General features: G+C 70.5%; 101 protein-coding genes and 10 pseudogenes. 47 read left to right on the forward strand and 64 right to left on the reverse strand.

Annotated elements, in window-relative coordinates:
• The first annotated feature begins 882 nt into the window (after positions 1-882).
• The 3 genes and pseudogenes from OO52_RS21650 to OO52_RS21655 all read left to right on the forward strand — a co-directional run.
• Positions 883-1,590, forward strand: a complete 708-nt coding sequence (locus tag OO52_RS21650; protein WP_234339870.1) for a B3/B4 domain-containing protein — start codon at positions 883-885, stop codon at positions 1,588-1,590.
• Between the two features lie 16 nt (positions 1,591-1,606).
• Positions 1,607-1,933, forward strand: a pseudogene (locus OO52_RS47590) (GntR family transcriptional regulator); the annotation flags it as partial.
• Between the two features lie 528 nt (positions 1,934-2,461).
• Positions 2,462-3,592 (forward strand): annotated as a pseudogene (locus OO52_RS21655) (PLP-dependent aminotransferase family protein); the annotation flags it as partial.
• A 49-nt stretch (positions 3,593-3,641) separates the two neighbouring features.
• Here the strand turns inward: OO52_RS21655 and OO52_RS21660 are convergent.
• The 5 genes from OO52_RS21660 to OO52_RS21680 form a co-directional block, all read right to left on the reverse strand.
• On the reverse strand, positions 3,642-4,094 hold the full coding sequence (locus tag OO52_RS21660; protein WP_030645285.1) for a DUF7144 family membrane protein: 453 nt from the start codon (positions 4,092-4,094) through the stop codon (positions 3,642-3,644).
• A gap of 162 nt (positions 4,095-4,256) precedes the next feature.
• Positions 4,257-4,766, reverse strand: a complete 510-nt coding sequence (locus OO52_RS21665) for an O-acetyl-ADP-ribose deacetylase (protein ID WP_030645287.1) — start codon at positions 4,764-4,766, stop codon at positions 4,257-4,259.
• Between the two features lie 46 nt (positions 4,767-4,812).
• Positions 4,813-6,231, reverse strand: a complete 1,419-nt coding sequence (locus tag OO52_RS21670) for a phytoene desaturase family protein (RefSeq protein ID WP_199820012.1) — start codon at positions 6,229-6,231, stop codon at positions 4,813-4,815.
• A gap of 88 nt (positions 6,232-6,319) precedes the next feature.
• Positions 6,320-7,165 carry an inositol monophosphatase family protein gene (locus OO52_RS21675; RefSeq protein WP_030645291.1) on the reverse strand — a complete coding sequence of 282 codons (846 nt, stop codon included), beginning with the start codon at positions 7,163-7,165 and terminating at the stop codon, positions 6,320-6,322.
• A 112-nt stretch (positions 7,166-7,277) separates the two neighbouring features.
• On the reverse strand, positions 7,278-9,098 hold the full coding sequence (locus OO52_RS21680) for a gamma-glutamyltransferase family protein (RefSeq protein WP_030645293.1): 1,821 nt from the start codon (positions 9,096-9,098) through the stop codon (positions 7,278-7,280).
• Between the two features lie 216 nt (positions 9,099-9,314).
• Between OO52_RS21680 and OO52_RS21685 the strand changes: the two genes are divergently transcribed.
• From OO52_RS21685 to OO52_RS21695, 3 genes are all read left to right on the forward strand, one after another.
• The gene (locus OO52_RS21685; protein ID WP_030645295.1) at positions 9,315-10,109 is read left to right on the forward strand and encodes an oxidoreductase; all 795 of its coding nucleotides are present in this window, start codon (positions 9,315-9,317) and stop codon (positions 10,107-10,109) included.
• Between the two features lie 79 nt (positions 10,110-10,188).
• Complete coding sequence (locus OO52_RS21690; RefSeq protein ID WP_030645297.1) at positions 10,189-10,425, forward strand: hypothetical protein; 237 nt, start codon at positions 10,189-10,191, stop codon at positions 10,423-10,425.
• Between the two features lie 74 nt (positions 10,426-10,499).
• Complete coding sequence (locus OO52_RS21695; RefSeq protein ID WP_030645299.1) at positions 10,500-11,075, forward strand: TetR/AcrR family transcriptional regulator; 576 nt, start codon at positions 10,500-10,502, stop codon at positions 11,073-11,075.
• A 130-nt stretch (positions 11,076-11,205) separates the two neighbouring features.
• Here OO52_RS21695 and OO52_RS21700 read toward each other — a convergent pair whose 3' ends face one another.
• Positions 11,206-12,171: an ABC transporter permease gene (locus OO52_RS21700; RefSeq protein ID WP_051816355.1), complete on the reverse strand. Its 966-nt coding sequence runs from the start codon at positions 12,169-12,171 to the stop codon at positions 11,206-11,208.
• A 195-nt stretch (positions 12,172-12,366) separates the two neighbouring features.
• Between OO52_RS21700 and OO52_RS21705 the strand changes: the two genes are divergently transcribed.
• Both OO52_RS21705 and OO52_RS21710 read left to right on the forward strand, forming a co-directional pair.
• Positions 12,367-12,843 (forward strand): MarR family winged helix-turn-helix transcriptional regulator, encoded by a 477-nt coding sequence (locus OO52_RS21705; RefSeq protein ID WP_048910674.1) that lies wholly within the window; start codon positions 12,367-12,369, stop codon positions 12,841-12,843.
• 113 nt (positions 12,844-12,956) lie between these two features.
• Complete coding sequence (locus OO52_RS21710; RefSeq protein WP_051818440.1) at positions 12,957-13,607, forward strand: flavin reductase family protein; 651 nt, start codon at positions 12,957-12,959, stop codon at positions 13,605-13,607.
• Positions 13,608-13,654: 47 nt separating this feature from the next.
• Here OO52_RS21710 and OO52_RS21715 read toward each other — a convergent pair whose 3' ends face one another.
• Positions 13,655-15,106, reverse strand: coding sequence for an MFS transporter (locus tag OO52_RS21715; RefSeq protein WP_030645307.1), 1,452 nt, complete (start codon positions 15,104-15,106; stop codon positions 13,655-13,657).
• Positions 15,107-15,280: 174 nt separating this feature from the next.
• Here OO52_RS21715 and OO52_RS21720 point away from each other — a divergent pair, with 174 nt between their 5' ends.
• The 3 genes from OO52_RS21720 to OO52_RS21730 all read left to right on the forward strand — a co-directional run bounded on the left by OO52_RS21720 (position 15,281) and on the right by OO52_RS21730 (position 17,755).
• On the forward strand, positions 15,281-15,775 hold the full coding sequence (locus tag OO52_RS21720) for a MerR family transcriptional regulator (RefSeq protein ID WP_030645309.1): 495 nt from the start codon (positions 15,281-15,283) through the stop codon (positions 15,773-15,775).
• 30 nt (positions 15,776-15,805) lie between these two features.
• Positions 15,806-16,870 carry a lipoate--protein ligase family protein gene (locus OO52_RS21725; protein ID WP_030645311.1) on the forward strand — a complete coding sequence of 355 codons (1,065 nt, stop codon included), beginning with the start codon at positions 15,806-15,808 and terminating at the stop codon, positions 16,868-16,870.
• A 216-nt stretch (positions 16,871-17,086) separates the two neighbouring features.
• Entirely contained in the window at positions 17,087-17,755 is a 669-nt protein-coding gene (locus OO52_RS21730) for a hypothetical protein (protein WP_030645313.1), read from the forward strand.
• Between the two features lie 842 nt (positions 17,756-18,597).
• Here OO52_RS21730 and OO52_RS21735 read toward each other — a convergent pair.
• The 9 genes from OO52_RS21735 to OO52_RS21775 form a co-directional block, all read right to left on the reverse strand.
• A complete protein-coding gene (locus OO52_RS21735; RefSeq protein WP_030645315.1) occupies positions 18,598-20,121 on the reverse strand; it encodes an NCS1 family nucleobase:cation symporter-1 in 1,524 nt (507 codons plus the stop codon).
• A 120-nt stretch (positions 20,122-20,241) separates the two neighbouring features.
• Positions 20,242-21,261 carry a TIGR03842 family LLM class F420-dependent oxidoreductase gene (locus OO52_RS21740; RefSeq protein WP_030645317.1) on the reverse strand — a complete coding sequence of 340 codons (1,020 nt, stop codon included), beginning with the start codon at positions 21,259-21,261 and terminating at the stop codon, positions 20,242-20,244.
• A gap of 11 nt (positions 21,262-21,272) precedes the next feature.
• Complete coding sequence (gene hydA / locus OO52_RS21745) at positions 21,273-22,667, reverse strand: dihydropyrimidinase (RefSeq protein ID WP_030645319.1); 1,395 nt, start codon at positions 22,665-22,667, stop codon at positions 21,273-21,275.
• A 103-nt stretch (positions 22,668-22,770) separates the two neighbouring features.
• Positions 22,771-23,613 carry a nitrilase-related carbon-nitrogen hydrolase gene (locus OO52_RS21750; protein ID WP_030645321.1) on the reverse strand — a complete coding sequence of 281 codons (843 nt, stop codon included), beginning with the start codon at positions 23,611-23,613 and terminating at the stop codon, positions 22,771-22,773.
• Positions 23,614-23,768: 155 nt separating this feature from the next.
• On the reverse strand, positions 23,769-25,334 hold the full coding sequence (locus OO52_RS21755) for a PucR family transcriptional regulator (RefSeq protein ID WP_030645323.1): 1,566 nt from the start codon (positions 25,332-25,334) through the stop codon (positions 23,769-23,771).
• A 17-nt stretch (positions 25,335-25,351) separates the two neighbouring features.
• Complete coding sequence (locus OO52_RS21760) at positions 25,352-26,635, reverse strand: aspartate aminotransferase family protein (RefSeq protein WP_030645325.1); 1,284 nt, start codon at positions 26,633-26,635, stop codon at positions 25,352-25,354.
• On the reverse strand, positions 26,632-27,474 hold the full coding sequence (locus tag OO52_RS21765) for a nitrilase-related carbon-nitrogen hydrolase (RefSeq protein ID WP_030645330.1): 843 nt from the start codon (positions 27,472-27,474) through the stop codon (positions 26,632-26,634). The genes OO52_RS21760 and OO52_RS21765 overlap by 4 nt, the downstream gene beginning before the upstream one ends.
• Positions 27,475-27,680: 206 nt before the next feature.
• Positions 27,681-29,579: a hypothetical protein gene (locus OO52_RS21770; protein ID WP_030645332.1), complete on the reverse strand. Its 1,899-nt coding sequence runs from the start codon at positions 29,577-29,579 to the stop codon at positions 27,681-27,683.
• Positions 29,580-29,730: 151 nt separating this feature from the next.
• Entirely contained in the window at positions 29,731-29,982 is a 252-nt protein-coding gene (locus OO52_RS21775; protein ID WP_030645334.1) for a helix-turn-helix domain-containing protein, read from the reverse strand.
• Positions 29,983-30,044: 62 nt separating this feature from the next.
• Here OO52_RS21775 and map point away from each other — a divergent pair, with 62 nt between their 5' ends.
• Positions 30,045-30,716, forward strand: coding sequence for a type I methionyl aminopeptidase (gene map / locus OO52_RS21780; RefSeq protein WP_078877291.1), 672 nt, complete (start codon positions 30,045-30,047; stop codon positions 30,714-30,716).
• 191 nt (positions 30,717-30,907) lie between these two features.
• A complete protein-coding gene (locus OO52_RS21785; RefSeq protein WP_030645338.1) occupies positions 30,908-33,451 on the forward strand; it encodes an ATP-dependent Clp protease ATP-binding subunit in 2,544 nt (847 codons plus the stop codon).
• A 21-nt stretch (positions 33,452-33,472) separates the two neighbouring features.
• Here the strand turns inward: OO52_RS21785 and ggt are convergent, their stop codons facing one another.
• Positions 33,473-35,275, reverse strand: coding sequence for a gamma-glutamyltransferase (gene ggt / locus OO52_RS21790; protein WP_030645341.1), 1,803 nt, complete (start codon positions 35,273-35,275; stop codon positions 33,473-33,475).
• 108 nt (positions 35,276-35,383) lie between these two features.
• On the opposite strand from ggt, the gene OO52_RS21795 reads away from it, so the two are divergent.
• Both OO52_RS21795 and OO52_RS21800 read left to right on the forward strand, forming a co-directional pair.
• On the forward strand, positions 35,384-36,130 hold the full coding sequence (locus tag OO52_RS21795; RefSeq protein ID WP_030645342.1) for a hypothetical protein: 747 nt from the start codon (positions 35,384-35,386) through the stop codon (positions 36,128-36,130).
• Positions 36,131-36,238: 108 nt separating this feature from the next.
• Positions 36,239-37,804: an alpha/beta fold hydrolase gene (locus OO52_RS21800; RefSeq protein ID WP_030645344.1), complete on the forward strand. Its 1,566-nt coding sequence runs from the start codon at positions 36,239-36,241 to the stop codon at positions 37,802-37,804.
• Between the two features lie 48 nt (positions 37,805-37,852).
• On the opposite strand, the gene OO52_RS21805 is transcribed toward OO52_RS21800, so the two are convergent.
• The 13 genes and pseudogenes from OO52_RS21805 to OO52_RS21865 form a co-directional block, all read right to left on the reverse strand.
• Positions 37,853-38,731 (reverse strand): amino acid ABC transporter permease, encoded by an 879-nt coding sequence (locus tag OO52_RS21805; RefSeq protein WP_030645346.1) that lies wholly within the window; start codon positions 38,729-38,731, stop codon positions 37,853-37,855.
• Positions 38,728-39,372 carry an amino acid ABC transporter permease gene (locus tag OO52_RS21810; protein WP_030645348.1) on the reverse strand — a complete coding sequence of 215 codons (645 nt, stop codon included), beginning with the start codon at positions 39,370-39,372 and terminating at the stop codon, positions 38,728-38,730. Before OO52_RS21810 ends, OO52_RS21805 begins: the two co-directional genes overlap by 4 nt.
• An 11-nt stretch (positions 39,373-39,383) precedes the next feature.
• The gene (locus tag OO52_RS21815) at positions 39,384-40,295 is read right to left on the reverse strand and encodes a glutamate ABC transporter substrate-binding protein (RefSeq protein ID WP_030645350.1); all 912 of its coding nucleotides are present in this window, start codon (positions 40,293-40,295) and stop codon (positions 39,384-39,386) included.
• 17 nt (positions 40,296-40,312) lie between these two features.
• Complete coding sequence (locus tag OO52_RS21820; RefSeq protein WP_030645352.1) at positions 40,313-41,056, reverse strand: amino acid ABC transporter ATP-binding protein; 744 nt, start codon at positions 41,054-41,056, stop codon at positions 40,313-40,315.
• Positions 41,057-41,189: 133 nt separating this feature from the next.
• Positions 41,190-41,609 carry a DUF6278 family protein gene (locus OO52_RS21825; RefSeq protein ID WP_030645354.1) on the reverse strand — a complete coding sequence of 140 codons (420 nt, stop codon included), beginning with the start codon at positions 41,607-41,609 and terminating at the stop codon, positions 41,190-41,192.
• 15 nt (positions 41,610-41,624) lie between these two features.
• Positions 41,625-42,404 (reverse strand): exodeoxyribonuclease III, encoded by a 780-nt coding sequence (locus OO52_RS21830; RefSeq protein WP_030645356.1) that lies wholly within the window; start codon positions 42,402-42,404, stop codon positions 41,625-41,627.
• A gap of 43 nt (positions 42,405-42,447) precedes the next feature.
• Positions 42,448-43,083 (reverse strand): MBL fold metallo-hydrolase, encoded by a 636-nt coding sequence (locus tag OO52_RS21835; RefSeq protein WP_030645358.1) that lies wholly within the window; start codon positions 43,081-43,083, stop codon positions 42,448-42,450.
• 36 nt (positions 43,084-43,119) lie between these two features.
• A complete protein-coding gene (gene pcaC, locus OO52_RS21840; RefSeq protein ID WP_030645359.1) occupies positions 43,120-44,409 on the reverse strand; it encodes a 4-carboxymuconolactone decarboxylase in 1,290 nt (429 codons plus the stop codon).
• Positions 44,410-44,441: 32 nt separating this feature from the next.
• Positions 44,442-45,400 (reverse strand): annotated as a pseudogene (locus OO52_RS47595) (IS110 family transposase).
• 728 nt (positions 45,401-46,128) lie between these two features.
• On the reverse strand, positions 46,129-47,334 hold the full coding sequence (locus OO52_RS21850) for a PP2C family protein-serine/threonine phosphatase (protein WP_030645361.1): 1,206 nt from the start codon (positions 47,332-47,334) through the stop codon (positions 46,129-46,131).
• A gap of 402 nt (positions 47,335-47,736) precedes the next feature.
• Entirely contained in the window at positions 47,737-48,105 is a 369-nt protein-coding gene (locus OO52_RS21855) for a hypothetical protein (RefSeq protein ID WP_037629154.1), read from the reverse strand.
• Positions 48,102-48,773 (reverse strand): hypothetical protein, encoded by a 672-nt coding sequence (locus OO52_RS21860; RefSeq protein WP_030645365.1) that lies wholly within the window; start codon positions 48,771-48,773, stop codon positions 48,102-48,104. Before OO52_RS21860 ends, OO52_RS21855 begins: the two co-directional genes overlap by 4 nt.
• Positions 48,764-49,339 carry an RNA polymerase sigma factor gene (locus tag OO52_RS21865; RefSeq protein ID WP_199820013.1) on the reverse strand — a complete coding sequence of 192 codons (576 nt, stop codon included), beginning with the start codon at positions 49,337-49,339 and terminating at the stop codon, positions 48,764-48,766. Before OO52_RS21865 ends, OO52_RS21860 begins: the two co-directional genes overlap by 10 nt.
• Positions 49,340-49,494: 155 nt before the next feature.
• Here OO52_RS21865 and OO52_RS21870 point away from each other — a divergent pair, with 155 nt between their 5' ends.
• The 7 genes and pseudogenes from OO52_RS21870 to OO52_RS21895 all read left to right on the forward strand — a co-directional run bounded on the left by OO52_RS21870 (position 49,495) and on the right by OO52_RS21895 (position 53,855).
• Positions 49,495-49,986 carry an Asp23/Gls24 family envelope stress response protein gene (locus tag OO52_RS21870; RefSeq protein ID WP_030645369.1) on the forward strand — a complete coding sequence of 164 codons (492 nt, stop codon included), beginning with the start codon at positions 49,495-49,497 and terminating at the stop codon, positions 49,984-49,986.
• Positions 49,987-50,070: 84 nt separating this feature from the next.
• Positions 50,071-50,238 carry a hypothetical protein gene (locus OO52_RS51600; protein ID WP_030645371.1) on the forward strand — a complete coding sequence of 56 codons (168 nt, stop codon included), beginning with the start codon at positions 50,071-50,073 and terminating at the stop codon, positions 50,236-50,238.
• Entirely contained in the window at positions 50,235-50,642 is a 408-nt protein-coding gene (locus OO52_RS21880) for an Asp23/Gls24 family envelope stress response protein (RefSeq protein ID WP_030645373.1), read from the forward strand. The genes OO52_RS51600 and OO52_RS21880 overlap by 4 nt, the downstream gene beginning before the upstream one ends.
• Positions 50,643-50,754: 112 nt before the next feature.
• On the forward strand, positions 50,755-51,381 hold the full coding sequence (locus tag OO52_RS21885) for a DUF6286 domain-containing protein (protein ID WP_234339871.1): 627 nt from the start codon (positions 50,755-50,757) through the stop codon (positions 51,379-51,381).
• Positions 51,382-51,409: 28 nt separating this feature from the next.
• Positions 51,410-52,018 carry a hypothetical protein gene (locus tag OO52_RS21890; protein WP_030645377.1) on the forward strand — a complete coding sequence of 203 codons (609 nt, stop codon included), beginning with the start codon at positions 51,410-51,412 and terminating at the stop codon, positions 52,016-52,018.
• A gap of 85 nt (positions 52,019-52,103) precedes the next feature.
• Positions 52,104-52,259, forward strand: coding sequence for a DUF6131 family protein (locus tag OO52_RS51605; RefSeq protein ID WP_099054839.1), 156 nt, complete (start codon positions 52,104-52,106; stop codon positions 52,257-52,259).
• Between the two features lie 354 nt (positions 52,260-52,613).
• Positions 52,614-53,855 (forward strand): annotated as a pseudogene (locus OO52_RS21895) (PP2C family protein-serine/threonine phosphatase).
• A gap of 113 nt (positions 53,856-53,968) precedes the next feature.
• On the opposite strand, the gene OO52_RS50910 reads toward OO52_RS21895, so the two are convergent.
• Together OO52_RS50910 and OO52_RS21900 are read right to left on the reverse strand one after the other, a co-directional pair.
• Entirely contained in the window at positions 53,969-54,130 is a 162-nt protein-coding gene (locus OO52_RS50910) for a hypothetical protein (RefSeq protein WP_158712535.1), read from the reverse strand.
• 13 nt (positions 54,131-54,143) lie between these two features.
• On the reverse strand, positions 54,144-54,743 hold the full coding sequence (locus OO52_RS21900; protein WP_051818442.1) for a DUF5994 family protein: 600 nt from the start codon (positions 54,741-54,743) through the stop codon (positions 54,144-54,146).
• Between the two features lie 354 nt (positions 54,744-55,097).
• Between OO52_RS21900 and OO52_RS21905 the strand changes: the two genes are divergently transcribed.
• From OO52_RS21905 to OO52_RS21915, 3 genes are all read left to right on the forward strand, one after another.
• Positions 55,098-55,790 (forward strand): DUF5994 family protein, encoded by a 693-nt coding sequence (locus OO52_RS21905; protein ID WP_030645381.1) that lies wholly within the window; start codon positions 55,098-55,100, stop codon positions 55,788-55,790.
• Between the two features lie 123 nt (positions 55,791-55,913).
• Positions 55,914-56,777, forward strand: a complete 864-nt coding sequence (locus OO52_RS21910) for a slipin family protein (RefSeq protein ID WP_030645383.1) — start codon at positions 55,914-55,916, stop codon at positions 56,775-56,777.
• Positions 56,778-56,896: 119 nt separating this feature from the next.
• Positions 56,897-58,165, forward strand: a complete 1,269-nt coding sequence (locus OO52_RS21915) for an ATP-binding protein (protein WP_030645385.1) — start codon at positions 56,897-56,899, stop codon at positions 58,163-58,165.
• Between the two features lie 39 nt (positions 58,166-58,204).
• On the opposite strand, the gene OO52_RS21920 is transcribed toward OO52_RS21915, so the two are convergent.
• The 4 genes from OO52_RS21920 to OO52_RS21935 form a co-directional block, all read right to left on the reverse strand.
• Positions 58,205-58,690: a DUF5994 family protein gene (locus OO52_RS21920; RefSeq protein ID WP_030645387.1), complete on the reverse strand. Its 486-nt coding sequence runs from the start codon at positions 58,688-58,690 to the stop codon at positions 58,205-58,207.
• A 283-nt stretch (positions 58,691-58,973) separates the two neighbouring features.
• On the reverse strand, positions 58,974-59,498 hold the full coding sequence (locus OO52_RS54625) for a hypothetical protein (protein ID WP_373304000.1): 525 nt from the start codon (positions 59,496-59,498) through the stop codon (positions 58,974-58,976).
• A 6-nt stretch (positions 59,499-59,504) separates the two neighbouring features.
• Complete coding sequence (locus OO52_RS21930) at positions 59,505-60,041, reverse strand: DUF5994 family protein (RefSeq protein ID WP_030645391.1); 537 nt, start codon at positions 60,039-60,041, stop codon at positions 59,505-59,507.
• A 190-nt stretch (positions 60,042-60,231) separates the two neighbouring features.
• Complete coding sequence (locus tag OO52_RS21935; RefSeq protein ID WP_030645393.1) at positions 60,232-61,209, reverse strand: magnesium transporter CorA family protein; 978 nt, start codon at positions 61,207-61,209, stop codon at positions 60,232-60,234.
• 248 nt (positions 61,210-61,457) lie between these two features.
• Between OO52_RS21935 and OO52_RS21940 the strand changes: the two genes are divergently transcribed.
• A complete protein-coding gene (locus OO52_RS21940) occupies positions 61,458-62,510 on the forward strand; it encodes a fatty acid desaturase family protein (RefSeq protein ID WP_030645395.1) in 1,053 nt (350 codons plus the stop codon).
• 631 nt (positions 62,511-63,141) lie between these two features.
• Here OO52_RS21940 and OO52_RS21945 read toward each other — a convergent pair.
• The 3 genes from OO52_RS21945 to OO52_RS21955 form a co-directional block, all read right to left on the reverse strand.
• Complete coding sequence (locus OO52_RS21945) at positions 63,142-64,032, reverse strand: alpha/beta fold hydrolase (RefSeq protein WP_037629157.1); 891 nt, start codon at positions 64,030-64,032, stop codon at positions 63,142-63,144.
• 92 nt (positions 64,033-64,124) lie between these two features.
• Positions 64,125-65,129, reverse strand: coding sequence for an NADP-dependent oxidoreductase (locus tag OO52_RS21950; protein WP_030645400.1), 1,005 nt, complete (start codon positions 65,127-65,129; stop codon positions 64,125-64,127).
• Between the two features lie 127 nt (positions 65,130-65,256).
• On the reverse strand, positions 65,257-65,943 hold the full coding sequence (locus OO52_RS21955) for an SDR family oxidoreductase (protein ID WP_030645402.1): 687 nt from the start codon (positions 65,941-65,943) through the stop codon (positions 65,257-65,259).
• Between the two features lie 110 nt (positions 65,944-66,053).
• Here OO52_RS21955 and OO52_RS21960 point away from each other — a divergent pair, with 110 nt between their 5' ends.
• The 4 genes and pseudogenes from OO52_RS21960 (at position 66,054) to OO52_RS21970 (ending at position 69,784) form a co-directional block, all read left to right on the forward strand.
• Positions 66,054-66,614 (forward strand): TetR/AcrR family transcriptional regulator, encoded by a 561-nt coding sequence (locus OO52_RS21960; RefSeq protein ID WP_030645405.1) that lies wholly within the window; start codon positions 66,054-66,056, stop codon positions 66,612-66,614.
• A gap of 154 nt (positions 66,615-66,768) precedes the next feature.
• Positions 66,769-67,119: pseudogene (locus tag OO52_RS52810) on the forward strand (helix-turn-helix domain-containing protein); the annotation flags it as partial.
• A 232-nt stretch (positions 67,120-67,351) separates the two neighbouring features.
• Entirely contained in the window at positions 67,352-67,777 is a 426-nt protein-coding gene (locus OO52_RS52815; protein ID WP_234339872.1) for a transposase, read from the forward strand.
• 300 nt (positions 67,778-68,077) lie between these two features.
• A complete protein-coding gene (locus tag OO52_RS21970; protein WP_037629207.1) occupies positions 68,078-69,784 on the forward strand; it encodes a SpoIIE family protein phosphatase in 1,707 nt (568 codons plus the stop codon).
• Positions 69,785-70,301: 517 nt separating this feature from the next.
• On the opposite strand, the gene OO52_RS21975 is transcribed toward OO52_RS21970, so the two are convergent.
• The 4 genes and pseudogenes from OO52_RS21975 to OO52_RS21985 all read right to left on the reverse strand — a co-directional run bounded on the left by OO52_RS21975 (position 70,302) and on the right by OO52_RS21985 (position 72,644).
• Complete coding sequence (locus OO52_RS21975; protein ID WP_063738806.1) at positions 70,302-71,150, reverse strand: IS110 family transposase; 849 nt, start codon at positions 71,148-71,150, stop codon at positions 70,302-70,304.
• Positions 71,151-71,737: 587 nt separating this feature from the next.
• Positions 71,738-71,983: an acyl-CoA dehydrogenase family protein gene (locus OO52_RS52820; protein WP_234339875.1), complete on the reverse strand. Its 246-nt coding sequence runs from the start codon at positions 71,981-71,983 to the stop codon at positions 71,738-71,740.
• A 115-nt stretch (positions 71,984-72,098) separates the two neighbouring features.
• A pseudogene (locus tag OO52_RS52825) lies at positions 72,099-72,371 on the reverse strand (acyl-CoA dehydrogenase family protein); the annotation flags it as partial.
• A gap of 81 nt (positions 72,372-72,452) precedes the next feature.
• Positions 72,453-72,644, reverse strand: a complete 192-nt coding sequence (locus tag OO52_RS21985) for an AMP-binding enzyme (protein ID WP_234339876.1) — start codon at positions 72,642-72,644, stop codon at positions 72,453-72,455.
• Positions 72,645-72,656: 12 nt separating this feature from the next.
• On the opposite strand from OO52_RS21985, the pseudogene OO52_RS21990 reads away from it, so the two are divergent.
• Together OO52_RS21990 and OO52_RS52830 are read left to right on the forward strand one after the other, a co-directional pair.
• A pseudogene (locus OO52_RS21990) lies at positions 72,657-72,884 on the forward strand (integrase); the annotation flags it as partial.
• A gap of 184 nt (positions 72,885-73,068) precedes the next feature.
• Complete coding sequence (locus OO52_RS52830) at positions 73,069-73,290, forward strand: hypothetical protein (RefSeq protein ID WP_234339877.1); 222 nt, start codon at positions 73,069-73,071, stop codon at positions 73,288-73,290.
• Positions 73,291-73,902: 612 nt separating this feature from the next.
• Here the strand turns inward: OO52_RS52830 and OO52_RS22000 are convergent.
• Positions 73,903-74,475 carry an RICIN domain-containing protein gene (locus OO52_RS22000; protein WP_030645419.1) on the reverse strand — a complete coding sequence of 191 codons (573 nt, stop codon included), beginning with the start codon at positions 74,473-74,475 and terminating at the stop codon, positions 73,903-73,905.
• 471 nt (positions 74,476-74,946) lie between these two features.
• Between OO52_RS22000 and OO52_RS22005 the strand changes: the two genes are divergently transcribed.
• On the forward strand, positions 74,947-76,113 hold the full coding sequence (locus OO52_RS22005; RefSeq protein ID WP_234339878.1) for an oxygenase MpaB family protein: 1,167 nt from the start codon (positions 74,947-74,949) through the stop codon (positions 76,111-76,113).
• 4 nt (positions 76,114-76,117) lie between these two features.
• Here the strand turns inward: OO52_RS22005 and OO52_RS54000 are convergent, their stop codons facing one another.
• The 3 genes from OO52_RS54000 to OO52_RS22015 all read right to left on the reverse strand — a co-directional run bounded on the left by OO52_RS54000 (position 76,118) and on the right by OO52_RS22015 (position 77,948).
• Positions 76,118-76,249 (reverse strand): hypothetical protein, encoded by a 132-nt coding sequence (locus OO52_RS54000; protein WP_267885030.1) that lies wholly within the window; start codon positions 76,247-76,249, stop codon positions 76,118-76,120.
• A 275-nt stretch (positions 76,250-76,524) separates the two neighbouring features.
• Positions 76,525-77,319, reverse strand: a complete 795-nt coding sequence (locus tag OO52_RS22010) for a hypothetical protein (protein WP_234339879.1) — start codon at positions 77,317-77,319, stop codon at positions 76,525-76,527.
• Complete coding sequence (locus OO52_RS22015; protein WP_234339880.1) at positions 77,313-77,948, reverse strand: ABC transporter ATP-binding protein; 636 nt, start codon at positions 77,946-77,948, stop codon at positions 77,313-77,315. Before OO52_RS22015 ends, OO52_RS22010 begins: the two co-directional genes overlap by 7 nt.
• 304 nt (positions 77,949-78,252) lie before the next feature.
• Here OO52_RS22015 and OO52_RS22020 point away from each other — a divergent pair, with 304 nt between their 5' ends.
• On the forward strand, positions 78,253-79,482 hold the full coding sequence (locus OO52_RS22020) for a flavin-containing monooxygenase (protein WP_051818445.1): 1,230 nt from the start codon (positions 78,253-78,255) through the stop codon (positions 79,480-79,482).
• Between the two features lie 154 nt (positions 79,483-79,636).
• On the opposite strand, the gene OO52_RS22025 is transcribed toward OO52_RS22020, so the two are convergent.
• Both OO52_RS22025 and OO52_RS47600 read right to left on the reverse strand, forming a co-directional pair.
• Complete coding sequence (locus OO52_RS22025) at positions 79,637-80,461, reverse strand: class I SAM-dependent methyltransferase (RefSeq protein ID WP_030645430.1); 825 nt, start codon at positions 80,459-80,461, stop codon at positions 79,637-79,639.
• Entirely contained in the window at positions 80,458-82,677 is a 2,220-nt protein-coding gene (locus OO52_RS47600; RefSeq protein WP_030645432.1) for a cytochrome P450, read from the reverse strand. Before OO52_RS47600 ends, OO52_RS22025 begins: the two co-directional genes overlap by 4 nt.
• 304 nt (positions 82,678-82,981) lie before the next feature.
• Between OO52_RS47600 and OO52_RS22035 the strand changes: the two genes are divergently transcribed.
• On the forward strand, positions 82,982-83,533 hold the full coding sequence (locus tag OO52_RS22035; protein WP_030645433.1) for an EF-hand domain-containing protein: 552 nt from the start codon (positions 82,982-82,984) through the stop codon (positions 83,531-83,533).
• Positions 83,534-83,829: 296 nt separating this feature from the next.
• Here OO52_RS22035 and OO52_RS22040 read toward each other — a convergent pair whose 3' ends face one another.
• A complete protein-coding gene (locus tag OO52_RS22040) occupies positions 83,830-84,747 on the reverse strand; it encodes a hypothetical protein (protein ID WP_030645435.1) in 918 nt (305 codons plus the stop codon).
• Between the two features lie 246 nt (positions 84,748-84,993).
• Here OO52_RS22040 and OO52_RS22045 point away from each other — a divergent pair, with 246 nt between their 5' ends.
• Entirely contained in the window at positions 84,994-85,530 is a 537-nt protein-coding gene (locus tag OO52_RS22045; RefSeq protein WP_030645438.1) for a hypothetical protein, read from the forward strand.
• Here OO52_RS22045 and OO52_RS22050 read toward each other — a convergent pair.
• The 3 genes and pseudogenes from OO52_RS22050 to OO52_RS52835 all read right to left on the reverse strand — a co-directional run.
• Positions 85,487-86,404, reverse strand: a complete 918-nt coding sequence (locus tag OO52_RS22050) for an IS5 family transposase (RefSeq protein ID WP_030645440.1) — start codon at positions 86,402-86,404, stop codon at positions 85,487-85,489. The two genes, OO52_RS22045 and OO52_RS22050, sit on opposite strands and share 44 nt — an antisense overlap.
• Positions 86,405-86,446: 42 nt before the next feature.
• A complete protein-coding gene (locus OO52_RS22055; RefSeq protein ID WP_030645442.1) occupies positions 86,447-87,637 on the reverse strand; it encodes a YncE family protein in 1,191 nt (396 codons plus the stop codon).
• A gap of 516 nt (positions 87,638-88,153) precedes the next feature.
• Positions 88,154-88,261 (reverse strand): annotated as a pseudogene (locus OO52_RS52835) (CsbD family protein); the annotation flags it as partial.
• A 76-nt stretch (positions 88,262-88,337) separates the two neighbouring features.
• On the opposite strand from OO52_RS52835, the pseudogene OO52_RS47610 reads away from it, so the two are divergent.
• Positions 88,338-88,487 (forward strand): annotated as a pseudogene (locus OO52_RS47610) (hydrophobic protein).
• 209 nt (positions 88,488-88,696) lie between these two features.
• Complete coding sequence (locus tag OO52_RS50915; RefSeq protein WP_158712536.1) at positions 88,697-88,849, forward strand: hypothetical protein; 153 nt, start codon at positions 88,697-88,699, stop codon at positions 88,847-88,849.
• Between the two features lie 518 nt (positions 88,850-89,367).
• On the opposite strand, the gene OO52_RS22065 is transcribed toward OO52_RS50915, so the two are convergent.
• The 3 genes from OO52_RS22065 to OO52_RS22075 form a co-directional block, all read right to left on the reverse strand.
• Positions 89,368-90,360: an IS110 family transposase gene (locus tag OO52_RS22065; protein ID WP_030645446.1), complete on the reverse strand. Its 993-nt coding sequence runs from the start codon at positions 90,358-90,360 to the stop codon at positions 89,368-89,370.
• Between the two features lie 443 nt (positions 90,361-90,803).
• Entirely contained in the window at positions 90,804-93,242 is a 2,439-nt protein-coding gene (locus OO52_RS22070; protein WP_051818446.1) for an ATP-binding SpoIIE family protein phosphatase, read from the reverse strand.
• 67 nt (positions 93,243-93,309) lie between these two features.
• Positions 93,310-95,772, reverse strand: coding sequence for a SpoIIE family protein phosphatase (locus tag OO52_RS22075; RefSeq protein WP_051818448.1), 2,463 nt, complete (start codon positions 95,770-95,772; stop codon positions 93,310-93,312).
• A 665-nt stretch (positions 95,773-96,437) separates the two neighbouring features.
• Between OO52_RS22075 and OO52_RS22080 the strand changes: the two genes are divergently transcribed.
• From OO52_RS22080 to OO52_RS52845, 5 genes and pseudogenes are all read left to right on the forward strand, one after another.
• Positions 96,438-96,854 (forward strand): hypothetical protein, encoded by a 417-nt coding sequence (locus tag OO52_RS22080; RefSeq protein ID WP_030645452.1) that lies wholly within the window; start codon positions 96,438-96,440, stop codon positions 96,852-96,854.
• 253 nt (positions 96,855-97,107) lie between these two features.
• Positions 97,108-97,530 carry an SsgA family sporulation/cell division regulator gene (locus OO52_RS22085; protein WP_030645454.1) on the forward strand — a complete coding sequence of 141 codons (423 nt, stop codon included), beginning with the start codon at positions 97,108-97,110 and terminating at the stop codon, positions 97,528-97,530.
• A 40-nt stretch (positions 97,531-97,570) separates the two neighbouring features.
• Entirely contained in the window at positions 97,571-97,900 is a 330-nt protein-coding gene (locus tag OO52_RS22090; RefSeq protein ID WP_030645456.1) for an NIPSNAP family protein, read from the forward strand.
• Between the two features lie 561 nt (positions 97,901-98,461).
• Complete coding sequence (locus OO52_RS22100) at positions 98,462-98,887, forward strand: SsgA family sporulation/cell division regulator (RefSeq protein WP_051818450.1); 426 nt, start codon at positions 98,462-98,464, stop codon at positions 98,885-98,887.
• 233 nt (positions 98,888-99,120) lie between these two features.
• Positions 99,121-99,255, forward strand: a pseudogene (locus tag OO52_RS52845) (transposase); the annotation flags it as partial.
• Positions 99,256-99,587: 332 nt separating this feature from the next.
• Here OO52_RS52845 and OO52_RS22110 read toward each other — a convergent pair.
• The 4 genes from OO52_RS22110 to OO52_RS22125 form a co-directional block, all read right to left on the reverse strand.
• On the reverse strand, positions 99,588-99,854 hold the full coding sequence (locus OO52_RS22110) for a hypothetical protein (protein ID WP_199820014.1): 267 nt from the start codon (positions 99,852-99,854) through the stop codon (positions 99,588-99,590).
• 69 nt (positions 99,855-99,923) lie between these two features.
• Positions 99,924-100,238: a hypothetical protein gene (locus OO52_RS22115; protein ID WP_199820015.1), complete on the reverse strand. Its 315-nt coding sequence runs from the start codon at positions 100,236-100,238 to the stop codon at positions 99,924-99,926.
• Positions 100,239-100,294: 56 nt separating this feature from the next.
• The gene (locus OO52_RS22120) at positions 100,295-101,074 is read right to left on the reverse strand and encodes a D-Ala-D-Ala carboxypeptidase family metallohydrolase (RefSeq protein WP_030645466.1); all 780 of its coding nucleotides are present in this window, start codon (positions 101,072-101,074) and stop codon (positions 100,295-100,297) included.
• 314 nt (positions 101,075-101,388) lie between these two features.
• Positions 101,389-102,456 (reverse strand): S1 family peptidase, encoded by a 1,068-nt coding sequence (locus OO52_RS22125; RefSeq protein ID WP_030645467.1) that lies wholly within the window; start codon positions 102,454-102,456, stop codon positions 101,389-101,391.
• 322 nt (positions 102,457-102,778) lie between these two features.
• Here OO52_RS22125 and OO52_RS47615 point away from each other — a divergent pair, with 322 nt between their 5' ends.
• On the forward strand, positions 102,779-103,642 hold the full coding sequence (locus OO52_RS47615; RefSeq protein ID WP_324608318.1) for an ATP-binding SpoIIE family protein phosphatase: 864 nt from the start codon (positions 102,779-102,781) through the stop codon (positions 103,640-103,642).
• 212 nt (positions 103,643-103,854) lie between these two features.
• Here the strand turns inward: OO52_RS47615 and OO52_RS22135 are convergent, their stop codons facing one another.
• The 4 genes from OO52_RS22135 to OO52_RS22145 all read right to left on the reverse strand — a co-directional run bounded on the left by OO52_RS22135 (position 103,855) and on the right by OO52_RS22145 (position 107,360).
• A complete protein-coding gene (locus OO52_RS22135) occupies positions 103,855-104,718 on the reverse strand; it encodes an amidohydrolase family protein (RefSeq protein ID WP_078877301.1) in 864 nt (287 codons plus the stop codon).
• A gap of 75 nt (positions 104,719-104,793) precedes the next feature.
• Entirely contained in the window at positions 104,794-106,302 is a 1,509-nt protein-coding gene (locus tag OO52_RS22140) for an MFS transporter (protein ID WP_030645470.1), read from the reverse strand.
• A gap of 75 nt (positions 106,303-106,377) precedes the next feature.
• Positions 106,378-106,554, reverse strand: coding sequence for a hypothetical protein (locus OO52_RS50920; RefSeq protein WP_158712537.1), 177 nt, complete (start codon positions 106,552-106,554; stop codon positions 106,378-106,380).
• A 152-nt stretch (positions 106,555-106,706) separates the two neighbouring features.
• Positions 106,707-107,360, reverse strand: a complete 654-nt coding sequence (locus OO52_RS22145) for a TetR/AcrR family transcriptional regulator (protein WP_030645471.1) — start codon at positions 107,358-107,360, stop codon at positions 106,707-106,709.
• A gap of 245 nt (positions 107,361-107,605) precedes the next feature.
• Between OO52_RS22145 and OO52_RS22150 the strand changes: the two genes are divergently transcribed.
• The 3 genes from OO52_RS22150 (at position 107,606) to OO52_RS22160 (ending at position 112,780) form a co-directional block, all read left to right on the forward strand.
• A complete protein-coding gene (locus OO52_RS22150) occupies positions 107,606-110,827 on the forward strand; it encodes a bifunctional cytochrome P450/NADPH--P450 reductase (protein WP_030645473.1) in 3,222 nt (1,073 codons plus the stop codon).
• Positions 110,828-110,990: 163 nt separating this feature from the next.
• A complete protein-coding gene (locus tag OO52_RS22155; protein WP_030645475.1) occupies positions 110,991-112,037 on the forward strand; it encodes a zinc-binding dehydrogenase in 1,047 nt (348 codons plus the stop codon).
• Between the two features lie 113 nt (positions 112,038-112,150).
• Positions 112,151-112,780 carry a TetR/AcrR family transcriptional regulator gene (locus OO52_RS22160; protein ID WP_030645477.1) on the forward strand — a complete coding sequence of 210 codons (630 nt, stop codon included), beginning with the start codon at positions 112,151-112,153 and terminating at the stop codon, positions 112,778-112,780.
• Positions 112,781-113,017 lie beyond the last annotated feature (237 nt).

The raw sequence follows: 113,017 nt of genomic DNA on the forward strand, positions 1-113,017 counted from the left end.
GCTGGTGATCGGTGGGAGGGGTGGGCGGCCGGCGGTCGGTGGGCGGGCGCGGCTGGCGGTCGGTGGGCGGGGGCGAATCGCGGTCGATGGGCAGGCAGGGCCCAGGCTGCGGCCAGTGGGCAGGGACCGGGCGGGGCTGGTGGGCGGGGCTCGGGGCGCTGAGCCGGGTCGCGGAACCGTATGCCGGCGTTGGATCGCGGGTCCATGAGCAGGGGCCGGATCGCGGGCCAGGGGCAGTGACCGGGCGCGCTGGTAGGCACTCGGGGGCGCCGGGCCGGGTCGCGCGACCGTATGCCGGAGCCGGACCGCGCATCCGCAGGCAGGGGCCGGGTCGCGGAACCGTCTGCCGAAGCCGGATCGCGCGTCCGCAGGCAGGGGCCGGATCGCGGACCAGGGGCAGTGACCGGGCGCGGCTGGGCACTCGGGGGCGCCGGGCCGAGCCGCGGAACCGTCTGCCGGAGCCGGACCGCGCATCCGCAGGCAGGGGCAGGATCGCGGACCAGGGGTAGTGACCGGGCGCGGCTGGGCGCTCGCGGGCGCCGGGCCGGGTCGCGGAACCTGCCGGAGCCGGGGCCGGATCGCGGGCCCGCAGGGATGGCCGGCCGGGCACGGACGTGGCGGAGCTCGCGGGCGCCGGGTCGGGTCGCGCGACCGTATGCCGGAGCCGGATCGCGGGCTCCGTGGGCAGGTGCCCGGGTTTGCGGGCCGGGCAAGGGGGCCGGGCTCAGGGCGCCGGGCGCCGGGCGCCGAGTTATGGACCGGTGATCCGGGCCTTGTTTGGTCCTGGTCACCGGGCCAAGGGCCGGGCAGGGTGGTGGTCCCGATCACCGAGGAGGTCCCGTTGAGCGTTTCGTCGAACCCGGCTGCCCGAGCGGTGGTGGCGTGACCGTGCGATTCCGGCATGCCGACCCGGTCCGGGCCGCCTTCCCCGAGCTGTCCGCCGGCGCGCTGTACGCCGCCGGCGTCGGCTCACCCATGGAGACCGGGCCACGTGCCGCCGCGTACACCGCCCGGGCCGCGGCACGCCTGGCGGGGGCCACCGAGGGAGAGTTCCCCGAGGTGCTGGCCTGGCGGCGGGCCTTCGCCCGGATGGGGCTGAAGCCGACGCAGTACCGGTCCGCCTCCGAGTCGCTGCTGCGCCGATTGCGGAAGGAGGGGGCGCTCCCGCGCATCCATCCACTGGTGGACCTGTGCAACGCGATCTCGGTGGCGTACGCGGTTCCGGTGGCCGTCCTCAACGTCGACCGGATCGCCGGGCCCCTGCTGGAGGTGCGCCCGGCCCTGGGAGACGAGACGTACACGGCGTTCGGCGGCGCCGTCGAGCATCCGGCGCCCGGCGAGGTGACCTTCGTCGACTCCGCGGGCCGGGCCCACGCCCGCCGCTGGACCCACCGGCAGAGCGGCCACTCGGCGGTCGGCGCGCACACCGGGCGGGTGCTGGTGGTGACGGAGGCGATGCACGAGGGCGGCGCGGAGACCGTGGCCGAAGTGCTGAAGACGGTCGAGGAGGAGGTGGCGGCGCACTGGGGGGCCACCACGGCGACGACCGTGCTCACTCCGGCCGCCCCGGAGTTCGTCTTCGGCGGCTGACCGGCCGAGGGGCAGTATGGGCGGGGTGGTGGACGAGGCGCGGGACACGGTGGAGGTGCCGGGGCGTGGCTCGGACTTCCTGCAACTGGCGGTCACCGACGTGCCCGCCGGCGGGAAGGCGGAGTGGCTGGCCGGACGGCTCAGGCAGGCCATAGCCGACGGCCGGCTGGCGGTGGGCAGCAGACTGCCGCCGACCCGGGTGCTCGCGGCGGAACTGCGCGTGTCGCGGGGCGTGGTGACCGAGGCGTACCGACGCCTCGCCGAGGACGGCCAGGTGGCGGGCCGCCGACGCGGAGGCACGGTGGTGGTGGCGGTGCCGTTCACCACCACGCCGCCGGCTCCGGGCGACGGCCCCGGAGAAGGGGGAGGGGGCGTGCCTGCCGCGGGCGGCGCGGGTCGGCACGAGTCGCCGGGTGGGGGTGAGGCACGCGCAGACGACCCGACCATGCCTCCGCGGTCGCCTCGGCAACCGGGCCCACCAGCACCGCCGATGCGGCGCGTCGGCGGGCCAGGAGGGCCGTACGCCGATCGAGGAACCCGCGGGCCCGACCGCCCGTACACCGGTCGACACGACGACGGGTCCGCTGTCCCGGGCGCCGGTCAAGGCACCTCCGGATCCCGTTGGTCGTACCCCGTTCAAGCCACCGATGAGGCCGGTCCTCCGTACGCCGATCGGCGAGTCAGCGGGTCCACCAGTCCCCACCCCGGGCAAGACACCGCCCGATCCCCCGGGCCGTATCCCGCTCAAGCCACCGATGAGCGGGGTCGGCCGCACGGCGGTCCACACGTCAGCGGGTCCACCGGTCCCCACGCCGGGCAAGACACCCCCCGATCCCCCGGGCCATTCCCCCGCCAAGGCGCCGGTGGGCTGTTCGGCGGGGAACCCGGCGCGGACGTCTTCGACGCGTTGCGGGCCGCGCCGGCCGCTGTCGACTTCACGCCCGGCCGGCCCGACCTCACCACCTTTCCCCGGGCCGCCTGGCTGCGGGCGGAGCGGGCGGTGCTCGCCGAGTTGTCCGCCGAGGAGCTCGGCTACGGCGACCCGCGCGGCGCGCCCCGGCTGCGGCGGGCCGTCGCCGACTGGCTCGCGCGGGTGCGGGGTGTGCGCGTGGAGCCGGACGCGGTGCTGATCGTCGCGGGCACCGCGCAGGCGCTCACCCTGCTGCACCCGGTGCTGCGGGCGGACGGCGTCGACGCGGTCGCGGTGGAGGATCCCGGCTCGCTCGGGGCCCGCCAGCACCTGCGGAACGGGGGTCTGGCCACCCCGCCGGTGCCGGTCGACGAGGAGGGCGTACGGGTCGACGCGCTGCGCGCGACCGGCGCCCGGGCCGTCCTGCTCACGCCCGCCCATCAGTTCCCCACCGGCGTGGTGACCAGCGGCGAACGCCGGCGGGAGCTGCTGGAGTGGGCGCGGGACGGCGGACTGATCCTGGAGGACGACTACGACGCGGAGCACCGTTACGACCGGCCCCCGGTCCCGGCGCTGCGCGCGCTGCTGGCCGACCGGGTCTGCTACCTGGGCAGCGTGTCGAAACTGCTCGCGCCGGCGCTGCGGATCGGCTGGCTGGTGGCACCGGCGCCGTACCGCGCGTCGCTGGTCGACGCCAAACGCTTCAACGACCTGGGCAACGCGGTGCTGCCGCAGCTCGTGCTCGCCCGGCTGATGGAGTCCGGTGAACTGGAGCGGCACCTGCGGCTGCTGCGCGGGCGTCACCGCAGGCGCCGGGACGCGATGATCGCCGCCCTGGCCGAGCATCTGCCGGGGGTGCGGGTGCACGGGGCCGCGGCGGGCCTGCATCTGACGGTGACGTACGCCTCGCACGTGCCGGACACCGAGTTCGCCGCGGCGGCGCTCGCGCGCGGTGTGAAGTGCCAGCCGCTGTCCTGGCACCGGCAGTCGCCCGGCCCGCCCGGTCTGGTCCTCGGTTACGCGGCCACCCCGCCGGGTGTCGTGGCGGAGGGCGTGGCGTTGCTCGGCAGGACCCTGCGTGAGCTGGCCTGATACTGCCTGAGCCGGCCTGACAGAGGCTGGGCCGGGCGCCGGCGGGGTCTCAGGTCGCCGGTTCGCGATGCGACGCCAGTGCCCAGAGCACGAAGACGTCGATCGCCAGCAGGATCAGCGACCAGACGGGCGCGTAGGGCAGGAACAGGAACTGCGAGATGAGGCTGAGCGCGACGAGGACCAGACCGACGATGCGGGCCCAGGCCATGCCCATGAGCAGTCCGATGCCGGTGGCCAGGACCAGGGCGCCGATGACGATGTGGATGACGCCCCAGCCGGTGAGGTTCATCTTGTAGATGTAGGTGCCTATGCGGAAGTAGACGGCGTCCCCGGCGACCGCGGCGATCCCCTGGAAGAGGGCGAGGAGGCCGCCGCACATCATGAGGACTCCGGCGAACGTGACGCCGCCGGTCGCCCAGCTGCCGCCTCGGGCGCCGGGCTGCCGCGGCGGCCACGCGCCGCCCGAGCTGGTCGGTCCGGTGGGCTGCGCTGCCTGGCTCATGAACGTGTCCTTTCTGCCTCCCCGTTCGACCGGAACCCGCGCGCTCGCATGGAGCACGTGGGCACTCCGAGCGTTGGCCAGGCAGCCGCCGGGCGCACCAAGGGGTACGCCGTTCGGGTGACCCGCGTCGATCCGCGCCGGGTCGGCCGGCGGTGGCGTCCGTCAGCCGACCTGCCGGGCGAACGCCTCGTACGCCCGTTCGTCGAAGAGCACGAAGCGTGCCTCCTCCACCGCCGTCGGCGTGTTCCGGACCGTCTCCACGGCGATGCGGGCCGCGTCCTCCATCGGCCACCGGTAGACGCCGGTGGAGACGGCGGGGAAGGCGACGGTCCGGGCGCCGAGTTCGTCGGCGACGCGCAGGGACTCGCGGTAGCAGGAGGCCAGCAGATGCGAGCGGTCCTCCTCGGCCGAGTACACCGGACCGACGGTGTGGATCACCCAGCGGGCGTCCAGTCCGCCCGCCGTGGTGGCGACCGCCTGGCCCGTGGGGAGGCCCTTTCCGTACCGGGAGGCACGCAGGGCGCGGCACTCCTCAAGGATGGCGGGGCCGCCCCGGCGGTGGATCGCGCCGTCCACGCCTCCGCCGCCGAGCAGGGAGGAGTTCGCCGCGTTGACGATGGCGTCGGCGTGCTGCCGGGTGATGTCGCCCTGGACGAGGGTGATGGTGGTCATGTCTGCCTCAGCCGGTAGCGGTCATGTCCGCCCCGGTCGGCGGCGCTCATGCCTGCCTCAGTCTCCGCCAGACGGCCTTGGCCGCGTTGTGTCCGGACATGCCGTGGACGCCGGGCCCGGGCGGGGTGGCCGAGGAGCAGATGAAGACGGCCGGGTGGGGGGTGTGGTACGGGAACAGGGTCGGCTTGGGGCGCAGCAGCAGTTGGAGTCCGGAGGCCGCGCCGCAGGCGATGTCGCCGCCGACGTAGTTGGCGTTGCGGGCGGCCATCTCGGCGGGTCCGGCGGTGGCGCGGGCGAGCACGCGGTCGCGGAATCCGGGGGCGAACCGCTCGAGCTGGCGTTCTATGGCGTCGGTGAGGTCGCCGGACCAGCCGTTCGGCACATGGCCGTAGGCCCAGAAGACGTGCTTGCCCTCGGGGGCGCGGGTGGGGTCGACCAGACTGGGCTGCACGGTGATCATGAACGGTCTGTCGGGGGCGCGGCCCTCGCGGGAGGCAGCGCGCAGGGCGGTGCCGATCTCGGCGTGGCTCGCGCCGATCTGGACGGTGCCGGCGGTGCGGGCCTCGGGCGCGGTCCAGGGCACGGGACCGTCCAGCGCGTAGTCGATCTTGAAGACGCTGGGGCCGTAGCGGTAACGCGCGTAGTGGTCGCCGAAGCCCGCGATCCGGGCGAGCGCGGCGGGCGAGGTGTCGAAGACGTACGCGCGCGCGGGCGGCAGGTCGTCGAGGCGCTTGACCTCGTAGTCGGTGTGCACGGCGCCGCCGAGGTCGGTCAGGTAGGCGGCGAGGGCGTCGGAGATGGCCTGGGAGCCGCCGCGGGGCACCGGCCAGCCGCGGGCGTGGGCGGAGAGGGCGAAGACGAGTCCGATGGCGCTGGTGGCCAGGCCGTTCAGCGGTGCCATCACATGGCCGACCAGGCCGGCGAACAGGGTCTTGAACCGCTCGTCCTTGAAGCGGCGCATCAGCCAGGTGGACGGCGGGAGCCCGGCCAGGCCGAAGCGGGCCAGGGTGACCGGGTCGCGGGGCAGCGCGGTCAGCGGCAGGGACATGAAGTCCCGGACGAGGGTGTCCCAGTGGGCGAGGAGCGGCTCGACCAGTCTGCGGTACGCGCCCGCGTCGCGCGGTCCGAAGGAGGCGGCGGTCTCGGCGACCGAGCGGGACAGCACGGCCGCGGTGCCGTCCGGGAACGGGTGGGCCATGGGCAGCGGGGCGTGCAGCCACTCGAGGCCGTACCGGTCGAGCGGCAGGGCGCGGAACGCCGGGGAGTTGATGCCGAGGGGGTGCGCGGCCGAGCACGGGTCGTGCCGGAAGCCGGGGAGGGTCAGCTCCTCGGTGCGGGCGCCGCCGCCGACGGTGGGCTTCGCCTCGAACAGGGCCACGGAGAAGCCGCGGCGGGCCAGCTCCACGGCTGCGGTCAGTCCGTTCGGTCCCGCACCCACCACGACCGCATCGAGCATCGACGGCACCTTCGGACCCCTTCGTCAGCCGATGGCCATTCGGGATCAGGATATGCCGGGGGTCTGACACTCCCCCGGGCCGGGTGGCCCCGGGGGGTCAGGACGCGGTGCGCAGCAGGTCCGCCACGCGGCGGGCGGTGGCGGCGTCCCGGGCGGCGGTGAACGGCAGGGCGTTGCCGCCGGTCACGCGGAACGGCTCGCCGGTCAGGGTGAGGTGCGTGCCGCCCGCCTCCTCGACCAGGAGCAGACCGGCCGCGTGGTCCCAGGCGGCCTCCCAGGAGAACGCGACGGCGTCCAACTCGCCCCGGGCCACGGCGAGATACTCCAGGCCCGCGGAGCCGCACGCGCGCGGGGCGAAGCCGTCGGTCCACAGGGGGCGCAGGGCGCGCTTCTGCTCGTCGGTGGTGTAGTCCGGGTGGGAGGTGGCGACCACGAGGTCCCGGCCGGGGGCGGGCGGGCCGGCGAACAGCCGCTCGCCGTCGAGGAAGGCGCCCCGGCCGCGGACGGCGGTGGCGAACTGGTCGCGCGCCGCCGCGTAGGTCCAGGAGGCGATCACGGTGCCCCGCTGGACGAGCGCCACCAGCGTGCAGAAGCCGTCGTCGCCGTGCACGAACTGACGGGTGCCGTCGACCGGGTCGACGATCCACACCGGTACGTCGTCCTGGAGCGCCCGGTACACCGCCGGGTCGGCGTGCACCGCCTCCTCGCCGACGACCACCGAGCCGGGCAGCAGGGTGCCGAGGTCCTCGGTGAGCCGCAGTTCGGCGAGGCGGTCGGCGTCCGTCACCAGGTCGTGGGGGCCGCTCTTCTGGTCGACCTCGTCCGCGGCGAGGTGGCGGAAGCGGGGCAGGATCTCGGCCGCGGCGGCCTTGCGGACCGCTTCCTCCACGTCGGCCGAGCAGCGGGCGAGAAACTCGTCGATGGTTTCCGTCTCTTCGATCATGCCCCCCATGAGAGCACGCCCCACTGACAATCCCCGCCCACGTTCGGTGTACCCGGGGTGGAATCGGGGTGAAGAGCGGGGATCGGCGGCTCCGGCCGGGCCGGGCCGGCCGTCAGCGGCCGACGGCGTACCCCTGCATGCCGCGCGGATTGGCCGCCGCCGACAGGACGCCGGTCTCCGGGTCCCGGGCCACCGCGCACAGCCGCCCCTCGGACCAGGCGGGGCCGACGGTGACGTCGTGGCCGCGCCGCAGCAGCTCCTCGATCACCCCGGGGTCCATGCGGGACTCCACGGTCACGCCGCCGGGGTGCCGGCCGCGCGGGTGGAAGGATCCGGGGTGGTTGTCGTTGTGCCAGTTGGGGGCGTCGACGGCGCCCTGGAGGTCGAGGCCGCCCCGGACGGGGGCGCGCAGCGCGGCGGCCAGGAAGAAGTGCAGTTGCCACTGGTCCTGCTGGTCGCCGCCGGGCGTGCCGAACGCCATGACCGGCACGCCGTCGCGCAGCGCGAGGGACGGGGTGAGGGTGGTGCGGGGGCGGCGGCCGGGGGTGAGAGAGCCGGGGAGGCCCTCTTCCAGCCAGGTCATCTGCAGTCGGGTGCCGAGCGGGAAGCCCAGCTCGGGGACGACGGGGTTGGACTGGAGCCAGCCGCCGCTGGGCGTGGCCGCGATCATGTTGCCCCAGCGGTCGACGACGTCCAGGTGGCAGGTGTCGCCGCGGGTCGTGCCGTCGGCGGCGACCTCGGGCTCCCCGGGCAGCGTCGCGACGGTCGGTTCGCCGGCGCCCATCGGGTCGAAGCCGTGCTCCGCGCCGGACGGCACGCGCGCGTGTGCCCGTGCGGGCAGCCGCGGGGTACGGCCGCCGGGGCTGCCGGGGCGCAGCTCGTGGTCCGCGTCGTCGCCGACGAGGGCCCGCCGGGCCGCGTTGTACTCGTCCGACAGCAGGTCCGTGAGGGGCACCTCGGCGGCGTCCCCGTACCAGGCCTCGCGGTCGGCCATGGCGAGCTTGCAGCCCTCGATCAGCAGGTGGACGTAGTCGGCGGAGCCGTAGGCGGGCAGCTCGGGCGGGAGCAGGGCGAGCTGCTGGAGCAGCACCGGGCCCTGGCTCCAGGGGCCGGCCTTGCACACCGTCCAGCCGTTCCAGTCGTACGTCACCGGTGTCTCGTAGGTCGCCGACCAGCCGGCGAGGTCGGCCTCGGTGAGGGTGCCGGTGTGCCGCTCGCCGCTGGTGTCCAGGGTGGGCCGCTCGGACTGCCGTACCAGGGCCTCGGCGATGAAGCCGGAGCGCCACACCTCGCGCGCGGCGTCGATCCGGGCCTCCCGCCCGCCCGCGCCGGCGGTCTCGGCCAGCAGCCGCTTCCAGGTGGCGGCCAGGGCGGGGTTGCGCAGGAGCGTGCCGGGGCGGGGCGGCCGGCCGGACGGCAGGTACAGCTCCGCCGACGAGGTCCACTCGGTCTCGAACAGCCGCCGTACGCTCTCGACGGTGAGGCCGACGTTCTCCACGGGCGCGTGCCCGTGTTCGGCGTAGCCGATGGCGTACTTCAGGACGTCGTCCAGGGACTTGGTGCCGTGGTCGCGCAGGAGCAGCAGCCAGGCGTCGAAGGCACCGGGCACGGCGGCGGCGAGCGGTCCGGTGCCCGGTACGAGGTCCAGCCCGAGTCCCCGGTAGTGGGCCACCGTCGCGCCCGCCGGGGCCACGCCCTGCCCGCACAGCACGCGCACCGCGCCGCCCGCAGGGGCGAGCAGGATCGGCACCTCGCCGGCCGGCCCGTTGAGGTGCGGCTCCACGACGTGCAGCACGAACGCCCCGGCCACGGCCGCGTCGAACGCGTTGCCCCCGTCCTCCAGCACCGCCATCGCCGACTGGGAGGCGAGCCAGTGGGTGGAGGACACCATGCCGAAGGTGCCCTGGAGTGTGGGGCGGGTCGTGAACTGCATCTCTCACCTCGGTGTCCGGCGCGTCGGTGGCCATATCCAACATCAAAACCGTCCGTGAGGAGTCCGGGAAGAGCGAGCACACCCCTAGATAGTTCTTGATTAAACATTCCACTATCGCTACGGTGGTGTCACCGCTACGACGGGGCCCCTGACCACACCTGGGAGCCCACGCGCGGCTGAATTGTGTATCAATCAATCCGGAAAGGCATCGTCCCCATGGACCTGCACCTCGAGAACAAGGTCGTCATCGTCACCGGCGCCAGCAAGGGCATCGGTCTCGCCATCGCCCGCTCCTTCGCCCAGGAGGGCGCCCGCGTGGTGGCGGGTGCCCGCACCCCGGGCGAGCATCTCGCCGAGCTCGGCGAGCGGCACGGCGTCCTCTCCGTCGCGGTCGACCTGAACACGGCCGACGGCGCCGGGACGCTCGTCGACGCGGCGGTCGCACGCTTCGGCACCGTGGACGTGCTCGTCAACAACGTCGGCTCCGTCTCTCCGCGCCTCGGCGGTTTCCTCTCGGTCAGCGACGACGACTGGCTGCACACGATCAACGCCAACCTCTTCAGCGCCGTCCGGGCGAGCCGGGCAGCCCTCCCCCACCTCCTGGACAGCCGCGGCGCGATCGTCAACATCGGCTCCGTGAACGCGATCCTGCCCGATCCGAGCATCGTCGACTACGCCGCCTCCAAGGCCGCACTGGCCAGTTTCGCCAAGTCGCTCTCCAAGGAGGTCGGCCCCCAGGGCGTGCGGGTCAACACCATCAGCCCGGGTCCGGTGGAAACCGACATCTGGCTGGCCGAAGGAGGCATGGCCGACACCGTGGCACAGGCCATGGGCGTCGACCGCGAGGCGGCGCGCGAGGCCATCGTCACCGGCCTTGGAGGTCTCGCCACGGGCCGCTTCACCCGCCCCGCCGAGGTGGCCGACCTGGCCCTCCTGCTCGCCAGCGACCGCACCGCCAACGTCACGGGCGCCGATTTCACCATCGACGGCGGATTGATCAAGACGTTGTGAGCCGCCGGCGGTTCACCGCCGGACGGCGCCCGACCGCGATCTCCGTTCACCGTTCACCACCGACGTACCAGGGACGACCATGGCCGAGCCCACCCCGTCCGCCCCGAGCCCCCGTCAGGTCGCCGAGTCGTTGTACGCGGCCCTGCTCCGCTCCGACCGCGAAGCCCTCGCGGCCATCGCTTCGCCGGACATCCGGATCCATGTGACCGAGGATCTCGCCTACGGCGGCGACTACTCCGGACTCCCCGGATTCGCCGCGTTCGTCGAGGACAGGCCGATCACCGCCGCGATCCAGGGAACCGCCGGTCAGGACTGAGGGCGGCCGCTGCCACCCCGGCGGGCCGAGATCGATCTTTATCGGTCAATCCATAAATTGTTACGCTGGGCACCATGGCACGTCTGCGCGAGTTCGACACGGACCTGGCGCTGGAGCGCGCCATGAACCTGTTCTGGCGCCAGGGGTACAACGGCACACCCCTCCAGCAGCTCACAGCCGAGCTGGGCATCGGCAGCGGAAGCCTGTACGCCGCCTTCGGTTCCAAGGAGGGCCTCTACGCCCGCGCCCTGGAGCGGTACTGCAGCGGCCAGGCGTCGGCCCTGGTGGAACAGCTGGAGTCCTCCTCCGATATTCGTGCGACCTTGCGGGAGGCGCTGCTCGCCATGGCGGAAGCCGACCTGGCGGATCCCGAACGCGGCTGCCTGCTGGTCAACGCGGCAACCGAACGCTCGGCGCACGAAGCGACGGTCGAGCGGGTGAAGTCGACGATGGCCGCCGTCGAGTCCGCCTTGACCGGGGTGCTCGAGCGCGCTCAGGCGCGCGGAGAGCTGGACCCGGGGCAGAGCCCCGCCGAGCTCGCGCGCTTCCTCACCACCTTCGTCCAGGGACTGCGGGTGATGGGGAAGGCCCGCGCCGACCGGGCCTTCCTCGAGAGCGCCGTGTCCGGTGCGCTGAAGGTCCTGGACTGAGGTCCTTGATCCCGGGAGCCCTGCGCGTCCTGGACTCCACGCCGGCGCCGGTCCGCACCCGCGACTCCCCGAGACGCGCGTTCCGGTATCGCCCCGCACGCCGCCCGGGTGCCGTTCCGGACGGCGTGCCTCACGGTCTCGCGGCGTGCAGGATCGCGGCCGACGCGGCGATCCGGTCGAGGAAGTACAGCGCCGTGACGCACAGCGCGATCCAGGCAGACAGCACCAGGATGCCGCTGGTCAGTCCGTCGTGGTGGAAGTAGGCGATCCCGTCCAGCGCGCGGACGCCGACGCCCGCGGGCATCACCGAGGCGAGGGGCCTCAGCCAGCCCGGCAGGAACTCTGGCGGCAGCACCCCGCCGCTCGTGGCGTTCCCCATGACCAGCATGAAGATCGACGCCAGCGGAACCCCGGCGGGGCCGAAGACACGGATCAGGAGCACGGTGGCCGCCGCTACGGCCCCCGCCATCAGGACCACCAGTCCGGCGATGCCCAGGAAGGGGCCGGGTATGGCACCGAAGGCCGTACTCGCGATCAACGTGGCCGCCAGCCCCCCGACGACCGCGAACAGCGTCAGACTGCACAGGCGTTGCCCGAAGGACAGGCGCGGTGCCACTTGGTAGGTCATCTGGCCGAAGAGGAAACCCGCCAGCACGAGCCCGAAGGACGCGTAGAAAACCGAGAGACCCCGGCTGTCCCCCCGCGACAGGGGGAGGATGTCGGTCACGGGCAGCTTCTGCTCCGCGGTGTGGCAGGCGGGGGCGCACAGACTGCCGAGGGGTGCCACCAGCGCGGACACGGCGGGGCCGTTGGCGCCCGCGTACACGATGCCGGGCTTGCCGCCGTCGGCCAGCAGCGCGGCGTACGCGTGGCGGTGCTCGACCGCCCGGCGGGCCGAGGCGTCGTCCGGGTACCGGTCGACCTGGAAAGCGTCCGGCGAGACGCGCTGCAGCCGGACGTCGAAGAGTGCCGCGGTCTTGTCGGACGCGGCGACGGCGACCGGCAGTCGGTGCGCCTGGGGGGTATGGAAGGCGGCGAGGAAGACGCTGACGAAGACCAGACCGATGGTCAGCACGGTGATCACGGGCTTGAGCACCGCCTTCCGACCGGTCAGACCCGGGCGCTCGGGTGGCGCGTCCGTCTGCGGACCTGGGTGGTGACGGTGCCGACCCGGCCCCGGGGGTATGTCGGCGGGATGACTTCGACTGGTGGACGCGGTAGTGGACATGGTCCCTCGACACTCGCTGTATAAGGTAGCTTATATAAGCTAACAGATACGTCGGAGGCGTCGATGACGATGAAGGACCCCGGCGAGCGCGTCGGCTATCTGATCTGGCAGCTCTCGCAGGCATACGTCCAGCGCCTGGACCAGGCACTGCGCCCGCTCAAGCTGACCCAGGCACAGTTCAGCGCCCTCGTCCGGTTGAGCCGGGACGGGGCCCTGTCCAGCGCCGAGCTCGCCCGCCGCTGCGGCATCACCGCGCAGTCCATGGGCACGGCACTGCGGGGCCTGGTGGAACGCGGCCTGGTCGAACGGCGGGCCCATCCCACCCACGGAAAGATCGTCGAGATGTCCGTCACGGCCGCCGGCGTGGAACTCGCACTGCGGGCCGAAGCCGCTGTCGAACCGTGCGAACAGGAGGCTCTGGAGCCGTTCCCGCCCCACGAACAGGAACAGGTCCGCGCGTACCTCCGGCGCATGCTCGGCGCCCTCAACCCCCAGGCGCTCGGACCGGCCGGCGAGCAGACGCACGACGGACACGAGTAGCCCGAAGGGCGAAGGCAGGAGTGGGAGATGCCGTACACCGCACACCGGTTGCCGAACCGACGCCGCGGCGTTTCGGCGAGGCCGGATCACGCCTGCCACGGATACTCACGGTCATGCGCGTCGAATTCGATCCGGAGGTCATGGGCAGCGATGCCTTCTACCGGTTAATGACCTCCGTCGTCGTCCCACGCCCCATCGCCTGGGTATCCACGATCACACCCGACGGAACCACCGAGAACCTGGCCCCGCACTCCTTCTTCAGCATCGCCAGCACCGACCCGCCGATCGTCCAGTTCACCTCCATCGGCCGCAAGGACTCGCTGCGCAACGTGGAAGACACGGGCGAGTTCGTCGTCAACTTCTCCTCGGAGCCGTTGCTGCGGATGATCAACGCAACCGCCACCGACTTCCCCCGGACCGTCAGCGAATTCGACGTCGCGGGCATCGAACGCGAGCCCAGTCTGCGGGTCCGCCCGGCCAGGGTGGCCGCCTCACCCGTCGTGCTGGAATGCCGTTCGCACACGACCTTGCGCATGGGCAACTCCACCCTCGTCTTCGGCCGGGTGCTGCATGCCGCCGCGAAGGAGGAGTACATCGTCGACGGCCGGCCCGGCTCCGAGCGGCTGCGCCCCCTCACCAAGCTCGGGGGCGACGAGTGGGGCACGTTGGGGAGCATCATCCACCTCAACCGCATTCCCTACGAGGAACCCGAAGGGAACGGCTCTCCCCCTCACCCCCCACAGGAACCACCACCCTCGCCCTGAGCAGGGGCTCCGCCGCACGCCCGGCCCCCGTCGTCTCGGCGACCGCCTCAGCGGCGGCCCGCCGGCTGGGGCGCCGCGCCCCGCTCCACCTCCTCGAAGAGGGCCGCCGCCCGTGCGGCGGTCTCCTTGGCCCACCTACCGGTGCTGAGCACCGCCAGGGCGACGATGGCGAGGCCGAGGCCGACCAGCAGCCACCAGACGCCGTGTGCGGCGTCGGTGTACGTGGTGCCGCCGTGAGCCACGGAGGTGCCCACGATCGTGCCCGCGACGGCGACGCCCAGGGTGGTGCCGGTCTGCCGGCCGGCGGAGGCGAGGGACGTGGCCACGCCCGCCATGGACCGGGGCATGCCGGAGACGGCGGTGTTGGTGATCGGCGGGTTGACGGTGCCCTGGAAGACACCGATCAGCGTGTAGATCGCGAGCAGGGCCGCCGGCGGGGTGGACGGCCCGATGAGCAGCGACACGGCGCCGCCCGCCGCCAGCGCGGTCCCGGACACCAGCAGGGGCAGCCGGGGGCCGTGCGCGCCGACGTACCTGCCGGTGCGCGGGGAGAGCAGCACGATCAGCAGGCCGACCGGCAGCACGCACAGCCCCGCCTCGAGCGCCGACATGCCGCGGACCTCCTGAAGGTAAAGGGTGGTGACGAAGAGGAACGCGCCGAAGGCGCACAGGGCCGCGAAGGCCATCAGGATCGCGGAGCCGAACGGCACGCTGCGCAAGAGCCGCAGCTCCAGCAGCGGGTCGGTGCGGCGCAGTTCGTAGCCGACCGTGGCGAGCGCCGCCACCACGGTGACGGCGAGCAGGGCGAGGATGGTGGGTGAACCCCAGCCCAGCTTGTTCGACTCGATGATCGCGTGGACCAGGCTGCCCAGCACGAGGATCACCAGCGCCTGCCCGACGGGGTCGGCGCGGCGGGCCCGCGGGGCGCGGGACTCGGGGACGTACAGGGCGGCCATCACGATCGCGACCGCCACGATCGGCACGTTGATCCAGAAGATGGAGCGCCAGTCGAAGGCGTCGACCAGGGCGCCGCCGAGGATCGGGCCGAGCGCGAGCGACAGGCCGGACATCGAGCCGAACACGCCGATGGCCCTGGCCCGTTCCCTCGGGTCCGGGAAGGTGGTGGCGATGATCGCCATCGCCACCGGGTTGAGCATGGTGCCGCCGGCGGCCTGCACGACGCGGGCGCCGATGAGCCAACCGATGCCCGGCGCCAGGCCGCACAGCAGCGAGCCGAGCCCGAACGCGGCGAGACCGAGCAGGAAGACGCGCTTGCGGCCGATCCGGTCGGCGGTGGAACCGGCCAGCAGCAGGAAGCTCGCCAGCACCAGGGTGTACGCGTCGACCGTCCACTGGAGGCTGGACACCGAGGCGTGCAGGTCGTCACGGATGTCCGGCAGCGCGATGTTGACGATGGAGATGTCCATGACGACGACGATCATGCCGGCGCAGCAGATGGCCAGCACCAACGACCGCCGCCGGGGACTGAGTACGGTCACGTGGGTCCAATCCACTCGAAGGCCACCGCCGACGAGCGCAGGTGACCTGGGTCAAAGGCCGTGCCGGTGCGCACGTCGGACGGAGTGAGGGCGCACCCGATCCGGCGGACGGGCCCGCGGAGCGGGAACCGCCCGCGGGCCACCGGACATGTCCCCGACGCTACGATTTCGAGCGTGCTCGAAATCAAGGCGCCCACGCGATCACAGTCCGTCCGCCCGCAGGCCGAGCCCGACCCAGGCCTGACCATCGCCGAGGCCGCGCGCCGGACCGGGGTCAGTGTCCACACGCTGCGTTACTACGAGCGCGTCGGTCTGGTCATCACCGGTGTCGACCGAACGCCCGGCGGGCGACGCCGTTATCACCGGCGGGACCTGGCCTGGATCACTCTGTGCACCAAGCTCCGGGCGACCGGGATGCCCATCAAGACGATCCGGCGGTACGCCGAACTCGTCGCGGCCGGGTACGGCAACGAGGAGGAGCGCCTGGCCCTCATGGAGGCCCATCGCGCCGAAGTCGCCGCGAAGATAGCGGAGTTGCAGGAGAACCTGGCGCTGCTCGACCACAAGATCGACGTCTACCGGGGCCGGCTCGCCGCGGGTGACGCCGACAAGCTGTGGGTGCCGCTCCCGGAGACCGGCGGGGAACACCACGACCGGCCCCCGCGTTGATCCCGTACGGGAGGAACGGAGGCCCAGGCAGTGCACGGTGAGTACAAGGTGCCCGGCGGCAAGCTCGTCGTCGTGGACGTGGACGTCGAGGACGGCGTGCTGCGGCACGTGCGCGTGGCGGGTGACTTCTTCCTGGAGCCCGACGACGCGCTGGAGGCGGTGAACGGAGCGCTGGAGGGTGCCCCGGCGGACACGGACGCCACGGGGCTGGCCGCGCGGATCGAGGCGGCGCTGCCGGCGGGGACGGTGATGTACGGGCTGACGTCGGAGGGCGTCGGCGTCGCGGTGCGCCGCGCGCTGGCGCACGCCACGGACTGGACGGACTACGACTGGCAGCTCATCCACGAGGCCCCGCAGCCACCCGCCCTGCACATGGCGCTGGACGAGGTGCTGACCGCCGAGGTGGCCGCGGGCCGGCGGCCACCGACGCTGCGGGTGTGGGAATGGGGCGCCCCGGCGGTGATCATCGGCAGCTTCCAGTCGCTGCGCAACGAGGTGGACCCGCAGGGCGCCGCGCGGCACGGCATCGAGGTCGTGCGGCGGATCTCCGGCGGCGGCGCGATGTTCGTGGAGCCCGGCAACACGATCACCTACTCGCTGTCGGTGCCCGAGTCCCTCGTGCAGGGCCTGTCCTTCCAGGACAGCTACGCCTATCTGGACGACTGGGTGCTGGGCGCCCTCGGTGACATGGGGATCCGGGCCTGGTACCAGCCGCTGAACGACATCGCGACCGACCAGGGCAAGATCGCGGGCGCGGCGCAGAAGCGGATCGTCGGCCCCGGCGGCGGCCCGGGTGCCGTACTGCATCACGTGACCATGTCGTACGACATCGACGCGGACAAGATGGTCGAGGTGCTGCGGATCGGGCGGGAGAAGCTGTCCGACAAGGGGACCAGGAGCGCGAAGAAGCGGGTCGACCCGCTGCGGCGGCAGACGGGGCTGCCGCGCGAGGCCGTCATCGACCGGATGATCGCCTCCTTCCGCGCGCGCTACGGCCTGGCGCAGGGCAAGGTCACCGACGAGGAACTGGCCCGGGCCGAGGAGCTGGCGCGCACCAAGTTCTCGTCGCCGGAGTGGACGGCGAGAGTGCCGTAGCCGTACCCGCGCCGTGCCGACTGCCGTCGGCGGCCCGCGGTGCTCGCGGCCGGCCGGGGGCATAAGGGGCAGAGCAGTACGTCGTGAACGCGCGGCCGTGACCGGGCGGGTACGCAGCGAGTTGGCACTTCCGCCGCACAGGGAGTCGTGTGACACTGTCGTCCCCGTCCACCATGCGGACCCCTTCCGCACCCCCTCCCCCACGAGAAGTGCGTTGTGCGTTCCCTTCCTCTGCCGCTCGCTCTCACCGCGCGTCTGACGCCGGTCGCGGTGCTCGCCTGTGCCGGCTGGGCGCTGACGTCCGGCCCGGCCGCGCCGCCGGCCTCCGCCGGGCACCCGACGGCCCAGAAGACGCCCTCCGGGTCCTCCGCCGCCGCCCCGTCGTCCACCGCGGCGGCGAAGACGTACACCACCGCGCCCGCCCCCTGCTCCGCCGTGGCCGCGGGCACCGTCAAGTCCCTTGTGCCCGGGGCGAAGACGGCCGGCAAGGAGATCCCGTCCACGGACACCGAACTGCGCCGCACCTGCTCCTGGAACGCGCTCCAGGGGTACGACTACCGCTGGCTCGACGTGTCGTTCGAGATCAGCGAGTCGGAGCAGGAGGCGAAGAAGGAGTACGAGCAGCGGGTCGCCGAGAAGAGCGGTGGCGGGGTCGTCCCCGGGCTCGGGGACAGCGCCTACTCCGTCGTGAACCTCACCACGGAGGACGGCCAACAGACCCGTGAGGGCGTCGTGTTGGCCCGTGCCGCCAACGCCCTCGTCGTCGTCACCTACAACGGGAGCGACTTCGAGAGCAAGAAGGCCCCCGGTACGGACGTCATCAACAAGGGTGCGATCAAGGCGGCGAAGTCCGCGGTGGCCGCGCTGGGCGGCGGCCGGGGCTGAGCCACACGCTGCTCGGCGGGCTCGACGCGTCGCCGGTGACGAGGCCGAATCCGTGCGCGCGCCGGTGGCCGGACCCGTGGCCGTGTGCCGGTGACGGCGCCGAATCCGTGCCCGCACGCCGGTGACGAGTCCGGAGCTCAAGCGCCGGTGACGAGGCGAAGCCCGCACGGGGTGCCCCGGAGGCCCGAGCCGAGCCCGAGCGCCGACGCCGGTGACGACACCGAAGCCGTGCCCCTGCACCGGTGACGAGGCCGAAGCCCAAACGCCGGTGACAAGGCGAAGCCCGTACGGGGTGCCCCGGAGGCCGGAGCCAAGCCCGAGCACCGCACGCCGGTGACCACGCCAAATCCGTGCCCGTACGCCGGTGACGAGGCCGAAGCTCACGCCGGTGACAAGGCGAAGCCCGTACGGGGTGCCCCGGAGGCCGGAGCCAAGCCCGAGCGCCGCACGCCGGTGACGACACCGAAGCCGTGCCCGTGCACCGGTGACGAGGCCGAAGCACGAGCGCCGGTGACAAGGCGAAGCCCACACGGGGTGCACCGGAAGCCCCAGCGCCGCACGTCGGTGACGACACCGAAGCCGTGCCCCTGCACCGGTGACGAGGCCGAAGCCCAAACGCCGGTCGGGGCGAGGGTCGTACGCCGGTGCCCGGCCCCAGCAGCCCGGGCCCGGGTCCGTGCTCCGGGGTCAGGACGGCGGGTCCGCGTCCTGGTGTGCGGGGAGCCGGGGCGCGCCGAGGGCGGGGGGCTGCTGGTCAGGACGGGCACCGGTGAGGTCGCGGTGCGGCTGTCCCGGGCCGGCGACTGACCGAGCCCCGCGCCCCGGTGATGACGCCGGGCCGCTCAGCCGTCGGCGCGTCGCCCCGAGGCCAGGGTGAGGGTCAGGTACAGCACCACGGAGGTGCCGAGGCCCACCGCCCAGCCGTAGTCCGCGAGGGGTGCCAGGGCGGGGATCGGGCGGCCGTCGGTCAAGGGCTTGAGGCTCGCGCCGCCGATCGCCAGGACACCGCCCGCCAGGAAGGCGACGACCGCCCGCCAGTTCCAGCCGCCGGCGTACCAGTACCGGCCTCCCGGGCGGTACAGGTCGCCGAGGTCCAGGCGGGTGCGGCGCAGCAGCCAGTAGTCGGCGACGAGGATGCCGGCGACCGTGCCGAGCAGGCCGCCGACCAGCCCGAGCCAGGTGAAGATGTAGCCCTGCGGGTCGGAGTACAGCTTCCACGGGCAGATCAGCACGGCGAGGACGGCGGTGATCAGGGCTCCGGTGCGGAAACTCACCTTCCGGGGCGCCACGTTGGAGAAGTCGAAGGCCGGGGACACCAGGTTGGCGGCGATGTTCACGGACAGCGTCGCCACGAGGACGGTCACGAGCGCGTACAGCAGACCGACCACGTTGTCCGTCTTCGCCGCGAGCTGCACCGGGTCCCAGACGGGTTCGCCGTACACGGCCTGCGAGCCGGAGGTGACCAGCACCGACAGGAACGCGAACAGGGTCATCGTGGTCGGCAGGCCGAGGGCCTGGCCCCAGGTCTGCGCGCGCTGGCTCTTGCCGTAGCGGGTGAAGTCCGGGATGTTCAGCGACAGCGTCGACCAGAAGCCGATCATGCCCATCAGGGAGGGCCAGAACAGCTTCCAGAAGTCGCCGCCCCAGCCGAGCTTGGACGGCTGGTCGAAGAGCGGACCGACACCGCCGGCCTTGCTGCTCATCCACCACAGCATCACGAACGCGCCGACGAGGACGAAGGGCGCGGCCCAGTTCTCGAAGCGGCGGATGGTCTCCATGCCGCGGTGGATGATGGCCACCTGGATCACCCAGAAGATCGCGAAGGACAGCCACATCGTCCAGGCGTGGCCGCCGATGTGCCCGGCGTTCTTCCAGCCGTCGCCGATCAGCTTCCCGGCGAGGAAGTAGATCGCCTCGCCGCCGATCCAGGTCTGGATGCCGAACCAGCCGCACGCCACCAACGCCCGTACGACCGCGGGCAGGTTGGCGCCGCGCACGCCGAAGGAGGCGCGGGCGAAGACCGGGAAGGGGATGCCGTACTTGGGGCCCGCGTGCCCGGTCAGCAGCATCGGCACCAGCACGATCAGGTTGGCCAGGGCGATGGTGAACACCGCCTGCTTCCAGTCCATGCCCACCGCGATCAGCCCGGAGGCGAGGGTCCAGGAGGCGGTGTTGTGGGCCATGCCGACCCACAGGGCGGAGAAGTTGTACGTCGTCCAGGTGCGTCCGGCCACGGGGACCGGGAGCAGGTCCTGGTTGGCGTAGGGGCCGCTGGGCGGCGGTGTGCCGGGGGCGAGTTCCACGCGCCCGTCGGGGAGGGTGACCTGGCCGGATATCGGTCTGGCCGTGGGAGCGGTGTCGGTCATGGGCTGGCCAATCGGGGAGGGAGGGATCGGGATGGCCGTGCGGGCACCAGCCCCCTCCCCCAGGCGGCGGGGAGGGGAGACCAAGAGGGGCGTGGGGGGACTAGGAAGGCGTGGACGGGGTCAGGAGTTGACGGCGGGGATGACGTGCCGGCCGTAGGCCTCGATGGTGGCTTCCTGCGCGTCGTGCATGTCGTACACCGCGAACTGGTCGACGCCCAGGGCGCGCAGCGCGGTCAGTTTCTCGACGTGCTTCTCGACCGGGCCGATGACGCAGAACCGGTCCACGATCTCGTCGGGCACGAACGCGGTGTCCGGGTTGCCGCTGCGGCCGTGGTGGGCGTAGTCGTAGCCCTGCCGGGCCTTGATGTAGTCGGTGAGTTCCTCGGGGACCTGCGCGGAGTGCTCGCCGTACCTGGTGACCAGGTCGGCGACGTGGTTGCCGACCATGCCGCCGAACCAGCGGCACTGGTCGCGGGCGTGCGCCAGGGCCTCGGGAGAGTCGTCCTCGGTGACGTAGGCGGGGGCGGCGACGCAGATCGTCACCTCGGACGGGTCACGGCCGGCCGCGACCGCCGCGTCCTTGACGGCCTTCACCATGTACTCGGTCAGGTACAGGTCGGCGAGCTGGAGGATGAACCCGTCGGCCTCCTCGCCGGTCATCTTCAGCGCCTTCGGTCCGTACGCGGCCATCCAGACGGGGAGTTCGGCGCCCTCCTTGATCCACGGGAAGCGGATCTTCGTACCGCCGAGGTCGGCCTCCTCGCCCCGGGCGAGGGCGCGGATGACCTTCATGGCCTCGCTGATCCGGGCGAGCGTGTTGGGTTTGCGGCCCGCGACGCGCATCGCGGAGTCGCCGCGGCCGATGCCGCAGACGGTGCGGTTGCCGAACATGTCGTTGAGGGTGGCGAAGGTGGAGGCGGTGACCTCCCAGGTCCGGGTGCCCGGGTTGGTGACCATCGGACCGACCTTGAGCTTCTGCGTGTTCGCCAGGATCTGGCTGTAGATCACGAACGGTTCCTGCCAGAGCACGGCGGAGTCGAAGGTCCAGCCGTAGCGGAAGCCGTTGCGCTCGGCCCGTTTCATCAGGCTGATGACCCGGGAGGCCGGCGGGTCGGTCTGGAGGACGAGTCCGAAGTCCATGGGCGCCACTCCTAGTTGAGGTACTGACAGGTGGAGCGCGGGGTGAAGACGCCGTGGCCGGCGCGTCCGGTGTACTCCCGCTGGTCGATGACGAGTTCGCCGCGCGACAGGACCGTCTCGACGCGGCCGGTGACGCGCTTGCCCTCGTACGCCGAGTAGTCGACGTTCATGTGGTGGGTCTCGGCGGACATCACCTGCTCGGCGTGCGGGTCGTAGACGACGACGTCCGCGTCGGCGCCCGGGGTGATGGTTCCCTTCTTCGGGTACAGGCCGAACATCCGGGCCGGGGTGGCACAGGCGATCTCGATCCAGCGACGGCGGGAGATGTGCCCGTCCACGACCGCCTGGTGGAGCAGGTCCATACGGTTCTCCACGCCCGGAAGCCCGTTGGGGATCTTGGAGAAGTCGCCGCGGCCCAGTTCCTTCTGGCCGGTGAAGCAGAAGGGGCAGTGGTCGGTGGAGACGACCTGGAGGTCGTTGGTGCGCAGGCCCTGCCACAGCCTGGCCTGGTGCTCCTTCGGCCTGAGGGGCGTGCTGCACACGTACTTCGCGCCCTCGAAGTCCGGCTCGGCGAGGTTGTCGGTGGACAGGAACAGGTACTGCGGGCAGGTCTCGCCGAAGACGTTCAGCCCCTCGTCGCGCGCCCGAGCCAGCTCGGCCACGGCCTCCATGGCGGAGACGTGCACGACGTACAGGGGCGCGCCGGCCACCTGGGCGAGCCTGATGGCCCGGTGGGTGGCCTCCGCCTCCAGCAGGGCCTTGCGCACCTCGCCGTGGTAGCGCGGATCGGTCTCGCCCCGGGCGAGCGCCTGCTCGACCAGCACGTCGATGGCGATGCCGTTCTCGGCGTGCATCATGATCAGCCCGCCGTTCTCGGCGGAGCGCTGCATGGCGCGCAGGATCTGCCCGTCGTCGGAGTAGAAGACCCCGGGGTAGGCCATGAACTGCTTGAAGCTGGTGACCCCCTCCTCGATCAGCAGGTCCATCTCCTTGAGCGTCTCCTGGTTCACATCGGAGACGATCATGTGGAAGGCGTAGTCGATCGCGCAGTTGCCCTCCGCCTTGGCGTGCCAGGTGTCCAGTCCCTCGCGCAGGGTGTGGCCGACGCTCTGCACCGCGAAGTCCACGATGGTCGTCGTACCGCCCCAGGCGGCGGCCCGGGTGCCGGTCTCGAAGGTGTCGGAGGCGAAGGTGCCGCCGAACGGCAGCTCCATGTGGGTGTGGGCGTCGACGCCGCCCGGGATGACGTACTTCCCGGTGGCGTCGATCGTGCGGTCCGCGCTCCAGCTCTGTGAGCCGGGCGTGGCGAGGGCGGCGATGCGGGTGTCCTCGATGAGGACGTCGGCGTGGATCTCGTCGGACGCGGTGATGACTAGGCCACCGCGGATGACGGTGCGCGTGGTCATGGGGTGCCTCTCTCTCGTGGCCGTCTGCGGGTCGTCTGTGGCTGGTCGCGCCCACGCGGCGGAGCCGCACGTCGATGCGGCCCCGCGCCCCTTCGGGACGCGCCTACGGCGCCGTCAGCGGCCCGTACGCCGCAGGGTTGCGGTCCCGGTAGAACTGCCAGCGGTCGCGGACCTCGCGCAGCTTGGCCAGGTCCAGGTCGCGGACGACCAGTTCGGTCTCCTTGTCGCTCGCGACCTCGCCGACGAACTGGGCCTCCGGGTCCACGAAGTAGGTGGTGCCGTAGAAGTCGTTGTCGCCCAGGTCCTCCACGCCGACCCGGTTGATCGCGCCGACGAAGTACTCGTTGGCGACGGCCGCCGCCGGCTGCTCCAGCTGCCACAGGTAGCGGGACAGGCCGCGCGAGGTGGCCGACGGGTTGAAGACGATCTCGGCGCCGGCGAGGCCGAGCGCCCGCCAGCCCTCCGGGAAGTGGCGGTCGTAGCAGATGTAGACGCCGATCCGGCCGGCCGCGGTGTCGAAGACGGGCCAGCCGCTGTTGCCGGGGCGGAAGTAGAACTTCTCCCAGAATCCCCGGACCTGGGGGATGTGGGTCTTGCGGTACTTGCCGAGGTAGGAGCCGTCCGCGTCGATCACGGCGGCCGTGTTGTACAGGACGCCCGGCTGCTCCTCCTCGTACATGGGCAGGACCAGGACGATTCCCAGCTCGCGGGCGAGGGCCTGGAAGCGCCGGACGGTCGGGCCCTCCGGGATCCGTTCGGCGTACTCGTAGAACGCCTTGTCCTGGACCTGGCAGAAGTACGGGCCGTAGAACAGCTCCTGGAAGCAGAGGACTTGGGCGCCCTGGGCGGCGGCGTCGCGGGCCGCCTGCTCGTGCACCTGGATCATGGACTCCTTGTCGCCGGTCCAGGCGGTCTGGAAGAGGGCGGCTCGGATCACTCGGCTCATCGGGACCTCCGGTAGCTCGGTGTGCGGTGAGCGTATGAAGCCCGGACGGCCGGTTCGACGGGCAGCGTGTCACGTCCGCGGGCGGTCGGCGTGCCACCGTGTCACGTGTGCGCGGTTCCATGTTTCACCGCCGTTGTCGCAGGTCGTCGCATGTTTCACCCCTGTTGCGCGTCATGCGCGAGGAGCGCGATGTGCACGGAGGCCGCCTGTTCGAAGTCGTCCAGGTCGACGCCGAGGCGGGTCTGTATGGCCTCCAGGCGCCGGTAGAGGGCCGGCCGGGAGACATGGTGGAGCTGGGCGGTGCGGGACTTGTTGCGGCCCGTCGCCAGATAGGTCCGCAGGACGTTGAGCAGCTCCGGTTCGGCGTCGCACAGCAGTCCGTCCAGCTCGCGCTCGGCGAAGGACTGCACCTGCGGGTCGTCGCGCAACAGGCGGATCAGCCCGCGCAGATGGACGTCCTTGAGGCGGACGACGGCCGGCAGGTCGAGGGCGGCGGAGGAGCCGGCGACGGCGTCGGCGACGTGCCGGGCCTCGCGCAGCCCGGCGGGCACGTCGTCCCACGCGGTGCGGGGACCGGCGGCGGCGACCACGGCCGGGGACGCGGCGCGCAGCCGGGTCGCGAAGTGCGCGGTGAGCGCCTCGGCGTCCTGGTCGCGGGCGAGGCTGAGCAGCACGGTGGCGGCGCCGTCCGCGAGTTCGGCGACGAGTCCGGGCAGCCCCAGCAGGCGCAGCACCCGGTCGAGTTGGTCCGGTGTGCGGCCTTGGACGACGAGCGGCACGAAGGTCCGCCGGTTGACCGGCAGCCCGGCCGCCCGGGCCCGCGGCAGCAGGTGCCGGGCCGGTACGACCCCGGAGACCAGGTCGGTCAGCAGGCTCTGCGCGGACTGCTCCTCCCAGCTCTGCGCGCAGGCGCCGCCGAGCATCCGGTGCAGCACCAGGGCCTCGGCGGCCCGGTCGGCGAGCAGCCGCCCGGTGGCCGTGTCGCCCCGGTAGCCGCACAGCAGCAGCCGGCCCCACCGTTCCCCGCCCCCGCCCAGCTCGGCGCGGATCCAGCCGTCGCCGGCGCTGCCGCCGGCCTGACGGGCGATCCGCTCCCAGTCGCGCAGTACGTCGTCCACCGCGGACCGCTCCCCCGCCGTGCCGAGGACGCGGTGGGCGAGGTTGGTGACGACGACCGGGCAGCCGCTGTGCCGGGCGACCTCGTCGAGCAGCCGTTGCAGCGGCGCGCCGGCGGTGATCAGCCCGGTGAGGGCGGTGCGCACGGTCTCCGAGAGGCTGATCGCGGCGAACTTCCGCCGCACGAGCCGGGACTGCACTTCCTCCGTCAACTCGGCGAAGGGGAACGGCCGGTGCAGTACGACCATGGGAAGCCCGCACCGCTCGGCGGCCCGGCGCATCACCTCGGGCGGCGTGGGGAAGGCCCGGCCGAGACCGAGGACGACGGCCGCCGCCTCCGCCCGGTGCAGGGACTGGATGTACTCGGCCTGCCGGGCCTCGTCCCCGGCGAGCAGCACGCCGGTGGTGAGGACCATCTCGCCGCCGCTGAGCATCACGCCGACGTCGGCGGCCTCGGCGACGTGCACCCAGCGCACCGGCCGGTCGAGCTGCGCGGCGCCGGCCACCACCTCGGGTTCCCCGGCGAGCACGCGCTCCAGGGTCAGCACCTGGCGCACGGAGAGGGCGGGTTCCGGACTGTGCCGGGACTCCGAGGTGATGCTCATGGCCGTACACCTGTTCTCTAGTACGTGCTCCTCAGCGCCTGTTCCAGGATCGCCGCGCCCTCCTCGGCCTCGGCGACCGTCAGCGACAGCGGCGGGCTGATCCGCAGGGCGCTGGTGTCGTGCCCGCCGCCCTTGCCGAGGAGCAGCCCGCCCTCCCGGGCCGCCTCCAGTACCGCGGCGACGGCCTGCGGGTCGGCCTCGTCCGTGCCGGGCCTGACCAGCTCGACGCCGATCATCAGCCCGCGTCCGCGCACCTCCCGCACCCCGGGCAGCTGCGCGCCGACCGCCCGCAGCCGCTCGAGGAGCAGGCCGCCGACGCGCCGGGCGTTGCCCTGGAGGTCGTGTTCGAGGAGGTAGGCGAGGTTGGCGAGGCCGGCGGCCATGGTGATCTGGGTGCCGCCGAAGGTGGAGATGCTGTTGGCGTCCAGGCAGTTCATGATCTCGGAGCGGGCGATGACCCCGCCGATGGACATGCCGTTGCCGATGCCCTTGGCGAAGGTGACGATGTCCGGCGGGCCGCTGCGGGCGTGTGCCTGCCAGCCCCAGAAGTGGTCGCCGGTGCGGCCCCAGCCGGTCTGCACCTCGTCGGCGATCCACAGGACGCCGTGCTCCTTCAGCACCTCCCGGAAGGCGGCGTAGAGGCTGTCCGGCGGGGAGGTGAACCCGCCGACGCCCTGGACGGGTTCGGCGATCAGCGCGGCCGGCGGCCGGGTGTGGCCGAGGACGTCCTTCAGGTCGGCGACGCAGGCGTCGATGAACGCGCGGTCGTCGAGGTGGGCGAACGGCCCCCGGGTGCGGACGCCGCCGTGGACGTACAGGGTCTGCAGCGGGGACAGGGAGGTCGGGGACCAGCCGCGGTTGCCGGTGACGCCGATCGCGCTGAAGGACCGGCCGTGGTAGCTGTTCCGCATCGCGAGGACGGTGTTGCTGCGCCGGTAGGTGGTGGCGAGCAGCAGGGCGGTGTCGTTGGCCTCGGTGCCGGAGGTCGTGAAGAACACCCGGGCGTCCGGGATGCCGCTCACCTGGGCGACGCGCTCGGCGAGTTCGACCATCGGCCGGTTGAGGTAGAGGGTGGAGGAGTGGATGATCCGGCCGGCCTGCTCGCTGACCGCCTTGGTCACCTCGGTCAGCGCGTGCGCGGTCAGCGTGGTCAGGATGCCGCCGAAGAAGTCCAGGTAGCGTCGGCCGGCGGAGTCCCAGACGTGGCGTCCCTCGCCGTGGCTGATCTCGATCGGGTCGTCGTAGTACAGGGCGAGCCAGTCGGGCAGGACCCTGCGGTGGCGGGAGTAGAGGTCGTTCACGGCTGCACCAGCCCTTCGTAGGCGTCGGGGCGGCGGTCGCGGTAGAAGGCCCACTGCCGCCGCACTTCCTCGATGAGGTCGAAGTCCAGGTCGCGGACGAGGAGTTCCTCACTCTTGTCGCTGGCGGCCTCGCCCACGAACTGTCCGCGTGGATCCACGAAGTACGACGTCCCGTAGAAGTCGTTGTCGCCGTACTCCTCCTGCCCGACCCGGTTGATGGCGGCGATGAAGTACTCGTTGGCGACGGCCGCGGCGGGCTGCTCGAGCTGCCACAGGTAGGCGGACAGGCCCCGGTGGGTGGCGGACGGGTTGTAGACCAACTGGGCGCCGTTCAAGCCGAGTTGCCGCCAGCCCTCCGGGAAGTGCCGGTCGTAGCAGATGTAGACGCCGACCTTGCCGACCGCGGTGTCGAAGACGGGCCAGCCCAGGTTGCCGGGCTTGAAGTAGTACTTCTCCCAGAAGCCCTTGACCTGCGGGATGTGGTGCTTGCGGTACTTGCCGAGGTAGGTGCCGTCGGCGTCGATCACGGCGGCGGTGTTGTAGTAGAAGCCGGACTGTTCGACCTCGAAGACCGGGACGACGATCACCATGCCGGTCTCGCGCGCCAGCTCCCGCATCCGGCGGACCGTCGGCCCGTCGGGCACCGGCTCGGCCCAGCGGTAGTGCTCCGGTTCCTGGACCTGGCAGAAGTAGGGGGCGTTGAAGACCTCCTGGAACCCGATGATCCGCGCGCCCCGGCGGGCCGCCTCGCGGGCGTGCTCCTCGTGCTTCGCGACCATGGACTCGGTGTCGCCGGTCCAGGTGGCCTGGACCAGAGCGGCGCGGACGACGTTGGTCATGAGCTGCTCCTTCGACACGACGTCAGAGCCTCTACGCCCGTAGAGCAGGCCGTAGAGGGACGAAAGTAAGCCTCCGCGCGGCCCTTGCCAAGACCATCGCCGTCAACCCGCTGAGTCGATCACGATTCGCACCCCTGTGGGTGAGCCGGCGGCCCGGCCCGAGGGAGCGGATCGTGACACACCAGGACACTACCCACTGCGTCCCGTCACGTGGTGTACCCGGCGAAACGCAGTGCGTGCACGACGTCCCAGTGCCGCTCGTCGGAGACGCCGAGCGCGGCCTCCAGCAGCAGCGGGACCAGGATTGCGGGGTCGGCGGCGACGCACCGGGCGGCCTCCTCGGGGGTACGGACGCGCACGTAGGCGTCCAGCAGGGCCCGCACCTCCCGGCGCCTGCCCTCGTCCTCCATCCGCAGCACGGCCGCGCCGATCTGCTCCGCCGGCCGGGCCGCACCCTGCCGCAGCAGTTGCCGGCCGTCGCCGTCCCGGCCGGCCGCGGCGAGCGCGTCGGCGGCGGGGACCAGCCGCTCGGCGGGCAGCGCGGCGGCCTCCCACAGCAGCGTGGCCCAGTCGGCGGCGAGCCCGGCCCGGTGCAGGGCGTCCGCGAGCAGCGGCAGCCGGCCCACGGGCCACCGCGCGGCCTCCACCAGCACCACGTGCGCCTCCCCGCTCCGCCCCTCACCCCGCAACCGCGCCAGCCGCCCGACGACCCCGTCGACGGCCTCCCGGGCCCCCTCGTCCACGGCCGCGCCGTCCGGCACCGAAGGCCGCGCCGCCTCGCCGGCCCCGGCGAACCGGGCCCCCCGCGGCGCCTGCGGCCCGCCGTCCGCCCCGACACCCCCGGAGCCCCGCGGTACGACGACGGGTGCGGCCTCCTCGACATCGACGACCCCGGCGAAGCGGGCACTGCCACGGCGACGTTTGCGTGGTTTGGGGGTGGGGGTGGCGGGGGGCGAGCCGAGGGGCGAGGGCGTGGCGCCCGGCAAGAAGGGACCTCCGGCTTCGACACCGGCACCGCCACCGTCGCCGTCGGCCTGCGAAGCGGACACGTCAGGAGCGGTCGCCCAGGAGGCCGAGGCGGGCAGTACGACGCCGCGGCGGGCCTCGTCGGGGGCCACCGCGCCTCGGGGACGGGGAGCCGTGGCCGGAACGGCCCGGGTAGGGCCTACGGCGACGTGAGACGCGGGCGCGGCATCGGGGGCGGGTCCGGGCTGCGCGGCTTGGGAGGGCTCGGGGGGCCGGCCGGGTTGGTGGGGCTGGGACGCCTGGCCGGACGGGGAGGGCTGACCGTGCTGACTGGCCTGCGCGCCCCGCCCGCCCCGGGCGTCCGGAACGCCGGCAGGCCGAACCCGGACGCTCCGCCCGGCGCCCGCGCCGTCCTCTGCGGAAGCGCCCCACCCGCCCTGCGCATCCAGACTTTCGTGGGCACCGGAGACTCCCCCGGCATCCGACTCACCGCCCGGCACACCCACGTCCTCACGGGCACCCGACCACCAGCCCAGCCCACCCACGCCCTCGCGGGCACCGGAGACTCCCCCGGCACCCGGCCCCCCGCCCGGACGCGAGCCCCCGTCCACGTCGCCTCCACCGGAAGCCGTCCGCCGGTCCAGCGCCTCCAAGCGAGTGCGGAGTTCCGCGCAGCGAGACGTGGCGCGGGTGTGGTCGTCGTGGGCCCAGGCCAGGTCGAGCCGGAGGGCGTCGGCCTGGTCCTCGGGGACCGGCGTGGACAGCCGGCGGCTCAGTCCGGCGTGGCGTTCCGCGGCGTACCGCTGCTCGCGGAGCATGACGTCGAGCCGGTCGGCCAGGGCGTCCCGGGCGCCGGGCCGGGCGTCGTACGCGGTGACCGCGGCGGCGTGCAGCGCGCGGGCCCGTTCCCGCTCGGCCCCGGCGGCGGCCGGTCCGTACAGCGCGCCGAGATCCTCCAGCAGCGCCTCCGCCACGTCCCACGGCGGCACCTCACGCCCGTCCAGGCAGGCGCGCATGCCCTCGGGGTCCCGCTGCCAGAAGACCCCGTTCCAGCCGCCGCGCGGATCGAGGCGCGCCAGCAGAGCGTCCAGGTAGCTCGCGAACTCCCGTACCCGACCGGGGAGTTGATCCACCGCCATCGTCCAGCTCCCGCCCGACCGCCAGCACTTTCGTCCGGGTAGGCAACACCAGTCGTGTTACGGGCCTGCTACGGAGAGTTTTCCGGCAGTGCGCGGACCGCTCATCGCGGGATCTCGGCCGTTGCGCGTCCGGCCCCGCCGCACGGTCCTCTCAGACGGCCGCCAGGGCGCACCGGGCGACCAGGTCGTCCATCGACAGGCCGAGGACCCGCGCCAGCGCGGCCACGGTGAAGAACGCCGGCGTCGGCGCCCGCCCCGTCTCGATCTTGCGCAGCGTCTCCGCGGAGACACCTGCCTCGGCGGCGACGTCGACCATGCTCCGATCGCCGCGTGCCGCCCGCAGCAACTGCCCGAGCCGCTCGCCGCGTTCGCGCTCTTCGGGGGTGAGGGGGGTGCGCACCATGCGACCCATTCTAATACCACTCCCCACCCCCTCCCCATTCAAATACCGGTATAGTAATTGGCATGGTGGAACTGAAGACGGACACGTCGATCGACGCGATGCACGCGGCGGGCGCTTCTTCGCCGTTCCTCGGCTACCGCCCCTCCTTCGCCCCGACTCCCTTCCCCGCGGTGATCTGCGCCTCGGTGAACGACGCGATCGTCCACGGCATCCCCACCCGGTACCGGCTCCGCGACGGAGACCTGCTCTCCGTCGACTGCGGCGCGCAGCTGGACGGCTGGGCCGGCGACTCGGCGATCAGCTTCACGGTGGGCCGCCCGCGCCCTGCGGACCTCCGGCTGATCGAGACCGCCGAGCGGGCGCTGGCGGCGGGCATCGAGGCGGCGGTGGCCGGGAACCGCGTCGGCGACATCGCGCACGCCGTCGGCCGGGTCTGCCGTACGGCCGGTTACGGCATCCCGGACGGCTTCGGGGGCCACGGCGTGGGCCGCCGTATGCACGAGGACCCCGATGTCCCGAACGAGGGCCGCCCCGGCCGCGGCCTCCCGCTTCGGCCCGGCATGGTCCTCGCCATCGAGCCCATGGTGATCGCGAGCGGCCGGGACGCCTACCACGCGGCGGCCGACGGCTGGACCCTGCGCACATCGGACGGCTCCCGGGCGGCCCACGTCGAGCACACCGTCGCGATCACCGAGCAGGGTCCACGGGTCCTCACGGCACGCGAGGCGTCCTGAGGAGCGCGGGCCGCACCGGACCTGCGGCTCCGTCGCGTGGGCGCGCACGACCCCTCACCACCCGCAGCCGCCCTGCCCCACCCCACTGGGTGAACATGCCCGCCCCAACGGATCGTGTCATCGTGGGCATGAGCAACCCACCCCCGGGTTACCCGGCCGCTCCGCATGTCGTCAGCGAAGGAACCCACGCGATGACCAACGGCTACCCTCCTGACCCCTTCGGTGAATTCCTGGCCCGCTTCTTCGGCGGCACGGGCGGAGCCCCCGGGCCCCGCCACATCGACATCGGCCGCCTGCTCAGCCAGCCGGCCCGGGAGCTGGTCAGAGGAGCCGCCCAGTACGCCGCCGAGCACGGCAGCCGGGATCTGGACACCCAGCACCTGCTGCGCGCGGCCGTGTCGACGGAGCCCACCCGGAGCCTGCTGAGCCGGGCGGGCGCGGACCCGGACTCGCTCGCGCACGAGATCGACGACCGGGCGGGCCCGGTCCAGCACCCGCCGGGCGAGGCACCGCCGCCGACCTCGCTGTCGCTGACCCCGGCGGTCAAACGCGCCCTGCTGGACGCGCACGACATGGCGCGGGCGAGCGGCGCCGGGTACATCGGCCCGGAGCACGTGCTGAGCGCGCTGGCCTCGAATCCGGACTCGGCGGCCGGGCACATCCTGCACGCGGCCCGGTTCTCGGCGGGGGCCCTGCCGCCGGAGGCCCCGGAGAGCGCGCCGCCCCGCCCGGAGCGGCAGCGCCAGCGGCCCACCGGCACGCCGACCCTGGACAAGTACGGCCGTGATCTGACCGACATGGCCCGGCAGGGCCGGGTCGACCCGGTGATCGGCCGGGAGACGGAGATCGAGCAGACCATCGAGGTGCTGTCACGGCGCGGCAAGAACAACCCGGTGCTGATCGGTGACGCGGGCGTCGGCAAGACGGCGATCGTGGAGGGCCTGGCCCAGCGGATCGCGGACGGGGAGGTCCCGGACGTCCTCGCGGGGCGCCGGGTGGTCGCCCTGGACCTCACCGGGGTGGTGGCCGGCACCCGCTACCGGGGCGACTTCGAGGAGCGCCTCAACAACATCGTTGAGGAGATCCGCGCCCAGTCCGACCGGCTGATCGTGTTCATCGACGAGCTGCACACCGTCGTGGGCGCGGGCTCCGGCGGCGAGGGCGGCGCGCTGGACGCCGGGAACATCCTCAAGCCCGCGCTCGCCCGGGGCGAGCTGCACATCGTGGGCGCGACCACGCTGGAGGAGTTCCGCCGGATCGAGAAGGACGCGGCGCTGGCCCGCCGCTTCCAGCCGGTCCTGGTGCCGGAGCCGACGGCCGAGGACACGATCGAGATCCTGCGCGGGCTGCGGGACCGGTACGAGGCCCACCACCAGGTCCGCTACTCCGACGAGGCGCTGGTCGCCGCCGTGGAGCTGTCGGACCGGTACATCACCGACCGGCGGCTGCCGGACAAGGCGATCGACCTGATCGACCAGGCGGGGGCGCGGGTCCGGCTCGGTGCCCGGACGAAGGGCACGGACGTGCGCGCGATGGAGCGCGAGGTCGAGCAGCTGGTCCGGGACAAGGACCAGGCGGTCGCGGACGAGGACTACGAGCAGGCGAAGCAGCTTCGCGACCGGATCGGTGAGCTGAAGCAGCGGATCGCCCAGGTGTCCGGCGGCGACAAGGCCGACGAGGGCCTGGACCTGGAGGTGACGGCGGAGGCCATCGCCGAGGTGGTGTCCCGGCAGACCGGCATCCCGGTCAGCCGGCTGACCCAGGAGGAGAAGGAGCGGCTGCTCGGTCTGGAACAGCACCTGCACCAGCGGGTGGTGGGCCAGGAGGAGGCGGTCGCCGTGGTGTCCGAGGCGGTGCTGCGCTCGCGTGCGGGGCTCTCGAGCCCGAACCGGCCCATCGGCAGCTTCCTGTTCCTCGGCCCGACCGGCGTCGGCAAGACCGAGCTGGCACGGGCGCTGGCGGAGGCGCTGTTCGGCAGCGAGGACCGGATGGTCCGGCTGGACATGAGCGAGTACCAGGAGCGGCACACCGTCTCCCGGCTGGTGGGCGCCCCGCCCGGGTACGTCGGCCACGAGGAGGCCGGTCAGCTCACCGAGGTGGTGCGCCGGCACCCGTACTCGCTGCTGCTGCTGGACGAGGTGGAGAAGGCGCACCCGGACGTCTTCAACATCCTGCTCCAGGTGCTCGACGACGGCCGGCTCACCGACTCGCAGGGCCGGACCGTGGACTTCACCAACACGGTCATCGTGATGACCAGCAACCTGGGCTCGGAGGCGATCACGCGGCGCGGTGCCGGGATCGGGTTCGGGCCGGGTGGCGCGGAGGCCGACGAGGAGGCGCGGCGCGAGCAGGTCCTGCGGCCGCTGCGCGAGCACTTCCGGCCGGAGTTCCTGAACCGGATCGACGAGATCGTGGTGTTCCGGCAGCTCACGAGCGAGCAGCTACGGCAGATCACCGATCTGCTGCTGGAGACCACCCGGCGGCTGCTGGACGGGCAGGGCGTCTCGGTCGAGTTCACGAGCGCGGCCGTCGACTGGCTCGCCGAGCGCGGCTACGAGCCGGAGTACGGCGCCCGGCCGCTGCGCCGCACCATCCAGCGGGAGGTCGACAACCAGTTGTCCCGGCTGCTGCTGGACGGCACGATCTCCGAGGGCAGCCGGGTGACGGTGGACGCGCGGGACGGGCGGCTGGACTTCCGAACGGAAGCGGCCCGGCCGCCCGCGCCCGAACTCTGACTCCGACCGTGGGCCCGGCCGTCAGCGCGCCGGGTCCACCACCATCGCCGAGCCGCCACCGCGCCGTACCTTCTCTGCGGCGGCCAGCCACTTGCCGCCCGGCAGCCGCTGGACGCCCGTGGCCGCCCCGATCTCCGGGTTGAGGCTGAAGGAGTGCCCGATGGCCTCCAGCCGCTTCCTCAGGTCGCTGTCGTAGAGGCCCGGTTCGAGCTCGGTCCTGGCGGCGTTGCGCTGGCTGGCCCGCGGTGCGGCGATCGCGTCCACGAGGGGCAGTCGCCGGTCCAGGAAGCCGGTGAGCGTCTGCAGCACGGTGGTGACGATGGTCGCGCCGCCGGGGGAACCGAGCGCCACGACCGGCCTGTTGTGCTGGTCCAGCACGATCGTCGGGGAGATCGAGGAGCGCGGGCGCTTGCCCGGTCCCGGCAGGTTCGGGTCGTGCACGGCCGGGTTGGCCGGGGCGAAGGAGAAATCGGTCAGCTCGTTGTTGAGCAGGAAGCCCCGGCCCGGGACGGTGATGCCGCTGCCGCCGGTCTGCTCGATGGTGAGCGTGTAGGCGACGACGTTGCCCCACTTGTCGGCCACGGTGAGGTGGGTGGTGTTCTCCCCCTCGTACGTCGTCGGGGCCGCGGTACCGCCCTTGCCGCAGGGCGCCGGGTGCCGCGGGTCGCCGGGCGCGAGCGGGCTGGTGAGGACCGCGTCGTCCTTGATCAGGCAGGCGCGGGAGTCGGCGTACCGCTGGGACAGCAGTTGCGCGGTGGGGACGTCCTCGAAGGCGGGGTCGCCGACCCAGCGCCCGCGGTCGGCGAAGGCGATGCGGCTGGCCTCGATGAAGTGGTGCAGGTACTGCACCTCGCTCGCCTTCGACAGGTCGGTGTTCTCCAGGATGTTGAGCGCCTCACCGACCGTGGTGCCGCCGGAGGAGGAGGGCGCGATGGAGTAGACGTTCAGGCCGCGGTACGACGTCCTGGTGGGCGCCTGGAGCTTGGCGCGGTAGACGGCGAAGTCCTTCTCGGCCAGCTTGCCGGGGCGGGCGTTCCAGCCGGAGGCGGGGTCCACGGGCGGGTGTTCGACCGTCTTGACGATGTCGTCGCCGATGTCGCCGCGGTAGACCGCGCCGATGCCCTGCCGGCCCAGTTGCTCGTAGGTGCGGGCGAGTTCGGGGTTCTTGAACGTGGAGCCGACGACGGGCAGCCGGCCGTTCGGCAGGAACAGCTCGGCGGTGTCCGGGAAGTAACGGAACCGGGTCTCGTTGGACGCGGTCTGCGCGCGGAAGGTGTCGTCCACCGTGAAGCCGTCGCGGGCCAGGCGTTCGGCGGGTTTCAGCAGGGTGCCGAGCCGCTTGCTGCCCCACTGGTCCAGCGCCTTCTGCCAGGTGGCGGGCGTGCCCGGGGTGCCGACGCTCAGGCCGCTGCTGACGGCGTCGGCGAAGGCGAGCGGCTTGCCGTTCTCCGTGAACAGGTCGGCGTCGGCGCTCAGCGGCGCGGTCTCGCGTCCGTCGATGGTGTGCACCGTACGGGACTTGGCGTCGTAGTAGACGAAGTAGCCGCCTCCGCCGATGCCGGCCGAGTAGGGCTCGGTGACGCCGAGCGCGGCGGCGGTGGCGACGGCCGCGTCCACCGCGTTGCCGCCGTGCTTGAGCACCTCGATGCCGGCGGCGGACGCGTCGGCGTCGACGCTGGCTACGGCGCCGCCGTAGCCGACGGCCACAGGGACCTTCGCCGTCGTCGCGTGCTTCGTCGCGGCGGGTGGCGCAGCCGCCCCCACCGACACCACGGCGGCCGAAACCGCCAGAACCGCCAGTTTCCGCGTGCCTGGGCGACCCATCCGTACCTCCCGTCGGGACAGTCCGCGCAGCGTAACCGGATTGTCGGTAGTACCGACAGTACGCCTGCGCACCGTGGTCGTCGCCCGGGCCCGCTACCATGCGCGGCCATGAACGACGACGTGCGCAACATCGTCCTCGGGGTCATGGCCACGGGCGTATCGGCCGTGCTGGGCTGGGTCGCCCGGACGTATCTGTGGAAGCGCCGGCTGCGCCGCAAGCAGGCCTTCTTCGGGCTGCCGGACCACGCCGAGTCGCTGCTGGTGGTCAACCGCAACGCGGGCGGGCCGGAGCTGTCGGTGATGCGGCACGACGTGTTCGCCCTGCTGGAACTGTCCGCCCTCATCAAGGACTGCAACGCGCACGCGCGGGTGGTGCCGCACGACGCCGCCCAGCAGGGGTTCGGCGAGCGCACGGAGTTCTGCCTCGGCGGTCCCGCCTCGAACCGCCGGATGGAGGCCCACCTCTCCTCCCTGTTGCCGGGCGTGCGGATGAACGCGGAGGCCGCGACGGGCCCGGACGTCGGCGCCTTGCGGGTCGGCGGCGAGGAGTACCGCATGGACGGCGGTCGCAGCGAGTACGTGCTGCTCGCCCGGCTCACCGCGGACGGCGGCCGGGACAGCCGCCCGGTGTTCCTCTTCTGCGGCCAGCGGGCGATCACCAACCAGGCGGCGACCCGCTATCTCGCCCGCCACCACGAGCGGCTGGCCCGCAAGTACGGCGGCGGCTCCTTCGTGTTGCTGCTGAAGGTGGTCAACTCCCAGGCGTACGGCCCCGATGTGGTCGAGCTGGTGGCGGACGTGACGCGGGCGGCGCGGACACCGCTGCCGGAGCCCGCTCCCGCCACCGCCGAGTGACGCTTCAACAATCTTTACCCGCACGTAACTTACCGACGGGTTACTTGCGGTAAGAGGGCGCGGTTACCGTCGGGTCACTTTGCACGGACACGAGTGAAGGAGTGACCCATGGGACACGGTCGCACCGCTCTGCGCGCCTCCGCCGCCGGAGCCGTCTCGGCGGCGCTGCTCGCCGGCTCCGTCGTCGGTCTCGCGCCGGCCGCCGAGGCCGCCCCGAGCATCCGGTTCGTCGACATCACCGGCGACGGCGGCACCGTACTGAAGGCCAACGTCCTCACGCCCGCGGGCGCCGACGGCTCGCGCCGCTACCCGCTCATCGTGCTGCCCACCAGTTGGGGCCTGCCCCAGGTGGAGTACCTGGCACAGGCCCGGAAGCTCGCCGACTCGGGTTATGTGGTGCTCACCTACAACGTGCGCGGGTTCTGGCAGTCCGGCGGCCGGATAGAAGTGGCCGGTCCGCCCGACACAGCAGACGCCTCCAAGGTCATCGACTGGGCCCTCGCCCACACTCCGGCCGACCCGGAGCACATCGGCATGGCCGGGGTGTCGTACGGCGCCGGGATCAGCCTGCTCACCGCCGCGCACGACAAGCGCGTCAAGGCCGTGGCCGCGCTCAGCGGGTGGGCCGACCTGATCGACTCCATCTACTCGGGACGCACCCAGCACCTCCAGGCCGCGGCCGTGCTGGACGGCGCGGCCACCCTCACCGGCCGTGAGAGCCCCGAACTGCGCGCCATCTTCGACAACCTGTACTCCTCGAACCTGTCGAAGGAACAGGAGATGATCGACTGGGGGAGGAAACGTTCCGCCGCGACCTACGTGGACCAGCTCAACAAGAACGGCGCCGCCGTCATGCTGGCCAACGCCTGGGGCGACACCGTCTTCCCGGCGAACCAGTACGCCTCCTTCTACGAGAAGCTGACCGTCCCGAAGCGGCTGGAGCTGCGCCCCGGCGACCATGCGACACCCGAGCTCACCGGTCTGTTCGGGCTGCCCAACGACGTGTGGACGGACACCCGGCGGTGGTTCGACCACTACCTCGCGGGCGCCGACAACGGCGTCGACCGCGAGCAGCCGGTCCGGCTGAAGTCCCGTACCGCGGGGGAGTACGAGGGCTACCCGGACTGGAAGTCGGTCACCGCGACCCGGCGGAAGCTGGCACTCACCGGCTCGCCCACCATCCACGCGAACGTCGACTCCGGCGCGGACGGCGGGATCGTCTTCCTCTCCAGCATCCTGGACCAGGTCGCCCGGCTGCCGCCCGTCGCCTCGCTGCCGCTGCTGCCGCGCCGCTGGGCGGCCGTGTGGCAGTCGGAGCGGTACGGCGCCGCCCAGCGGGTGCGCGGCACGGCCACCCTGCACACCACGCTCACCCCGACCGGGGAGAGCGGCACGCTCGTCGCCTACCTGTACGACGTGGGCCCGCTCGGCCTCGGCAAGCTGGTCACGCACGCGCCCTACACCTGGCACGGGCGGACGCCCGGCGAGCCGTTCGCCGTCGACCTGGACCTGTTCTCCACGGCCTACGACATCCCCGCCGGGCACCGCCTCGCGCTGGTGGTCGACACGGTCGACCCGCTCTACGCCGAGCACAACCCGTCCGGCGCGCAGCTGACCTTCTCCTCGCCCTCGGACGACCCGTCGTACGTGTCCGTCCCGCTCGGCGAGCAGTGATCTCCGGCTGCCGCCGGACGAGCCTGGCCCGTTGAACTGCCGCCCCCCTCACGCTTTCGGGGCCGTGGGGGGCACCCCACCCGGCAGCAGCGCCCCCGGCCCGGGGGCGGCGACCGCCACCCCCTTGGTCTTGGGGCTGCGCCGCTCCCGCCGGGACACCCAGTCGGCGAACCAGGAGAGCAGCATGCACATCCCGATGTAGATCGGCGAGATCACCATCACCACAGGGATGAACGGCAAATCGTAGTCGAGGTTGGAGGCGATGAGCTTCCCCGCGTGGAGGAACTCCTCGTAGGTGATGAGAAAGCCCAGGGAGGTGTCCTTCAGGGCGACCACCAGCTGGCTGATGATGGCGGGCAGCATGGCGCGCACCGCCTGCGGGACGAGGACGTGCGCCATGACCTGGCTCTTGCGCATGCCGAGCGCGAACGCGGCCTCGCCCTGGCCGCGTTCGACGGCGTTCACGCCCGAGCGGAAGACCTCGGCGAGCACCGAGCCGTTGTAGAGGGTGAGCCCGGCGACCAGCGCGGGCAGCGGCTGCACCTTCAGCGCCACGAAGATGAAGAAGATCATCACCAGGACGGGCATCGCGCGGAAGAACTCCACGACGACCGTGGCGAGCCAGCGCACCGGCCGGTGGTCCGACAGCCGGCCGGTGGCCAGCAGCCCGCCGAGGGCGAGGGAGAGGACGGACGCGAGGGCGAACGCCTTGAGCGTGTTGCCGAGTCCGCGCAGCAGCAGCTCCTGGATGCCTTTGTACGCGAAGGGCATCCACTTGGTGTACGTGAACTGGCCGGTGGCGAAGAGGAGGTACAGGATCCAGGCGAGGAGCGCGAGGATGACGACGGAGGACAGGACGGCGTAGACGGCGTGCCGGCGGCGGGTGCGCGGGCCCGGGACGTCGTAGAGCGCGGTGGCCCCGTTCATCGGGCCACCCCCCAGGTCCGTTCCAGCGCGTTGAACAGGGCGCTGATGGCGAGCGTGATGACCAGATAGCCGACGGCGATCCAGACGAACGTCCAGACGATGTCGTAGCCGAGTTCGTTGAGCGTCTTGTAGGTGCCGAGCAGTTCGGTCACGCTGAACGCGCCCGCGATCGCCGAGTTCTTGGCGAGCGCGATGAGGGTGGAGCCGACCGGCGGGATCACGGACCGGAACGCCTGCGGCAGCACCACCAGTGACAGGGTCTGCCCGAAGGTCATCCCGAGGCTGCGGGCCGCCTCGCCCTGCCCCTTGGGCACGGTGTTGATGCCGGACCGCAGTGCCTCGCAGATGAACGCCGAGGTGTAGCAGCCGAGGGCGAGGACGGCGAACACCTGGAAGGGCAGGACCAGTCCGAAGCGGGGCAGGCCGAGCAGGACCGCGAAGAACAGCAGGGTGAGCGGGGTGTTGCGCAGCACGGTGACCCACACGGTGCCGAAGACCCGCAGCGAGGCGACCGGCGCGACCCGGAAGGACGCCATCAGGAAGCCCAGTGCGAGGGCCAGCAGGGAGGCGTAGACGGTCAGTTGGAGCGTGCCGAGGAAACCGTCGCCGTAGGTGGAGAAGTTGTCGGTCAGTACGTTCATGCCGTCCTCGGTCAGCTCGCCGGATAGCGGTCGATGGTGGGAGGTCTGGGTGCGGGCACGCCGGACAGGCCGAGCGTGGCGTCGTACGCCTTCTTCCAGTCGCCGTTCTTCTCCCGGGCCGCCAGGGCGTCGTCGAGGGCGAAGCGCAGCGCGTTGTCGCCGCGCGGGACGCCGATGCCGTACGGCTCCTCGGAGAACGGCTTGCCGACGACCTTGAGTTCGTCGGGGACCTTGGCCGCGTAGCCGATCAGGATGGCGTCGTCGGTGGTGACGGCGTCGACCTGGTAGGTGAGGAGGTTGTCCACGCAGACCGAGTAGGTGTCGTAGGCGACCAGGACCGCCCTCGGGTAGTCGGCCTTGATGCGCTGGTACGGAGTGGAACCGGCCGCCGAGCAGACGCGTTTGCCGGCGAGGTCCTGCGGGCCGTGGATGTCGTTCTCGTCCTTGCGGACCAGGAGCGACTGTCCGGCCATGTAGTAGGGGCCGGCGAAGCCGACGAGCTTCTTGCGGCCCGCGTTGATGGTGTAGGTGCCGACGTAGTAGTCGATCTGGCCGTTCTGCAGGGCGGTCTCGCGGTTGGCGGACGCGATCGTGCGGAAGCGGACGGTCTTCGGGGGGAAGCCGAGGGAGGCGGACATCATCTTGGCGATCTCGATGTCGAAGCCGGAGTAGGTGCCGGTGGCCGGGTCCTTCTCGGCGAGGTAGGGCTGGTCCTCCTTGGCGCCGACGACGAAGTAGCCGCGTTTCTTCGCCCGGGTCCAGGTCCGGGAGGCGGGCAGGCGGAAGTCCTGGGCCACCTGGTAGTGCGGGAGCTTTTCGGGCGCCGGGCCCTTGCCGGGCGGGCTGCCCTCCTTGCCGCAGGCGGCGGCCAGCAGGGCCAGCAGGACGCACAGGGCGCGGGGCACACGGGTGGGACGGAACACGGGTCGCACTCCCCCGGTCAGTGCTTGAGGATCTTGGAGAGGAAGTCCTTGGCGCGGTCGCTGCGCGGGTTCGTGAAGAACTCGTCCGGGCTGCGGTCCTCGACGATCAGGCCGTCGGCCATGAAGACGACGCGGTTGGCGGAGGCGCGGGCGAAGCCCATCTCATGGGTGACGACGATCATGGTCATGCCGTCCCGGGCGAGTTGCCGCATGACCTCCAGCACCTCGTTGATCATCTCCGGGTCCAGGGCGGAGGTGGGCTCGTCGAAGAGCATCGCCTTGGGTTCCATGGCGAGCGCGCGGGCGATGGCCACGCGCTGCTGCTGGCCGCCGGAGAGCTGGGCGGGGTACTTGTCGGCCTGGTTCAGCAGGCCGACGCGGTCGAGGAGTTGCCGGGAGCGGCGGTCGGCGTCGTCCTTGCCGCGCCTGCGGACCTTGACCTGGGCGAGGGAGACGTTCTGCAGGACCGTCCTGTGGGCGAAGAGGTTGAAGGACTGGAAGACCATGCCGACCTCGGCGCGCAGCCGGGCGAGGGCCTTGCCCTCCGCGGGCAGCGGCTGCCCGTCGAGCAGGATGGTGCCGGACTCGATGGTCTCCAGCCGGTTGATCGTTCTGCACAGCGTCGACTTGCCCGATCCGGAGGGGCCGATGACCACGACCACCTCGCCCCGGCCGACGGTGAGGTCGATGTCCCGCAGGACATGCAGCTCCCCGTAGTACTTGTTGACGTTCCGCAGTTCGATCAACGGATCGACGGCCATCCGCAGGCCCACCCACTCTCAGCTGTGTCGTGGTGCCGCAACCTATCCAGACGACAGCGGAGTTGAGGGACGACACGCACCTTCCGGGCAATAGCCGTATTTACGCCAACGGGGGGACCGGGGGCGGCCGGCGTCAGGTCTCGGCGATCTCCGCGTACGACTGGGACAGCTCGGGAACCCCGCTCACCGCCCACTCCTCGCCGGCCGGCACCACCTCCACCACACGGCCGGAGGCGAGGTGTACGACGGGCTCGCCGTCGGGCCGGATCCGCCAGGCGGCGCCGGGTACGGTGCGCACCACGACCGTGCCCAGGTACAGCCCGGCGTCGTGGCCCAGCCAGGGCAGCATCTCCGGGTCGTCCCGCCAGCGCGGGACCATCTGGTCCAGGGCCTCCAGGGAGGCCGGCGTGTCGTCGAGACGGACGCCCGCCAGAGCCGCCTGCGAGCGCAGCAGCTCGCACTCGGACAGCAGGGCGGCGACCGCCTCGGGGTCGGCGCGGAGCGCCGCTTCAGCCTTCTTCGCGTGCCGGGGGCCCAGGAACGGAAGGTGCATGGACCCAGCGTGGCATCAGACGTCCAGGTCGACCACCACCGGCGCGTGGTCGGACGCGCCCTTGCCCTTGCGCTCCTCGCGGTCGACGTAGGCGTCCTTGACGGCCTTCGCGAACGGCTGGTTGCCGTACACCAGGTCGATGCGCATGCCGCGGTTCTTCGGGAAGCAGAGCTGGCGGTAGTCCCAGTAGGTGAACGGGTGGTCGTACTTCAGCGGGCGCGGCACGACGTCGTCCAGGCCCGCCTCGCGCAGGGCGGCCAGCGCGGCGCGCTCGGCCGGGGTCACATGGGTGGAGCCCTCGAAGGCCGCCGGGTCGTAGACGTCGTCGTCCGTCGGCGCGACGTTGTAGTCGCCCAGCACCGCGAACGGGCGGCTGCCCTGCGCGTCGCCGTACACGGCCGCCTTCAGCGCCTCGAACCACTGGAGCTTGTACGCGTAGTGCGGGTGGCCGACCTCGCGGCCGTTCGGCACGTACACCGACCAGACGCGGACCGGGCCGCAGGTCGCCGAGATGGCGCGCGGCTCGGTCACGCCGTCGAAGCCCGGGTCGCCGGGCAGGCCCTTGACCACGTCCTCGATGCCGACGCGGGAGAGCACCGCCACGCCGTTCCACCGGCCGGTCGCGTGGACCGCGGCCTCGTAGCCCAGCTCGCGGAGCTGGTCGAACGGGAACTGCTCCTCGGCGATCTTGGCCTCCTGGAGGCAGAGCACGTCGGTGCCGCTGCTCTCCAGCCAGGCCAGCAGCCGGGGAAGGCGGGCGGTGATCGAGTTCACGTTCCAGGTAGCGATGCGCATGCCTCACAACCTACCTGGCGGGTCTGACAACGCCGGTCCGCGCTCAGACCTCGGTCCACGCCCCCGGGTGGAGCCACTGGTGGTCCGTGCCGCCCAGCCGCCCGAGGAGGCCGTCGTAGATCGGCCGGGCGAGGTCGGTGAGCAGGGCGTCGTGCACGTCGTAGGCGCGCCGCGGGGCGACCTCGCGGACGTAGTCGATCACCTCGGAGATCTTGTTCCAGGGGGCCATGACCGGCAGCATCAGGGTCTGAACCGGCTGGTCGGGGACGGTGAGGGCGTCGCCGGGGTGGAAGACCTTCCCGCCGTCGATCAGAAAGCCGACGTTGGTGATCCGCGGGATGTCCGGGTGGATCACCGCGTGCAGCTCGCCGTGGACCTGGACGTCGAAGCCTGCGGCGGTGAAGGTGTCGCCGTGGCCGACGGTGTGCACCCGGCCCGGGAAGGCAGCCTCGACCTGATCGGCGACCGACTTCAGCGTCCAGATGCGGGCGGCCGGGTTGTTCTCCATGGCGGCCCGCAGCCGGAACTCGTCGAAGTGGTCCGGGTGCTCGTGCGTGACCAGGATCGCGTCCGCGCCGAGGGCGGCGTCCTCCTCGGAGAACCCACCCGGGTCGATGACGAGGGTCTGCCCCTCCTTCTCCAGGCGGACGCAGGCGTGGGACTTCTTCGTGAGCTTCATGTCTCCCCATCCTGCCGTCTGCGGCCGCCCGGGGCGCTACTCGCCGGGCGTGGTCTCCTCCCGGATCACCTGCTGGGCCACCCGGAACGCGCTGTTCGCGGCCGGCACCCCGCAGTAGACGGCCGCCTGGAGCAGCACTTCCTTGATCTCGTCCGGAGTGAGCCCGTTGCGCAGGGCCGCCCGGGTGTGGAAGGCCAGCTCCTGGAGGTGACCGCCCGCGACCAGCGCGGTGAGCGTGATGCAGCTGCGGGTACGGCGGTCCAGGCCGGGCCGGTCCCAGACCTCGCCCCAGGCGTAGCGGGTGACGAACTCCTGGAAGTCCCCGGAGAACTCGTCCGCCTCCGCCAGCACCCGGTCCACGTGGGCGTCGCCCAGCACCTCGCGGCGGACCTTCAGCCCGTTCTGGTACCGGTCCGGCTGCCCAGCGGGCTGCGCCGGCACGACGGCCGGGGCGATCTCGGCGACCGGCGCGGGCTGCGGCGGGGCGGCCGGCACCGGGACGGCCGGCATGCCGGGAAGGGCGGTCTGGCCGGTGTCGTAGGGCTGCTGCCAGGCGGTGGAGAAGTGGTGGACGAGCAGGTCGGTGACGGCGGCGGGCTGCTCGACCGGCACCAGGTGGGAGGCGCCGGGGACGACCGCGAGCCGGGCGTCCGGGATGCCGGCGACCAGCGTGCGGGCCTCGGCCGGGCCGGTGACCTGGTCGTCGGAGCCGACCAGCACCAGGGTCGGCACCCCGACCCGGCCCAGCTCGGGCCGTACGTCGAAGGAGGCCAGTGCCTCGCAGGCGGCGATGTAGCAGCCGGGGTCGGTGGTGCGGACCATCTGCACGGCCCACTCGGTGATCGCGGGCTGCGCTGCGGCGAACCCGCCGGTGAACCAGCGGTCGGGCGCGGTCCGGGCGATCGGGTCGAGCCCGTTGGTGCGCACGACCACCCCGCGCTGGCGGAACTCGTCGGCCGTGCCGAACCGGGGCGAGGCCGCGACCACCGCGAGGGAGGCGAGCCGCGCGGGGTGGCGCAGGGCCAGCTCGATGCCGATCGCGCCGCCCAGCGCACAGCCCGCGTAACCGAACCGCTGTACGCCGAGCGCGTCCAGCGTCGCCAGCAGCCGCGCGCTCAGCTCGGCGACCGAACCGGCCGGATGCGCCGGGGCGCCGCCGTGACCGGGCAGATCGAACCGGAAGACCCGCCACTGCTTGGCCAGCTCCGGCACCTGGCGGTCCCACATGTGCCATGTGGTACCCAGTGAGGGACCCAGGATCAGGACCGGAGCGTCTTCTGGCCCGTCGAAGCGGTATTGCAGGGTGTTCGGTGGTGTCTCACTCACGCCCCAGACCCTCTCACGTCTCACGGACGCCCCTATAACGCGGGGGCGCGAGAAACCAGTCTGACCAGGTTGAAGACCTCGCGGGCCGCATATCGCTTGAGGCATCGGACGATCTCACGGCGGGTCTTGCCCTCCTGCGTGCGGCGTTCGTAGTACGCCTGGGTGCGCGGATCGTGGCGCAGCCGGGTGAAGACGATGCGGTGCAGGGCGGCGTTGGCCTGTCGGTCGCCGCCGTAGTTGAGCCGGCGCGTGCTCCGACGGCCCGACGAATACTCGATGGGGCTGACTCCGCAAAGGGCAGCAAAGGACGCTTCGGTGTTCAGCCGCTCGGGGTTGTCCCCCATGGTGATCAGGAGAGTGACGGCGCTGTCCGGACCGATGCCCACCGGTACGAGCAGCTGTGGGGCGTGACGTTCGACGAGCCGGGTCAGGCGTTGGTTCAGCTCATTGATCTGTCCGGTGAGCTGTTCGATGCGTTCGGCGAGCATGCGCAATGTCAGGTGGGTGGCCTGGGCCGCCGCGTCCTCGTCTCCCCCGCCATCGGGTGGGCTGAGGGTTAGATCCGGGCGCTGTGCACGGGTCCGTCGCCGGATTTGGCCTGGGCCCGGGTGCGACCGCTGAGCACGGCTCGCGCGGCGGCCTGCGCATCGAGCGGGTCCGACTTGCCGAGCAGACGGCGGGCTGTGCGGTCGGGCCGGTTCACTTCGAACACCTGGATCTGCCGGGTCAGCAGGTAGCGGGACAGGCCCGCGCCGAAGGTACCGGTGCCCTCCACACCGGCCCGGCGCACCGTCCCCCGCTTGCGGGCCCACACGAGCAGCCGACGGTAGCCAACGGCCGTCGCCGGAAAGGACTCTGTGCTCAGGACCTTCCCCAGCGGGGAGATTACGGCGGCGACGTGAACCTCACCGTGCGTGTCCACGCCGAGCACGACTTCTCTCCGCACGGGAGGATCCGTACTGGAGGAGGTGCTGCGCTGTCTGGTCGTCATGGTGGTTCGCCTCCCACGTGGTGACGTGCTGGGTGGATGGCACCGGCCCGCTCGGGCGGTCTGAACCGTGATGGCGCCTGGAACTCGGCAAGGCCCCTATTGGGACACGCCCTGTGGCTCGGTGACAGCAGAAGCCAGCCAGCCCGCAACGACGGTCGACAAGCCTGTGACTGGACACTTCGGTCAAAGATCTCAAGAGTCAGACCCCCGTCCGGGACGGCATCGCGCAACCGTCGCATCGATCCCGGCATATCGGCATCTACCGACCACAGCCGGATGGCTTCGCCCGAACCAATGCCCAACCTGGCCGGAGCAGGCTGAGAATGAGTTGACTCCCCGCCCACTCGCGACCGGCAATGACAGACAGCCGTCTGGGCCGCCTTACGGTCGCCCTCCATCGGCCATCGCACGAACGGCTTCGAGCCCTCATTCTGGTGCACGGTTATCCGCAAGTCATGGCGCGGGCTGCCAAAGAGGCTGCCTAGCAACTCGGCAAAGGCACCGGCGAGTGCTTGGGAACTCGGTCTACTCGAGTAACGGGGAACAGCAGCACCGCACGAAGGGGCGCCCGCGTGGAAGGCATGGCGCATGTGGGCGCTGCCGGACCCGATGCTCGCGGCTCCCGTCACCAACCCGGCGCCGCCCGATGGGTGGGCCGCCGAGGAGAAGTGGGACGGTTCTCCAGACACCTCGTGATGTCTCATTCGCGTTGGCACCGTTCACCCAGGTCACGACTGGTCCTTCGTGCGTGAGGCTGAGGCTTGCCGGGTGTCTGCGCCGCTGCTGACGTGCCGCTGGGTCTCCTGGGGGCCGTGCCAGTCCAGGCAGACGGCGGTGGCATCGTCTTCGAGCCGGCCGTCGGCGGCGTCCCGGACCGCGGACGTCAGCGCCAGCGCGGTCTCCCTCGGGTGCAGATTCCGGGTGCACCCCAGCAGGGCGGGCAGATCGACCTTCTCTCCGTGACGTTCGAGCATGCCGTCGGTGAACATGAGCAGACGGTCACCGGGCCGCAGGTCGAGGTCCTGCACACGGTACGGGTGGGGAGTCAGCTCAGACAGCCCGAAGGGATGGTCCACCTCGCAGGTGATCGTCTCCACAGCCCCGTCGCGCATGCGCAGCGGCCAGGGATGACCCGCGTTGACGAATTGGGCCCGCCCGGTATGGAGATTGATGCGCAGGAGCTGCCCGGTGGCATGACCGTGGCCGTGTTCGATCAGTGCCTGGTCTGCCCGGTGGGCCTGTTCGCCCAGGCCGGTGCCCGCCCGGCGGGCACCGCGCAGGGCGCCCACCAGGACCGTGGCGGCCAGGGCGGAATCCATGTCGTGGCCCATGGGATCGGTCACCGACACGTGCAAGGTGTCGCGGTCCACGGTGTAGTCGAAGGTGTCGCCGCTGAGGTCCTCGGAGGGCTCCAGGTTCCCGCACAGGGTGAACTGTGCGGCCTCGCACGACAGCGACAGGGGCAGCAGCTGGTACTGGATTTCAGCTGCCAGGGTGGGGGGCTTGGAGCGTTTGCCCCAGGTGTAGAGATCGGTGAAGCGGCCGTTGGCGATCACGATGTAGGCCAGGATGTGGGCGGCTTCCCCGACTGCGTCGAGCACGTCCTCGCCAGGGCCGGTCGGCAGGAGCAGTTCCAGCAGCCCGATCGTATCCCCCCGGTTGGTGACGGGCACGATCACCCGCTGCCCCTCGCCGGTCGCGTCCTGATACAGGCGCTGGGTACGGATCACCTCCTCGTAGACACTGCCGAACAGGGGAACCCGCTCGGCCTGCCGCCCACCTTGAGTGGGAGCGGTGGACAGCCGAGCCACCGCCTTCCCTGTCAGGTCCACGATGAGGAAAGAGACCTTAGTGGCCTCGAAACGCCGCCGCAGGTCCTCCGCGATCACGTCGACGGCGTCCGCCGGCGCCGCTGTCTCCGCTGCTGTCAGCAATCGGGTGAGCCCACTTTGTCCACCGCTCACGACCGCAGTCCCTTCCGCAACCCCCCCCACCAGCTTGGTAATAACCGCAGTGAGCGTCAATCCGTGAACAGTCACGCTCCGGCGTTCGCCCGCGGACGGGGCCGCCACGGCTGCTCTGTACAAAAGCGGCTCGACAGGCCGATGTCTTATGCGACACGCCAGAGTCTGGAGCTCCATGGTGGGCGGGCTTCGACGGGCACGTCCGGAGGAGTAACTCACAGCCGGTCACCCCGTACGGGAGCCGGATCGTCGGCGGCACCGAGGCTTGAGCCGCGACCGTAGGACTTCCGGACGGGGAGCAGCGCGCTCCCACGGTCGGCGACCTGCCGCTTGCCGAACGACGGTTCGTGGGGCCTGTGCCCGCGCCGCCGCTCATGCCGCGTCGCGCCAGGCGGCGATACCGGTCACCGTGACCGCGACGGTGACCGGCTCCGCGGCACCGTGGGTGGCGAGGTGGGTGACGAGGGCGGCTGTCACCCGGTCGTGGACGTTTCGGGCGATGTCCAGCGCCCGCCGACCCTCCGTCAGGACGCAGCGCACCTCGATGTGCCATCCCGAACCGTCCGGCGCCCGGTCGGCGCGTACGCCGGCCTCGGGCGGCGTGGTGTCCGCCCGGGTGGGCGCGGCGGCTGCCGCGAGGCGCCGGGCGAGGCGGGGTTGCAGGGCGGCCACGCCAGGAACCGCGAGGGCTGCCTCGGCCGCGACGCCGGGGAGCGCGGTGGTGCCGACGGCGGTCATCATGCGCCACCGCCCGTCGGGAGGCGGGGACCGAGGGTCGGTCCCGGTTCCAGTACGTCTGCCACGGTGATGTCGACGGCTGTCACCGTGAGCCCCAGGTCCTGTCCGGCCGAGTGGAGGACCGATCGGCGTACCTGGTGGACCCGGTCGGGCAGCGGGCGGTCGAGGGCGGCGGCCAGGGTCATGGTCACCCGCACGTCGGTGCCGTTGCCCTCGGGTACGAGCCGGCAGGTCGCGGCCCTGGCACCGGGGACCGTGTCCGCGGCCCGCCTCAGCACCTTCGCCGCGGCGCTCTCGGCGATCCGCAGGTCCCGGTCGGGGTCGGCCAGGGGCAGCAGCCGCCCGAACCGGACCTCTGCCCTGACGACGTCCATGACCCGGTCGGCGAGTGCGTGCAGGCCCGGAGGGTCCTCGTCGCGCAGCGTCCGGGCGGCCGCGTTCACCGTGGCCAGTCCCTCAACCGCCTCTCGGCAGTATGGACAGGACACCGGGTGCGGGTCCGCGGCCGGTGGTGCGTCCCGCGCCTGTTCCCAGACCCGGCTGAGCAGGCGGCCGCAGGGCAGTACCTCATCGCCTGCGATCGGGGGCACGTCGGCGGCGGCCCAGCCGTTGCGGGGCCCGTCGGCTCCGGGCGGTTCGGGAGGCCGCGTGTGCGGGTCGTCTAGCGCCATGAGCCCATCGCCTCCTGCAGGGATCGGCGTGCCCTGAACAGTCTGCCGCGTACCGTCTGCTCGCCGGTACGCGTCACGTGCGCTATCTCCTTGTAGGGCAGGCCGTGCACCTCCCGCATGATCCAGCAGACCCGCTGTCCGGCGTCCAGCTCGGCGAGTGCGCGGAACAGGGCGGCCGTGGCCGCGTCCTGCTCGGCGGTCCGGGCGGGCTGGCTCCACGCGTCGCTCGCCGTGGGTTCGGCCACGGTGTCCAGGGGAACGGGCGGCGGCCGGCGGTGGCACATGGTCTGACAGCGGTTGACGGTGATCCGGTACATCCAGGTGCGGAACTCCGCCCTGTGGCGGTATTCCGGCAGGTGGCGCCAGGCACTGACGAAGGCGTCCTGGACGGCCTCGTCGGCGTCCTGGGGGTTGCCCAGCATGCAGCGGGCCAGGGTCAGGAGGGAGCGGCTGTGCCGCTGGACGAGAACGGCGAAGGCGTCCTCGTCTCCCTCGGCCGCCCGCACCGCCAGCAGACGGTCGGGCAGGTCGCACCCCAGTCGTGGGGAAGCAGTGCGTTCGATCATGGCGCCCCCACGCAGGTCTCGGAACGACCGTGTACCCCCGAAAAGAGATGTGATGCACGTCACACACCAGGGCACGTGAGGACTCCGCCGCTCGATATGTCCAACTTTCGACGGGCATCATTCCGGTGTCCGGCCGACCGATCGAGGCGACCGCCATGACGGACAACATCACCAGCGTCGGCGGGGGCAGCCGGCCCGAAACAGGCGTGAGCGCGCTCAAGGGCCGCACCGGGGCCGGGGCTCCGGCCGAGACACGGGGCAGGACCACCATCGCGGACGGCGTGGTGGCCAAGATCGCGGGCATGGCCGCCCGCGAGGTACCAGGCATCCACAGCCTGGGCGCGGGCATGGCCCGCGCCTTCGGAGCCATGCGGGAACACGTCCCCGGCGCAGGCGGAGGCGGAGCGGTCACCCGCGGCGTCAAGGTCGAGGTCGGGGAACGGCAGGCCGCGGTGGACCTGGACGTCGTCGTCGAGTACGGCGTCTCCATCGTCGACGTCGCGGGCGGCGTACGCACCAACGTCATCAGCGCCGTGGAGCGGATGACGGGCCTGGAGGTCGTCGAGGTGAACATCGCCGTCGACGACGTCCACCTGCCCGACGACGAGGAGGAACAGACCGGACCGGACGAGGGCCGCGTGAGGTGACCGCTGCCGGGAGCACCGCCGTGTCCTCGGGCACGAGCGAATGATCACGGCGGGAGGGACACTCGCGAGACGGGTGAGTGCAAGATGAACACAGCAACGACGGGACTCGCGGCCGGCATGGCCCTCGGCTTCGCCGGCTACTTCGGCGGCTTCTGGGCCTTTCTGCTGGTGCTGGTCCTGGGCGCGGCGGGGCTGATCGTCGGCCTCGTCGTACAGGGCGACCTGGACCTCCGGACACGGAGGCAGCGGTGAAGACCCGGCCCGGTTCCCCCGGCGAGGGGTCGGGCCCGCCGGCGCCGGCCGCCGGGCTGCCGCCCCCGGCCGAGCGGGGCGCCACCGTCATCCCGGACAGGGTGGTCGCCCGTATCGCCGCGCAGGCCGCGCGCGCGGCGCAGGCGCGGCGCGCCGCGGTGCCGCCCGATCGGGGCGGACCTGCGGCACCCCACGCCTCCGCCGCCGTCCGTACCGGATCGGTGCGCCTGCATCTGACCATGGACCTGCCCTACCCCACCGACATCCCGCGTGTCTGCGAGCGGATCCAGCGGGACGTCGCCGAACGGGTCGCCCAGCTGACCGGGCTGCGAGTGGGAGAGGTCCTCCTCACCGTCCGGCGGCTGGTGACCGCCACCGACTCGAGCCGGGGGCGGGTCCGGTGAGCGGCCGGGCGGCCCGGGTCACCGGGCACGCCGTGCAGGAAGGGCGATCGTGATGACATCCGGTCCACGTCCCCCGGGCCGCGGCTCCGCGTCGTCCGGGCACCGTGCCGCAGTGCCGCTGACGAAGGAGCCCGATCCTCCCGAACGCGACGTGTCCACCTCGGACCTCACAGCCGGTGAGCGCGAAGGAGGGCACCGAACCCGTCGCAAGTGGTCGGCGCGCAGCGTCACGGCGGCGCTGGTCGCCGCGGTGATCCTCGTGGCCGCGGTCGCGACGCTCGTCGACGTCGTCGCCGTACGGGCAGGACGTCCGGCCGCGGCCTGGCGACGGCACCTGGCCTACGAACTGGCGACCCGCCCGGTGGACGACGTGTGGATGCTGACGGGGGCCGCCGTGGCCGCCGCCGTCGGCGTCTGGCTGATCGTCCTGGCCCTCACCCCCGGTCAGCGACGCTGGCTGCCCCTGCGCTCACCCGCCGGCTGCCCGCGATTGCGGGCCTTCGTGGACCGCAACAGCGCCGCCGTCCTGCTGCGCGACGCCGCCATGCGGGTCCCCGGAGTCGGCGCGGCGCACGTCCTGGTGGGCCGCCACCGCATCAAAGCCCGCGCGGACGTCCGCTTCCGAGACCCCCGACAGGTGAAGGACGACCTCACCGCCGTCCTCGACGAGGAGCGCGACCGGCTCGCCCTCGCCCGTCCTCCCCGCATCGCCGTACGGGCGCGGCGACGCACCCGCTGACACAAGACCCGCAGCACCGGAGCCCGCCATGACGCCGCTATCCGCCCTCAACCGCACTCTGCTGGCCCTCGCCGGACTGGTCCTCCTCGGCGGCGGACTGCTCATCCTCTTCGCCGGGCTCGACCTCTACCGGCGGCACGATCTGGCCCCACCCGCCGGCTGGCCCCTGACCACCCCGGCCGACGTCCTGCTCGGCTCCGCCGACCGGGCACGCTGGAGCAGCCAGGGCTGGTGGTGGTGGCCCGCGGTCATCGCCGCCCTCGTCCTCACCGCCCTGCTCGCCCTGTGGTGGCTGCTCGCCCAGCTGAGCCGACACCGCCCCGGCTCACTACCCGTCGGCGGCACACCCCCGCAGGAGGGCGTCGAACTGCGCGACCGCGCACTCAGCGAAGCGATCGCGAACGAAGCCGGTGCCCTGCCAGGGGTAGGCCATGCGGCCGTACTCATCACCGGCCGACCGGGCCGCCACCACACCCGCATCAAGCTCACCCTCACCCCCGAGGGCACGCCCGGCGCCACTCTCGGTGCCCTGTGCGAAGGCCCGATCGGCACCGCGCGTCGGTCCACCGGCCTCATCGACATGCCCGCCGAGGTCCGCCTACAGGTCAGCCGCCACGGACCACACCGCGTGGAGTAAGGAGGAGATCGGCCGTTCCCGCCGACGCCCTTGCGGCCCACCGCGGTTCGCGGGCGCGCCGACACCACTCCCCGAAGGAGAGATCATGATCATCCTGGGCGTCATACTGCTCGTCGTCGGCTTCCTCACCGGCCTGTCCATCCTGTGGACCATCGGGATCATCCTGCTGGTCGTCGGAGCCATCCTGTGGATCCTCGGCGCGATGGGACACGCCGTCGCCGGCCGACGCCACTACTGGTAGTCGGAATCGTCGCCCTGCAGGGCAGTGATCCAGGCTGCGGGCAGGCCGGCAGACGTCGCGGACCCCACCAAGACGTTCCGCGGCGGCGGACGACGGCGGCGGCGGAGAGGTCGAGCCGGCAGAGGCCGCCGCCGGTGCCGGCCAGCCGCCGAGGCTCGACCGGGGCGCGCCCGGTGGCCGTTGTGCCGGTCCTCGCCGCACGAGCGCACGGCCGACTCGTTGGGGAGTCGGTGGATCGGCCCCCACCATCCGGGCGGAAGTTCCCCACCGCGTCGGCCCGTGAGTCTCCGCCGGAAGTTCGTATGCACAGCACCTTCGTGAGGATCCGCCCGAACGTCCCCCGGGGCCACGGCGATGGCGGGCGGTGAGCGGCAAGGACCCGCGGAAGGCTCCACCCGGTCGGAGTGCTTCGGGGAGGAGTTTCTGGGAGTCCTGCTGGACCAGGGGCACGAGTTGCCGCCGCACCAGCTCGGTCCGCTCGTCGCACGGCAGATCGGCAGGCTCGACGGCCGCGAGACCTCTATCTTCCTGCAGGACTACGGCCAGGTGTGGCTCGTCCCCCTGCCGGGCGACGGGCTGGCGGCCGGGGAACCGCAGCCGATCGACGGCTCCGACGCCGGACGCGCCTTCCGGGAGGCGCGTCCCGTCGAGGTTTCGCAGGCCGGCGGTGTGCGGGTCTACCTTCCCCTGCTGGACGGTGGAGACCAGGTGGGCGTGATGGCCGTCACCCTGGACCACCTCCACGACGACGAGCGACGGCTGCTGCGCAGGCTCGCCTCGCTCGTGGCCGACATGCTGGTGACCAAGCACGGTTACACCGATCTGTTCTTCCGGCTGCGCCGCAGGGAACCGATGAGTGTGGCGGCGGAGATCCAGTGGTCGCTGCTGCCACCGCTGGCGATGTCCACGCCCCGGGTCTAGCTGGCCGGCATGCTGGAACCCGCCTACGACGTGGCCGGCGACAGCTTCGACTACGCCCCCAACGACGGTGTCCTGCATGTGGCCATGGTCGACGCGATGGGCCACGGACTGGACGCCGCCACGATGGCCACGGTGGTCATCGGAGCCTACCGGCATGCCCGGCGCATCAGCGTCGGCCTGTCGGAGATCTATACGTTCACGGACCGGGCCGTCGCCGAGCAGTTCGGCCCCGACCACTTCGCGACCGCTCAGATGATGCGGCTCAACACGGCCACGGGCAGGCTCCAGTGGGTCAACGCCGGACATCCCGCTCCTGTGCTGATCCGTGGACACCGTGTCGTACGACGGCTGCAGGGCCCGACGACGCTGCCCGTCGGCTTCGGCGGTCACGAGCCCCGGATCAGCGAAGTGGCCCTCATCCCCGGCGACCGGATCCTGTGCTTCACCGACGGACTGACAGAGGAGCGCGATGTCGGCGGTGAGGAATTCGGTGAGGAGCAGCTCATCGGGTGGGTGAACCGCCTTGAGCCCACGGCCCAACAGGTCCGGACGGTGGCGCGCTCCCTCTCCCACGCGCTGCAACGGGCGCGGGGCGGGATCATCACGGACGATGCGACGCTCCTGCTGATCGAATGGCGCGGGAGCGCCCCCGACGACCTCGCCCTCCTGGAGTGAGCCGGCAGCGCACCACCATGGACATGGCCGACGGCACACTACGTTCCTCTCCCGCCGCTCTTTGTGAAAGTCGCACCGGCGGGGGCGGCTCCGCGATCCTCCTTGGAGCGGGTTCACTTCCCCGTGCGGTGCCATGGCGAGAACCGCCACCGCCGGGTACGGCCGGAGGTCAGGGCCTCCATGCGATCATCGTGGCTCGCGGTGAACAGCTGAATCACGATCACACCGAAGACGATCATTGCGAGCAGCACGCTCACCGTCACGAAGGTGCCCATATCTCCCATGCTCCTACTGCCGTGGTGGGGGCCCGTGACCGGTGACCGGTCCGTCAGGAGTGCGTGAGGCGGGGTGGGGGGCGTCGTGTCCGCCTTCGGAGTCCCAGACCGCCTCCCCGAGTGAGTCCGAGTCGGCCGCTGCCTCTGCCGCGGCCCGGAAACGTTCGGCCTCATGGATCAGGCCGGTCGCCGTGAGGCTCCGCGACGGGTCGGTGGCCGTGGCCATGAGCCGGGCTGCGGTGGCCGGGGCTGTCTCCGGTGGGATCACCAGCAGGTCCCAGCGGCCGAAGGTGTGGGACAGCAGCAACAGCTTGTGCGGGTCCTGCCCGGCGTTGGACCAGCCGACGCGCACCATGTGGCCGTGCGCGGGCACTTCACCCGGGATGACCGGCCACAACGTGCGGCTCACCGCTATCCGGGTGATCCGCCCCCACAGCGGGTCGAGACATTCGACGAGCGCCGGGAGCTCCTCCGTCAGGTTGCGCGAACGGGGCCACCAGGCACCGTCGATCAGGGCCGGAGGGGCGCCGGCCCGCGCCAGCGTGAGTCGGAGCGGTGACGAAGAAGGGGCCCGGTCTCCGACTGCGGGTGTGAACGGAATGGTCGCGGTCATGACGCGGACCCAACCCCGGGCCGGTCACGGCCGGCCCGGTTGCCATGAATCGCCGAGAACGACCCGGCGTGGAAGCCGGTGTACGAGATGCTCTCGGTACTCACCAGGTTACTCCTCGCCCGCGCCCGGCGGACCGATGCGGAGCGAGGGGTTGAACGGAACACGAGGAAAACCTCCCGCGCAATACAGCCAAGGAGTGCCGGCCAGGGCATGCGAGCCGTCGGGCGTGAGACCGGTCCGGTAGCCGGCGTACGGCGTGCCCCGGCGCCCTCAGCCCACTTCCCGCCGGTATCGACAGCCGCTTCACCGAATGCGGCGGCGTCTCCACAACCGCCCCGGCGTGTGCGGAGTACCGTGGACAGCACCGAGGGCATTTCGCACACCGGCTTCCACGCCGGGTCGTTCTCGGCGAGAGACGAAACCCGGGGCGCCGCCAAGGCGGCCCGGAGACGGGTCCGCATCATGTCGGCGACCTTGCACCAACTCCTGCCACACCACGAGCCCGTCGCAGCCCCGGCCGTGCGTCTCGCGCTGAAGACCGACGGCCCGTCGCGCGGCCTCCTGGACGGTGCCTGGTGGCCCCGCTCCCGAGACCTGCTGAGCGAGCTGCCCGCACTGACCGATGTGCTGGACCCTCTGTGGGGCCGCATCACCCGCATCGCCGTCAACCCGAAGTACTGGCCGGTCATCCCGCACGAGATCCCCGTGGGCGGTCATGTCGTCAAGGTCGGATGGTTCACCCCGGAGATCGACCCGCACAAGCTGCTGCTGCTCTCCTACGGCACCGGCCGCTGGGACCTGCTGGTCATCCCGCCCGAGACCGAGACGGAGTCGGCGGCCCGCCTGATGGCGACCGCGTCCGACTACGACGGCCCACCGCTGACCGCAAGCGCTCTCATCGCCGCGGACGAGACCCGGCACGCCGTCTCCGCCGCCGACCGGCCACTCGAACCGGACGAGGCAGGGAAGCACGAGGAGGACGGCCCCGCCTCAGCGGCCGTTCCGGCACGGACGGATCGCGCCAGTCGCCTGGTCATCGGCATGTGAGACGGCCGCCACGACCGGTGCCTTCCCGGGTTTCGGCCCTGCCTCGCGAACCGGCGCAGGCATATGCAGGGGTCTCGACCGGCGGATCCCCGCCCCCGTGGTCCTCGTCCCGAGGAGCAGCACATGCAAGCCCTGATCGTTCTCATCGTCGTGATCGGTCTCCTGGCCGTCCTGGCCCTCGCCCTGTCCGTGAAGGTCGTCAAGCAGTACGAGAAGGGAGTGCTGTTCCGCTTCGGCCGACTTGTCGGAACACGCTCCCCGGGGCTGCGGCTCATCATCCCGTTCGTCGACGCCCTGCACCGGGTGTCGCTGCGGGTCGTCACCATGCCGATCCAGTCCCAGGGCATCATCACCCGGGACAACGTGAGCGTGGACGTGTCGGCGGTCGCCTACTTCCGGGTCGTCGACGCCGTGAAGTCGGTTGTCGCCGTGGAGAACGTCAACGCGGCGATCAACCAGATCGCCCAGACCACCCTGCGGAAGGTCGTCGGCCGGCACACGCTCGACGAGACGCTGTCGGAGACGGACCGTATCAACCTGGACATCCGCCAGATCCTCGACGTCACCACCGTCGACTGGGGTGTGCAGGTCACGCTGGTCGAGCTCAAGGACATCCAGCTGCCCGACACCATGAAGCGCGCCATGGCCCGCCAGGCCGAGGCCGAGCGCGAGAAGCGAGCGAAGATCATCAACGCGGAGGGCGAGTCCCTGGCCGCAGCCGCGCTCGGCGACGCCTCGGACACCATGATGGCCCACCCCCTGGCGCTTCAACTACGCAATCTCCAGAGCCTGGTGGAGATCGGTGTCGACCAGAACACCACCGTCGTCTTCCCGGCCCCCCTCATGAGCACGATCGGCGAGCTCGGCTCCTTCCTCGCCCGGGAAACCGCTGCCGCCGCACCCGCCGCGGCAGCGCCACCGGCCGGCACCGGCCGCACCGACAAGTCCCTCAGCCCGGCCGCCAGCGCGCCCGGCACCGCGGCGTGAAGCCGACTACGGCCCGAACGATCCGTGGCACCAGGGAGGATTCGTGACCGTCGCCTGTCGCGCGCGTCCTCCGGACACCGGCTGATGATGGGAGTACGATCGAACACGCGGAGCTGATCATGACGGGTTGGCGGGTCAGGGACTACACCCAGGACGATCTCGAAGCGGTGATCCGTGTCGACATGCAGAGCGGCACGACCGAGGAGCCGCCGCTCTTCCCACTCTCGGACGCCGTGACGGCCCTCCAGGCATGCCACCCGGCCGTGGTGGCCACGGCCGACGACGTACTGATCGGCGCCGCGGTGAGCAGGGTGGAGAGCGAACGGGCATGGATCCTGCGCATCTGCATGGCGCCCGGCTGGCGGCAGCGCGGGCTGGGCAGTGCCCTGATCACCGCCCTTGAGCAACGGCTCTTCGCCGCCGGCGTCCGCGCGGTGCACGCCGCCCTGCCCGAGGGCGAGACCGGTGCCACCGCCCTGCGCAACTGCGACTTCGGTGCCCGCCCCGGTCTGGTCTTCTTCGAAAAACGCGGACCGGTGACCCCGCAGTCGGCCGGCACGCTGTCCTCGCTCGGAGCGGAGCTGCCGCCAGGGGGGCTCTGGCAGAAGGTCGCGGGCATGCAACGGGAGAAGCAGCTCATCGAGCGGCGCCTGGTCCTGCCGCTGGCCCATCCCGAACTGGCCGCCCAGCACGGAGTGGAACCGCCACGGGCGGTGATGCTGTTCGGCCCGCCCGGGACCGGCAAGAGCACGTTCGCGCACGCGATCGCCAGCCGCCTGGGATGGCCCTTCCTCGAACTGTTCCCCGCCCGTCTGGCCGCCGAGTACGGCCTGGCGACCGGGCTGAACCGGCGCTTCGACGAGATCGCCCGGCTCGACCACGTCCTCGTCTTCATCGACGAGGTCGAGGAGGTCGCCGGCGAACGCGGCGGCGCGGACGCCGCCGCTGTCGGCGTCGTCAACGAACTGCTCAAGGCGATCGTCCGGTTCCGAAGCCAGGACGGACGGCTGCTCGTCTGCGCCACGAACAACGTGACCACGCTCGACTCCGCGTTCCTGCGGCACGGCCGCTTCGACTACGTGCTGCCGATCGGCCCTCCCGACCACACCGCCAGGACCGCGCTGTGGGAGAGCTACCTGGCCCGAGCGGGCGCACGGGCCGACAGCGCGGTACTCGCGTCCGCCAGCGAGGGGTTCACCCCCGCCGACATCGCCCACGCGGCGCGCACCGTCTCCCAGGCCCAGTTCGAGCGCACCTTCGACACCGGAACCCGGACCACCCCCACCACCGACGACTACCTGGACACGATCCGCGACACCAAGCCCACGGTCAGCGCCGCCATGGCCCAGGACTTCGCCCAGCAAACGGAAAAGTACGCCCGCATCTAGCGTCCAGGCCGGGTGGGGAGTCGATCTGCGACGGACGTGTCAGGCCGGCGTAGGTGGCGTGTCGCTGCCCGTTTCGATGAGGATCTGCCTGGCCTCGGTGACGTTTTCGGCCCGTACGGCCCTGGCCATCGCGGCGCGTGCCGCGTCGGGCGACGTGTCCGGAGGGACCAGCAACAGAGAGAAAAGGTCCCCTTCGCCTCGGGTGATGAGGACGGTGTCGTCACCGACCGGGAAGGAGTCGATGTGCACGACCCGGTCGTCGACCATCACCCGGGTCGGCAGTCCGTCCCAGGCACTGCCGTCCAGACCGACCCGGGTGACAGGTCCGAGATGCTCGGTCAACGCGGAGATCAGCGAGGGCAGCTCCGCACCGATGTCCCGGGACCGCGGCCACCATGCGCCGTCCAGGATTCCCTCGCGTGCGTGGGTGGTCTCCAGTCGCAGCAGGGCCGTTCCGGGTTTCACCGACCGGTGCACGGCGTCCGGCAGGAGCCTGGGGAAGTCGGGGGTGTCTGAGCCTGCCATGGTGTCCGCCCGTCCGCAGAGAGCAGTGCGACCGCACGGCGTGCGACCACGATACGACCCTGCTACCTCACGGTACTCCGCACGACGCTCCCGCGAGCGCTTCGCCGCAGGCGCGGTTGCGGAAACAGGCAACGGCTCCGGCGTATACCCACCGGAGCCGCCCTTCCGGGTCATTGCACGTGAGCGTGCGCCGACCCGCTTTCCAGGTTACGTCAAAGGGACTAATCCGCCATAAGCAATCCTTGCGAGGGTTCACCTCGGTCCGAGAAGCCGACGCGGCCGCTCAGCCACGCCCTTCCTCTTCCGTCTCCATCTGCCGGATCCCCTGGTGCGTCAGCGTGATCATCCCGGGCGTGTTGCCCCTCTCCCAGTCCACGACGACCCAGCCTTCACCTGCCAGGTACATACAGGCAGCGGCCATGTCCTGCTCAGGGATACCCAGGTCCGTGCGGAGCTTCGCCCCATCGACACCCAGGAGGCGATTGCCCTCGGCGGCCTGGTACAGAGCCTGCATGATCCTCTCGCGGTACGTCTTCCGGTCCCGCAACATCGCCATGACGCGCCTTCCTCTACTGCCCACGGTCGGGCCGAAGCCGATGTCATCCGCGGTCGCCGTCGCGGTGGGGCGCGTCGGAACGGTCGCGTCCACCGACCGACGGTGTCTCCGGGGCCGACGCCCGATCCCCGGCAGAACATCGCTGTAGTGGAAGGCAGCGATCCGTTCGGCGTGCTGGCCGTTGAGCCGGTGGATCAGAACGACTCCGACGGCGATCAGGACGAGCAGCACGGCCACGGCGATGACGAGCATGGGATCTCACCTCCGCCGACCGGCGGGCGAAGGCCCTGCCGAGCCGATGGGCCGGGGCAGGGACGACGGTCGACCTGCTCCGCCGTCGGCCTCCCAGGCTTCTTCCCTGTTTCGTGCGTCGATCCTGTCTGCTGCTTGCTCCCGGGCCGAGGCATCGACGCCGTCGCCGACCATCAACTGCGCGGCGGCATCCGCACCGGTTTCCGGCGGAATCACCAGCACGTCCCGGCGGCCGTCAGCGGAGAAAAGAGTGAGTCTGTGGGGATCCTGCTCCTCGGTGGACCAGCCCACCTGCACGGTGCGCCCGGCGTAGGACACCCAGTGCGGCAGGACGGGCCAGTAGGCCGGGTGCACGGTGACACCCGTGATACGACCCCAGAGATCGCCCAATGCGGCCGTCAACGACGGCAGCTCACGGGTGAAGGCACGGGAGCGAGGCCACCACATACCGTCCAGCCCGCCCGGCGCGGGCGTCAGGGACAGCCGGGCCGGCTGCGGCGGCGCACATCTGATCGATGTCGTACGGTCAATGGTCACAGCCATGGCGCGGACCTGTCCCCGGGCTCGTGGGTGCGGCCCGGCGCTGTCGATCACCGGGAACGGCACCCGCATCGGAGCCGGTGCGCGAAGAACTCCCGGTGTCTTCAACACTACTCCGCTCACCGGTCCGAAAAGCCCGGGATGACCAGGCAGTTTCCTACCTTCAGGACCTGGTCGCCGGTGCCGGTGCCGGTCAGAGCCAGTCCTTGCGCTTGAACGTCAGATACAGCAATGCGGACAGGAGCACGATGACTGCGGCGGAGGTGATGAATCCCGACTCGCGGCCGAAACCGGGATAGGGGAGGTTCTGGCCGTAGTAGCCGGTGATCGCGGTGGGTACCGCGATGATCGCGGCCCAGCTCGTCACCTTCTTCATGATCAGGTTCATGCGATTGGCCTGGACCGAGAGGTTCGTCTCCATGACCGAGGCCACCAGGTCCCGCAGTGATTCCGTCCACTCGGTCGCACGCAGCACGTGGTCGTAGACGTCCTGGTAGTACGGGACGAGAGGGTCGGTGATCAGGTGCAGGCCGGGGCGCATGAGCCCGTTGACCACCTCGCGCATCGGAAGCACGACGCGGCGCAGCCGGACGAGCGACTTACGCAGCGCGAAGACCCGGCGCTGCACGGCTTCGATCTCACGGCGCCCAGCCGCGAAGAGCAGGCCCTCCAGCTCCTCGATGCCGTCGTCCAGTTGCTGGACGGCGGCGAAGTGTCCGTCCACAAGATGGTCGAGCAGGCCGTGCAGCAGGAATCCGACGCCGTGGCCGGCCAGGTCCGGGCTCTCGTCCCAGCGGGCAACGACGTCCTCGATGTCGAAGCCGTCGTCCTTGCGGACGGTGATCATGGCCTGGCCGGTGAGGAATACGGCGATCTCGCTGTACGTCAGCTGCGCACCGTCCGGGCTGACGGTCACGGCATAGGCGCTGAGGAACTCGTGGGTGCGATAGCGGTCGAGTTTCGGCCGCTGTCCACGCTGGGCGGCATCCTCCAGAGCCAGTTCGTGGATGCCGAACTCCTGACCGAGCATGGTGAGTTCAGCGGCTCCGGGCCGGTGCAGGTCCAGCCACAGGACCGACGCCGGATCAGCGAGATGCGCAGGGACGTCACCGACGGGAAAGTCCTCCAGGACGAGAGTGCCGTCGTGATACAGCCGGGTACGCGTCACCATGACCCGAGGCTAGTGTCTTATATCCCTTCCATGCCGCTTCGCCCCGATTGCCAGCGCGGCAGGTTCATCGACAGCAGTCACCCTCCGTGGGGGCCTTACGTCAAAGCCCGCGACATCCGGAGCTCCGACCGACGAGCATCGGGTGCCGGTCCGAAGGCAGGGATGTGGGTACCCGGCCGCCGCATCGCATCCGGCGTACACCGCACGACCGGATGCGGCCCGTCAGCCGGGAAGGACACTCCGAGACCATGACCACGCATACCCCGCGCCGTCGCCCGCCTCCCCCCGCAGGTGGCAGTGATTTCGCCCGCCTGTCGAAGAAGATCGCCGAGGCCGGCCTGATGAACCGGCGCCCCGGCCACTACACCGTCCGGTCCATCGTCGTGGCCGTCGCCTACGCCGGGGGCTGGAGCGCGTTCGTCGTCATCGGCGCCGGGTGGTGGACCCTGGCGCTCGCCGCGTTCCTCGCCGTGATGTTCGGGCAGGTGGCTCTGCTCGCCCACGACGTCGCGCACCGCCAGGTCTTCCGCCGGCGCCGGCCCAGCGAGACGGCCGGCCGCATCGCCGGGGCCGCGATCGGGATGGGCTACGGATGGTGGCAGGACAAACACACCCGCCACCACGCCAACCCCAACCACGAGGACCTCGACCCCGACATCGCCCCGGACCTGCTGGTGTGGTCCCAGGACCAGGCCCGCGCCGCGACCGGACTGCCGAGGATCATCGGCCGTCGGCAGGCGTTCCTCTTCTTTCCCCTGCTCCTGCTCGAAGGGGTCAACCTTCATGTCTCCAGCGCGCGAGCATTGGGCAACCGCGCCCTGAAGAACCGCGCCCTGGACGGCACGCTGCTCTACGGGCACACCGCCGCCTACCTGACCGCAGTGTTCATCGTCCTCCCACCCGGCATGGCGATCGCGTTCCTGGCCGTCCACCAGGGCCTGTTCGGCCTCTACCTCGGTTGTCTGTTCGCCCCCAACCACAAAGGCATGCCGATCCTGACCGGCAAGGACCGCCCCGACTTCCTGCGCCGTCAGGTCCTCACCGCACGCAACGTACGCGGCAGCTGGTTCACCGACCTCGCCCTGGGCGGCCTGAACCACCAGATCGAACACCACCTGTTCCCCAGCATGCCCAGCCCCCACCTGCGCAGGGCCCGGCCCATCGTCCGCCGCTACTGCCAGGACCTGGGAGTCGACTACCTGGAAACCGGACTGATCGCCTCCTACCGGCAAGCACTCACCAGCCTCCACCGAGCAGGAGCCCCACTGCGGCGAGCCCGTATCGGCAGCGCCCCAGCATGACGCACCGGCGCCGGCGACGTACTCCAGAGCCCTGTCCCGGTGCCCGGCTGCAGTGATCCGGTGAAACGCAACTGCCGGAACAGCCCCGTCGGCTTCCCGGCGGGGCTGCGCCGCCTCACGGCTCCCCTTGAGGTGGCTGCTAACGCGGTCGCGCGAGCGCGGCCACCAGACGGTCCAGCAGGGCCGGTGCGGAACCGGTGGGAGCGAGCGTGAGGCGAAGGACGGGGCGAGCCCGCCTTCGGGTGAAGCCGGGCGGGAGATGGTCGCAGTCATGACGCGAACCCTGCCTCGGGCCGACCGGAAGCGGCCCGGCGTATTGGATCACCGAGAACTACACAGACATGAAGGCCGATGTTCGAAGGGTCCTCGGTAACTCCAGCGTACTTCTGGGCAGTACGACTCAGTGGTCTGCGTCGTAAGTCTTTCGGGGGTTGACTTCGCGGCTGGGCGTCGGCGGGCTTGTGGCCAGGTGACGGGGCGGATCTGGCATGCGATGCCGAGGGCATTCTCGGGTGCCGATGGGAATGCCGGCGTACAGGAGGCGTCTGATCGGGGGAGGCTGGCTCGCCCGGGCCCGCCTTGTCCCGGGCGCGCCTGGGGCCGAGGCGGCGGAGGGATGTGGCGTCAGGAGTCAGGCGACGGGCTGTGCTTCGAGGAATGCGAGGGCTCTGGCCACGAACTCGTTGTGGAACTGGAAGATCGCGCCGTGTCCGGCGTCCGGGTAGAGGGGGACGAGTTCGCTCCGGGGCAGGCGTGCGGCGAGGTCGAGGGTGTTCTCGCTCGGCACCATCCGGTCGCTCTCGCCGTTGGCCACCAGGACTGGCTGGTGGATGCGCGACAGGTCCGCGGGCGCCTGCAGGCCCCATCGGTGGATGGCCTTGAGCTGGGCGCGGAACGACGTCAGCGAGATGGCCCTGTCGCGGTCGCTGGTGCGTTCCTTCAGCCGTTTGAGGAAGGCGCGTGCTTCGCGTCGGCCGTGTTCGGTGTCGGTGAAGAAGAGGAACTGCTTGGGGTCCTTGCGGGTCAGGAAGCCCTTCAGGATGTCCCGGAGGGTCAGTGCGGTGACCTTGTCGATGCCCGGGCCTCCGGCGGGGCCGGTGCCCGCGAGGACGACCCTGCGCACCAGCTGCGGTTCCTCGGCTGCGATGACCTGGGCGATGAAGCCGCCCATCGACAGGCCGAGCAGGTCGACCTGCTCGAAGCCCAGGGCTCGGATGAACAGCACTGCGTCGCGGGCCATCGCTTCGATGGTGTCGGGGGTGGAGCCGCCCGACGCGCCGACTCCGCGGTTGTCGAAGGCGATCACCTGGCGCCGGGCGGCGAGTCCGTCGACGACGCGGGGGTCCCAGTTGTCCAGGACAGCGGTCAGGTGGTGGAGCAGGATCAGTGGTACGCCGTCTCCTTCCGAGCCGAGCTGGCGGCAGACGAAGTCGACGCCGCGCACGGACACCGAACGGGTCGGTGCATCTTTGTACGTCGACGGGGCGGGCCTGGGGGTGGGGGACCTGCGCGGTGCGCTCATGATCGGTTCCTGGGGTGTGGAGGGTAGGGGTGGTGGAGTGTGGGATCCTCTCGCCGCCCGGGGCCTGGCGGTGGAGCGGCGGGGGCTGGTGCTCACACCGTCGCGATGACGACCTTGCCGGCCTTGGCGCGTCCCTTCTCGGCGTACTCCATGGCTTCGCGGCCCTGCTCGAAGGGGAAGACACAGTCGACGACGGGGCGGATCTTCCCGGCGTCGACGAGCCGGGTGATCTCGCGCAGCTGCTCGCCGTCGGCCTTCATGAACAGGAAGGAGTACGTCACGCCCTGGCGCTTGGCGTGGCGCCGGGTGGTGAAGCTCAGCGCGTTCATCGCCTGGCGCAGGACCGGGTTCGCGCCCAGCTCGCGGGCGAAGTCCGCGTCGGGGGGCCCGGCGATGCTGATGACCTTCCCACCGGGCTTGAGGATGCGCAGGGACTTCTCCAGGGTCTTGCCGCCGAGGGTGTCCAGGACGACGTCGTAGCCGTCCAGGACGTCCTCGAAGTCCTGGGTGCGGTAGTCGATGACGACGTCCGCGCCGAGCTCCTTGGACAGGGCGGTATTGGCCGCGCTCGCGGTAGTGGCCACGTGTGCGCCCAGGTGCCTGGCCAGTTGGAGGGCGATGGTGCCCACCCCGCCGGAGCCCGCGTGGATGAGGACCTTCTGGCCCGGCCGGACCCGTGCCTTCTCGACCAGCGCCTGCCATGAGGTGAGGGCGACCAGGGGAAGGGAGGCGGCCTCCGCCATGGTGAGGGTGGCCGGCTTGTGGGCCAGGTCGTCCTGGTGGACGGCGATGAGTTCGGCGAAGGTGCCGATGCGGTCCTTGTCGGGCCGCGCGTAGACCTCGTCGCCCACCGCGAAGCGGGTGACGGCCGAGCCGACCTTGACCACCACTCCAGCGAGATCGTTGCCCAGGATGAGAGGCAGGCGGTACGGGAGGATCCGCTTGAAGGCACCGTCGCGGATCTTGAAGTCCAGCGGGTTGACGCTCGCCGCGTGGATCTTGACCAGCACGTCGTCGGCGCCCGGCTTCGGATCGGGCAGCTCGGCGGCGCGCACCGCGGACTGGTCACCGTACTTCTCGATCAGGTACGCCTTCATCATCATCTCCGTTTTCCGCCCGCAGGGGGACGGGGTCTCCGCTCGCTCCAGGCTTGCCCCGGTACGAGGTACTTTCTTGTCTGCACTGCTGGTTCAGAGGGCTCCGCGCCGATGCGGCGGGGGCGCCTCACCCCGCATTCGGCGCGGCGGCCAGGCCCTGCTTCACGTGCCGGGTGACGTCGTCGGCGAGGACCTCGGGCAGGCCCGTCTCGATGCCTGACAGAGCCTGGGCGGCGACCTCGGCCGGGTCGGCCTTCTGCTCGGCGGGAACGCTGGCGGCCATGTCGGTGTCCATGTATCCGACGTGCAGCGCCGTCACGGCGATGCCGCGGGGCACCAGCTCCTCCCGGACCGCACCGGTCAGCGCCCAGGCGGCGGCCTTCGCCGCGGCGTAGGAGCCGAGGCCGGCCGGGTGCAGCCAGGACAGGACGGACAGCACGTTGAGCACGGCGCCGCCACCGTTGGACTCGATGACCGGGGCGAAGGCCCGGGTCACGGCGAGCGGGCCGAAGAAGTTCACCTCCATCTCCAGGCGCACCGCTTCCAAGCCGCCCGCGATCAGCGGCGTGCCGGTGGAGATGCCGGCGTTGTTCACCAGCAGCGTCGCGTCAGAGGCGGTGCGGGCCGCCTCCCGGATCGACTCCGCGTCCGTCAGGTCGAGCCGCAGCGGGACGGCCCCGGGCAGGTCCACCGTCTCGGGGCGGCGGGCCGCCGCGTACACCTTGGCCCCGCGCGCCATGAGCTGGGCGGCCAGATGCCGCCCGAGCCCCCGGTTGGCGCCGGTGACCACCGCGACCGCGTCCTTCAGTTCCATGAGCACTCCCAGCGTTGAGCGCGGCGACGACCGCACGATAGATTGCATCCATCATCTAAATCTCAGCCTAGAATAGATTTCGCTCGACATCCAACTGGGAGGGGTGACCGATGGGCCGCGTATCGCAGGCACAGGCACAGGAGAACCGCCGACGGGTCGTGGAGACCGCCTCTCGGCTGCTTCGGGAAGAGGGCACCCGCCTGAGCGTCGCCGACCTCATGAAGTCGGCCGGCCTGACCCACGGCGGCTTCTACAAGCAGTTCGCCTCCAAGGAGGCCCTCATCGACGAAGCCACCGCCCACGCGTTCGCCGAACTCGCCCAGCACCACAAGGACGGGCTCGATCAGTACGCCGGGCAGCGCGACGCCGCCCAGCGGGCGCTGATCGACGCCTACCTCTCCGTCGAACACCGCGACAGCCCGGCTGACGGCTGCCCCGCCGCCGCACTCGCCACCGACATGGCCCGCGACGGCGGAGAGACCGAGGCCCACCGCGTCTACAGCCAGGGGGTGGGCGACTTCGCCGACTTCCTCGCCACCGAGGACCAGGACGGCATCACCCGGCTGTGCACCATGCTCGGCGCACTCGTCCTGTCCCGAGCCACCAACGGCACCCCGCTCTCCGACGAGATCCTCACCGCCGCACGCACGGCACTGATCGGCACCAACTGACCACAGAGACGGTGCAGGGCGGCACGCCGCAGGAAGGGCGCGCTTCTTTGCACCCCGTCGCCATCCACTTCTCGTGCACGGCTCTCCCGCGTTGCATCGCACCGCCGCATGCCCGATCGTCCTGACGGCCTCCGAGCGTGAGCGGCTGAAGAAGATGGCCTACGGCCACAAGACAGAGCACCGGCTGCGCCAGCGCGCCCAGGTCGTCTTGTACGCGGCTCGGGGCCGCTCCAACGCGCGCATCGCCCGCGAGACCGGGCTGCAGGTGGAGACCGTCCGCACCTGGCGCGACCGTTTCGCCGGGAACCGGCTGCCCGCCCTGTCCGACCGCAAGCGTTCCGGGCGTCCCGCTTCCTTCGCCCCGTTACAGAGGGCCAAGGTCAAGGCGCTGGCCTGTCAACTGCCCGCGGAGAGCGGCACGCCACTGTCCCGCCGGTCGGCCTCGGAGCTGGCCCGCGAGGTCATCGCCCGCGCCATCGTCGACACAATCTCCGCCTCCACAGTGCGACGCTGGCTCGTCCAGGACGCGATCAAACCCTGGCAACACCGGTCCTGGATCTTCATCAGCGACCCCGGCTTCCGGCTCAAGGCAGCCCGTGTCCTTGCCCTGTACACCCGCGCCTGGGACGGCGAGCCGCTCGGCGCAGACGAGTATGTGATCAGCACGGACGAGAAGACCTCCATCCAGGCCCGCTGCCACTGTCACCCCACCCCTCGCCCCCGGGCAGGCCAGGGCGGTGCGGGTCAACCACACCTACGGGCGCGGCGGAGCACTGGCCTACCTGGCCGCCTACGAAGTCCACCAGGCCAAGGTGTTCGGCCGCTGCGAGCCGACCACCGGCATCGGCCCGTTCATGAACCTGGTCACCCAGGTCATGAGCCAAGAACCCTACGCCAGCGCGAAACGCGTGTTCTGGATCGTCGACAACGGCTCCTCCCACCGCGGCAAGGCCGCAACAGCCCGGCTGACCACTGGGTTCTCGAACGCGGTACTGGTCCACACCCCCGTGCGCGCCTCTTGGCTGAACCAAGTCGAGGTCTATTTCTCCGCCGTACAGCGCAAGGCCCTCTCGCCCAACGACTTCACCGACCTTTGCCAAGTCGGGAACCGGCTCCGAGCCTTCGAAGACCGCTACAACGCCACGGCGCAGCCGTTCCAGTGAAAGTTCACCACCTCCGACCTGGACGATCTGCTGGCCAGGCTCGACCGACACGCCGCCGATCGCCCAGAAGAATCCTTGCCCCGACTCGCCGCATGATCAACCCCCGAAGGACTTACGACGAAGACTACTCAGACCGGTCGAGACGAGCCCGTTCCCTGCCGCTCGGGCATAGCGTTGATGCAGGTCGTACCGATCGTTGTCAACTCCGCAGTCGTCGATCCGCTGGTGTGTCGGCCTGCCAACGCGTCCGCGGTTTCCGGCGAGGGTTTGCATGGCTGGAAAGGCGGCATGGTGGAGGACATGGGAGATGAGGGGCGGTGCCGGTCGGTGGCCGAGCCGGATTTCTGGCGGCAGGTCGTCCGACGGCTGGGCACAGCTCTCATCGTGGTGGACCCCACTGGACGGATTCTCGCGGCCAACCCGGCTGCCGAGCGCCTGCTGGGCCGTGCCGCCGCCGCCATGCGGGGCGAGGACGCACACGACCTGCTGCACCGGGACGCGGCCGGCGGCCCGGTGCCCCGGGAGCAGTGCCCACTACTGCGGTCCCTGGCCGAGAGAGCCGAGGCACGGGGGGAGGGTGAGATCTGTCTGCGCGGTGACGGCCGTCTGACCGCGATCTCCTGGTCCGCTTCCCCTCTGAGGGACGACAGCGCCTTCCAGGGCATGGCCGTGCTGTTGACCGACGCCGCCGGCAACCGCAGCACGCGCCGGGAGCGTGCGGCCTACACGCGGGCTCTGGAGGACCGCACCGAACGGTTGACGCTGGTCGCGGAGATCACCGACGTGCTGGGTCAGACACTCGAGATCGACGAGGCCCTCGCCCGGCTGGGCCGCCTGCTGGTTCCCCGCCTGGCCGACTGGGCGGCGGTAGACCTGCGGGTCGGTACCGGACAGGTCCACCGTGTGGCGGTGACGGGCCCGGGGGGCCGCCAAGCCGCGCAGGAGGAGTGGCGCGAGCGCCTGCCCCAGACGGAGGTGGGAAGAGCCCACTCTCCGCTCGTCCAGGTATTGAACGGCGGTGATCCCGTTCTGCAGCGCGAAGCAGACGTCACCGAGTCGGCCGGCTCTGCCCTGGCCGCCGTCCACAGCGGCTTCCTGCGGGCGGTGGGCGCGACATCCGCCCTCACCGTGCCGCTGGGCTCCGCCCGTCAGGTCACCGGCGCCCTGACGCTGGTGCGCACCGCCCCGGAGACCCCCTTCGACACCGACGATCTGAAAGTGGTGGGCGACATCGGCCGCCGGGTCGGCCTGGTCATCGACAACGCCCGCCGGTTCGGCCGCCAGCGTGCCGTCGCCGAGGCCATGCAGCGCAACCTGCTCGCCCCGCTGCCCCGGCTCGGCCGCCTGCAACTGGCCGCCCGCTACCAGCCCGCCCCGGCCGGCTCCCAGGTCGGTGGCGACTGGTACGACGCCTTCGAGCTGAAGGACGGCACGCTCGCGCTGGTCATCGGCGACGTCCTGGGTCACGATCTCACCGCCGCGGCCGGCATGGCACAACTGCACGGCATCCTGCGGTCACTGGCCTGGGACCGCGCCGGCCCACCCGGCGCTGTCGTGGACCGCCTCGACGACGCCCTGCCCGCCATCACCACCGTCCCCATGGCCACCCTCGTCCTCGCCCTGCTCGAAGGCAGCCCGCACACCGGCCCATGGACGCTGCGGTGGACCAGCGCCGGGCATCCGCCGCCCCTCCTGCTGGCCCAGGGCGGACAGGCGCAGTACCTCGAAGCCGGGCAGGGGCTCCTCCTTGGCGCCGGTTCGAGCACCGTCGGCAGCCGACCGAACGCCGCGCAGTCGCTGCCGCCGGGTTCCACCCTGCTGCTCTACACCGACGGCCTGATCGAAATCCCCGGCAGCGACCTCGACACCGGCCTCACCCGTCTGCGCCACCACGCCCTCGCTCTCGCCCACGAACCGCTCGACACCCTGTGCGATCAGCTACTCGGCCGCATGCCACCCGGCAACACCGACGACGTGGCCCTGCTCGCCCTGCGGATGCCGTCCTGAACCATGACGTGGGCAACTACAGGCGTGGACATCATCTTGCGGAGCGGTCGCGGAGCGTTACCTCCCCCTGGTCGATGACGAGGAGACGGGTTCGCGTGAGACCCGCACGCCTGCCCTTCTTGGTGGAAGGGATCTGGTGTGACGTGGACGCGACCGCTTCCAGTACGTCGGCCGCACGACCACGCACCGAGTTCACCGACGCTCGGTTGGTCGCGTGGGCGCGGTTCGCGATCCGCCCGGCCTCGGAGAGACATGCCGTGCCGTAGACACTCCTCAAAGGCCGATGAGTTTGCAGAAGCGAAGAGCGCCTCCCGCTTGGGCGCGGAGAGTCCCTGGGTGACAGGCTGTGCCTCGGCCGTCAGAGCGGCGGCGTCGCCCCCTCCTTGCTTCGGGTGCTCAGGAGGGGAGAAGCCGGGCACAACGGTGCCCTCGGCGGACGTTGCACGCACCTGTTTGAGAAGCCCCGTCGGACCGCACCGGCGAGGCTTCTCGTCGAACACCGCTATCACAGACGCCCCTATAACGCGGGGGTGCGGGAACCCGGTCTGACCAGGTTGAAGACCTCGCGGGCGGCATACCGCTTGAGGCATCGGATGATCTCGCGTCGGGTCTTGCCCTCCTGGGTGCGGCGTTCGTAGTACGCCTGGGTTCGGGGGTCGTGGCGCAGGCGGGTGAACACGATGCGGTGCAGGGCCGCGTTCGCCTGGCGGTCGCCGCCGTGGTTGAGCCGTCGCGTGATGCGCCGCCCAGAGGAGTACTCGATGGGGCTGACTCCGCAAAGGGCAGCGAAGGACGCCTCGGTGTTCAGCCGCTCGGGGTTGTCTCCCATGGTGATCAGCAGGGTGACGGCGCTGTCCGGGCCGATGCCCATCGGTACGAGTAGCTGTGGGGCGTGGTGTTCGACGAGCTGGGTCAGGCGTTGGTTCAGCTCATTGATCTGCCTGGTGAGCTGTTCGATGCGTTCGGCGAGCATGCGCAATGTCAGGTGGGTGGCCTGGGCCGCCGCGTCCTCGTCTCCCCCGCCATCGGGTGGGCTGAGGGTCAGCAGCCGGCGGGCCGAGCGATCCGGCCGGTTCACCTCGTATACCTCGACCTGCTGCGCCAGCAGGTAGCGGGACAGGCCCGCGCCGAAGGTGCCGGTGCCCTCCACACCGGCCCGGCGCACCGTCCCCCGCTTGCGGGCCCACACAAGCAGCTGTCGATAGCCGGCCGTCGTTGCCGGAAAGGACTCGGTTCCCAAGACCTTCCCGAGCGGGGAGATCATGGCGGCGACATGCACCTCGCCGTGCGTGTCCACGCCCAGGACGACCTCTCTCCGCACGGGAGGGTCCGTGCTCGAGGAGGTGCTGCGCTGTCTGGTCGTCATGGTGGTTCGCCTCCCGCGTGGTGACGTGCTGGGTGGATGGCACCGGCCTGCATGGGCGGTCTGAACCGTGATGGCGCCTGGAACTCGGCAAGGCCCCTATTGGGACACGCCCTGTGGCTCGGTGGCAGGCAGCATCCCGCAACGGCAGTCGACAGGTCCGTGACTGGACACTTCGGTCATAGATCTCACGAGTCAGACCCCCGTCCGGGACGGCACTGGGCAACCGTCCCATCGATGCTGGTACAGCGGCGTGACTCGATCACTGCCGGATGACTTCGGCCGAACGGATGCTCAACCTGACTTAGTGCGCTGACAACGCGTTGGCTCTCGTCCATTCCTGACCGGTATCGGCAGGGATACTTCACGCAAGGAGGCGGTGCTCACCGGCTGCGGCAGCTGGGGCTCCCTCCCTGGTGATCAGGACCCCGATGGCCAACTCACCAGAAGACTCATGACCCGCATCTCAGAAGCCGTTGTCGTACCGATCACGGTGGACATCGATTCGAGTGCGCCCACGCGGCTGGGTGATCTTTCGGTGGGGCGCGCATGAAAGCAGGGCCTCCTGATCAGCTCGGGATTGTCGAAGTTCAAACGAACTGGCCAGGAGGTCGCCCGCATCGGGCTGAAGCCCGGCGATCGTCGTCAAGCTCAAACAGACCGTTGTCCAGGTCGACGAGGAACGCGGAGAACTGCGGCTTGTCACCCTCCTGCTCTCCGGTGCCGGCCATGCGGGCGACGACGATCGCGAAGTCGGCGAAGGGACCGGCGGAGGAGAAGACCTTGTGGCCGGTGAGCCGGTAGCCGTCGCCGTCCCGTACGGCGACGGTGCGCATGGAGCGGACGTCGGAGCCGGCGTCGGTCTCCGGTGAGGGAGAAGCAGCACGCCCTCTCGCCGCGGATGAGTGGCAGCAGGTACCTGTCCAACTGGTGCTCGCTGGCGTGCTGGAGGAGGTCGCCCGCGCACAAGGGGCCGCCCATGTCGCCGAGTACGCTGTGGCCGAGGACGCGCCCGCTGGCGCCGATCTCCTCCTTGAGGGCGGCGAGCTGGGTGTAGGTGAGGTTCTGGCCGCCGTACTCCCCGGGCAGCTGGATGCCGTAGAAGCCCAGTTCGCGGCTGCGGCGCCAGACCGGTTCGAGGTCGGCGCGGGTGAGCAAGCTGCCGGGGGTGAGGCCGCGCTCTCGTTCGTACTCGGCGAGTTCACCGTCGAGGTAGTCGCGCAGGCGGTCGACGAGTTCGGCGGTGGGTGGTCGTAGACGGGGTGGAGGGAGAAGGCCACGGGAGAGGCTCCGAACGGGGTGGGGTCAGTTGACGCGGCGGGCGGCGTGCGCCCAGAAGGGTTCGCGTACGGTCTTGCGGTCGAGCTTGCCGTTGCGCTTGTGGGGCAGTTCGGGCACGAAGTCGACCGAGCGCGGCTTCTTGAGGCGGTCCAGCCGGTCGGCGCAGAAGGCGATCAGTTCCTCGGCTGTGACAGTCGTACCGACGGCGCCGGCCACGCCCATCACGGTCAGAGCGGCCAGATGCGCACCGTCCTGGACGCACGCACCTCCAGCGGCTACGGCTCCCGCGGCATCTACGCCATCCTCGACGTCGAAACGGCACTGGCCGCCGCCGACACCGCCGCGCGGCTGCGGGACCACGCTGCGGCCGGCGAGAAGATCTCCGGTCCCGCCGCCCGCAGGGCCCTGACTCCCGACGCGTTCCTGATCTGCGCGTTCAAGCATGCCGACGCCCTCACATGAACGACCAGCACCAAGACGAGCGGCCCGCATTCGCCAGGCCATTGACCGTCTCCCGGCCGGACAGGCCACCGCCTCCAACGGCAGCCTCACCGTAGATGCCCTCGCCGCCGAAGCAGGCGTACACCGCATGGCCCTCCTCAAACGGCACACCGCCCCGAGGAAGGAGTTCTACGAACGAGTGCGCACCGAGATCCGGCATACCCCGGCGCCCGAAAGACGTCTGCGGGGAACCGTCACCAAGCTCCAGGAGACCGTCGCCCGACAGAGAGCCGAGATCGAAGAGCTCCGCCAGCTGGTAACCAGACTCACCCTCGCCAGCGCCGTGCTCATCTACGACGGTGATCAGCGGACGGATTCATCCGCCGATAACGTCGTGCCGCGGCGCCGACCACCAACGTGACGGCCGCCGCCGGTCGGCGCTGGTGACCCTGCCCGGCCACCCGCTCCGGCTCCGGCTCCGGCTCCGGCTCCGGCTCCGGCTCCGGCTCCGGCGACACAATGCCCGACGACCCCGCCCGCAGTCGGTCCTCTCGGCCCACTGCCCGCACGCCACTTCGGCGGCTGCCAGCCTGGCCACCCGCGTCTCGATCTCGGCCAGCTCCTTGCGCAGCAGTTCTCAGCGCGTTCTGCCAGCTGCACCCGCTACTCGATCGTCCACGTCAACGCATCCGCGATGAAGACCCTCCCGCCGCAGAACCTACGCAACAGGCCAAGGATCTTGCCCGAGAACCGCAGCGGACACCCGTCACAGACGGTCATGTGCTATCGATCTCCACCCGGACCAGCACGAGCACTTCCCCGGGACAGCACACCAGCTCCGCCGATCAGCAGAAATCAGGTTGGGTGGGCTCGCTGCGGAACACCCCTGCTCGAGCAGGGGTGTTCCGCAGCGAGCCGCCGTCAGAGGGCCAGAGGGGTCAGCAGATCCGGCTCTGTCGGCTTCTCCCAGGGGCGCAGGTCCGCAGCAGCCGCGCGGGGCCGCCGCGCCTGTCGGCCTTCGTTGACCGGGAGGTCAGGCGGCCGACCTCGGGTCGATCTTCCAGCGCATGTTGGTGGGCGCGTTGGTTCCGGTGAAGTGCTTGAGGGTCACGTACACATCAGGGTGGGGGTAGTTCTGCGACTGCGAAGTGATTGCCCACTGCCGGAAGTTCGCTCCGGCTGGAGTGATGGTGTAGGTCTCGGAGGTGCCGTCCTCGCGGACGATCCAGTCCTGTGCCGGACCGTCGTTGCAGTTGGTCACGGTCAGCGGGCCGTTGTCCTTCGCGTTGTCCGGCACCGTCAAGCAGGCCGGGGTCGGGTTCTTGATCGGTTCGGTCTCGATGACGTAGTGGTCGCCGTACTTCTGCTTGAGTCGCCAGACCGACCCCGAGCCCTCATTGGCCAGCGGCCAGGGGTACCACACCTGGACGTACTGTGGCCGGTTCTCATTCTGAGTGTCGGTCTGCAGGTAGAAGCCGGTCGATGCGTTGCTGATGATCACCGCCTGGTTGCTCGGGGGGTAGCCGGGGCCGTTGGCTGCGGCCGGGGCGGCCGCAGCCACGCTTGCGGAGAGTGCCAAACCGAGCAGGAGGGCGATCTTGCGCATGGACGGTCCCTTTCGTCGAGCGGCATCTGCCGGGGGTATCTGTCGTCGACGTCCCTGCCCCTACGGTCGACTGCCAAAAGAGCCCGCCCCGGAATGACTCCGAATGAGGGAGGGGTGTCCGGATTGGCGTACGGCTCGACGGCCACTTCTGGATCACGTGGCGGAGATTGTGCAGGATGCGGTCGTCGGGGCCGACGAGCGCCGCCCCGGCGGTGACGTGGCCGGGCCAGGGTTTGCGGTTGGTGAGGTCGTCGCCGTCGTCCAGAAGGCCGAGGAACCGCACCGACATCCACCAGGTCGCAGTCATCGGCACGGCCGTGCGCCCCTGGTTACGCCCCCGGTGCGCATCTTCGTCACTCCTTCGTGGCATTTCGGTCTCGGACTGCAGTGGTGAAGATCAGCTGTGTGGCGCGCCGGGGGTTCGGTCCGGTCGGCGCCGCATCCCCGTGGGTGCGTCGAGAGGAGTGAGCTGTGACCTTGACGGCTGAGACCGTGGAAGCCGAGATGGAGGCCGCAAACCAGGAGGGAGACCCGGCTGCGGACGCGCTGGTGTCCGATCTCATCGACAACAGGGAGGTCGACGGCGTCAACGGCCTGTTCCGCACCATCGGGACACTCAAGCCCCGCATGCCCATGGACGAGCTGTCCAACCTTCCAGAACGGCTCGCGCAGTTCCTGCACGATGCCTCCGAACAGCCGCCCGGCTGGAGCGAGGCCGACGTCAAGGCCGCGGAAGCCTTCTTCGCTCACCACCACGGCGTGGCCTCCATGCTGCAGGGCACCGTCGGCCTGATCGGCACTTACCTCTCCCCGACCGGCGCCTACACCCTGCGCACCACCGGGCGCCTGGGCGGCGTGGACGGTCCCGGCCGGCGGCTGTCGCAGTCCTCGCGCCTGTTCATCGGCATGGGTGACAAGGACGCCCTGCGCAACGGCACCCTGGCGGCGACCGTGACCAAGGTACGCCTGGTCCACGCCTCCGTCCGCCAGCTGCACAAGAAGAGCGGCCAGTGGGACTACGCCAAGTGGGGCGAGCCCGTCTCGCAGAAGTACACCACCGGCGCCATCGGCGTCTTCAGCGTTCAGATCCTCCAGGCTATGAAGAACCTCGGCGTCCATGTGGCGCACGACGACGCGCAGGGCTTCGTGAACGCCTGGCACTACATCAACCACTACCTCGGCACCCCTGAGAAGTGGCTGATCCCCAAGGACGTCGACCTGGTCGACCGGATCTGGAGCATCATGCGGGAAAAGGAGTGGCAGCCGGGCGAGGACTGCAATGTCATGACCGCGCAGGCGCTGAAGTTCTACAAGGAGAAGATGCTCCCGCCTGGCTTCTACGAGCCCTTCATCGCCATGATCCGCACCGCGTTCACGGACAAGTACGCCGACATGGCCGGCATCCCCAAGAGCACTGTCGACCTGGCGGCCAAGCCCGCCGCGGCCATGCACAGCCTCTTCAGCAGTACTGTCGGCGGCGTGGGCGGCGGCAGCGCGAAGAAGGCAGTCGGGGTCAACCCCCACGACGAGATCCTCGGGGTGGCGTCGAAGGCGTTCAATCAGGTCGAGCTCTACGCCCTCACTCACGACCAGGACGACCAGCCCCAAATGCACCAGGAGCTCCACGACAACCGCTGAAGGCTCAGCCGACTCCGATACCGCCCTCGCGTGCGGGTGGTGGCATGGTCGCCGGCCAACCCTGGCCGCACTCGGCCTGGACGCCGTGGCCGCCCGCCTCCAGGCCCTCGTCGTCGACCAGACGGGCTTTGTTCACGAGAACGGTGCAGGCCGCCCGCGCGCGGGTCGCCCCGGCCGCACGACGTTCGTCTCCGGCAGAAACGACCGCCAAGGGCCGTGTCCTGTTCAGCGGGGTGCTCCGGCCCGCCGGGTGCCAGACGGCTGTGCACACCAAGGGCATCGATGAACAGTTCCACAGGCACCCGATGATCAGGACGGAGATCAAAGACGTCCGGCCCCTGGGTACGGGGCAGCGCGACAGCCGCCGCCATCAGCGGCGCCGGCGCTCGGAGGTGCCCGAACTCGTCGTGATCACTCTGCGTCGGCTCTCGTCCGGCGGGACCACGAGGAGCGGGAAGGGCGGTGGTGGTGGAGGACGAGCAGGGCCAGGGCCCCGGTTGCTGCGGACCAGGCGAGGGAGAGCAGGCCGTGAGACCAGGGAGTCTGGGGGGTGAGGGCTGAGCTCAGCGCCAGCTGGTTCACGCCGTACAGAGGGAGCGCGGACACGCCTGCCACATCCATGAGTGTGTTGAAGACGGGGTTCTGCAGACCGGTGTCGACCAGGCTGAGCATGATGATCAGGAAGAAGCCCTCCAGCTCGCCGCGGACCAGGGAGCCGAGGAGAAGCCCGATGCCGCCGTAGGCGAGGCCGGCGCCCGCGAGGGCCAGCCCCAGGGGGCCTGCGTGGCGTACGGGCAGGGAAGCCCACAGCAGGATCGTGGTGTAAAGGGCCAGCGCGACGGCGGTGAGGGCGATGGCAGTGAGCTTGGCCAGCAGCATCGGCAGCCGGGGGTAGCCGGCCAGCAGCAGACGGCGGTCCATCTGACGGGACTGGAAGGTCTCCGTGAAAGTGATGAAGCCGGCGACCATGGTGACGGCGCCCAGCGCGCTGGCCACCTGGCCCAGCTGGCTGGCCGGAGCAGAGACAGGGACGCTGATGGCGTCCAGCCGGATGCGCACCACTTGGTCGGATGTGCACAGGCGTGCCACCGCGACCCAGACGGGAATGAACGCGACTGCCAAGGCCAGGGCCAGCCGGTTGCGCAGGTGGCCCAGCAGAGTGCAGCGCAGGAGCTCGGTGAAGGCCGTCCAGGTGGGTTTCAGCACTCGGTCTCCTCGAAGTGCAGACGGCCCTGGCGCAGATGCGCGATCGCGTCGAAGTGGTGTGCGTCGTGCAGCAGGTGAGAGACCACGATGATCGACCGGCCCTGATCGCGCAGGGCGGCGGCCAGGGCCCAGAACCGCTGGTGGGTGTCCCAGTCGAAGCCCTGATAGGGCTCGTCCAGGACCAGCAGGTGTGGATCGTGCATGAGAGCGATCAGCAGGTTCAGCTTCTGCCGCGTTCCCCCACTGAGTTCGCCGACCTGCTGTCGTCGGCAGGCGGTCATCGCCAGCAGCTCCATCAGCTCGCCGGCCCGTTCCAGTGTGGCCAGCCGGTAGGCCCTCTGGAACAACCGCAGATGCTGTTCGACGGTGAACGCGTCGTTCAGTACGGCCCGTTGCGGGCAGTACCCCACTGCGCCAGTCCGTGTCACCGTGCCGCGGTCGGGTGCGAGGTGGCCTACGGCGATCTGCAGCAGAGTGCTCTTTCCCGCACCGTTCTCGCCGACGACTCCCACCAGCGTCCCGGCAGACACGTCAAGGTACACATCGCGCAGGACCTGCCGGCCGCCGTACGCCTTGCAGACTCCGCTGATCCGCAGCCGTGGCCGGGGGCGCGTCGTTACTGCGTGCACATGAACCCCTCGAAGGAATCGGACAGGTGGAGCGAGCCGTTCCGGAGGGAGCCCGTGGAGGCCGGGGCCGCGCAGGCTCATGCTTGGCTGGCCTGCGCGGCTCATGACCCGGTAGGGACCTGCGAGTAAGGGCGGCGCCGCCTCAGCCCCTTGCGGGCCGGCTCTTGGGACGACCGAACCCTCGCGCAACGTCTGCTGCCGGGTGACCAACGAGTCCGCACCGCCGGTGTAACGGCAGTCACCTCCTGTGTCACATCTGGGAGTTGGGCGTGACATACGCCGCGGTCTGCCGTTGTAGGAGGCGATGTCCCCCACACCACAGCGAGACTTCAGTGCTCCCACGATCGTGATCGGAGCCGGCCCACACGGCTTGGCGGCCGCCGCACTGCTGAACCGCTCCGGCGAGCCGACCGTGATCCTCGAACGGTCGGACCGCGTGGGAGCGAGCTGGGCGCAGCGCTACGACCACCTGCGTTTGCACACCACTCCCGGCACGTCGAAACTCCCCGGCCTGCCCATTCCGCGTCAGGCGGGTCCTTGGGTGAGCCGGGACGACTATGTGCGCTACCTGGAGCACTACGTCGCCCATCACCGACTCGACGTCCGGGTGAACACGGAGGTGCAGCGCATCGAACGGGCCGAGCCAGGTTCGAGAGCACGATGGCTGGTGCACACTGCAGACGGTCCGGTACCCGCTGGTGCGGTCGTGGTGGCCACCGGCCGCTGCCACACGCCTCACACTCCGCGCTGGCCAGGGCGTGCGACGTTCACCGGCACCCTGCTGCACTCGGCCCACTACCGCTCTGCGATCCCCTACCGGGGGCGGGACGTGCTGGTGGTCGGCGCCGGCAACAGCGGTACCGAGATTGCGAGTGTCCTGGCCGGGGCCGGAGCCGAACGGGTACGGATCTCTATTCGCACCCCACCCAACATCCTGCCCCGCTCCAGCGCACGATGGCATGCGGCCGGCCGGCTGACGGAGGTCCTCCCAATGGCGTGGCGTGACCGCACCTCCCTGCTCACGCAACGTCTCGCGGTGCCCGACCTGACCTCACGAGGACTGCCCCGGCCCGGCACCGGTCTGTACACCCGCAATGTCCGAGAAGGGGTCAACCCGGTGCTCGACCACGGCTTCGTGGACGCCGTCCTGTCCGGCCGGGTCGAGCCGGTCGCCGCCGTCGAGGCGTTCGACGGCTCGGACGTGGTACTGGCCGACGGCACCCGGCTGCGACCCGACAAGGTCATCGCCGCCACGGGGTTCCGGTCCGACCTGCACGACCTGGTGGGGACCCTGGGCGTACTCGACGACGCCGGGCAGCCCCTCGCCGTAGGCGGGCAGTGCCACCCTACGGCCCCGCGCCTGTACTTCACCGGATACACCAACCCCCTCACGGGTGTCCTTCGCCAAGCGGGCGTCGAGGCGCGCGCGATTACCCATGCGTTGCGACGGGAGAAGGCGCGGCCAGCCCTTCCCCTCCCTCGGCCCGGCGACCGCACGGCCGACGCACTCGACAACGGGCACGCACCGGGCTGACGGGAGCTGTTGGGCTCGGATGCCGGTCGCCGACAGGGCGCCGCGGCAGAACTCGCCGCTCGTCTTTCCGGATGCGTCCGCACCGGGGGGTGCAGCACGACGCATCCGGGCCCTCGTGGTCGGTGCGAGAGGGGTGGTGCTGCTCAGGTCGCGGTCACCGACCGACCCGGCCGTGTGCGGCCTTGCGGCCACTGACCGAGATCAGACTGATGCCGGTGTCGGTGAAGGAGGGTGTGCGGTGGAGCGCCCGCATGTTCTCGATGTCGTGGCGGGTGAGAAGGCCCTGTTCCAGTAGAGCGGGAGTGGCTTGGTCGAATGTCGTCGTCCAGAAGGCGTCGGTCGCACTGCGATCGCCTACGGTGCCCGGGGCGGTGGCGGACTCGACCATGGTCAGGCCGAGCTCGGTGAACCGGGCCGCGAGAGTGTCGGCCCAGCGCAGGTCGGATCCGACCGTCGTGGCGAGAAGTTTCTCGCCGGCGCGGGTGACCTTCCTGAACAGAGGGTGCGCGGAGGCGTCGACGGGGCGGACGGAGAGGTCCTCGATGACCAGCCAGCCGCCGGGACGGACCCAGCCGACGGCCCGGTGCAGCAGTTCCTCACGCTGGGGCAGGTGGCACAGCAGGGCGCGGGCGTGGACGAGGTCGAACGTCTCGGGCGGGAAGTCCTCGCGTACGGCGTCGTGCTGGAGCACGCGAACCTGCGTCAAGGGCGGGAAGCCCAAGAACCGGGTGTCCGTGTCGGTGGCGGTGACCTTTCCGAGTGGGTGACGGGCGGCCAGCCAGGCGGCAACCGACCCGGCTCCGGCGCCCAGGTCGAGACAGTGTGCGTCCGCGGGCAGTTCGAGACGGCCGAGCACCCGGAAGGTCGCCGGGTCGAACGCGGCCTCCAAGGTGCGCAGGCGGGTGTGCTCTCCGGGGACGTGGTGGGCGACGTAGCTGCCGGCGTAGCCCTGGGCCGCCGCGCGCTCGGTGCCGGTCACAGGGTCACCTCCAATCGGCTCGGGCAGCGGTTGAGGAAGCCGGCCGGTACGGGCCGGAAGCCGCTTGCCCAGCGAAGGCGGGGGTATTGCGCGACCAACAGCCTCAGACCGGTGGTGATCTCGGCGCGGGCCAGGTGTGATCCGAGACAGAAGTGCCGGCCTGCGCCGAAGGCAAAGTGGCTTGATGCGCCGCCGTACTCCCGGTCGAGGCGGTCGTCGGCGCGGTGCAGTGCGAAGGCGTCCGGGTCCGGGAAGCGTCGGGGGTCGCGGTTGGCCGAGCCGATCAGACAGGCGACGGTGGCACCCGCCGGCACAGCCCCGGAGGGCAGATCGGCAGCTTCGCGGGTCTGCCGGAGCACCAACTGCAGGGCGGGGTCGCGACGCAAGGTCTCGGCGAGCGCGAGGTCGATCACAGCCGGGTCGGTACGAACCGCGTTCAGGAGGTCGGGGACGTCCAGGACGTTGGCTATCAGGTTGGCGAGCGTGCCGTGGCTGGTCTCACTGCCCGCGGTCATCAGGATCGCGCAGCACCCGCGGACGTACTGCTCCGAAAGCGGTCGGCCGTCGACCGTCGCGGTCAGCAGGGCGGAGATCAGATCGTCGCCGGGGCGGGCCCGCCGGGCGTCCAGGTGAGGCTGGAGGTAGTCGTAGAAGTCGTCCCGGTTGGCGAGGCCGTGGGTCAACAGTCCCGGGTCCTGACGGTAGTTGCCCATGTAGGCGAAGCCCACGGTGCACCAGCGTTTCAGCCGGGCGACCTGCTCGGGTGTGTCGGCGGGCAGGCCCAGGGCGCGGGCCATCACCCGGATCGGCAGGGGGGTGGTGAACTCAGCTACCAGGTCGACCTGTTCACGGCCGCGGAGCCGCCTCACCAGGTTTGTGGTGACTTCGGTGATGGACTTCTGGAGGACGGCCAGGGCCCGGCTGCGAAAGGCGGGTGTGAGCAGCGCGCGGTGCACGGCATGCTCCTGGCCGTCCATGGACACGATGCTGTGGCCCAGCAGCGGGGCGATCTGCCAGGTGTAGTTGTCGTTGCTGAACCGGGGATCGGTCAAGGCTGCGTGTACGTCCGCGTGGCGGCTCAGCAGCCAGGTGTCGGTGGGTTCGTCGTAGGCGATCGGCAGGGTGTCGCGCAGCCACCGGTACAGCGGATAGGGGTCGGTCTCGAAGGCCCGCGATTTCAGTGTGGGCGGCGTCAGCGAGGTGTTCACGGCGCCGACATGGGTGCTGCCCCTGGCCTGCAGGTGGTAGCGGGAGGCGTCGGCGTGCCAGTCGGCGGAGGCACGCATCGCCTGTTCGAGCCGTCCGATCCAGGCTGCCTGCGCTGTGACACCAGGACCGGACGGTGGCAGGTGGGCGAGGTGGCGGCGTGCGCGGGCGCTGAACTCGTCGGCGGCCGCGGTGATCATGTCGCGAGCCGCGTCCAGGGCTCCTTGTAAAGGCATGCGATGTTCCCCGGCGAGCAGCAACACCAGGTTGAAGAGCTCGTCGTGAACGAGGTCCTTCGCGACGGAGTGGATGTCGTTGGTCCAGGCGATCACATCCGCTGCGAGAGCCCGTAACTCGGGCCAACATCCCTCGCCGCACGGTTCGGTGGACTGGACGGCGCCGTCCGCGGCTTCGATCAGGTCAAAGAAGAGCAACGCGCCGAACGCGTCGCGCCGCAGCTCCATGTACTCGGCCACGGCGCAGGTCACTCCGCGCTCCCGCATCCGCACCAATGCCTGCTGCGCCCGCAGATGGCGCAGGAGATCTCGGCGCAATCGTGCCTGCCACGCCTTGTCACCGAGGCTTCGGGTACGTGGCCACAGATCGGTTGCCAGAGCGCGCAGCATCGGATCGCGGCTGCCTGGGCCGCTGCCCCGGCTCACGATTTCTTCGACCTCGGCGGAAAAGCGCTCCAGCGCTCCGCCCTCACCCCAGGGTCCGTCGTCGACCCGGTCGTCGAGTACCAGCGCCCACAGGAACCAGTCCATCAGCACCGCCGCACCAGGCGGCGGTGCCGGACCGGCGAGAGCCACTCCAAGTCCCAGCAGGGAAGACCCCTGCAGTCTGGCCCGGCCTCGCGGCCCGATCAGGCCGTGTCGCTCGGCCCAGCCGATCGCGGCACCCCGCAAGGCATCCGCGTCCGCACGGCGCGGCGGCGGCTCGAACGGCAGAACGATCGTGGGGATGACGAGCACGGGGGACGGAGGACGGACCGGCGGTACGGGTGTCATAGCTGTTCCTCATACACACGCTGAAGCATGTTGGACCGGGTTTCGGCACGTGCTGGAACCGGTGGGGCGGCCCTGGCCCGGAGCCGCCGGTTCCCCTCACCGTCCCCCGGCGATGCCCCCTGCTACGCCACACGGACCAGCGATTCATCACTACGGGTGAATGAACCTTGGGGCGGCAGGCTGCCTCCTGCCGATGGGTAGGCAGCGCCCTGGAGCCGATCGCCGTGACGGCCCCGCCAACCTTCCTGACACAGAACGGTGTTCGCCGACGCGAGCGCTTCGAAGAGCGGAGACACAGCGAGCCATGACCATCGACAGCTCAGTGCTGAGCATCAAGCTGCACCGGATGTTCACCTTCCTCGACACCGACCAGGACGGATCCCTCACCGAGCAGGACCTGACGGCCATCGCCGATCGCCTGGCCGGCTCCGTCCCCACTCAGCCGGAGAAGGTGCAACGGTTGAGGGACGCCCTCGCTGTCATCTGGGACCAGCACCTGCGGCACATGGACGACGACGGCAACGGGCTGATCAGCTCCGCCGAGTACGAGCGCGGCGTCCGCGGAGCCATTACCTCCCAGGAGTCCGCGCTGATCTCCGCCCTTCATGACGTGGTCGCGGCCTGCCTGGACATCTGCGACAGGGACGACGACGGCCTGATCACCCTCGACGAGTACACCCTGCTCGGCCAGGCCGTGAGCGGCGGCACCACCAAGGACATGGCGACCGCCTTCTCCGCACTCGACCTCGACGGTGACGGTGCTCTCGGCCCCGAGGAGATCCGCACCGCCGTGACCGAGTACTTCACCAGCGAGGACGCCGAAGCCCGCGGCAACTGGCTGTACGGCCCTCTGTGATTTCCCCCACCGTGGGGGACACACCGCACGCGCAAGCCCCGACTCACAAGGAGAGGTGCTGCGGCCGGACTCTTCGGTGGAGGACGCCCGGCCGCCGCCTGGCCGGTGCATGAGGTGACCGGTCCGCAAGTGCCGGTCATCATCGGGGACACCAAATGCCCGAGTTCCGGGGAGCCCCTCCGCGCGGGAGGCCGCGGCCCGCTCGGTGGCGGTCACCGGGACGTCGACCGTCGGTCGCCTGGGCGAGCACGACGCGGACTCAGCCGCGGCGGAGGGGTGCCACACCATCGCTGGGCTCAGGTCAGCTTGGTGTTGGCCAGGACCCGGCGCAGGATGCTCCAGGAGAGGTCGGACTCGGTGGCGAAGGCGCGCCGCTTCTTGGACTCCTCGTCGATGAAGTTGAAGGCATCGCGGCTGTAGCTGTCGCCGTCGTCGTCCTCGACGCCGGTCTCCTCCGGGTTGAGGTAGACGTGGAAGCTGGCGCCGAAATCGGCGGAGGCGTTCATGTAGCCGGGGCCGGTGGAGCCGCCGCCGCCGTCCATCGGGCAGTACACCCGGTGCACGGCGTAGTTGTCCCTGGACAGCCAGGCGCACTGGCCTGGGGTGAGGGTGATCAGGCCGAGTTTGCGGGCGTTCCAGTCGAGGTGCTCGTAGACCATGACGTCGAGCTGGCCGGCGAGGCAGAAGACGATGCCGGTGGTGTGGCCGTGGGAGTGGATGGGCGAGTAGTGCTGAGCGGGCCAGATCTCCAGGACGACGGGCGAGCCGATGTCACCCTTGGGGTGGTCGTCGGGATGGAGGTGGCCGTGCTTTGCTGCCAGGTGGTCGTAGTCGCCCCGGCCGGTGCAGGCGACACGGATGTACGGCGGGTGGGACGGATCGTGCTTGTACTTCTCCACGAGGATCTGGCGCAGCAGGCCCACCTTTTCGCCGGGTGCGGTGGCGGGGGCGAGGTGTTTGCGCATCGCTTCGGTCTCCCACGCCGACAGGCGCAGGTCGTCAGCCTTGCGCGCGAGGTCCATGACAGCCGGCGGGATCATCAGCTGGCGGGCGTACTCGTTGAAGGACGTGGCCTGCCCGATCACAAGGGACGGGACGGCCTCGGCTCCCAGGAGACGCAACTGCCGTTCTTCTTTCCTGGTGATGTGGAAGGGGTACGTCGCATCGCCGTACTCCGGCTGCCCGGCGGGCGTCTGGTCGGCGGTCAGGCTCATGAGTGAGGACTCCTTCGTGTGCAGGGGTGCCGCGGCTCGGCGCGGGACCCGATGACGCCACGCATGTTCGGTGCCACGGCTCGAGGCGGGTTCTGTGCGGTGTGATCAGTGGCTGAGCAGGCGTGTGGCCCTGAGAAGGTGTTGTCTTTCCGGACGTGATCGACGCGTTTCCGCTGGTCGGGGGTAGGAGTGGTGGTTCCGTGGGAGTGGTGGCCTGTCGGGTCGTCGTTCCCCGGGAGGTCGCGGATGCCGTCAGTTGTCGGGCTGCTGGAACAGCACGAGCTCGCCGCTCGGCGCCGAGTCGACGGGCTGCGGGAGGAGGCCGACCGCATCCAGGCAGAGCTTGCCGCGGCCGAGCTGGAATGGCAGGAGTGGGCGATCGCTCGCAGGCGGGTCGATACGGTGCTGGCTCCGGACGACGGTGCCGCCGCCGAGGCGGAGGTCATGGCGGATCCGCGGGGTGCGGAGGTGCAGTCGACGCTGCGGGACGCGGCGAAGCCGAAGTCGCAGGTGCCGGTGTGGCACCAGGGGCTGGCCTGGTCGGTGCTGTCGGTGGACTACCAGCGCATCCTCACGGCGCTCGCGGACCGGGCCCGGCTCCATCAAGGGCCGCTGACCTGCCAGGAGATGGCCGCCGTGTTCGGCATGGACGTGGTGCCGGCGCGGGTGGAGGCACTGCGGTCGAAAGCGAAACGCCTGGTGGCCCGCGGCTGGCTGGCCGAGCAGCAGCCGGGCCGCTTCACCCTCGCTGCAGGCGTGACCGGGCCAGGCGACGGGTCATGAGCAAGGTCATCGACCAGTGGACCATCGCCTCCGCGCTGGTGGTGCGCCGCTCGAAGTCGCGGACCAGGCGGCGGCTTCGCATCAGGTGGGCGAAGAGGCGCTCGACGATCCACCGCTTGGGCAGCACCACGAACCCTCGTCGGTCGTCGCTGCGTTTGACGATCGCCAGGACCAGGGCGAACGTGGCCAGGCAGTGCTCGACGAGGCTGCCGGTGTAGCCGCCGTCGGCCCAGACCAGTTCCAGCCGGTGGTGCACGTCGGCGACCTGCCCGAGCAGGGCCTGGGCGGCGATGCGGTCGCCGGTGTCCGCGGCGGTGACCATCACGCCCAGCAGCAGGCCGAGGGTGTCGACCACGACGTGCCGCTTGCGGCCGTTGATGAGCTTGCCGCCGTCGAAGCCCCGGCTGCCGGCGCCGACGACGGCGTCCGCCTTGACGGACTGCGAGTCGATCACCCCGGCGGTCGGCTGCGCGTCCCGTCCCAGCTCCTCGCGGACCCTCGCGCGCAACCGGTCGTGGAACTCCTTGACCAGGGCGTTGTCGCGCCAGCGGCGGAAGAATGCGTAGATGCGGTCCCATGGCGGGAAGTCGGCGGGCATCGCCCGCCACTTGATCCCGTTGTCCACGAGATACCGGATCGCATCGAGCATGGCCCGGTGGCAATACGCCTCCGGCCGGCCGCCCCGGCCGCGCATCCAGCTCGGCACCGGCAGCAGCGGCAGGACCCGGGCCCACTCCTCGTCCGTCATGTCCGTCGGGTAGCGCGGCTGCCGCGTGTCGTTGTCGGCGGCGTTTCCGAACCGGTGAGCCAGGCAGTCACACTCCCAGGTGACCGCGCTGGACTGCCCGGCCATCGGCACGCAAGACTGCTGCACCAGGGCCTCCTGCTGCTCGGTGATTCGACACCAACGAGCTGTTCAGGAGGCCCTGTTCTTATGCGCCCAGCGCCCCGCGACCACCCGATCGGGACTCCCGTTCGACACACATCCCTCAAGATCGAAAAGACAACAGCTTCTGAGGCCGTCGAGGGGGTACTCCTGGGGCAGGTGGGCCGGGTCGCCCGGCACGTTGATCAGCACGGTGATCGGCCGGGACGTGCCCGCGGCGAGGAACTGGTCGCCCACCGAGCTCAGGTATGCCTTGCCGTCCTGGGCGATGACGTCAACGCCGGACGCTTCGGCTTTCGCGCCCTTGACCGTGGGCAGGTCGAAGGAGATACGGAACTTCCTGACGTCCTCCGCCGTGCCGCTGTCTTTGCTGACGGCGGTGAGGGTGAGGTCGAAGCTGTAGACCCGGCCCCGGGGTTCGCCGTTCTCCCATGTCCCCTTGAACTTCTTCGTCACGACGATCTCGTCGTAACTGGGCGGCACAGGCAGCGGGGTGATACGCCCGGCCCCGTTGACGATCTCCAGGTCGCCGACGGGCACCCTGCCCCGTCCGATGCGCTGCGAGTGGTCGGGGACCTCCGCCGTGGTCAGATCCAGGTGGTTGACGTTGCCCGCGGAGTCGACGGCGTAGAAGTTGCCGTCCTGGTCGAAGAAGGTGGCCGCGTACGCCTTGCGTGAGCCTGCCGCGGCGCTGGCTTGAGCGGGCGGGAAGACACCCCGCTTGAGCACGGTCTTCATGGGCTGCCGACCCGGGTCGACGAGCAGCAGGTCGCCGTTGTCGCCCTCCACCGAGTACAGCCGTCCGTCCTTGGGGTGGTAGGCGAAGTCGTCCCACCGGCCGCCTCCCGGTGCGTTGCGGGGTGCGGCCGTGCCGGCTGCCACGTCGATGGCGTAGCTGGGAGTGTCGGGGTTGCTGACGACGAAGAGGGTCTTGCCGTCGGGATCCATGTCGCCGTCGAACCAGGGCCCGTTTGGCAGCCCGTCGATGACCTGCTCCTTCAAGGTGCCGGCCGCCACGTCGACAGTGATGAGTTTGTTGCGGCTCACGGCCAGCAACAACGGCTCCTTGTCGTCTCCGCGGTACTGCGCTCCCATGGCGGTGTAGCCGCTCTCGTAGGGCGCGACGTTGTCGACGACGCGGGTGTCGCCGTCGATGGGGTCGAAGCGGTAGATCCGGGTGCTGGTTCGGCCGACGGCGAGATACACCTTGCGGTGAGCCATGAAACAAAGCGTCCTTCCACGCGACTGCGGAACGCTTCGACGTCTGCCCCCAGACCCGCGAAGACAAGCACTCTAGGTATTCGTTCGAACACAATGAGCCACACGCCTCGGGCGCTGTATACCTACAACCAGGGGCTTTTCGTGAAAGGTGTGCAGGGAGTACCGCGTCGTCGGTGTACGGGGTTGACCCAGCTCCAGCACCAGGCGTTCGCCGTGCTGCGCAGCAACGGCGCATGAAGGGATGCGAGGCTTGCCTGCGCATTGGCGGCGCACACCATGGAACTCGCCCGCGACCGCGGCCTGAAGGTCACCGCGCTCGCCTCCGCACACGACGAGCTGTTCCTGTACTCCCGGGCCGCCGATCACTTCCTGCCCCGCGACGCGGCCCTGAGCCCGCTGATGGCCACAGCGGCTACCAACGATACGAAAGACCTGCCGAGATCATCGGCGCGCGAGCGAGACGATTCCGGCGGAGAGCTGCAAGCGACCTTCTCGGGCCAGGGTTCGGGAAGGCCAGTGCTTGAAGGCGTCCTTGGCCTTCACCTTGGCTTCGCGGGCGTCCCCGGTGCTCTTCTCCGCCTCACCTTTGGCGGCCATACGGTCGTTGCTGAAGGCGGTTCCCAGAGCCTCCTTGGCCTTGCCCTTGGTCGAAGAAAAGGCAGGGAAGACGGGCGGGCAGGAGTTCGATAACTATGCTTCCCTGCTTCTCGCGGTCATCCTTTTCGGTGCCGGTTTCGCCGTCAAGATCCTTTGATGGGTGTCCCTCGCCGTGCTGGTCGTGTGGCTGCTCGGTTTCGTCATGCGATCCACCAGTGCCGGCGGTGGTCGCGGCCGCTGGTATCGATGGTGACCTGACCAATCATCACGTCGGGCGGGGGCCGGTATGTAATATCGGACGAAGACGCCCCAAAAAAAGGAACATCCTGCTCGTTGCGGCCAAAGGCTTTGCCGATCCCCTCGCTACGCCGAATACCCGCCGGCGGAGGGCTGCGCACCACCACGTTCCAGTAGGCATCTGCAAATACCCTTCACGGAATCGCACACTTCCCCCTCTGGGGCTTGGCGGCCGCGTACACGACGTCCGTCGAGCAGGACATCGGCGCCACTCGGCTTCCTCTCTTCGCCGACGGACTGACCGGCCGGATCGACTTCCAGGGCGACCGCTACAACGAGCACCACATGCCCCTGGTCGACAAGTTGCCAGACACGTGAGGCAGCAGGCGGGCGGCAGCGACACCGTCGACGGACGCGCCCTCACGGCAGGGAGGTACACCTTGCAGATGCTTTGCGCTGGTGAAGGCTACGCCCGGTCAATAGCGAAGAGCCTCCGGCGGCATTCACCAAGACGTGCGTCATCACAGCACCGTCGCATCGAGTGCTCAGTCGAGGAGAACCCGAGGGGTACGGTGCCGCGGCTGGAGCTGCAGCGCACCCACTCCGGATCCCCCGCCGGCCGCTTTTACAGGGGCTCGAAAGCGAACGCCCCTCTCACGCGTCTGCCACCAACTACGCCGACTCCCCCGGACCGCAGTGCCCTGACCTGCTACTACGCACCCGCCCTGGACTGACGTGGACGCCGAAAGACGGCCTCTACAACCTGTGCCATGTGGTACCCAGTGAGGGACCCAAGATCAGGACCGGAGCGTCTTCTGGCCCGTCAAAGCGGTATTGCAGGGTGTTCGGGGGTGTCTCACTCACGCCCCAGACCCTCTCACGTCTCACGACTGCCCCTATAACGAGGGGGTGACGGGAACCGGCCTGACCAGGTTGAAGACCTCGCGGGCTGCGTATCGCTTGAGGCATCGGATGATCTCGCGTCGCGTCTTGCCCTCCTGGGTGCGGCGTTCGTAGTACGCCTGGGTGCGCGGGTCGTGGCGCAGCCGGGTGAAGACGATACGGTGCAGGGCGGCGTTGGCCTGTCGGTCGCCGCCGTGGTTGAGCCGCCGCGTGAGGAGAGTGACCGCGCTGTCCGGACCGATGCCCACCGGTACGAGCAGTTGCGGCGCGTGGCGTTCGACGAGCCGGGTCAGGCGTTGGTTCAGCTCATTGATCTGCCCGGTGAGCTGTTCGATGCGCTCGGCGAGCATGCGTAACGTCATGTGGGTGGCCTGGGCCACCGCGTCCTCGTCTCCCCCACCATCGGGCGGGCTGAGGGTCGCGCAGGTGCGGAACAGCTCGGCATTGCCCAAGGTCGACAACCGTTCCCGCAGGGCGGGGTCGGCGATGTCCAGGACGGCCTTGAGCTGGTTGATCGCCTGGGTGCGGGCCTTGACCGCGGAGTCCTTGGCGAGTTTGTAGATCCGGGCGCTGTGCACGGGTCCGTCGCCGGATTTGGCCTGGGCCCGACCACTGAGCACGGCTCGCGCTGCGGCCTGCGCATCGAGCGGGTCCGACTTACCGAGCAACCGGCGGGCCGACCGGTCGGGCCGGTTCACTTCGAACACCTGGATCTGCTGGGTCACCAGGTAGCGGGACAAGCCCGCGCCGAAGGTGCCGGTGCCCTCCACACCGGCCCGGCGCACCGTACCCAGCTTGCGGGCCCACATGAGCAGCCGCCGGTAGCCGGCCACCGTCGCCGGAAAGGACTCGGTGCCCAAGATCTTCCCCAGCGGGGACACCACGGCGGCGACGTGCACCTCACCGTGCGTGTCCACGCCCAGTACGACCTCTCTCCGCACGGGAGGATCCGTGCTGTAGGAGGTGCTGCGCTGTCTGGTCGTCATGGTGGTCCGCCTCCCGCGTGATGACGTAGTGCGTGGATGGCACCGGCCCGCTGGGGCGGTCTGAACCGTGATGGCGCCTGAACTCGGCAAGGCCCCTATTGGGACACGCCCTGTGGCTCGGTACCAGCAGGCACCATCCCGCAACGACAGTCGACACGCCTGTGACTGGACACTTCGGTCAAAGATCTCAAGAGTCAGACCCCCGTCCGGGACGGCATCGCGCAACCGTCCCATCGATCCCGGCGCATCGGCACGTCCCGACCACAGCCGGATGGCTTCGCCCGAACCAATGCCCAAGCTGGCCGGAGCAGGCTGAGAATGAGTTGACTCCCCGCCGACTCGTGACCGGCGATGACGGACAGCCGTCCCCACCGTAAGACAGCACCCACCTGGTTTTCTCTGTCTATCCGGCTTGCAGCCACGTCAGCCGGCTCCGGGCGTGATCAGTGGGCGCGTGTTATGGGCTGTTCGGACCAGATGGTCTTGTGGTTCTGGCCGTGGCGGCAGCCCCAGCGCTCGGCGAGTTGGGCGACGAGGAACAGGCCGCGTCCAGCCTCGTCAGTGGTGCGAGCGCGGCGCAGACGGGGTTGGGCACTGTTGGAGTCGGTGACCTCGCAGACCAGAACGTGGTGCCGGATCAGTCGCAGCTCGGCCGGCGGACGACCGTAGCGGATCGCGTTGGTGACCAGTTCGCTGACGATGAGTTCGGTGGGGAAGAGGAGGTCGTCCAACCCCCATGCGGTGAGCTGGCGGGTCGCCCATTCCCGGGCGTCCGAGACGGCAGCCGGATCAGCCGGTATCCGCCAGTGAGCGGTGTCCTTCGCCGGTACGGCGCGGGTGCGTGCCAGCAGCAGGGTCGCGTCGTCACGCGGTGCTTCGTCCACCAGGTTGTCGAGAAGGGCCCTGCCGGTCTCGTCCAGGGCGCGGTCCGGGCGGCAGGAGGTGGCGAGAGCTTCGGTCAGCCGCTGGAGCCCGTCGCAGACGTCGTGTGTGGCTTGCTGGACCAGGCCGTCGGTGTAGAGCGCGAGGACGCTGCCCGGCTCGAGGTCGATCGTGGTTGTCTCGTACGGCATGCCGCAGACGGCGAGGGGCGGCCCCGGGAGTATGCCGACGGCTTCGGCACTCCCGTCGGGCCGCACGAGCACGGGCGGCGGGTGCCCGGCGCTGGCCATGGCGCAGCGTCGGGTGACCGGGTCGTAGACCGCGTACAGACAGGTGGCGCCCATGACGTCGTGGTCGCCAGGGGGTGCTTCCGCCGCGAGGCGCTGGACCAGGTCAGCGAGACGCGTGAGCAACTCGTCCGGCTCCAGTTCGAGGTCGGCGAGGGTCTGGATGGCAGCGCGCAGACGGCCCATGGTGGCACTGGCGGGTATGCCGCGGCCGATCACGTCTCCGGCGACGAGGGCCAGCCGGAGAGCGGGCAGGGGTATGGCGTCGTACCAGTCGCCGCTGGTGCCGCCCCCACGGTTTGTCGGTAGGTAGACGCCGGCGGTCTCGGCCGCCGGAGTGTCGGTCGTGGCCGGGGGAAGGAGTCTTTGCTGCAGGGCCATGGCCGCTCTGTGCTCGCGCGTGTAGCGGCGGGCGTTGTCGATGGCGAGTGCTCCCCGTGAGGCGATCTGCCTCATGAGATCCGCCTCGTCCTCGGTGAACGGTTCGGACGGACCGGTGCGCCAGACCACGATCGCTCCGAGGGTGAGGCCGCGGGCGTGCAGCGGTGCCACCATCACCGCCTGGACGTCGTGCGGGAGGAACTGCTCGGCCAGATGTGGGCCGCCGATCAGGGCGATGTAGTCGTCCCGGCCGTAGACGACCGCCTCGCCGTGCTGGAAGCGGCGCAGGAGGGGGTGGTCGGACAGGGATGGGACGAGGTTGCCGCGCTGGATGCCAGGCGGCCAGTCCGCGGTGGCCGGCGCCAGGGCAGCGTTGCGCAGACGCGGATCTCCGCCACCCAACCGCTCTGCGGGTTCGCCACCGTCAAAGACGGCTTCCGCAAGGTCGACTGCTGCGAGATCACCGAAGGTGGGTACGAGGGCGTCCGCGAGATCCTGGGCGGTCCGCACGGCATCCAGGGAGCCCCCCACCCGCTCGGCGACGGCGCGGGCAAGATCCAGCTGTCGGCGGGCACGCAGTTGGTCGGTGTCGTCTATGTACAGGGCTGCGACTCCTGCGGGGCGTCCTCGCGCGTCCTCCAGCCGGAAGGCGGACAGCGACAGCGCGTGCCGCCGCGCCGGATGATGTCGCCAGCTCACTCGCTGGTTTCTGTGGATCACCGGGACGCCCGTCTCGAGCACCTGCCGCAGTACCACTTCGATGGTCTCGGCGTCCTCGGCGCACAGCACGTCGCTCAGTCGGGCGCCGGGCTGTATGGGACGGCCGTCGGGAGTGTCCGGCACGGCGTTCGTCTGCACGGTGGTGAGATCCGTGTCGTGCAGGGCGATCGTGACCCGGTTCTGTGCGGACAGTGCGCGCAGGAGGGCTGCGCCGTGCCGGTGGTCGACGACGTGAGGAGTGGGGGCCGCGAGCACGAGGAAGTCCGCCGAGCCGCGCACCCGTGTGGTCCGGAATGTGACGTCGATCGTGTTGCCGCACTGGTGACGCAGTCGTACCCGGCCGGTCGCCGGCACGTGTGCGGCCCTGCGCGGGTCGTGCGGGAGGTCGGCCACGAGCTCCCGCACGGGGCGGCCGTGGACCTCGTCGGCGCAGAACCCGGTCAGGTCCTGTGCTGTGGCGGTCCACCCGACCACCGTGCCCCGATCGTCGAGCACTGCCGCGGCCAGACCGTCGAAGGCGGGCGGCCGGCCGCCGGGGCCGGCGCCGGAGACGCTCGTCGCACCTCGAAAGGCGCCTGCCGGGTAGGCGTTTTCAACATCCGATGCGTCCATGTCTCTGGCTTTCGTTACGAGGTTCGGCGGCTACGGGAGATGGGGATCCTGTGGCGGCTGTCGGCGCTCAGCGGGCACCTGTTGGGGATGGCAGGTCCTGTTCGGCCCACACGACCTTGCCGTCTGTCACGGAGCGGAAACCGCACCTGCGCGACAGCCGACCGACCAGGTGAAGGCCGCGGCCGTGCTCGTCGAGATTGCCGGGATGGCGGGAGCGTGGCCGACCGGTGTTGGTGTCGGAGACTTCGCAGGTAAGCACCCGGTGCTGGATGAGCCGGAGGCGGATCGGGCCGTCGCCGTGGCGGATCGCATTGGTGACCAGTTCACTGACGAGCGACTCCACGGCCGTCACCAGCGGCTGCAGACCCCATTCATGGAGTTGACGGGCGGCCAGACGGCGGGCCGTCGGGACGGTGACGAGTTCGTTCGGCAGATCCCAGGACGCGACTTGGGCGGGTGGCAGGGCGCGCGTCCGCGCAAGGAGCAGGGTGACGTCGTCGGCCGGTGCCTGCGCCGACAAGGTCTCCATGGCCCGTGAGCACAGGTCCTCCAGGGCGGTACCGGGCTGTGCCAGGGCGGCGCCCAGACGCTGCAGGCCGACGTCGATGTCCTCGCCGCGGGACTCCACCAGGCCGTCGGAGTAGAGGGCGAGCACGCTTCCTTCGGGCAGTTCCAGTTCCATGGACTCGAAAGGCACCAGGCCGAGACCGAGGCCGAGGGGGGCTCCGGCGGGCAGGTCGGGGACGGTGACCCCGCCCTGTGCGTCGACGACCAGGGGCGGCGGATGTCCGGCCCGTGCCAGCGTGCACCGTCGGGAGACCGGGTCGTAGACGGCGTACAGACAGGTGGCACCGACGACCGCTGGGACCCGGTCGGTGGCGTCGGCGTCCTCGTCGTTCAGTCGCCGGACCGTGTCGTCGAGGTGCGTCAGCAGTTCGTCCGGGGGCAGGTCGAGGTCCGCGAGCGTGCGCACGGCGGTGCGCAGCCTGCCCATGGTCGCCGCGGCGTTGATGCCGTGTCCGACCACATCGCCGACGACGAGGGCCACCCGGGCTCCGGACAACTCGATCACGTCGAACCAGTCACCTCCCACGCCGTGGTCCATGTCGGCTGGCACATAGCGCGAGGCGACCTCGACGGCGGCACCGCCCTGCACCCGGCGGGGAAGCAGGTCGCGTTGCAGCGTGAGAGCGGCGGTGCGCTCGCGCGCGTACTGGAGCGCGTTGTCCAAACTGAGCGCGGCCCGGGTGACCAGCTCCTCGGCGAGGAGCAGGTCGTCCTCCTGGAACGGCGTCTGCTCCACGGAGCGACCGAACAGCGCCAGTCCCAGCACGCAGCGCCGCGCGCGGATGGGTACGACCATCAAAGAGTGGACGCCGCTGTCGCGTACCTTCTGCGCACGCGTCGGATCGTGGTCGACCCAGGGGCCGGCATGAGTGTCCAGCACCGGTTCCAGGTGAGACCTGCCCGTGCGCAGGACGGCGGCGAACGACGAGGTCGGGGGGACGTGGATCACCTCTTCACGCACCGCTGGCATCTCCAGGACACCCTGGTCGACGGAGGCCACCCCGGCACGGCGCAACACAGGGCGGCGTCCGCTCGTCGTGCCGATCCGTGCGGCGGGCTCGAGTCCGAACGGAACCGACTCCACCAGGTCGACGACGGCGTGGTCGGCCAGCAGGGGCACGGTGAGCTCTGCCAGTTCCTGGGCGGTCTGCATCACGTCGAGGGTGCTGCCGATGTGCGTGCTGGCCTCGCTGAGGATGGCGAGGCGCTCGCGCGCCCGCTTGTTTCCGGTGACGTCCACGGTCATGGAGCACACGCCCAACGGGGTGCCGTCCGCCCCCTGGAGACAGAAGAAGGAGGCGGAGAACGCGTGCTCGCGGGGCCGGTCCGCGGGCGGCCACGCACGGTACTCGTGCACCGTCGTTGTGCCGCTCTCCAGCACCTGTCGCATCACGACCTTGAGCGCTTCGGCCTCGACTGCGGGCAGTGAGTCTTTCAGACCGCGCCCGAAGCGTCGGTGACGAGGCACGCCGTCGTGCCGCTCCATGGCGTCGTTCACCCATACACAGCGCAGCTGCGCGTCATAAACAACGATGCCGATCGGGGCTCGGGCCAGGAGCGACTCGCGCACCGGTCCCCCGGTCGCCCCCGAGGACAGAGATCCTATGTCCGTCACGGACGCCAGCCACCGGGTGTCGTCGCCCTGTCCCCGTAGCAGCGAGACCCGCAGCGTCATCCTGAGCGTGTGGCCGTCGCGGTGGCGTATCGCGACGGTGCCGGACCAGCCGCCCCGCGCACGGCACTGCTCGGCGAACGCCAACGCCCTCCGGGCGTCCTCAGGAGGCGGCAGCACGTGTGCGGCGGACCGGCCCACCACCTCCCCGGCCGCATAACCGACGAGCTGCTGAGCGGCGTGCGTCCACCCCACGACGATGCCCTGGGCATCGATCACCGCTATCGCGGCGTCGGGCACCTCGGGGAGGCTCACCGGCTCGGCGAGGAGGGTGTGGTCAATGTTGGTCATGCGCGGTCCATCCCATCGGTGCGGAAGTAGGAGCGTCGGCCTGTGGTCCGGCGGCCCTGTGTGCAGCGGTGGTAGTGAACGGCGATGTCCCGGTGAGCGGCACACGGTGCGGTATGTGTCATATCCGAGCAATTTGCCCTTTTCTGATGAAATCATCAGACCCAAGGACTCGGACGTCAAGACCCTCACAGGTGATCGGAAAGTCAGATGCTGGGGCTCCAGGCCACGGCTTCGCAGGTGAACGGACGGGTAGCGGGTTCCGCCGAGCATGCGCGGTGGGCGGGACCGGCTCCCGAGGTTCAGACCACCCGCCGGATGGCGGCCCACCCTGGCGATCACTCGGGCGGCAACCTCGCGGCCGTCTCTGCCCTGACGGTCAGCACTCCCGGCAGGCCGGAGCCCAGGTGCACACGCCTGCCGAGTCCGGCAGGGCCATCCGCTTTGTACGGATGGCGGCTCGCGCTGAAGAGCGACACCTATTGGCGCTCACGCCAGCCGGTCAACGGTTACCTTCGTCACTTCGACATTTCCATACGGCGTATGGTAACAATGAAAGCGCGCTTCCATACGACGTATGGAACTGCTCGCTCGGATCACACCGGGCGTCATACATCGCCTCGCAGAACCGCCGTTGACGCAGATCACTCCCTCGTAAAGGAAAGATCATGAAGAAGCTCGCAAAGCGCATCGCCCTCACTGTCTCCTCCGTCGCGGTCGCCGGTGCCGCCGTCCTCGGTGCCGGTGGCACCGCTTCGGCCGCGCCCCTTGCGTCCACGCACGCCCAGCACCCGGCCGGCCGGGCCGTGGCCGCTGATTACAGCTGGGACCACGGTGTCGGCTACCTGCTCGAGCGGGGCTACTCCTGCGACGAAGCCCGCGGCTGGCACCAAGACCCCCACGGCACCGATTCGACCCGGCACGACTGCGACGGTCTCTACTACCGCGATGGTCACTTCTACCGCTGGGAGGACGAGGGACACGGCGGCTGGACGTCCGACAGGTCCTACCGCCACGACGGGAACCGCTGCGAGCACGACGGCCGGGGCAGGCACCACCATGACCTGAGCCGCGACGACCGGTGAGACCGGTATCGGCCATGAGCGCAAGCAGTTCCCCTCGGCCCTGTCCCTGCCGGCAGCGGGGACCCGTCTGGCGGTCGGGGGCGGCGTCCCCGACTGCCGACCGAGTGAGTGCAGCGCCACCCATCGCCACCCATCATGCGGTGCGCCGGTGCCGTCCGGCGCCCGCCCCCTGCCGTACCGCCTCCGCCCGCGCTGCCTCTTCGCCATGGGCCGGTGTGAGGCACCGCCGAGCCATACCCGGGAGCGGAAGCCGATGAAGAAGTCCTTGAAGGTCGTAGAACGGCGGGTGCCCGTGCAGCTGGTCGTCTCGCACGTCTCCTCGTTGCCCCTCTGCGTACGTCTGCGCTACGAGCCCGCTGATCCCTATGTCGTCCGTGCCGCCTTCTTCGTCGGTTGTGACGAGCCGGTCGAATGGATCCTGGGGCGGGATCTTCTGGCTGACGGTCTGGAGGGTTCCGCAGGCCACGCGGACGTCCGGATCTGGTCGGCCGCAGGGCCGGGGGACGAGTCGATCTACATCGCCCTCGGGTCTTCCGCAGGCACCGCCTTGCTCGAGGTCCCCGTGCAGGACATCTCGTCCTTCATTCAGGACACCCAGGCTCTGGTGCCACGGGGGGCCGAGTCCGGACTCATCGACTGGGATGCCGAACTGGCACACCTCCTCCCCCAAGGCTGACCGCCGACCATCCATGCTCAGAAGTAAAGGAACCAGTGTCATGTCCCAGTACCAGCTTCGCGTCTACACCCTGCGCAGCTCCGACGCGCTCGCCGCCTACGAGAAGATCTGGGCCCAGCACATTCCCGGTATGGCCAAGCACCGGATCACCACCCACGGCGTCTGGACGGTGCCCGCGGCGCCCGGAAGCGACACTCCCCGGCTGTACGCCCTCGTTTCCTACAAGGACGCCGACGACGTGCAGGAGCGGCTGGAGGCATACCTGTCGAGTCCTGAATTCCGCGCGGACATGGAGGGCTTCGACATCAGCCAGATCGTCGGCCTCGACGAGACCCTCCTGACTCCCACCGTGGACTCACCCTTGCGCTGACGATCCGCCTGCGACGAGTGACGCGGCCAGAAGGGCCGGTATCCGGCGGCCCTGCGATGGTGGTTCCGGTGTCTTCGACGGCGACCCACCAGTGGTGGCCCTTGCCGGCATCGATACCGACCCATGAGCAGGGCACCTGTGTGGTCATGTGCGTCTCCTCGGACTCGGACAACGTGCCGTTCCGGTCCAAGGACGGCTCTGCCTTGCGGGACGGGGCCCCGGCAACCACGGCCCACGTCGAGGTGGGGACCGTGACGAGTCGGTTCACCACAACCACGACCGGTGCAGCGTCGATCGCTGAACCCAAGGGCGCCCTCTGTCCGGCAACCACCATGGGCCACATCTTCGTGATGGCCCCGCCCGGCAGTAGTGGCTTCGCCTGCTCCCGTCGGCTGGGCGCCCTTGCCGACGGCATGAAGGACTGCTCCTGCGGGTGTCCTCGTGCCGACTGCCACCGGTCCTCGCAGTAACCGCGTCTCTGTACAGCCCCTTTGAATCCGTCGACAGCCCTTCCGAGAGCCCTTCCCGGATGACTCGAAGCAGTACCAGGAGTAAGACCCGATGAAGTCATTGAGAACTGTGATCCGGGGGCTACCTGCGAAGCTTGTCGGCGTCCATGCGACGTCCTTGCCCGTGATCATGAATCTGCGGTACGAGCCGAGTGATCCCTATGTGGTCCATGCCGCATTCACCACCAATATCGGCAGCGACGAGCCGGTGGAATGGATCATCGGGCGCGATTTGCTGATCGACGGCCTGGAGGGCCCCGCCGGCGAGGGAGACGTTCGCATCTGGCCCACCGGCGAGGAGGGCCGCCGCGACTTGTACATCCTTCTCAACCCGCCGTCCGGTACGGCCCTGCTCAAAGCCCCAGCGCAGGAATTCAAGGCGTTCCTGCACGAAACGGAGGCAGTGGTGCCCCGGGGGGCCGAGCTCGGCCACAGCGACTTCGACCGCTTGCTGGCGCACTTCCTCGCCAAAGGGTGAGTCCGGGCATGGTGCGACCTGAGGCAGGCACACGGACGTCTCGATCCTCGCCCGCTGCCCAGCACTCGACCCCACCGCCGAACACGTCCGCGCCTTAGCTGAGTTGATGAACAACCGCCAAGGCCGGCCCCTCGACCAGCGGATCGATGCCGTCCAAGCCGACGATCTACCCGGCCCTGCACGGCTTCGCCACCGGCCTCGGCCAGGACCTCGACGCCGTGGTTGCCGGGCTGAGCCCGCGCCACAGCTCCGGCGCCGTCGAAGGCCACAACAACAAGATCAAGATGTTGAAGCGGCAGATGTTCGGCCGGGCCAACTTCGACCTGCTCCGCAAGCGGGTCCTCCTGGCGGCGCGAGACCGTTCATGATCGCGGTTGTGGTGACCCTCCGTGGCCCTGGCACGGAGAGTGATCCAAGAACCCCTCTGAAGGGCCGGGCCGGGTCACGCTCAACCGAGGTGAGTACCTCCAGACCAACCGGTGCCAAAAGTGGAAGAGGGTCGGCTGACCGGCCACTGGTATCGCCTTCGACCCCGAGCGCCAGGAGGCCGTCCAGTCCCGGCGAGGACGACCAGGGGCATGGCTGCGGGGCCCCGCGTCCCCGGTCGGTGCTTCCCTGGACACGTTCGGGAAACACCGACCGTTCCCGTTACGGCGCCCCGCACGGCAGCGCGGCTGTCAGCGGCGCTGCGGCGAAGACGTCAGCAGAACCAGCCGTCCTGGACCCAGCCGTGACGGTTGATGTCGCCGTAGGCGAAGCCGTACGCCCAGCTGCTCTGCTTGCTCTCCACCAGGAAGGTCTGGCCCTTGTAGAGCGTGCCCATCCAGGCGCCGCCCGGGTCGGTGCGGACGTACAGGTCACTGGCGCACACGGTCTCCCGGACACCCACGGTGCCGTTCGAGTACGCGATGGCGGGCCCGGCGCCGATCAGTACCGCGGCGCTCGCCGCGGTCGACGGCGGCCGCACGGCCGGCACGGAGTGCGGACATCGGCTTTCCTTTCCCTGTCGTTGAGGGGGACACGGGGCTGTCACGGCTCACCAGGAGTCGTAGCCGCCAATGCACTCGATGCGCACGTAGCCCCAGTCGTTGGGGCCGTAGTCGAAGGTGGCGGCCCAGCCGTTGTAGACAGGGTGCACGCCCTGGGTATGGCCGACCTTGTTGCCGTAGGTGAGGGTTCGCAGATAGCCGGTGGGGCCCGAGGCACTGTCGTAGTTGGCGTAGAAGCCGGCAGTCTGGCACACGATGACCGCGTGCTGCGGCGGGACGTCGGCCCTGGCAGCGGACTGCTGCATGGCGACCGCGGTGACCACGGCGGCCGCCATGGTGAGGGCCTTGGCGCGGAACTTCAAGATTCGTCAACTCCTCTGAAGAGCGGGGCGGGTCGACGCGTGTGGGCGGAGGGAGGTCACACGACGCCGCTCTCCCACCACCAGGAACCGGAGCCGTAGGAGGGGTACTGGACCCGGCTGTCCACGTGCTGCCAGGAGTGGGTGTAGGCCTCGAGCCCGGAGAATCCGCAGGTCTCAGCGATCCTGTACACCTGGAGGGTGGTGTGTCCGGAGACGACGATGTCCGCGGCGACGCCGTAGACGTGCATGCTGTTGGACGCGCCGCCCACCGAAGCGTTGTAGGAGACGCTGCGGAAACCGGAGTTGATCGTGGTCGCGCTGTTGCCGGCCTTCTTGCGTACGGCCTCGAGCTTGTACATCAGCCGACGCACGTTCTCCTTGACCTCGGCGGCGCCCACCTGCCCGCCGCTGAAGCCGGACCCGTCATGGGAGTAGAACTCGCTCCAGTCGAAGTGCGCGGTGGAACCGTCGCTGCTTTCGAGACTGTTGAGCACGCTCTGGGTCTGCGGGCCGACGACGCCGTCCGCCGTGAGACCGTACGCGGACTGGAACCGCCTGACCGCGTTGTAGGTGGCCGCACCGAAGGTGCCGTCCCAGGCGACGTAGGTCTGCTGCGCGCTGGATGCGGCCCAGCCGCCGACGCGGATCTGCAACTCCTTCACATCGGAGCCGCTGTCGCCCTGCTGAAGAGTGCGGGTCCATCCGTAGGCCGAGGCGCGGGAGGCCGACCCGAGGCTTACGGTCGCCGCCGTGCCGAGCGCGGCCGTCAGGCCCAGCGCGCCGCGGAGCATGGTACGCCGGTCCAGGCCTCGGCCGGAGTCTGCTGCAGTGTTCATGAGCCCTCTCTTCGGTGTGCCCGTCAGGACCGGTGGGCGTTGCGGGTGTAGGTGAGGCTGGGCGGAGCGGTGTTGGTGAAGTACTGCGAGATCAGGTACGCGGGGTCAGGCTCGAGCCGTCCTGCAGATCGCTGCCGTCGTCCCGGCGTCCCAGGCCCAGGGCGTGTGCGCGGCGTTGTCCTCACCGTTGTCACCCGCGAACGTCCCCCAGGAGGCGTAGGGCGGGTTGGCGGAACGGCGCACCCACAGGCCGCGTGTGATCCTTCCGGGCGGCGGTCACGTGCGTCGTCAACGCCCGGGAGAGGGAGGAGGACCTAGTACACGCTGACGCCGTACGCGCTCAGCGCCTCGGTCACCGGCTGGAAGAAGGTCGTACCGCCGGAAGTGCAGTCGCCGCTGCCGCCGGAAGTCAGACCGATCGCCTTGGTGCCGTCGAACAGCGAACCGCCGGAGTCGCCGGGCTCGGCGCAGACGTTGGTCTGGATGAGGCCGTAGACGACGTCGCCGCCACCGTAGTTGACCGTGGCGTTGAGGGCTTGGACGGTCCCGCCGTGCACGCCGGTGGTGGAACCGCTGCGCTTGACCGACTCGCCGACGTAGGCGTTGGCGGCGGACGTGATGTCCTGGCTGGTGCCGTTGTAGAGGTTGACGGTGCCGGGGTGGCTGACGCCGGTGTTGTCGTAGCGGACGATGCCGTAGTCGTTGGTGGGGAAGCTGGAGTCGATGGTCGGGCCGACGTAGGTGCTCAGGCCGGAGTTGGTGTACCAGTTCGGGTAACCGTCGGTACAGTGACCGGCGGTCAGGAAGTAGTAGGCACCGCTGCTGCTCCGGACGTTGAAACCGACGGAGCAGCGCCAGCCGCCGTCGGCGTAGATGGCGGTGCCGCCGTTGAGCAGCTTCCTGAAGGTGCCGCTGACTCGTTTGACGGTGACCGCGTCGCCGTAGGAGGCGGTGGCGGACTTGAGCTCGGCGAGGTCGGCGCGCGAGACGTTGCTGTCGGCGCTCACCACGAGTTTGTTGCTCCTGGGGTCGACGGCCCAGGCGGTGCCGGGGATGTCGGCAGCCTTGGTGGCGGCGCCGGCCTTGGCCAGCTGCGCTGAGCTGTAGGTGACGAGCCTCGGCACGGCACCGGCCTGGCGGACGGCCTCCGCGGCCTTCCGCGTGGTGACGTTGACCACCACGGACTTGGTCTCGGCGTCGTAGTACGAGCCGGCCGTCAAGGTGGTGCCGAGGGTTTTGGTGAGCTTGGCCGCGGCCTCCGGCGAGGCCTTGGCCGAGGGGGCGGCCTGGGCGGTGGTCGTGGTGAGCGACACCGCGAGGAGCCCGGACGCCAAGGCGATCAGCCCGGAGCGTCTGGCGGTGCGGAGGGTTTTGACCTTCACTCGTTCCTCCTGGGTGGGGATAGGGGAGACCCGTCAGGGCGGCACGAGAGCCCTCGCGAACAGCGTGTCCCTGACAAGTTCCGGACGGGAGTATTCCGTGACCCGCGGTCGGCGGACAAGAAGCCAGAGGCGGAATTTACGCGCGTAACACGTTGGTACGTACCTGCTGGTCGAAGTGGCAAAGCAATTGCTGTCACCAGTAGTTGAGGCACAGTCAGGAAGCCGTCGAAGAGCTGCGCCGCCTGCACGGCGAGTCCGAGGAACTGGCTCTCGGTGGCCTGTGGCGGCGACGACCGGGGTCAGGGGCGGGCCACGGTGCCGTGTGCTCGTTTTCGGTCGTTGGCGTCGACTGTCGAATGCGCAGCCGGCCCCCCGCAGGCCATCGCGGCGCTCTGACGGCGCCACCCGCCTGTACGCCGTCTACGACCCCGTCTCCCGCCAGTGCGCCCTCGCCTGCGCGGGGCATGTGCTGCCCGCCGTGGTGTGCCTTGACGGAACCGCCGACCTCCTCGAACTGCCACCCGGACCACCGCTGGGCCTGGGTGGCCTTCCGTTCGAAGCGGCGGAGTTCGACTTCCCCGAAGGCAGCGTCCTTGCCCTCTACACCGATGGCCTGATCGAAGGCCGCGACCACGACGTCGAAGCGGGTATCGCCCTGGTCCGCCAAGCACTCGCCCAGCCCGCCTTCTCCCTGCAAGCAACCTGCGACACCGTGCTCGACGCCCTGCTGCCGGCTGATCGACCCCACGACGACGTCGCGCTGCTCCTCGCACGCACCCACGTCCTGGGCGCTCGCCACGTCGCCAGCCGGTACTTGGACGGTCACCCCGTCTGCGTGTCCCGGGCCCGGTCGAACGTCGCTCAACAGCTGACCAGCCGGGTGGAGAAGGTCGAGTTCTCCACCGGGCTCATCGTCAGCGAACTGGTCACCAACGCCATCCGCTACGGTCGTCCTCCCATACGGCTGCGCCTGATCCATGACCGTGCCCTCGTGTGCGAGGTCTCCGACACGAGTAGCACGACCCCTCACCTGCCTGCTCCTGGTCGCTCAGTTCGCCAAGCACTGGGGAACGCGGCACGCCCGACACGGCAAGACAGTCTGGGCCGAGCTGAGCGAGAAGGAGTCCGCTGGATTCCCGGCATGGGATTCCCTGTAGGCGCGACGACGGACGGAGCTCTGCGGTGAGCGGATGCGTCGACCACGAGCTCGGGGGCTCAAAGTGGTGAGGCCAGGTGCTGCTGGAGGCGGTGACCTCGCAGACCAGAACGCTGTGGCGGATCAGCCGCAGCTCCGCCGGCTGACGGCAAAGCCGCCCCAGCAACCCGGACCGCGGTGCTGCTGTAACGACCGCGGTCGTCAGACCCACTTGCTCACGACCGTTCCTTCAGGCCGGGCGGTCACCGTGCGTCGGTGTCGAACAGGCGGCGGGCATTGCGGGTGGTGAGGTCCCGCCAGTTGACGGTGACGGACGGCTGCACCGCGGAGTCGATGGAGGTGACCTGAGCGAGCACCGCGTCAATGGGCGTCCAGCAGTAGTCGCTGCCATAGAGGAGACGCTCGGTGCCGAAGGCCGCGCCCAAGGCCGGCACCTGGCGCGGGAATGGCGTGCCGACCATGTCGTACCAGAGTCGGCCGAGCTGCTCGACGGCGCTCGGCGCGTCGACGGCGCCACCGCCGACGTGGGTGCGGAAGAGTTCCACCCGGTCGGCGAGCAGCGGCAGCACACCTCCGCCGTGTGTCAAGATCCAGCGGATCCGCGGACGGCGGGCGAGGACACCGCGCAAGAGCCGGTCGCTCGCAGTGCGGGCAGCGTCGAAGAGGAACTCCAGCATCGGCCGTGGCCGGCCCAGAGCAAGCTCGTCGGCGTGGGGCGCTGACGTGGGGTGAACGAAGACAACGGCGCTGCGGCGGTCGAGCTTCTCCCAGAGCGGCTCGAACCGGGGGTCACCGAGGTAGAGGCCATGGTGGTTGGTTTCCACCACCACTCCGTCCGCACCGAGGACGTCGAGCGCGCGGGCGGCCTCGGCGAGCGAGCCCTCAACGTCCGGCAGGGGCAGGGAGGCGAAGAGACCGAACCGCTGCGGGTCCTCACTGCTGACCCGGGCGCCGAACTCATTGACCTCACGCGCGAGAGCGCGGGCCTCGATGTCGTCCCCGAAGTGCACTCCGGGCGAGGAGATCGACAGGTAGGACTTGTCGATCCCTGAGCGCTTCATCATGCCGAGATGCTCTTCGACGCCCCACGCGGGCCAGCCGGGCATCCCGTCGGGATGTTCGACACCTGCGGCTCGAGCCGCCGCCACATAAGGGGTGAACGCCTCTAGCCACCTGTCCTGCTACATGTGCACGACAGGTGCGGCGTACTCGTTCTGCTGGGGCACACTCCGGCGGTAGAGCAGGGCAGTGACGACCAGGCCGGTGACGAAGACGGCCGCCGACCACCAGTAGGCCGTGGAATAGCCCTCCAGGCCGGCCTGAGCCAGCACGCCGGGGTTCTTGGGATTGCGGCCGGAGAGGTAGCCGGTGGCTGCGTCGGAGGCCATCGTGCTGAGCAGGGCGATGCCGATGGAGCCGCCCACCTGCTGAAGCGTGTTGACAGCGGCCGACGCAACACCGGCATCGGCGGCCGCCACCCCGGAGGTCGCCAGGCTCATGGCGGGCGCGATGACCGTGCCCAGCCCGATGCCGACGAGTACCAGCTGGGGCAGTACCTGCGTCACGTATCCGCTGTTCAGGTCCAGCGTGGTCATCCAGATCAGCCCGGCGGCCGCGATGGCCATGCCCAGCGGGACCACCGGCTTTGGTCCTATGCGCGCCACCAGGACGTTGTTGGCCACGGCGGAGGCGGACGACGAGGCCACTACCAGGGGCAGAAAGGCGAAGCCGGTGTTCAGAGCGCTGTAGCCGAGGCTCTCCTGCAGGTAGTAGGTCAGGAACAGGAACACGCCGAACATGCCCGCGCCGGTGACGAAGAGAGCGGCGAAGGACGCGCCGCGATTGCGGTCCAGCAGGACCCGCAGGGGCAGCAGCGGATACGCCGCCCTGCTCTGCCACCACACGAAGACGGCCACCAGTACGGCACCGGCCGCCGGTATGCCCCAGGTCGCCGGCGAACCCCAGCCGTGCGTCTCGGCGTTCGAGAATCCGTAGACCAGGCAGAACAGGCCGATGGAAGCCAGCAGGGTGCCGGGAACATCGAGCTTCGAGGACGTGTCGCGCGGGGTGCGGTGCAGCAGGGCCGCCCCGCCGACGAACGCCACCACCGCGAAGATCACGTTGACGTACATGGTCCAGCGCCAGTCCAGGTACTGGGTCAGCACGCCGCCGAGGATCAGGCCGATGGCTCCGCCGGCACCGGCGACCGAGCCCGCGACGGTGAAGGCCCTGGCCCGTTCCCGCGGATCGGTGAAGGTGGTCATCAGGACCGAGAGGGCGGACGGGGCCAGCAGCGCGGCGAACAGCCCCTGCACGGCACGCGCGATGACGAGCGCGGCGAAACCGTTCGCCGCGCCGGCAACCATGGAAGCGGCCGCGAAGCCGGCCAGACCCACCAGGAAGGTCATCTTCTGACCGGCCAGGTCGGCGATGCGGCCGCCGAGCAGCAGCAGGCTGCCGAAGGCCAGCGCGTAGGCGGTGACCACCCACTGCCGGTCGGCGTCGGAGAAGCCCAGGTCGTGCTGGGCGGACGGCAGGGCGATGTTCACGATGGTGCCGTCGAGGACACCCATCAGCATCGACAGCGAAACGACCAGCAGAAGCCACCAGCGCCGCCGGTACGACAGCTCGGGCACATTCTCAGGTGCGGTCTCGGCGCCGCGAACAGCGGCGGTGGCGTTCTGGGACATGGGAGCGGCCCTCCGGACGGGCGGATGGGGGATGGAGGAGGAGAGAAAAGAAGTGATCGAGAGATCGGGTAGGACTCATCCGATACGGGTCGCCACTTCGCGCTCACGGGCGGGAGCACTCGGCGGCGTAGCCGCCTCGGTGAACGGATGGCGCGGGTGATTCAGCTCGACGAGGCTGATGGTCTCCCCCTTCAGAAGGGAGACCAGGTACAAGCTGACGACCGTGGTCATTTCACGGTTCAGCGTCGGCATACGGCTGCCGTGTAGAGGCTGGATGTGGAACCACCCCGCCGGGCGGTCTGACCCGATGTGACGGGGTGGCTCCCGTGTGTCGCAGCCTGGGATCGCCCGGCTGCGGGCACAAGGCGCGAGTGCCTATGGCGCAGCGTCTCAGGCTGACTGGCTCAATGGCCGGCGTCCCAGCGGCCACGACCGACGGTGAGCCGGGTTTCCAGGCCCGTGATCAGCGTGTCCATTACTAGGCGGAACATGTGGTCCTGGTCAGGGCCTTCAGGGGCCGCACCCGTAGAGCCAGGGTCTGCGTCCGCGGCCCCGTCTTCGTCGGCTTCAGGGCCGTGGGGCTTGAGGGTCGACCACTGGTGGAGTGCGCCATTGAGTTCTGCGGTGAGGACACCGATGACGACGGCGACCATCAGCGCGGCGATCTCCGAGACCTCTGGCTGCGGCACGCCGGCAGCGGCCACGATGGCGGTGAGGGCGGTCCAGAACGGGTCGTCGGGCTGGATGAAGTCCGGCTGGTGACTGAACGAGTACGCCAGCAGCTTAGGGTGACGGTGCGCCAGGGAACGGAAGTCCGTCGCCAGCAGGCGGATCCGCTCCTGCCAGGGAGCATCCTCCAGCGTCACCGTGCGGAACTGCGCTCCGACCATTCTCGTCACGCCGCGCAGCACGGCTTCCTTGTTCGGCACGTGGTGGTACAGCGACATCGGGTTCGCGTCGAGCTCGGTGGCGAGTTTGCGCATGGTGAGCGCCTCGACCCCGTCCTCGTCGATGAGCCGCAGGGCGGCGGCATAGATCCCGGCCTCGGTCAGAGGCACGTCTCTCTTCCTCGTACCCCGCGGGGGACGTCTCACCTTCTTTTCCATACCCCGTACGGTACCAGTTCCGTACACGGTACGGAAATGAGCTTCACCACAGCCCCACCTGGCCTCCCGGGGTTGCACTCTGCTTTCCGTACCACGTATGGTTTCAATTCCATACGGCGTATGTTTCCGTACGGCGCCATGGCATCGACCTGCGCAGCGCGCCCTTGCCCATCCCCCTCCCCGCAGAGGAGCAAGCCATGACCACGCACTCCGCGAACGACCTTCGCCCCATCCGGTCCCCGCGTGGGATCCCCCTGCTCGGCCACACCCCGCAGATCCCCAGCACCAATCCGGTGGAGTACTTCGGTGAGCTGGCCAAGCAGTTCCCTGAGGGCATCTACGGCTTGGACATCGCCGGTATCGAGCAGGTCTTCGTCTGGGACCCGGATCTGGTGGCGGAGGTCTGCGACGAGACGCGGTTCTTCAAGCAGATCGACAAGACGCCGCTGGCCCATGTCCGGGACTACGCGGGCGCGGGCCTGTTCACGGCCCACCAGCATGAAGAGGAATGGGGCATGGCGCACCGTGTCCTGCTGCCGGCGTTCAGCCAGCGGGCCATGAAGGGGTACTTCGGGCAGATGCTGGAGATCGCCCAGAACCTGGCGGGCAAGTGGGAGCGCCGGGAGGGCCAGCCGGTCAACATCACCGACGACTACACCCGCCTGACGCTGGACACGATCGCCCTGTCGGGGTTCGGCTACCGGTTCAGGTCCTTCGACAAGGAGGAGCTGCACCCGTTCCTGAACGCGCTGCTGGAGGCGCTGATCGAGTCGCTGCGGCGCTCGCAGGAGCTGCCGATGATGACCAAGATGCGCAAGGCGGACGACAAGAAGTACCGCGAGAACATCCGGCAGATGCAGGAGCTGGTCGAGAGCGTGATCAAGGAGCGCCGGGAGGGGAAGGGCGGCGGTGAGGAGGACCTGCTGGGCCTGATGCTGGAGGCCACCGACCCGGAGACCGGCAAGAAGCTGGACATCGACAACGTCCGCGACCAGGTGCTGACGTTCCTGATCGCCGGTCACGAGACCACCAGTGGTCTGCTGGCGTTCGCCACGTACTCGCTGATGCGCAACCCGTCCGTGCTGGCCCAGGCGTATGCCGAGGTGGACCGGCTGATCCCCGGTGACACGGTCCCGGACTACGACACGATCATGCAGCTGGACGTCATCCCGCGGGTCCTGGAGGAGACGCTGCGCCTGTGGGCTCCCATCCCGATGATCGGCAAGGCGCCGCTGGAGGACACCGTCGTCGGCGGCCGGTACGAGCTGAAGAAGGGCACGCGGGTCAACATTATCGAGGGCCCGCTGCACACCCACCCCAAGGCGTGGGAGCGGCCGGAGGAGTTCGACATCGACCGGTGGCTGCCGGAGAACCGGGTCAACCACCACCCGCACGCCTACAAGCCGTTCGGCAACGGGGTGCGTGCCTGCATCGGCCGACAGTTCGCGCTCGTCGAGGCCCGTCTGGCGCTGGCGCTGGTGCTGCAGAAGTTCAAGTTCTCCGACACCACCGACTACAAGATGGACCCCCGGGAGGCGCTGACGCGCAAGCCCGGCAACTTCGAGCTGATCGTGCGCCGTCGTCAGGAGCACGAGCGGACCGTCTTCGGCGCCGCGGACCTGCAGACCGGCGACACGCAGGCGCAGGCAGCGGTCAGCGGCGTCGGTGTGAACCTGACCGTCGCCTACGGCTCCAGCCTGGGTTCGTGCGAGGACCTGGCGCGCACGATCGCCGACCGAGGTGAGCGCTCCGGGTTCGGCACCACCCTGGTTAGCCTGGATGAGCTGGGTGACAACCTGCCCACCGAGGGCCTGCTCGCCGTCGTCGCCGCCAGCTACAACGGCAAGGCTCCCGACAACGCCCAGCGCTTCGACGACGTGCTCGCCGCCGGGCTGCCCGAGGGTTCACTGGCGAATGTGCGGTACGCGCTGCTGGGCGCCGGCAACACCCAATGGGTGGCCACCTACCAGGCATTCCCCAAGCGGATCGAGGAAGGTCTGCTGGCGGCCGGGGCCACCCCGGTAGTCGAGCGCGGCATCGCGGACGCCGCCGGTGACTTCGACGGCATGGCCACGCGGTGGATGGACAACCTGTGGGCCACCCTTGCCGAGGAGTACGCCGCCGACACCTCCCAGGCGAGCGGCCCCCGCTACCAGGTCCAGCTGCTCACCGAGTCCGACGTGCGCCCCGCCATCGTCTCCGAGCAGGCGTACCCGCTCACCGTGGTCGCCAACGAGGAACTGGTGGCCGACGCGACCGGACTGTGGGACTTCAGCATCGAGCCGCCGCGCCCGTCCGCGAAGTCCATCACCTTCGAACTGCCCGAGGGCGTCACCTACGACACCGGCAACCACCTGGCCGTCTTCGCCAAGAACGAACTCGCCCTGGTGGAGCGCGCTCTGAGGCGGCTCGGCGTCGACTACGACCAGGTCCTCCGGCTCGACCAGCCGGCCGGTGGCCGCACACACCTGCCGGTCGGCACCCCGGTCACCGCCGGCATCCTGCTCACCGAGTTCCTGGAGCTGCAGGACGTGGCCACCCGCTCCCAGATCCAGACGCTCGCCGAGTACACCGAGTGCCCGTGGACCCGGCCGCAGCTCCAGGCGTACACCGCCGACACCCAGGAAGCCGAGGAGCGCTACAGCAAGGAGATCCTCGGCAAGCGCATCTCCGTCCTGGGCCTGCTGGAGCGCTTCGAGGCCATCGAGCTGCCGCTGGCGGTGTTCCTGGAGATGATGGGCCCCATCCGGCCGCGCTTCTACTCCATCTCCTCCGCACCGTCGGCCAACCCGCGCCACGTGCGCCTGACCGTCGGCCTGCTGGAAGGCCCGGCCCTGTCCGGCGACGGCCAGTACCGCGGCACCTGCTCCGCCTACATCGCCGGCCTCGAACCCGGAGACGTCGCCTACGGCTACGTCCGCGTGCCCTCCCCGACGTTCGCACCGCCCGCCGACCCCGCCACGCCGCTGATCCTCATTGGCCCCGGCACCGGCATCGCGCCGCTGCGCGGCTTCCTGGAGGAGCGGGCGACACAGCACGCGAACGGCACCCGGGTGGGCCTGTCCCAGGTCTTCGTCGGCTGCCGCCACCCGGAGCACGACTACTTCTACCGCCAGGAGATGCAGGACTGGGAGCAGGCCGGCATCGCCCAGGTGCACACCGCCTACTCCGCGGTGACCGGCCACCCCGCCCGGTTCGTGCAGAACGCCATCGCCCATGCCGCCGACACGGTGTGGCAGGCCATTGAGGACGGCGCGTACATCTACGTCTGCGGTGACGGCCGCCGCATGGCCCCCGCCGTGCGCGAGGCACTCGCCGCCATCCACCGCCAGAAGACCGGCAGCGATGACGAGACCGCCCAGCAGTGGCTCGCCCAGCTCGAGGCCGACGAGCGCTACCAGCAGGACGTCTTCGCCTGACCGTCACAACGCCGTCAAGGCGTGTGACCCCCAGCCGCCGGGAGGCGTGCGGCATCCCCCGCTGCCGGCCGTACGCCTCCCGGCCACCACAAGCCCCCAGACACCACACAGCGCCCACTGGCCCGAACCACCGGGCGGTGCCTCTCACAGAAAGCAGACCGTCATGGACACCATGCTCGCCGGACGCTTCCACCTGGACAGCAAGAAGTTCGCCGTGGAAGAGGTCCCGATCCCCGTGCCGGGCCCGGGCGAGGTCCTCATCGAGGTCAAGGCCGCCGGCGTCTGCCTCTCCGACGTCCACCTCCTCGACGGCTCCCTCGTCCCGCTGTTCGCCACCTCCGACACCATCACCGTCGGCCACGAGGTCTCCGGTGTCATCCACACGCTCGGCCCCGACCTCAAGCGCGGCCTGCCCGTCGGCACCCGCGTCACCCTGGAGGCCGGCAAGACCTGCGGCACGTGCGCCGGATGCGTGCGCCACCGCCCCTGCACCCAGATGCTCACCGCCGGCATCGACTACGACGGCGGCTGGGCCGAGTACGTGATCGCCCGCGAGGACACCCTCATCCCCATCCCCGACAGCCTCCCCTTCGACCAGGCCGCGATCATCCCCGACGCGGTCTCCACCCCCTACGCCGCGGTCGTCGCCACCGCGGGCGTCCGTGCCGCCCAGTCCGTCGGCGTCTGGGGAGTCGGCGGAGTCGGCGCGCACAACGTACGCCTCGCCCGCCTGGTCGGCGCCGCCCCGATCATCGCCGTCGACCCGCTGCCCAGCGCCCGCGAGCGCGCCCTGGCCTTCGGCGCGGACCTCGCGCTCGACCCGGCAGCCCCCGACTTCGCCGACCAGGTCCGCGCAGCCACCGGCGGACGCGGCCTGGACTTCGCCTTCGACTGCGCCGGCGTCCCCGCCGTCCGCGACCAGGCCGCCTCCGTGCTCGGCCTGGGTGGCTCCCTGATCTTGGTGGGCATCACACCCCGGCCGCTCACCATCACCGAGGGCCTGACCTTCAACTACCTGCAGAAGCAGGTGCGCGGCCACTACGGCGGCTTCCCCGAGTCCGTCTCCGAGCTGGTCCAGCTGACCGCGGCCGGCCGCCTCGACCTGGCCCCCTCCATCACCGACCACATCCCGCTCATCGAGGCCGCCGACGCCGTCCACCGACTGGAGAACAAGATCGGCGACCCGATCCGCCTCATCCTCGTCCCCTGACGCCCGTCAGCAGGACGACAAGCCACCCTGGGCAGGGGTGAGTGGGCGCCGGTGTGTGAGGGCGCACCGGCGCCCACGGCTTTCCCGCAGCCAGAACCCGTGGAGATGGAGCCATGCACACGACCGACGCCCGGCGCCGCACTCCGCAACGCAGCGACGCTCGCTCGAACCGCCGACGCATCCTCGCCGCTGCCCGGCAAAAACTGCGGGACGACCCCGACGCAAGTCTCGACAGCATCGCCCTGGCGGCCGGCATCGCACGACGCACCCTCTACGGTCACTTCTCCAACCGCCAAGCGCTGATCGCCGAGTTGACGCACGAAGCAGCTCGGACACTGCGACAGGCGTTCGCTGCAACCCGTGTCCCAGATGCCGACCCGCTGGAGACGATGACGCGGATGGCCCTTGCGGCATGGGCGGTGGGCGACCAGTACCGCATGCTCATCTCCCTGGGGCGACACCATCCGGGAGAGGAGACGATCCGTGCCACTCTGGCACCCGCTCGCGAAGAGGCCGTGGCGGCCATACGACGCGGCCAGCATTCCGGCGTGTTCGCGGACCACGTCCCCGCGCCCATCCTCGCTCAGGCGCTGGAAGCCCTGATGCTGGCCCTCGCCGAGGAGAACACCACCTCCGCCTGGGCGGACCCTGCGGGTGAGGCCGCGGCGACCGCGTTCCTCGTCGCCGCCGGAGTAGCACCACACATCGCATCGCGCCGGGTTCGAGCCGTGTTGCGCGAGTAAGGGCGACTCCCGGCCCGGAACGCTGCCTGGCCACTGGGGCCCCCTCGGGCGGCGTAGAGGCGGCGCGTCCCAGGGTCCACTCTCCTGTCCCGGACGCATACGCTGCGGGCCGTTCACCATCCACCTGCGCGTCAGCCGGCCCGGAGGGGACGGTGCCTGGCCCAGGCCAATGGTCCTCAAGCGTTACGCCTCGGTGACCCGACGCCGCCCTCGGCGTCCCCATCCCCCCTCCCCATT

It is taken from the genome of Streptomyces flaveolus (genome assembly GCF_000716535.1).
Lineage (GTDB): Bacteria > Actinomycetota > Actinomycetes > Streptomycetales > Streptomycetaceae > Streptomyces > Streptomyces flaveolus_A.

Excerpts from the sequence above, each read along its gene's own strand:
- OO52_RS21915 (WP_030645385.1), top strand. The coding sequence starts at position 56,897 with ATGACGGGTTGGCGGGTCAGGGACTACACCCAGGACGATCTCGAAGCG.
- OO52_RS21755 (WP_030645323.1), bottom strand. The coding sequence starts at position 25,334 with ATGAGCATCACCTCGGAGTCCCGGCACAGTCCGGAACCCGCCCTCTCC.
- OO52_RS51600 (WP_030645371.1), top strand. The coding sequence starts at position 50,071 with ATGAACACAGCAACGACGGGACTCGCGGCCGGCATGGCCCTCGGCTTC.
- OO52_RS21930 (WP_030645391.1), bottom strand. The coding sequence starts at position 60,041 with ATGGCTGTGACCATTGACCGTACGACATCGATCAGATGTGCGCCGCCG.
- OO52_RS54625 (WP_373304000.1), bottom strand. The coding sequence starts at position 59,498 with ATGCTCGTCATCGCCGTGGCCGTGCTGCTCGTCCTGATCGCCGTCGGA.
- OO52_RS22055 (WP_030645442.1), bottom strand. The coding sequence starts at position 87,637 with ATGGCTCACCGCAAGGTGTATCTCGCCGTCGGCCGAACCAGCACCCGG.
- OO52_RS21800 (WP_030645344.1), top strand. The coding sequence starts at position 36,239 with ATGGGACACGGTCGCACCGCTCTGCGCGCCTCCGCCGCCGGAGCCGTC.
- OO52_RS51605 (WP_099054839.1), top strand. The coding sequence starts at position 52,104 with ATGATCATCCTGGGCGTCATACTGCTCGTCGTCGGCTTCCTCACCGGC.
- OO52_RS50910 (WP_158712535.1), bottom strand. The coding sequence starts at position 54,130 with ATGGGCACCTTCGTGACGGTGAGCGTGCTGCTCGCAATGATCGTCTTC.
- OO52_RS21820 (WP_030645352.1), bottom strand. The coding sequence starts at position 41,056 with ATGGCCGTCGATCCGTTGATCGAACTGCGGAACGTCAACAAGTACTAC.
- OO52_RS21910 (WP_030645383.1), top strand. The coding sequence starts at position 55,914 with ATGCAAGCCCTGATCGTTCTCATCGTCGTGATCGGTCTCCTGGCCGTC.
- OO52_RS21830 (WP_030645356.1), bottom strand. The coding sequence starts at position 42,404 with ATGCGCATCGCTACCTGGAACGTGAACTCGATCACCGCCCGCCTTCCC.
- OO52_RS21950 (WP_030645400.1), bottom strand. The coding sequence starts at position 65,129 with ATGAAGGCGTACCTGATCGAGAAGTACGGTGACCAGTCCGCGGTGCGC.
- OO52_RS21710 (WP_051818440.1), top strand. The coding sequence starts at position 12,957 with ATGCGCGTCGAATTCGATCCGGAGGTCATGGGCAGCGATGCCTTCTAC.
- map (WP_078877291.1), top strand. The coding sequence starts at position 30,045 with ATGGTGGAACTGAAGACGGACACGTCGATCGACGCGATGCACGCGGCG.
- OO52_RS21680 (WP_030645293.1), bottom strand. The coding sequence starts at position 9,098 with ATGCAGTTCACGACCCGCCCCACACTCCAGGGCACCTTCGGCATGGTG.
- OO52_RS22000 (WP_030645419.1), bottom strand. The coding sequence starts at position 74,475 with ATGCGCAAGATCGCCCTCCTGCTCGGTTTGGCACTCTCCGCAAGCGTG.
- OO52_RS21860 (WP_030645365.1), bottom strand. The coding sequence starts at position 48,773 with ATGGCGCTAGACGACCCGCACACGCGGCCTCCCGAACCGCCCGGAGCC.
- OO52_RS22160 (WP_030645477.1), top strand. The coding sequence starts at position 112,151 with ATGCACACGACCGACGCCCGGCGCCGCACTCCGCAACGCAGCGACGCT.
- OO52_RS22040 (WP_030645435.1), bottom strand. The coding sequence starts at position 84,747 with ATGAGCCTGACCGCCGACCAGACGCCCGCCGGGCAGCCGGAGTACGGC.
- OO52_RS22140 (WP_030645470.1), bottom strand. The coding sequence starts at position 106,302 with ATGTCCCAGAACGCCACCGCCGCTGTTCGCGGCGCCGAGACCGCACCT.
- OO52_RS21805 (WP_030645346.1), bottom strand. The coding sequence starts at position 38,731 with ATGAACGGGGCCACCGCGCTCTACGACGTCCCGGGCCCGCGCACCCGC.
- OO52_RS22070 (WP_051818446.1), bottom strand. The coding sequence starts at position 93,242 with ATGGACGCATCGGATGTTGAAAACGCCTACCCGGCAGGCGCCTTTCGA.
- OO52_RS21750 (WP_030645321.1), bottom strand. The coding sequence starts at position 23,613 with ATGAGCCGAGTGATCCGAGCCGCCCTCTTCCAGACCGCCTGGACCGGC.
- OO52_RS21890 (WP_030645377.1), top strand. The coding sequence starts at position 51,410 with ATGACGCCGCTATCCGCCCTCAACCGCACTCTGCTGGCCCTCGCCGGA.
- OO52_RS21920 (WP_030645387.1), bottom strand. The coding sequence starts at position 58,690 with ATGGCAGGCTCAGACACCCCCGACTTCCCCAGGCTCCTGCCGGACGCC.
- OO52_RS21825 (WP_030645354.1), bottom strand. The coding sequence starts at position 41,609 with ATGCACCTTCCGTTCCTGGGCCCCCGGCACGCGAAGAAGGCTGAAGCG.
- OO52_RS21900 (WP_051818442.1), bottom strand. The coding sequence starts at position 54,743 with ATGACCGCGACCATTCCGTTCACACCCGCAGTCGGAGACCGGGCCCCT.
- OO52_RS21855 (WP_037629154.1), bottom strand. The coding sequence starts at position 48,105 with ATGATGACCGCCGTCGGCACCACCGCGCTCCCCGGCGTCGCGGCCGAG.
- OO52_RS21660 (WP_030645285.1), bottom strand. The coding sequence starts at position 4,094 with ATGAGCCAGGCAGCGCAGCCCACCGGACCGACCAGCTCGGGCGGCGCG.
- OO52_RS21975 (WP_063738806.1), bottom strand. The coding sequence starts at position 71,150 with ATGACGACCAGACAGCGCAGCACCTCCTCGAGCACGGACCCTCCCGTG.
- OO52_RS22135 (WP_078877301.1), bottom strand. The coding sequence starts at position 104,718 with ATGCCCGGCTGGCCCGCGTGGGGCGTCGAAGAGCATCTCGGCATGATG.
- OO52_RS22120 (WP_030645466.1), bottom strand. The coding sequence starts at position 101,074 with ATGAACACTGCAGCAGACTCCGGCCGAGGCCTGGACCGGCGTACCATG.
- OO52_RS21665 (WP_030645287.1), bottom strand. The coding sequence starts at position 4,766 with ATGACCACCATCACCCTCGTCCAGGGCGACATCACCCGGCAGCACGCC.
- OO52_RS21735 (WP_030645315.1), bottom strand. The coding sequence starts at position 20,121 with ATGACCGACACCGCTCCCACGGCCAGACCGATATCCGGCCAGGTCACC.
- OO52_RS22090 (WP_030645456.1), top strand. The coding sequence starts at position 97,571 with ATGTCCCAGTACCAGCTTCGCGTCTACACCCTGCGCAGCTCCGACGCG.
- OO52_RS22150 (WP_030645473.1), top strand. The coding sequence starts at position 107,606 with ATGACCACGCACTCCGCGAACGACCTTCGCCCCATCCGGTCCCCGCGT.
- OO52_RS21940 (WP_030645395.1), top strand. The coding sequence starts at position 61,458 with ATGACCACGCATACCCCGCGCCGTCGCCCGCCTCCCCCCGCAGGTGGC.
- OO52_RS22080 (WP_030645452.1), top strand. The coding sequence starts at position 96,438 with ATGAAGAAGCTCGCAAAGCGCATCGCCCTCACTGTCTCCTCCGTCGCG.
- ggt (WP_030645341.1), bottom strand. The coding sequence starts at position 35,275 with ATGGGTCGCCCAGGCACGCGGAAACTGGCGGTTCTGGCGGTTTCGGCC.
- OO52_RS22100 (WP_051818450.1), top strand. The coding sequence starts at position 98,462 with ATGAAGTCATTGAGAACTGTGATCCGGGGGCTACCTGCGAAGCTTGTC.
- OO52_RS21770 (WP_030645332.1), bottom strand. The coding sequence starts at position 29,579 with ATGGCGGTGGATCAACTCCCCGGTCGGGTACGGGAGTTCGCGAGCTAC.
- OO52_RS21765 (WP_030645330.1), bottom strand. The coding sequence starts at position 27,474 with ATGACCAACGTCGTCCGCGCCGCTCTGGTCCAGGCCACCTGGACCGGC.
- OO52_RS21695 (WP_030645299.1), top strand. The coding sequence starts at position 10,500 with ATGGCACGTCTGCGCGAGTTCGACACGGACCTGGCGCTGGAGCGCGCC.
- OO52_RS22085 (WP_030645454.1), top strand. The coding sequence starts at position 97,108 with ATGAAGAAGTCCTTGAAGGTCGTAGAACGGCGGGTGCCCGTGCAGCTG.
- OO52_RS21785 (WP_030645338.1), top strand. The coding sequence starts at position 30,908 with ATGACCAACGGCTACCCTCCTGACCCCTTCGGTGAATTCCTGGCCCGC.
- OO52_RS21690 (WP_030645297.1), top strand. The coding sequence starts at position 10,189 with ATGGCCGAGCCCACCCCGTCCGCCCCGAGCCCCCGTCAGGTCGCCGAG.
- OO52_RS21740 (WP_030645317.1), bottom strand. The coding sequence starts at position 21,261 with ATGGACTTCGGACTCGTCCTCCAGACCGACCCGCCGGCCTCCCGGGTC.
- OO52_RS21865 (WP_199820013.1), bottom strand. The coding sequence starts at position 49,339 with ATGATCGAACGCACTGCTTCCCCACGACTGGGGTGCGACCTGCCCGAC.
- OO52_RS21775 (WP_030645334.1), bottom strand. The coding sequence starts at position 29,982 with ATGGTGCGCACCCCCCTCACCCCCGAAGAGCGCGAACGCGGCGAGCGG.
- OO52_RS21960 (WP_030645405.1), top strand. The coding sequence starts at position 66,054 with ATGGGCCGCGTATCGCAGGCACAGGCACAGGAGAACCGCCGACGGGTC.
- OO52_RS21970 (WP_037629207.1), top strand. The coding sequence starts at position 68,078 with ATGGGAGATGAGGGGCGGTGCCGGTCGGTGGCCGAGCCGGATTTCTGG.
- OO52_RS52820 (WP_234339875.1), bottom strand. The coding sequence starts at position 71,983 with ATGCGCACCGTCGCCGTACGGGACGGCGACGGCTACCGGCTCACCGGC.
- OO52_RS22020 (WP_051818445.1), top strand. The coding sequence starts at position 78,253 with ATGTCCCCCACACCACAGCGAGACTTCAGTGCTCCCACGATCGTGATC.
- OO52_RS21835 (WP_030645358.1), bottom strand. The coding sequence starts at position 43,083 with ATGAAGCTCACGAAGAAGTCCCACGCCTGCGTCCGCCTGGAGAAGGAG.
- OO52_RS22065 (WP_030645446.1), bottom strand. The coding sequence starts at position 90,360 with ATGACGACCAGACAGCGCAGCACCTCCTACAGCACGGATCCTCCCGTG.
- OO52_RS21955 (WP_030645402.1), bottom strand. The coding sequence starts at position 65,943 with ATGGAACTGAAGGACGCGGTCGCGGTGGTCACCGGCGCCAACCGGGGG.
- OO52_RS22075 (WP_051818448.1), bottom strand. The coding sequence starts at position 95,772 with ATGACCAACATTGACCACACCCTCCTCGCCGAGCCGGTGAGCCTCCCC.
- hydA (WP_030645319.1), bottom strand. The coding sequence starts at position 22,667 with ATGACCACGCGCACCGTCATCCGCGGTGGCCTAGTCATCACCGCGTCC.
- OO52_RS22035 (WP_030645433.1), top strand. The coding sequence starts at position 82,982 with ATGACCATCGACAGCTCAGTGCTGAGCATCAAGCTGCACCGGATGTTC.
- OO52_RS21705 (WP_048910674.1), top strand. The coding sequence starts at position 12,367 with ATGACGATGAAGGACCCCGGCGAGCGCGTCGGCTATCTGATCTGGCAG.
- OO52_RS21935 (WP_030645393.1), bottom strand. The coding sequence starts at position 61,209 with ATGGTGACGCGTACCCGGCTGTATCACGACGGCACTCTCGTCCTGGAG.
- OO52_RS21945 (WP_037629157.1), bottom strand. The coding sequence starts at position 64,032 with ATGAGCGCACCGCGCAGGTCCCCCACCCCCAGGCCCGCCCCGTCGACG.
- OO52_RS22155 (WP_030645475.1), top strand. The coding sequence starts at position 110,991 with ATGGACACCATGCTCGCCGGACGCTTCCACCTGGACAGCAAGAAGTTC.
- OO52_RS22045 (WP_030645438.1), top strand. The coding sequence starts at position 84,994 with ATGCCGTCAGTTGTCGGGCTGCTGGAACAGCACGAGCTCGCCGCTCGG.
- OO52_RS21795 (WP_030645342.1), top strand. The coding sequence starts at position 35,384 with ATGAACGACGACGTGCGCAACATCGTCCTCGGGGTCATGGCCACGGGC.
- OO52_RS21685 (WP_030645295.1), top strand. The coding sequence starts at position 9,315 with ATGGACCTGCACCTCGAGAACAAGGTCGTCATCGTCACCGGCGCCAGC.
- OO52_RS47600 (WP_030645432.1), bottom strand. The coding sequence starts at position 82,677 with ATGACACCCGTACCGCCGGTCCGTCCTCCGTCCCCCGTGCTCGTCATC.
- OO52_RS21810 (WP_030645348.1), bottom strand. The coding sequence starts at position 39,372 with ATGAACGTACTGACCGACAACTTCTCCACCTACGGCGACGGTTTCCTC.
- OO52_RS21675 (WP_030645291.1), bottom strand. The coding sequence starts at position 7,165 with ATGATCGAAGAGACGGAAACCATCGACGAGTTTCTCGCCCGCTGCTCG.
- OO52_RS50920 (WP_158712537.1), bottom strand. The coding sequence starts at position 106,554 with ATGCCGACGCTGAACCGTGAAATGACCACGGTCGTCAGCTTGTACCTG.
- OO52_RS21870 (WP_030645369.1), top strand. The coding sequence starts at position 49,495 with ATGACGGACAACATCACCAGCGTCGGCGGGGGCAGCCGGCCCGAAACA.